The sequence below is a fragment of the Paenibacillus sp. FSL H7-0716 genome (genome assembly GCF_038002705.1).
GTDB classification, from domain to species: domain Bacteria; phylum Bacillota; class Bacilli; order Paenibacillales; family Paenibacillaceae; genus Paenibacillus_AQ; species Paenibacillus_AQ odorifer.
The window spans coordinates 1-115,343 of sequence record NZ_JBBODA010000014.1; the positions used below are offsets into that span (position 1 = coordinate 1).

The window sequence follows — 115,343 nt, forward strand, 5'->3', positions numbered from 1 at the left end:
GACAGTGGTCTTTTTGTTGTACGATATTTAGCAGCTTATTATAAGGATAGGCAATCACTGTGAAGTGGTTTTTGAATGAAATTTGGTTTAGGGAAGACACAAACGGCATATGAAATATATCGAAGAAAAACATAGCTAGCGAATATGATGGAATAATTATTGTGCCTAGGACCCTAATGAATCCGGATTCTTGCAGGGAAAATCATCGGCAAGTTAATGGATGGAGGTATAGAGCTTTATCATTTTAGTTTGTGTGCCTCCCGAGAGACCCTGCTTAAGAGATTAAGCGTTAGAGGTGAAGGAAAAGACTCTTGGGCTACTCAGCAGATCGACAGGTGCATCACAGGCCGTGATCACGAGGTGTTTAAGCAGCATCTAGACACGAATGATAGAACTACGGGTGAAATCGTTGAGATAATAGCTCAAAAGCTTCATATCAATCTATTACCTAGGGAAGAGTAAAAAGAAAAAAAAGTTTAGGTATTGCTATACTTAATAATACATGATATAATATTTTTTGTTGTCAAAACAATTTGTTTTTTAAAACGGCCCGTTGGTCAAGGGGTTAAGACACCTCCCTTTCACGGAGGTAACATGGGTTCGAATCCCATACGGGTCACCATTTCTTCTTGAAACAGTATTAGACTTCTAGAAAAAATGGTTGCATTACATATTTGATTATGTTATGATAATTAAGTTGCTTCTTTACATGGAGGCTTAGCTCAGCTGGGAGAGCATCTGCCTTACAAGCAGAGGGTCGGGGGTTCGATCCCCTCAGCCTCCACCATAACACATCCCCAAAGTGAAGTTAATGCTTCACTGAGGATTCCGGATACTTTCCGGGGAATCCAAGGGAATTAATACTTTTTTACTGACGCGGGGTGGAGCAGCCCGGTAGCTCGTCGGGCTCATAACCCGAAGGTCGCAGGTTCAAATCCTGCCCCCGCAACCAATTTTCATTAAGCAATTATTCTTCTGGAACCGTGGTGTAGTTGGCCTAACATGCCTGCCTGTCACGCAGGAGACCGCGGGTTCGAATCCCGTCGGTTCCGCCATTTTCTTGCTTTATGAGCCATTAGCTCAGTTGGTAGAGCACCTGACTTTTAATCAGGGTGTCGAAGGTTCGAGTCCTTCATGGCTCACTTCTTTAGTGAGTCGGACATCAATACATACCGTGTGCGGACGTGGCTCAGCGGTAGAGCATCGCCTTGCCAAGGCGAGGGTCGCGGGTTCGATTCCCGTCGTCCGCTCCATATAAATTTTGCGCCCTTAGCTCAGCTGGATAGAGCGTTTGACTACGAATCAAAAGGCCGGGAGTTCGAATCTCTCAGGGCGCGCCATATTTTAACTTAATACTTTGCCGGTGTGGCGGAATGGCAGACGCGCTCGACTCAAAATCGAGAGGGAAACCGTGGAGGTTCGAGTCCTCTCACCGGTACCAACTAAATCAACTCAAAGTTCATTAGATACTATATCTGATGAACTTTTTTGTTTGTTTTTTTACAATTCCGTTCATGCCTGTGCCGGAAAACTTTTGATACATCCTTCAGTTGTGAATAAGAAATTGTACTTAGTTGTACCGAGAATGATTAATGTAAGAGGATATGTGAATGAGATAGAGGCATTCCTGAGGAAGCTCCACTTCGAAGCTATAAGCAAGCATGATACTAAACAGCGATTGACAAAATAGAGGAACTACCTAATACTAATTGATAATCATTATCATTGTTGTGTAGATATAATTTAATTTAATTCAAATAGATTGTGGAGCAGATCGGAGTGTATGGCAAAGATGAAGCTGGAAGATCATATTTTCGCATGGAATTATGCCGCTGTTAAAGTACTTGATATTCGACATACTGTGATGGAGCCTGGGGACAAGCTGCAAGGCTACGTATTACCAGCATGTGGATTTATTTACTGTGTGCGGGGGACGGCCAGCTTGAATCTCAACGGCATAGATTACGACGCAGACCGTCACTTTATTGTGCATGGTGGCAAGGGCATGAGACTAAGTATAGAGACAGGGAAGCTGTTTGAATACTATTTATTATTCTATAGAGCCTCCTTGCCAGGAAGAAAGGATTTAGCAAGACTTTTAGAACGCAGCAATCCATTTCGGATGCAGTATAGCTTCGAGTCTTTGGAGCCATTACCACTGCACTATCAACTAATGGCAATGGAACAACTTTGGGCACAAGGAAGCCAATTGGAAAGAATTCAAGTTAAAGGCTTGTTCTATCAGTTTATACATGAATTATTAAAGCAGTTTACAAAGGATGGAATTAACCTCAGGCAACCGGATGTCATTGGGCAGGTTGTCCGTTATATTGAGGAGCATTATCGTCATAATTTATCACTAGAATCTATAGCAGAGCAATTTAATTATAGCCCTCGTCATTTATCAACCCGCTTTAAAGGGGAGACAGGGTTTAGCTTGATTGAATATTTGATACGATTCCGGCTTAAACATGCAGAAGAGCTATTACGATGTACCGATGCTCCACTTCGCGATATTGCAGAAGAAGTTGGATATAACGATGTATATTACTTCAGTCGCATGTTCAGTAAATACAATGGTCAATCTCCCATCCGGTTCCGCAAGGAAAGCAGGCAGGTGAGCTCATCGGACAATCGTCCATTTACCACCGCCAAATTCTCCATTGGCGAGCACATATCCTCCCGATATAATGTTATTGAGTATGATAATCATTATCATTACTATTACCATAATGAAATAACCGGAGGGTCTTCACCTATGAGATTAACAAAGACGTCAAGTTTTATTGTAGCGATGCTGCTTAGCTTTACCTTGCTATTAAGTGCATGTGGATCTGCAAGTGTTGGTTCTAATGTCACAAATTCTAATGGATCCAAAGCTTCTGAAGTTACATCATCACCAGCAAATAATTCAATTGCAGCTGACAATGCCAATAAGGAGGCTCAGACAAGAACTATCTCTACAATAAAGGGAGATATTGTTGTTCCAGCTAATCCAAAGAGGGTTGTCGTGTTATACCTTCAAGGGGATCTTGTGGCCCTCGGCATTAAGCCAGTAGGGACTTCGAGTGTCTTTGAAGGAGCGGCCTTTGCAGAAGAGCTTGGGGGGATTGAAGATCTAGGTTCATGGTATGAGCCTAATCCAGAGGCTATTATGGCAGTAAAGCCGGACTTGATCATAGCTGCTTCAGAAGAAACTTACGAAATCCTTAAGGATATTGCACCAACCGTTCCAATTCCTTATGAAAAAATGGCGACGGATGAACGTGTAATGAAGATTGGCGAGGTATTTGGCAAGGAGCAGGAGGCACAAGCTCTATTAGATAATTTCCACGAGAAGTTGGAGAAGAGCAAGCAGCGGCTTGATGAACTTGGAATTTTGGATAAGACAGTAACCATTATCGAAGGCGGCAAAAAAGAGATGGCGGTGATCGATAGCAAGCTTTATGGAAGGGGCTCTCAGATCATTTATGAATATTTAGGGCTAAAAGCACCAGAGATTCTTCAGAAAAAGATTGATGGTAGAGAGAAGGCTACTGGAGGGTTTGTTTCCTTAGAGGTGTTACCTGAGTATATAGGTGACTTCGTGTTCCGTTCTGTATGGGATGGGGCTGATGATTTGTCGGACAATCCAATATGGAACAGCATTCCAGCAATCAAAGAAGGCAGATTGATCGAAATTGGGTTTGATTTTTCATATTATTCCGATATCTACTCTCTTGATAAGCAGCTAGATTTTGTAGTTGAGAAGCTAGTGTCAGCGTATGAAAAAAAATAGAAAGCTAGACGGTAGAACAACCGTTATCCCTGATTTAAGAGGGAAATCGTATTTTGGTCTATTTCTACTCCTAGGGATACTGCTGCTGCTGCTTTCAGTAGCAGCTTCTATCTCATTTGGCTCTGCTTCCATGAGCCTGAAGATGGCATGGACAGCGATTTTTAATTTTAATCCTGAACTGACCGAGCATCAGATTATTCATGCCCTTCGAATTCCGCGTACAGCAGCTGATATTATTGCGGGTATGTGTCTCGCGGTAGCAGGAGCGGTTATGCAGGGCTATACGCGAAATCCCTTAGCAGATTCCGGATTAATGGGAGTAAATGCAGGAGCAGCACTTGCAATGGCCGTTACACTAGTTTTTCTTCCAGGGCAACTGCAGACAACAACCTTGCTGGTTAGCTTTATTGGCGCAGGACTTGGTGCAGGATTAACGTATCTTGCCGCTTCATTGAATCGTTCAGGAATGACACCTCAACGACTGGTGCTAGCTGGAATATCAATTACAATGCTATTTGGAGCTGTGGGATCATTTATCTCATTAAACTATGGAATTGGTCGTGCCCTTGCTTATTGGACTTCGGGTAGTGTGGCTGGAGCAACATGGGTGGAAATTAAGCTAGTTATACCTTGGTTCTTAGGTGGACTAGCTTTGTCACTATTCATTGCACGCTCTATCACTGTTTTAAACTTGGGGGAAGAGATCGCGAAAGGATTCGGGCAACGGATCGTTCTCGTTAAGATGATAGCTACGCTTGCGGTCCTTTTACTAGCGGGTGTAGCTGTTGCACTTGTAGGGCCAATCGGCTTTGTAGGGTTGATTATTCCGCATATTATGCGTTTTTTTGTAGGTGTAGATTATCGTTATATTATTCCGGCATCAGCCATTTACGGCGGCGCACTCATGGTTGTAGCGGATATCGCAGGAAGGCTGATTAATCGTCCGGCAGAGACAGCACTTGGTATTATTTTTGCAATGATTGGTGTTCCTTTCTTCTTGCTAATTGCGAGCAAAGAGAGGAGAGCCTTCAAATGAATGTTGTTAAATCGCATAAGGCTACAATATGGATTCTATCTCTCATAATCTTGCTTATTGCAGGAGCTATTCTTAGTCTTAATATGGGAAAGGTGTCCCTCAATCCACTTGAAGTATTTCAAGTATTGCTTGGACAAGGTCCAGAGGAGCATAATCTCGTCGTTTATAAGTTTCGTCTTCCTCGGATCGTATTAGCGATACTTGTTGGATTTGGGATGGCACTGGCAGGTGCAGTTATGCAGGCATTGCTGCGCAATGATCTGGCTGATCCCGGCATGCTTGGTATTAGCTCAGGTTCAGGTCTTATGGTGTTGCTGATTATCTCAACGGTAAGCATTCAAGGCGCCGCTATAACATTATTACTGCCGTCTATGGCATTCTTAGGTGGTCTGCTGGCAGCAGCTCTGATCTATGTTCTAGCCTATAGAAAACGTCGTATGATTTCTTCTACACGACTTGTCTTGACTGGTGTTGCAATCAATATGGGGTTTAGTGCGCTGTCGCTATTCCTGACTTTAAAGCTTGATGACCAGAAGTATGAGTTTGCGCAGCGTTGGCAAGCAGGATATTTATGGGGGGACAAGTGGTCTTATATCAGCTTGTTGGCACCTTGGGTATTGCTGCTATTCGCATATATTCTTTCTAATTTCAGGACATTGAACGTCTTGGTGCTAGGCAACGAAATTTCGATAGGATTAGGAGTCGCTGTAAAGAAGAAATTTTTGCGCCTGGCGATTGCGGCTGTAGGCATAGCTTCTGGCTGTGTAGCGCTCGGGGGCTCGATCTTCTTTATTGGATTGATTAGTCCGCATGTGGCTCGTAAGCTGGTAGGTCACGACTACAAAGTGCTTCTACCTACTTCAGCGCTTATTGGTGCGCTATTGCTGCTTGTAGCGGATACAATTGCTCGAACGGTCAGCTTTAAGTCAGATATTCCCGCAGGAATTATTGTAACAATGCTGAGTGTGCCTTACTTCCTATATCTATTGATGCGTTCAAAATAAATATCGATAGGTTCGAGCCTCTCACCGTATACTAAAAAGGTCTATAAAATTGCTTAATAAGCGACTTTATAGACCTTTTTCATTTTCAGAGCTTATTGAATTTCTAATAGGAGCATTAGGTTTTCCTCTACTACTACTTCTGAATTACCCTATTTCCAAAGTTCTAGTGTATACCGTTAGCTTCGCATTCGATGATTTAGAGAAACAGAAGGACAGATCACTTGCATTTCATTTACACAGTTGTATAATAGAAACGGTTATACAACTGTCTGATCAGTCGATTGATTCATGAATAATGAAATTAAGAAGCTACCTGATGCAGATTTAGAAATATCTGATCTCTATGGTTAAGCAAAAACTATTCGCAAAATGGAAATATTAGATATGGAGGGGAATTTCCATGAAAGAGCGGTTTATATCTATTCTTAATATGAAGAAAAAACGAAACGGCATCACTCTATTTTATACCGTCCTGCTCTTGATCGGGGTAATCAGCGTGTTGACGGCGTGCACTAATATAAAAGGCAGCGAATTCATCAAACCCGGCACGATTTATTCCATTGGCTTTGAGGGGGAGCAAGTTGTTGTTAATGATGCTGGCAACTCGTACTCCATAGATGCAGAGGGGAACGTTTCTATTTTATATCGGAATGGAGCTGTTAAAGCAAATGTGCCATTAAAATTGGATACGACCGGAGGGGCTCTGGGAATGGGGCAAGAGAACACCGGTTATTTTATATCCGAGGATAAAACAGCTATTGTTTATGGTTTTGCAGATGGAAAATCATTGCCGCTGCATGTTTTAATCAGTAATGATAAGGGACAGACATGGAATGACTATCCTATTCCTGGCGCAGTGGGATATGAGACAAAATTTATCGGTTTCACGAATAAAAATGATGGTTGGCTGGTCAGTGGTGCTTCACAAGGAGTTGGGAGTGCGCTGAATTACGTATATCAAACCTCTGACGGAGGTAAGACGTGGAAAGAGATAGGCAATCCAAATGATATTTATTCGGAACATTTGACCGGCGTGGGATTTTCTAGTTCGGATATCGGGTTTTTAGGGTACAGATATTATATGGATGAGGGTCCTGTAATTTATTGGACCAAAGATCAGGGGCAAACTTGGGAAAGGCTTGCTGTATCGCTTCCAGAAAAGTTTGATAAATATAAAAAAAATCCCCTTTCTCCTATCTTTAATAGAAAGGAAGGACTGTTCCCTGTCTCGTTAATTGATCAAGATACCGGTGTGGCAGGAACTATATATCTTACCAGTAAAGATGAAGGAATCACTTGGGTTTATGATGAAGCTTATGATAAGCTTCTAAATCCTTTTTTTACAGGCGACCATAAAAAGAACAATTTCGACTTGAAATAGATTATTGTTATATGAAATATCTACTAAGCCATTACTATCCTCTACGACCTTCTGGATACTTTTTAAGCCTATACCATGACCGGATTTATTAGTTTTTGTGGAGCAGATGTCGCCAAAACGATTCGTATGAATTTCATTCACATAAGGATTCTGAATCCGGATGAACAAGCTTTCATTAAGATAATGCATATGTATGGTTATATAGCGCTCTTCATTTCTTTTATCGCAACAAGCTTCAACGGCATTGTCCAGTGCATTTCCTAAAATCACACTGATAACTGTGGTGTCGAGCGTCAGCTGTGCAGGGATGTTCAAGTCTAACTTGAAGGGGATTTGATGCTTCTCAGCGACCTGCTGCTTGTAGTTGATAATGGAATCAATAATCGTATTCCCGCTATTGCTAACGCCTATTGGGTTGTCTATTTGCCCCAGTAAGTTGTCCAACTCATTTAGATTGGCATCTTCACCAGATTGCACTTTTGCGCGTAAACCTATGAGAATATTTTTAATATCATGCTGGAACTTAAAAGATTCTTCCTGTATTTCTTTTGTCAAAAGATATTGATTTACATAGTAAGCATTTTGTTGCTCAAGTAAGTAACTTTGGTTCTGCGCAGATTGGATAACTAACATACGGTCGCATAAGATAAATATCAATAAATTTATAATGAGTAGTCCTGTGGACAGGATTGGAACAAGGGTAGGGAAGGACTGCATATAAAGGCTGGATGCGAAGCTGTAGATCCCTAGTGTGCTTATAGAAGGGCAAATAAATAATAGAACCCAATACCATTTAGATAACCCGCCATTTCCAAAGGCTTTAGCTACGCGCACGGATACAAAAGCTAATATAAACATCAGCAGCTTGGAAAGAAACTGGTTCAGAATATATCCCTTTGTCGAGTAAAATAGGGGCAGTGATAACTCACTAAGCGTAATAAGCGCAACCAGAAAAAGAGCGGCAACGATCCGCCATTTGATATTTCCATTGTAAAAAAAAGATAAGAGAGCAATCAGGCCAATATTGAGTGTGAGTAGGATTGAGCCTGGCAGTGAGCTATAGTGCAGAAAGACAATACAGAGGAAATATAGGGAGTACACGATAACAAGATTGGCTTTGGTGGTAAGTCGGCTAACGAAACAATGGCAGTAGAAGTAATGAATGATGATAGGTAAAAGTGGAAGCGTTACTAGATAAAATAACTCCTCCAGAAAGATATTATCCAACAAGACTCCCCCTGAATTTCAGATATTTTTTCTTAAAATCGGCACTGTATTTTGCACTAATGGGTAAGGCTGCGCCATTTAGGAGAATTACTCCCTGGTTACTGATTTCTTTAATAAAGTAAAAGTTAACGATGTAGGATTGATGGATTCGGACAAAATCGCTCACAGGAAGCTTCTGCTCTTCCTCGTTTAGTGTACTGTAGTAGTCGAGTTGATCGTTGCAGGAATAAAGAATAATTCTCCGCCGGTTGCTTTCCAGATAGATGATATTTCGATAGGGGATTAGAATTTCTTTTCCTTTTTGCTGTAGTGATAAGAAGTTTTTTTTGCCTTGCTGGAGCTTGCGAATTACTTTTTCAATCGTAGAAATCAGTTTTTGCTTAAATATCTCTGAATCGATAGGTTTCTTTATAAATCCCGAGGGCTGAACATCGAAGAGTTGCAGATGATATTCATCATGACTAGAGACATAGATAAGCTGCACTAGATCATTTTCATCATTTCCCCGCAGTACATACCCAGCTTTTATTCCATCCATATCCGCCATTTCAATGTCCATAAAAATAATATCAAACGCGCAGGCCTCTTGAATGGCCTTAGTGAAGCTTTCTCCGGAATAAAAGATCGACACCTCAATTTTATTTGTGAAATTCCTTTGAGTCTCCAGAATAAGTCTCTCTATTAATTCAGTAGTGGGAAAGTCATCATCACAGACAGCAATACGTATCACTTTATCATTCCTTTCGACAAGAATTGTCCAAAATATCCGGGAATTTGTCGACCATATAAGTCACATTATACAAATCCTTCTTAATAATTACATTAACTAACTTGATTGTTACAGTTTGAATGTAGAGTTCATGGCAACATGTTAGGATGTGGAAAAGTGAAAAGAGGAGTGTTTGATTTGACGCAAACGATCTTTGAGGCCAAAGGTTTAAGCAAACAATACGGAGAGTCTTTTGCACTTCAGGATGTCTATATGACGATTGGGGTAGGAGATATTTATGGGTTTGTTGGCGAAAATGGGGCAGGTAAAACTACATTAATGAAAATAATAGGCGGATTGGTACATCCGACACACGGTGAAATCTCTCTTTTTGAAAAAAAGGACACAAAAGCTGTTCACGAGGCAAGGCGAAAGGTTGGATTTCTAATTGAAAGGCCAGCGCTTTATCCTAATCTAAATGCGAAGCAAAATCTTACGTTTTATTGCCATGCGTTTGGGATTAAGGATAAGAGCAGAATGGCAGAAGTATTGCAGGCAGTTTCTCTGGCAGATGCCGGTTCTAAGCTAACCTCAGAATACTCCCTTGGGATGAAACAACGTTTAGGTCTGGCTATTGCTCTACTTAACGATCCAAAATTTCTGGTATTGGACGAGCCTATTAATGGTCTTGATCCGTCAGGCATTGTAGAAGTGCGAAAGATCCTGGAGAAGCTATCTAAAGAACAAGGAGTGACTATACTAATCTCCAGTCATATTTTAAGTGAGTTACAGCTACTAGCGACCCAATACGGTTTTATTCATAAAGGAAGGTTAATCAAAGAAGCTTCTGCAGAAGAACTCTTGCATACGGCGGAAACAAAGATCTGTATTCGAACGGCTGATCCCGCAGCGACGCTTCAGACTTTAAAAAGTGAACTCCAACTAGAAACCATTACGATCACCGAAGCTGGAGAAATTCAAATTCCTAAAGAGAATACAAATCTGGAAGAGCTGATGTCTTTTTTTCTAAAGCGGGGCATCCATATTGAAGGGATTAACCTGTCGGCTCCAAATCTTGAGAACTATTATATGGATCTAATTGCTGGAGGTAACGAATGAGGAATTTTCTTAAGGCTGAAGCTTATTATGTAACCAAGGATCCCATGTTCAAGGGGATAAGTCTTCTTTTGCTGTTTGGAAGTGCCTTATTACTGGTTTGGATGGGGGTACAAGTAGGATTTGATATAGACAGTCCTTTAGAGCCTTTAATCACTAGCATTCAGTTATCTTTTTTTCTGTATTTTATCATTCCGATTTACGTTTGTTTTTTTGCTACCGAGGGATTTGAGTATGGGTCGGTTCAAACCATTATCGCTTCGGGTCAGAGCAGGTCATTATATTTGCTGGGAAAATATCTGACCGAATTAAAAGTTGTTGTATGGTGGGTAATTCAATTTTTTGGTCTTTTTTATGTATTGTATATGCTGGCAGCGCTTGTTACCGGTTCCCATATCGGAGATGAAAGCTTACAGGGGAAGTTTATCGTTGCGATGGGGGCTATTGGATTCAATATTTTGTATCTCGCAGCTTATTCCGCTGTCGTGCTGTTGTTAGGAGTATTGATGAAAAAATCGGCTACTGCTGTCATTGCCACGTTTGTTTTTGTATTTGGCGATTTTCTGCTCAGTGGTTATCTTAAAGACTCTTCGTATGTATATCTGCGAGTGATTTCTGAAAATACGCTAACGACGCAAATTTTTAAATTCTCTGCTGTAAATTCACATGAAATATATACTCTAAACGAGAGTGTTCGTATGATCCTAATCCCTGTTGTAATCATAGGAGTTTGCTTGAGCGTTGCTTTAATTTCTTTTGAAAAGAGAGATGTGCATCTATAGAAAGGAAGGATGGATTATGAAAAAGGATAACAAAAGAATCACTATGATCTTAAGTATTTCGGTAGTAGTTATTATTTTTTGTGTTCTTTTTGTGAGTATACGAATATCTTGACGCTGTCTATCTAGTTTAATTAGAATGTGAGGAGTGAATCGCTCTCTGGTAAAAAAGCCACGGCGTACGTTAATAACGTACCTCGTGGCTTTAGGTGTTTATGGAAGGACATTGCCGGCAGCACGGTAGATTTCATACCATTCTTGCCGAGTGAGAGTTATATCGGAAGCTTTGGCAATATCACGCAAGCGCTGTGTATTAGTTGTGCCAACCACAGGCTGCATATTTGCCGGATGTCTGAGAATCCATGCGATGGCAATAGCTGTATTGGTTACGTCTTTTTCTGCTGCTAAGCGGTTAATGACCTCGTTCAATTCAGGGAACTTATCGTTGTCTAAGAATACGCCTTCAAAGAAGCCATATTGGAAAGGCGACCAAGGCTGAATGGTCATGTCATGCAGGCGACTGTACTCCAAAATCCCGCCATCATGAACAACTGAACCGGAGTTAGTCATATTCACATTGAAACCTGTATCAATCATGCCAGTGACCATAATACTCAATTGCAGCTGGTTGAACAGCAACGGTTGCTTTACATTTTTCTTCAGCAGCTCGATTTGCAACGGGTTCTGGTTACTGACACCAAAGTGTTTGACCATACCTTTGCTTTCCAGAATATCAAAAGCCTCAGCGACTTCTTCTGGCTCGAACAGCGTATCGGGACGGTGAAGCAGGAGGACGTCGATATAGTCTGTTTTCAAGCGCTTAAGGCTGCCTTCCACGGATTGCAGGATATGTTCCTTGGAGAAATCAAAAAAACCGTTGCGGATTCCGCATTTGGTTTGGATCATCATTTTATCACGCATACCCGGATTGTTCTCCAGTACACCTGCGAATACTTCCTCGGCTTTGCCAGCTGCGTAGATGTCGGCGTGGTCAAAAAAGTCTATTCCGAGCTCGAGGGCACTATGTACATGTGTATCTGCTTCTTTTGCAGATAAATCAGCAATCCGCATACAGCCAAGCGAAATTTGTGACACCTCAAGTGCGCCGTTTGCTACACTAATTTTTTTAACCAAAAGTGACTCACTCCTTCGAATGTTAGTAGAACATGCAGTATTCAATCAAACCATATCATAAAGAGGGGAGGTAAGCCAATGTCTATCTAAAAGAGAAAGAGGTTATCTCATCAGTAGAATTCACTACTTCAGAGACAACCTCATTTATCTATAGATCAGTTATTAATACATATTTGGAATGTCGACATTAGGATCAATGTCAGCTTCGTAGTCTACACCCTCTGTTCTAAAACCAAACAGGTTAAAGAAATCTTGGCGGTAGCCTTCAAGATCAGCAAGCTCACCTGCATTGTCGGTTGTCAGCTCGTCCCAACGTTTCATAACCTCAGTCTGAACATCCTCACGCATTTCCCAGTCATCAATTCGGATCAAGCAGCCTCCGTCAGCAGTAGCTTCGCCCCCACTGTAAAGATGCTCAGAGAATAAACGGTACATTTGTTCAATACAGTTCTCGTGCAGCCCTTTTTCCTTCATTACTTCATACAATGCAGAGATATAAAGAGGGACTACAGGAATCGCGGAGCTGGATTGGGTTACCAGAGCTTTGTTCACGGAAACAAAAGCACGTCCACCTTGAGTGGACAGGCGATCATTCAGTTGGATCGCTGTTTGTTCCAGATCATGTTTGGCTTGACCAATCGTTCCGTCGCGATAGATAGGGTGAGTGATTTCAGGCCCGATGTAGGAGTAAGCAACGGTTGTAGCTCCATCGGCAAGCACGCCAGCTGCTTGAAGCTGATCGATCCACATTCTCCAGTCTTCGCCGCCCATAACTGCGATGGTCTGACGTACTTCCTCTTCTGAAGCAGGCTCAATAGTGGTCATGGAAACTTCACCTGTGTGGAAGTTCAAGGTTTTGTTCGAATAAGCGGTTCCCACCGGTTTAATGACAGAGGAGAAGGTTTCTCCTGTTACCGGATGAGTGCGGCGTGGTGAAGCGACACTATAGACAACTAAATCAACTGTGCCATATTCAGCTTTAATCAATTCAATGGTCTTTTCTTTGATAGCATCGGAGAAGGCATCGCCAACTATGCTGTGAGATTTAAGTCCAAGCTGCGCTGCTTGTTGTTCAAAAGCTGCGGAGTTGTACCAGCCAGCAGAAGCTGTACGTTGACCTTCACCAGCTTTATCAAAGAAAACACCAATAGTGTTGGCTCCAGCACCGAAAGCGGCTGAAATTCTGGAAGCTAGTCCGTATCCGGTAGAAGCACCAATGACTAGTACATTAGCGGGTCCCTCAATTTTCTTTTGTGCTTTTACATATTCAATTTGTTGTTGTATTTGTTTGGCGCATCCCTCTGGATGGGCTGTTGTACATATAAATCCGCGAGTTTTAGGTTGAATAATCATCAAGGAATTCCCCTTTTTATAATAATTAAAGTCCAATGTTACTTCAGAGAAAGTATAGCAAACAATATTTACTAATACAAAGAATTTAGGATATTGGAGAAGAATGACTGCTCTCCACTACGATCGACTGCCATCCGCTGTCGCTTACGGACCCAGATGACTTTATATGCAAATTTATCGCCTTTTCAGCAGGGTTTCGGACCCCAGAGACGTTATTGCTTAGAAAAAGGTTCATATTAGGTGTATTTCGTGCCAATAGAGGCTATGAGGTCCGTTGGAATTCCAAATGTGCAATAATGCTGCGTTACGGGTCAACTATGTCCGATAGGGGATTGTGCGGGGAGCTGGGATAGGTCGATCGAAGAACGTACGAAGGAAATAAAACGAACAAATGACGAATCTTACGAATCGTGGCAATCCAACTAACTAATCCGAATCATCCGATGAACCAAAGCAGAAAAGGGGCTGCCCCAGCAGCCATTTCGTGGCCATGGGACAACCCCTTAATATAATGAGGCTAGATTACGCCTTAAATATGGAATCTATAGTTTTGATCTCTTCAGGTGTCAGCTGCACCTTCAGCGTCTCTAAGTTGGAAACGATCTGCTCAGGACGTTTGGCACCCGGAATAAGCGCATCGATGGAAGGTACGGTCAAATACCAGGCAAGTACGACATGTGCGACTTCGACACCTTTGGCATTGGCAATCTGACGAACCTTGTCCACCTTCTCCAGATTCTTGGCAAAGGTCTCCCCTTGAAATAGCGGATCATTTTTTCTAATGTCGCTGAATGTATCGCCTTGCTTATATTTGCCGCCCAGCAGGCCCGACGCAAGTGGGAAATAGGGCACGAAAGAAATGCCGTGTTCCTGCGTATAAGGGAGCAAATCTAGTTCCGCATCACGATGCAGCAGATTGTAATGGGATTGAAGAACATCCACATGACCGTCTTTGTTGGCTTCTTTCAGCTGATCAATGGAGAAGTTAGACACCCCGATCGCTCTAATCTTCCCTTCATCCTTCAGCTTCTGAAGTTCACCTACAGCTTCGTCCTTAGGTGTGCTTTCATCAGGAAAATGAATATAGTAAAGATCAATATAATCGGTCTGGAGGCGTTTCAAGCTGTCTTCCACAGACTGTCTTAGAAAAGCTGGAGAGTTGTCGAGTGTAATCTTGTCACCGGTAATCACGTGAGCGCCTTTAGTAGCAATGACCACATTGTCGCGGCCGCCTCTTTCCTTCAGCACTTCGCCAATCAGTTCCTCGGATCTTCCTGGTCCATAAATAAAGGCGGAATCAATAAAATTAATCCCATGATCCAGAGCGCTGCGCACAATATTTCTGCCGGTTTCATCATTTAAACCCGGAAATAAATTATGCCCGCCAACAGCATTGGCACCCAGACCCAGTGGGAGAACCTGCAGATTGGTTTTTCCTAAAGTTATTTTATTAGCCATAATCAATAGTCAGCTCCTTAAAATATAATACGTACTATATTAAGTATAGAGAATAACTGAGGTCAGGACAAATTTTGCCTTCCAGCTTTATACATGAATATTTAAACCGGATAAGTTATGATAGTAAGAAAATTTTATATTTGCGTTCGTGCAATCATGATGAGGAGAAGGAGGTCCGTCTTATGCTAGTCATTAATCAAAATGAAGTGGCCGAACTGTTAGCTATGGAATCTTGCATCTCCGTTATGGAATCTGTTTTGAAGGCTCTGTCCGCTGGACAAGCCGTACAAAGCTTGAGACAAGTACTTCCTTTACAAAAGAGCAATCTGCTCGGCTTAATGCCGGGTTATTTGCAGCATGAAGAGGTAGCTGGTGCCAAAATCATCAGTGTATTTCCCGGCAATCATGGTTCAGGCCTGCCTTCTCATCAAGGTCTTGTTACCCTATTCGATTCATCTACGGGTGTTCTGAAAGCTATAGTGGATGGACAAAAGATCACAGCCATTCGTACGGCGGCAGTCAGTGCAGCAGCAACCCGATATCTGGCCAGAGAGGATGCTGAGATCCTTGCTCTTCTTGGAACTGGGGAACAAGCAAAAAGTCATCTGGAAGCGATGTTGCGGGTTCGACCCATTCGTGAGGTAAAAGTATGGAGCAGGACACTCGCAAAGGCGCAGGATTTCCAAATGGAGATGAGCCAAAAATATGATGTGCAGATCATTGTTGCTGAGACAGTTCAAACGGCAGTCAGCGCAGCGGATATCATTTGTACCGTGACAGCATCCACCGAACCTGTGCTCAAGGGAGAATGGCTGAAACCGGGTGTACATATCAATGCTGTCGGCGCATGTAGACCCAATGATCGTGAGCTGGATTCGGAGACCGTCCAATTAGCTAAGTTATATGTAGATCGGCTGGAATCCGCTCAGAATGAATCTGGGGATTATTTAATCCCGCTGAACGAAGGCAAAATCACAGCAGATCATATTGTCGGGGAGATTGGCGAGCTGATCAGTGGCACTATCGAGGGCAGAAGGTCCGCAGCTGACATTACTCTTTTTAAAGGATTAGGGCTGGCTATAGAGGATTTAGCAGCAGCTAATTTTATATATAATGAAGCTGTTAGATTACATAAAGGCACTGAAATTGCATTCTAAGGAGCGACTACACGATGAGCACTTATGAAGGTCTGTATGATTTCAAGTTGACGGAGCAAGAGGAGGAGCGGGCTAAACGCTTGCATGAACAGAACATTATTATCGATTTGCTGTTTCAAGGTCCCTTATCTCCAAGCGCGATTCCAGACTCTATCTCTGACAGAATCAAAGAATTATGTGAGCCTTATAAAGATGAGCCAATGGTATACAGCAGTATGCCTGCAAAAATCATCACAAAGCTATCTGCGAGCGGAGAGATCCCTGAGTATAAGGAAGAGTGGTACAAGTCCGGAATTACAGCAGGGAACCGTGAACTTCATTTAGAATCCTTAGACAGCATCATTACAAGCATGGCAGAGGTGCAGCTGCAATTCGATTCTGCAGATTGGTTAATCAAAGCCTTAACTGCCGAAGACATACGCGCTGCCAAGCGTAATGGTCATAAGGCGGGCATTATCACAGCACAAGAAACGGATGGTCTGGGCACGAATCTTGATCAATTAGATGTACTTTATAACTTCGGATTAAGAATTCTACAATTGACCTATAACAATCAGAACCAGATTGGGGCGGGCTGCGCAGAACAATCGAACGCCGGTGTCACTAATTTCGGAAAAAGATTCATTGCACGCTTGAACAAGCTGGGAATCATTGTAGATACGGGGCATTGCGGGAAACAGACTACATTAGATGCCTGCGCTTATTCCACAACTCCGGTGATTGCTTCACATACGGGTGTAGAGGCGATCTATCCGCATATGCGCTGTAAAAGTGATGAGGAGATTATCGCGATAGCCAAGACGGGTGGAGTTATTGGTATTTTTGCTATGCCTTGGTTTGTTCATGAAGATCCTAAACATACAACTATTGACCATGTGCTGGATCATATCGAATATGTAATCCGGCTTGTAGGCGTGGATCATGTCGGAATTGGAACCGATTGGCCGATGAGCGATGTACTCTGGTCATTGGTTTATTTTAAAGAACATATCGCACCCAAGCTTGGATTTGCCAAAGGAGACGGACCTTCTACAGAAACCGTTGCTGGACTTGAGAAATATAGTTATTTTATTAACTTTACTAGAGGTTTGGTTGCCCGCGGTTATGCGGATGCAGATATTGCTAAGATCATGGGCGGCAACTGGCTGCGCGTATTTGAAGAAATTTGCGGATAGGGGATAAACAGATGACAACCTACTTACACACAACTACATTTAACGTCTACTTTTCTGGTGTTTATACAGGCAAAATTCATTTTACAGAGCAACAGATCATGCTCGCTAAGGTCGATCCGCGCAGAAGAACGCAAATGCAGGACAATGTGCTGGATGGACAGTTCAAGACCGTACTCCCGCTTCAAAAAATCCACAAACATTTGGATGCTTATGCTAAAGCAGAATGGGCAGAAGACGAGGTAGTGCTGAGTAATGGCGATATCTATCAAAAGCATATTCAGTATCAGGCGCAGATTGAAGGCCGCGAACTGACCTCACAAGTATGGGCGCTGCGCAAAGAGACGGCTCTGGACATTGTGACTTTGGACGGGGAGATTATCGCTTTTTTAACGCCGAATCGGTATGGTATTGAGCTTATGGTTAAAGCTGGTTATGAGAAGCTGACTCCGTTAGTGGTCTACGATGATCCTCTTCTATCTAAGGCAGAATATGGTGTAAACGATCTGGGCACTGATCTGATTCCAATGCGCGATGGGGTGAAGCTGGCCACAGATGTTTTTTTACCAGAGGGTATTAAGCCGGGAACTAAGTTGCCGACTATTCTCGTAAGAACATGTTATGACCGCAACGGAAAAAAAGAGATTTTTATGAGATGGGCCAATAAAGGTTATGCAGTAGTATCGCAGGATGTTAGAGGTCGGGCGGATTCGGAAGGAGAACTGCTTCCTTTTTATAATGAACGGGAGGACGGCTATGATACGATTGACTGGATTATTGCTCAGGAATGGTCGGATGGCAACGTCGGCATGTGGGGCGCATCCTATCTAGGTTTTGTTGTTGTGGCGGCGGCCACCAGTGGGCACCCGAATCTGAAGGCGGTTGTGGATGAAGTGAATGTAGGCTCTCCATTTGTTGATACCGTTCGCAAAGGGGGAACTCTTTGTTCTTGGCCGTTGCTCTCTTGGACTCTTGCTCAATCTGTGGGTACTCGGACGGATTTTGATATCTTTGGAGGCATTACGGTGAATCCGGAAGCAGCTGTTGATGCAAGACCGATTAGAGAGATCCCTCAGCAAATGATTGGCAAAACATCAGGTCCTTGGGATCTGTGGAGCCAGCATCCGGAGTATGATGATTTCTGGAAAAACTGTACTTTTACCGAGCGCGGTGATCAGGTGCAGGTGCCTATGTATGTTATCTCAGGCTGGTATGACGGCGATAGCGCCGGCGTATCGGAGACTTGGAGAATGCTGACAGAACATGATGTGCCTAATCGCAAAATCCGTCTGGGCGCTTGGGAGCACGGGCCTAACAGAGCCAGAGACTATGAAGGTGTGAGCTTCGGCAATGATGCCGTAGTCTATGATTACGATGTTTCTGTGCTGCGCTGGTTCGACCGCTTCCTCAAGGGCATTCCAAATGGAATAGATCAGGAGCCTAGAGCCTCTTATTATGTTGTTGGTGAAAATAAGTGGAGAACGTCTGCGGATTGGACACCTGCTGAAGCCACAACTTCTTCCTTCTATCTTTCCAGTGGTGGGCGAGCGAATTCAGGACATGGGGATGGTCAACTGCTAGCGGCGCCTGAAGAACATTCTCCTGAAGATACTTATCTCTATAATCCTCATGATCCTATGAATGATAGTGGTGAACGAGAGCCAGAGAATTTGCGAAAATACGAGCTACGCAATGATATCCTTGTCTACACTAGTGAGATTCTGACGGATGAGCTGACTGTGGCTGGAGAATTGTCTGCGGTTATCTATGCTGCCAGCACGGGCAAAGACACGGATTGGGTAGTTACGCTTAGTGATGTGAATGAACAAGGGGACTCTATCCGGTTATCCAATTATATTGTCAGAGCTAAATACCGTCATGGATTGGAAGCGCCTGAGCTGTTGATTCCTGGGCAGGTGGAGAAATATGATATTTTCATGCCGAATATTGCCCATAGATTTGCTGTGGGACACCGAATTCGGTTCTCGATTACTTCGTCCAGTAAATTCGTTGCTTTCCCTAATACAAATACAGGAAGTAATCCGTATGAAGATTCAGAAGCGATTACTGTGCTGCAGACTGTTTACCATAATCGTGAGTATCCGAGCCATGTGAAGCTGCCGGTGGTTCCTAACGCTTAAATGTGATTTTAATACGAGAAGGTGCTTAACAAAGGTAAAGGGAATTAACACTTGAAGCTGAAGCAACATTTGATGAGCAATGATTATAGAGCGATTAGGGAATTTCTCCCTGAAATTCTTAGGATTCTGGTCGTCAGGCATATAATTTGGGAAAAACTCCCTAATTATATGCCTGATTCCCGGAAAATTAGGAAAACACCCTAATTATTAGGGAGTAATTCCCTGATTTCATTCATTTAGAGCAAATATCTCCTACTTTCAGGGAGTTTTTCCCTAATTAGTTTTAGATCCACTCCGCACAACGCGCAAACGCAGAACGCATCCCCCATCCCGCAAACGCAGAACGCATCCCCCCATCCCAAATGCCACCGCCCAATCCAATGGCATAACTCACTAAGAACTAAATAGTCTATTGGCAAAGCAAAAGCTTTGGTGGAAGAAATGGTTAATCGTCATGAAATAGGTATCACCTAAGGCCGGTATGTGAAACCTCTCCCCAGAATCGCCCTTCCAGACTTATACCATAAACCTTGAACTATACTGGAAGGTCAACCTTGCATTTTTGAAGAAATGTCGATTATTCACAGAAAAGCGCATAAATGCTCCCTTCTTAGGTCACAATAGGGAAAAACCAGAATGAAGGGATTAACGTGAACGCGTTTCGCTTAAAAAAACAACTTTGGCGGCGATGGAGACGTTGGAAAAAGGCGCTTTGGGTAGGAGCTGCTTGTATAGCTCTTACTGTACTGGCTTGGCGCAGTATGCAGGTACCTGAGGAAATCAGTGGACTGCTGACGAATTCTAGCTGGGCGGATAGTGCCGATAGTGAGCTGGCCGCAGCTGTCTTTAAAGTAGGCGAGGACAGTGATGAGGCAAAAGAGAAGGGCACTTTAAATAATGAACAACTACTGCAAACCATCACCCAAAGTGGGCTCAGCAGAACCGTTCATTTAAAAACAACCTATGTGTCCGGAGAAGAGATTCAGACGTTGCCGGGCGTAAAGAACCCGCTTCAGCTGAAGACTATAATCAATGAACACCCTGAATGGAGCGGTTGGATCAGTTCAGAAGGGGATTTGTGGCTGGAACAAAAAGTGAATGATTTATCGACAATGATAAAAAATGAAGCTTATTTTGGTGTAGATGCATTTGGGAATTTGACCTTGTTTAAAGGTCCGCCAGTTCAGGAGAAGGTTCTGAAGACTTTTTTTCAAATGGATATGGGTTCCCTGAAATCCTCATTGCCGGAAAATATTTGGAAAGAGCTTCATGAGGGGATTCGTGTGCAGGATATTGAAGAGTACAATAGTGTGCTGTCTACCTTCAGTGATTATGCCCGCGAAGCTGCTGAGCATGTTATGCAGAACAAGCAATAGATTTGATAAGCTGTCCAAAAGTCATTATTAATGGCTGAGGGCAGCTTTTTTTTGTATAAAATGAAACGGGGAAGAGCCTAAGCTGTAGGCCTAAAGTTGCCATTTCGCTGCAAACGGTAAACTTTTTTTCTCCCGCAAGGGGGATTTTTGCTATAATGGTTAGAAGGAATACATATGTTCGCTTCATGGCGGAGGAATGGATGAAAACGGTGGAATAATCTGTCTGTTATAGAGGAGAGATCGTGTTTGCGTATTTTGGGAATTGATCCGGGGCTGGCGATCGTCGGCTTTGGCTTTGTGGATAAGGAAGGACATAAACTGACCCCCGTCCAATATGGTTGTATTCAGACTGAGGCTCATACGCCTGAAGAAGAACGACTGCTGCATGTCTATGAAGGCATGGGTCAGCTCATTGATAAATATAAACCCGATGCTGTGGCGATAGAAAAGCTGTTTTTCGCTCGCAACGTTACTACAGCATTGCCAGTGGCGCAGGCCCGCGGTGTGACTATATTAGCTGCAGTACAGCGGGGTCTCCCCGTCTCGGAATATACACCTATGATGGTAAAGCAGGCTGTTGTGGGTTATGGTAAGGCTGAGAAACGGCAGGTTCAGGAAATGGTGAAGCTGCTGCTGAAGCTATCGGCGATTCCGAAACCCGATGATGTGGCGGATGCGCTGGCGGTAGCGGTATGCCATGCCCATTCGAGCAGTCTTAATTCTAAATTAAATGAGGTATTGCGAAAATGATAGATTTCTTAAGAGGACCCGTCGTTCATTTGGAGTCGGAATATGTGGTGCTGGATGTGCAGGGAGTAGGATACCGGGTATTCTGCCCGAATCCTTATGCTTTTGCCAAAGTAGAAGGGCCTGTAACGATCTATATTCATTACCAAACACGTGAGGACGCTACGCTATTATTTGGGTTCCCGACTCGTGAGGAACAAAAATTGTTCCGCAAGCTGATAGAGGTATCTGGCATCGGTCCTAGGGTTGCGCTTGGAATCCTGACAGGTGGAACACCGGATCAGTTGATTTCAGCGATTTATCAAGAGAATATAACGTTCTTAACGAAATTGCCGGGCATTGGCAAAAAGACAGCACAGCGTATGATCCTTGATTTGAAGGACAAGCTGGACGGACTCAGTATGGCTTCAATGCAAACGGGATTGTTTGCAGTGCCAACGGAAGAGGCAACGGATGGATTGGCCTGGCAAGAGGCGCGGGATGCGCTTAAGGGGCTGGGTTATACCGAAAGCGAATTGGACCGCGTGTGGCTCGCTTTGAAGAAAGAGGGAGCAGAGACAGGAACTGTAGATGTGCTGATGAAGAAAGCATTAGGGCTGCTATATATAGCAAAGTAGAGCCGTACACATCCTAAAGAAAGGGAGCGATAGGAAATGGATGACCGGATTATATCCGCGAATTTGATGATGGACGAGCAGGCGGTAGAACTAAGCTTGCGCCCTCGTTATCTGGGAGAATATATCGGCCAGACTCAGGTAAAAGAAAACCTGAAAGTATATATAGAAGCGGCCAAAATGAGAAGCGAAGCGCTGGATCATGTGCTGCTGTACGGACCTCCGGGTCTCGGCAAAACAACGCTCGCTAATATTATCGCCAATGAGCTGGGCGTGAACCTGCGAACAACTTCCGGCCCCGCGATAGAGCGTCCAGGCGATCTTGCCGCTCTGCTGACGAATCTGCAGGAAGGCGACGTGCTTTTCATTGATGAGATTCATCGTTTGCACCGCACGGTCGAGGAGGTTATGTATCCTGCGATGGAGGATTTCGCGCTGGATATCATGATCGGCAAAGGGCCAAGTGCCCGTTCGGTTCGATTGGATTTGCCGCCGTTCACACTGATAGGTGCCACAACCCGGGCAGGACTATTGTCTGCGCCACTGCGTGATCGTTTCGGAGTGGTCAGTCGCCTGGAATTCTATAACATAGATGAGCTGAGTTACATTGTATCTCGAAATGCGGATCTTCTAGGCATTGAGATTGTTGGCGATGCTGCAGAAGAGATCGCGCTTCGTTCGCGGGGAACGCCGCGGATTGCCAACCGCTTATTAAAACGGGTCCGTGATTTTGCTCAAGTGCGCGGAGATGGAATTATAACTCCTGAAATTTCTGGGGAAGCATTGAAGATGCTTCAGGTGGACCCGCGTGGGCTGGACAGTATTGACCACAAGATGTTAAGTGCTATGATTTCAAGCTTTCGCGGCGGTCCTGTAGGACTGGACACGATTGCAGCTACGATTGGTGAGGAAAGTCAGACGATTGAGGACGTATATGAGCCGTACCTGCTGCAGATAGGTTTCTTGCAGCGGAGTCCGCGTGGAAGAATTGTAACCCCGGCCGCTTATCATCATTTAGGGCTTCCGCTCCCTCCGGAGCAGCACTAGTCCGTCACTACAATTATAAAGGAGGATGCTGGATGAAGCATACGAAGAGGAAATGGAGAGGGGTCGCCCCGCTAAGCAAAGGATTGCTTGCGGCTGCACTTGCTGTAGGAAGTTTCCTGATCCCTGCGGGTGCCAGTCATGCCGATTCTAATAGCACGATACGAGTTGCTCTTTATGCTGATATTGGAAGTAAATATAAATCCACTGTGCCAGCAGTAACACTGCTATCAACGCAAAGCTTTACTTTGCTGTCGGATCAAGCAGGAAGTACCCCTTTGGTATCTATCCCAGCACAGAAGCAAATTCGTGTAAGTCTGGACGGATATAGAGTTAAGGTGATGGAGGTTTCAAGCTGGCAGACAGCAGCGGATGCAGCTAAAAAGCTCCAATCCACCTCCGATAAACCGCAGATTTTTGCAATCTCCAGAAATGGAGCGACTGTGTATCAGTTGTACACGGGCGTCTATGCTAGTGAAGCAGCTGCCAAGGATGGGCTTACCCGTGTAGTCAAAGCAGGGCTGAGCATTCCTGCTGACCAAACCCCGGCGGTGAAAGGCAATAAGCATCTATCAGCTGGCCGCTATTCTTCGGAGCAGGAAGCAGATGTGGCGCTAAATAGCCTCACTGCAGCTGGTTTGGATGCTTGGAAGGTGTTTCTGGCAGGAAACGATGGCAGTGCACAAGTAGAGGTATGGGTAGGCGAAGCTGCCAATGATAGTGATTTAACAGCTGTTCAGGCCGCTGTGTCTACGGCGGCACCACAATTTACGGTTTCTGTGGCCACCTCGCCCGGATTAATACTGCGTAAGGATGCCGGGCTGGATTTTAGCAGTGAAACTCAAGCCGATCATTATCTGGTTTCTGGAAGCAATGCTAAATTTCTTGCGGCAGGCAGCGAGACTGGGATTCAGTTAGTGGAAAGATCCAAGCGTACATATCGCGGAAATTTGGAACTGAGCAATTTGAGCGGATCGCTGGCTGTAATTAATGTAGTGCCGCTGGAGCAATACTTGTATGCCGTAGTGGGAGGAGAGGTTTCCTCCAGCTGGCCAGAAGAAGCGCTAAAAGCTCAGGCTGTCGCCGCCCGCAGCTATGCGCTGTCGCAAGGCAACCGTTTTGATGTAGCGAATGTAGTAGATACCACTCTTAGTCAGGTATATAACGGAATCGGGTCTGAAGCTCCCTCCATTATCAAAGCTGTAGATACTACTGCTGGTGAAGTGCTGATGAGCAGTGGTAAAGTTGTTGAGGCTGTATTTTCTTCCAATAGTGGTGGTATGACAGCTGACCCTTCAGAGGTTTGGGCGAATGGTGGCGATGTATTTGCTAGTGTTCCAAGCGTTGAAGATGTTTCGGCTGCTGCTGCTAAGAAGTGGTATTATGTTCTGCTTGCGAATGGTACCTCTGGTTATGCACGTGAAGATAATATTAAATTAACGGGCAGCAAAACCGCTGCCGGACTCGATATAGTTACCGCTACGACCAAAGATGTGAATATACGTCCTCTGCCAGTTATTGAGAGCAGTGTTAGTGCAGTCGGAAAGCTGAATCCGGGTGAGAACGCTGTAGCTCTGGATAAAGTGTATGAGTCTGGCAGCTATAGCTGGATCAAAGGGCCGTATACCTCTGCTGAACTTCTAAAAAGCCTGCAGGGCAAAACAACAAGCACGCTCCCTTCCAGTATCTCTAACCTGCAGGTCACCCAGCGCGGTCCTTCTGGAAGAGCGATTCAGGTGAAAGCTAATGGTCAGGCTCTGAATGTGAAATATCCTGATATGTTCCGCTCCGCGTTTAATGGATTACCTAGTACTTTGTTTGATATTGTGGCACCCGGAAGTTATACTGTATTAGGCGCTGACGGCGCTACCGCCACAATTAGCAGCTCGCAGAGTGCTGGTGTGCTTTCCGCATCGGGGAAGGTTAATGTGAATGGCAGTGGAACTGTAGTGATGGGTGGAGATTCTGCGGCCAGAGTGATCACTAACAGCTCGGGCTTTCTGTTCATTGGGCAAGGCAACGGCCATGGTCTAGGCATGTCGCAGTGGGGCGTGAAAGGCATGGCGGACAGCGGGTATGATTACAAGCAAATATTGCAACACTATTATAAGAACGTTACTATAGTTAAGGAATGAAGACAGACCATGAATGTAGATGCTTATGATTTTCATTTGCCGGAAGAATTGATTGCCCAGACACCTCTCGCTGATCGCAGTGCTTCTAGACTGCTTTTAGTGAATAAGGAGGATGGAGAGCTGGCTCACCGGCATTTTACCGATATTATTGATTATTTTAATCCCGGAGACACACTTGTTCTAAATGATACGAGAGTCATTCCAGCGAGATTGTTTGGAGTGAAAGAAGATACTGGTGCTAAGGCGGAAGTACTTCTCCTGAAGAATCTTGGGGATGATCGCTGGGAAGCTCTTGTAAAGCCAGGGAAAAAGCTCAAGACAGGCGCGGTGATCATCTTTAGTGATGAGCTTCGTGCCGTTATCGAGGACGAAGCTGATATGGGCGGCCGTACGCTTCGTTTCATATATCAGGGTATTTTTCAGGAGATTCTGGACAGGCTGGGAACGATGCCGTTGCCACCTTATATTAAGGAAACACTGGATGATCGTGAACGATATCAGACTGTGTATGCTCGGCATGAGGGATCGGCCGCTGCGCCTACCGCAGGGCTTCATTTTACCCAACAATTGCTGAAACAGATTGAGGCTAAGGGTGTAAAAATCGCTTATATCACCCTTCATGTAGGTCTCGGTACTTTTCGTCCGATGTCTGTAGAGAAGGTTGAAGAGCATGTTATGCATTCTGAGTATTTCGTAATGTCTCAAGAAACGGCAGATACCATAAATGCTACTAAGGCACGAGGCGGTCGTATTATTGCAGTTGGCACAACGTCTTGTAGGACACTTGAAACGGTCGGAAGACAATGTGAAGGTGGTCCGCTTGTGGAATGCAGCGGCTGGACGGATATTTTTATCTATCCAGGGTATAAGTTCAGTGTAGTAAATGCGCTAATTACCAATTTCCACCTGCCAAAGTCTACTTTGGTTATGTTGGTTAGCGCTTTGGCAGGTCGGGAACATATTCTAGCTGCTTATGAAGAAGCGATAGAGCAGAAGTACCGATTCTTTAGCTTTGGAGATGCAATGTTTATTTATTAAGGTAAGAGGATGGGTTAACTTATGGCAGCAATTACTTATGAGCACATCAAAACGTGCAAACAATCCGGAGCCAGACTTGGAAGAGTCCACACTCCACATGGTGTGATTGAGACACCAGCATTTATGCCAGTCGGCACACAAGCTACAGTAAAGACCATGAGTCCTGAAGAGCTGAAAGAGATGGATGCCCATATTATTTTGAGCAATACTTACCATCTGTTTCTAAGACCAGGCCATGATATTGTTCGTGAAGCTGGTGGACTGCACAAGTTCATGAACTGGGATCGTCCGATTCTGACAGACAGCGGCGGGTTTCAAGTATTCTCGTTAAGCGACATGCGCAAGATTACGGAAGAAGGAGTTCATTTCCGTTCTCATCTAAATGGGGATAAGAAATTCCTGTCTCCGGAAGTAGCGATGGAGGTTCAGAACTCCCTGGGTTCAGATATAATGATGGCATTTGATGAATGTCCTCCATTCCCGGCTGAATATGATTATGTAAAAAAATCACTGGAGCGCACCACGCGCTGGGCAGAACGTTGCCTGAAAAGTCATGCTCGTCCTAACGATCAGGGTCTTTTTGCTATCGTGCAAGGGGGCATGTATGAAGATCTGCGCCGTCAGAGCGCGGCTGATTTGACTTCCATGGATTTCCCGGGGTATGCTATTGGGGGGCTCAGCGTCGGAGAGTCCAAGCAGCTAATGTATGAAGTGCTGGATTATACAGTTCCCCTGCTGCCACAAGGCAAACCTCGCTATTTGATGGGCGTGGGTTCACCGGATGCGCTGCTGGAAGGATCAATCCGAGGAGTGGACATGTTCGACTGTGTCTTGCCTACTCGTATTGCCCGTAATGGAACAACGATGACCAGTCAGGGAAGACTCGTTGTACGCAACGCTAAGTATGCCCGTGATTTTGGGCCGCTTGATCCGGAGTGCAATTGCTATACATGCCGGAATTATTCCCGCGCTTATTTGCGCCATCTAATCAAAGCCGATGAAACCTTCGGACTTCGATTGACGACATACCACAATTTGCACTTCTTGTTGGATTTAATGCGTAAAGTGCGTGAAGCCATCAAAGAAGATCGGCTGCTTGATTTTCGCGATGAGTTTTTTGCCAAATACGGATTATATGATAATCTTAAAGGCTTTTAGGGTTTGATTTAAGAGTCATGCTTTAATGTACTTTGAAAGGGGGGAGAAATATGATTCAATCGTTTCAATATGCAGCTGGCGCAGGTGGTGGAGGTAGTATACTAGGCCTGGTAGGTCCCTTTGTCCTTATGTTTGTAGTATTCTACTTCTTGCTGATTCGTCCGCAACAAAAGAAGACCAAAACTCGTAACGCAATGTTGAAAGCTCTGAAAAAGGGCGATAAAATCGTTACTATTGGAGGACTTCACGGTACGATCATGGAGATTTCCGATGATATCGTGGTTCTGCGGGTCAACGATGTAACTAAGCTGACTTTTGATCGGGGTTCCATTAGTCACGCAGTGGCGACGGATGTCGAAGAGAAAGTATAGACTTGTTATTTAAGTACATAAAAAGCGGTGTCTTCTCATTGGAGAGGACACCGCTTTTTTGATCTTCAAGGTTATTTCGATTTAGCAGTTTAACTTTAACGTACATTTGTTACGCGGCTCGGAACGGTAAGCGATTCTTCACGTCCCCGCAAAGTTAATTTGGCGAGTTGAACGCCAACTGTAGAGGCTAGTACAGCTAGCAAGGTTCCACCAATCATATCTGTAAGCCAATGAATGCCCAGATAGAAGATTCCAAAGACGATTACAACTGCAGAAATGCTAGTGATGACCATCCAGCGGCGGTTCCCTGAACGGAAGGCCAGAAGTGCCATTGTAACAGATATGGACGTATGTAGACTCGGGAAGCAGTTATTGAGACCGGATAGCGGTCTATATTCCTGTTCGAATTTCGGAAATACATCCAGCATAGTAAATTTGACGCCTGCCGGCAGATAGGACCAAACCTCGTTTACCGGGAAGTAAAGATAGAATGGAATCGCCAAGGCATAGTTGATAATAATAGCATAGCAGGTGGCATATAACATCACCCGGTTTTTATCTAACAGATAGACCCCTAATGAAGCTGCTAGAACAGACTGAAGCATGAAAATGTAGAAAAAGACGATGATCGGTGTTAACCATGGACTGTAGAATATATCCTGAACGGCTTGGACAAAATGACCCTCTAGGCCAAATATAAACGGCGTATAATCAGAGGTAAGATGCATTTTTTGTTCAATTTGCAGTTCATATTTATTTATGGCTAATACGCCAAACATTCCTGCAATCAGCAACAAAAACTTATAGGATCGCAGCATCTCTTTCCCAATTTCAACCAATGCCATGAGTGGATTACGTTTAGCGCCAATCCATACTAATATCACTACTAATGCAACTGTGTACAAAACAATATGGTTCATTGATTGGTAAAACAAAGCAATCGAAGCCTCCTTGATCTCTTAATGAAGTCAGATGATCACAGTTTAACATATTTTCAAGGAATGTTTCGAATTTAATGGAATTATAATTTTAGCTTTTTTGTAAATTAACGCCAAACATTCCGCCGAGAGCGCCAATTGCTGCAGCTGCCAGAACCCATAGCAGATCCACACCAGAGGGTGCGCTGTCCAGTGCCAAAAAACCGATCAACAGAACGATAACCCCATAAAATGCGCCTGTAAGACTTCCTTGATACCAGCCTTTGCTCGTGGCTCTGCGACCGGCGGTTAGTCCTCCGAATGCTGCAGCTATGCCGTGTACAATGTACGTGTACATTGAGAGATCCTGCTCCTTCAGACTGCTGCCCCATAACAAAAGTGAGAGGACAAACGCACCCATCAGCATCCAAAGGAATGATCGACATAGGCCAGATAACACAGGATTGGCTATTCTCCATGAGAACATGCGCCGGATTAAATACATGGTACAACCTCCTAAAGTTTTTTTGAGGAAAAAGAATCAACATAGTTATTATTCATTGTATGGGATGGCTTGCCCCAATAGTACAAGAAAGGGCATTGCAGCCTTTTTACCATTAATTAATATGCCGGCTTCCGAATGTTCCCTGCACAGAGCGGTCAGAATAGGGTTACATTAATCCACCCGAGGAAACAAGTCTGCGGGTGAGAATGGAGGGGAGCGAAGCTATATGTTCCAGCATATCTCTACCCATATTTTCTTGACCGTGCTGATGTATTTCTTCATATTCCTGTGTATGCGCATCATGGGGAAGAGGGAAATAGGTAAGCTGTCTGTATTTGATTTAACGATCTCCATCATGATTGCCGAGATTGCTGTTTTTGTGCTTGAGGATATTAATCGGCCGATCTATGAAGGAGTCGTTCCGATGGCAACATTGGTGTTGATACAGGTGATTGTGGCTCAGCTCAGTCTTAAGAGCAGAAAGCTCAGACTTTTAATGGACGGCAAACCGAGCATACTCATTTCTGGCGGCAAGCTGCACCGGGGCGAAATGCGTAGGCAGAGATATAATATTGATGATCTGCTGCAGCAGTTGCGTGGACAGAACATCGCCAGTCCTGCTGACGTGGAATTTGCGATCCTGGAGCCTAGTGGACAGCTAACCGTATTCGAGAAAGAGAAGGGGAGTTCATCCTCTAACCCATCAGGCAATAGCAGTGCAGCTGCTGAGCATAAAAAGAGTGACGATAATAAAGGGAACAAGAACCGTAAGATAGAACTGCCGAAGAATAAGATCAGGTATGAAGGACTTCCAATCCCTCTGATTATGGATGGAAAGGTGCAGGATCAGAATTTAGAGATGATTGGAAAAACCAGATTTTGGTTAAGAACTCAAATTCGCCAAAAGGGAGTATCTGATTTCAAAAATGTTTTTCTATGCTCCATAGATCATAAGGGCAGAATTTATGTCGACCGTTTGGACAACAGATAACCTTTTAGAGCCTGCGTTTGATAAACGGCAGACGGTCCAAATCACGAATTGAGATAAGGCCAGCTAACAGACTGATTCCGAAATACAGGACCATTCCTATCGCAGAGGCAAATATAAATTGAATCCATTGTACATCTGCAATGGGAATGGAAGTGTATACATAATGCACGCCCGCTCCCATAACGACCATTGCACATAAGGTTTTTATGGTTTCGGTTACTCTTAAAGATAATGAAATAAGACTGACCACACTGTATCCGTGAAGCAGCGTAACCAGAATGCTGTTCACAATAATGGCTATGATGGCGCCATAAATTCCATACTCAGGTTGAGATGCCAGTATTACGATCAGAATGATTTTGACTACTGCTCCAATTAAGGTATTGATGAGTGCCCTGCCCGGTCGATCCATAGCTTGCAGCGCAGCTTGTAAGGGAGCTTGAACATAAATGAACAAGGCGAATGGAGCCATAAGCTTCAGCATAGGGGCTGTATCCGCGTTGCCATATAACAAATTGCATAGCGGGACCGCCAGGATATACATAAGAACAGCAAAAGGAGCACCTGTTACCAGCGCAAGCCGCAACGCTTGATGCATACGCTTGTGAATGGTGGGCAAGTCCTTTCTTGCGGCAGCTTCTGATATGGAAGGAACCAGAGACACAGCAAGTGAAGAGGTTAATGCCCCGGGCAGCAGCAATAAAGGAATAACCATCCCTTGTAAAGACCCGTACTGAGCTGTAGCGGCAGCAGCGGCTATACCTGCCAAGGCGAGACTGCGCACAGTAATAATAGATTCCAGCAGATACGAAAAAGAGCCGACAAGCCGACTTGCCGTAACGGGAATGGATATGCCTAGTAACCGCCGTAATATGGGGGAGTTGGCTTTCACACCTTGTGTATCAGATGAGATAACCTCCGGCTCGAGAGCGGGGTGCTCTGGAGTCGGATTTGTCTGCTTTTTATCTTTTTTAGTAATGACATAATATTGCCACAGAATCGCTAACATTCCGCCAATTTCTCCTACCGTCACACCTAACATCGCTCCAGCCGCCGCCATAGCAATACCCTTAGGAAGCAACAACCAGGAGAACCATAGCATAAAGAATATTCGCACTAAAGATTCGAAGATGGAGGAGAGCGCCGATGGAATCATGTTCTGCTTGCCTTGGAAATAACCGCGGTAGATTGCAGATACGGCGACAATCCCAATCATTGGGATCATGGCAATAAACGTATAATAAACCCGATGGTCTGTTAAGATAACATTGGAGACCCATGAGGCACTTACCAAAGCAACCAAAGTAAAGAAGATTGCAAGTCCAACACTAAGGGCAAGTCCAGTACGTAAAATCAGCCTTGATTTTTCAGGCCGATTCTCTCCTTCTGCTTCCGCAACCATCTTGGCTATCGCCAGTGGAATCCCGCCTGTAATGACAGTAACCAGCACAAGAAAAAAAGGATACGCGAGCTGATACAGACCCACACCTTCTGCTCCGATAATACGTGGTAAAGCAATCCGGGGAATAAATCCAAGCATCCGATTAATGATGCCGGCGGCTAGCAAGATTAAAGTTCCTTGTATAAAGCTCTGTTTCTTCAAAGGTCACGCCTTCTTCCCAAAATGAAATAAAACGCTGGTGAACTTGTCTATTCTTATGGATATGCTGTACCCCTATCTCGGCATGCCTTGTTTTAGTGGCATTAACTTTTTGTGACGGAAGAAGGAAAGCGAAGAACAAGAGTCGAATATCTATGGTGAGCATACGAACATGAGCGATCTTTGGAGGTGTCAACACGTGGAATCGGAACAGTGGAATCATGATCAACATAGTGAAGAAATCGAAGCCATGTGCCGCAGCAAAGCTGAAGAATTCCGGCTCCTCGGCTATGAGTATGTAACCAGCAAGGATATTTGGGATTGCATCAGCCGTAATTATGATAAGGAAGGCTTGCCTCCCCTACATAAGCTGGTAAACGACATTTATTCCTTGAAAGCCAATAGTTACATGAATTATTTGACTATTGCGGCCTATCGGGGGTTGAACTGAACAATAAACCACATATTTCTTTTTGCGAACTGCCTGATAAAGCAGTAAAGTAAGAGAATAATAACTCCACATCTCCTATTAAAACGGATGTCTTGCTGATTTAAGCAGGGGCGGCCGTTTCTTTGTGTGAGTATAGCTCTATCAATGCTGTGAATTGACGGTCATTTCGCGTGTAGCTATAATAGGAATATTGAGTTAATGAAAGGGGAACTAGCTAGAGCATGAAGAGACTAATGGGCTTTTTTATTACCGTGCTCGTTTTGACAGGCGTTATGGCATTTACTACTCCTGGACTGCTGGACAAGGTTAGACTTGGTCTTGACCTGAAAGGCGGATTTGAGATTTTGTATCATGCTGAGCCTATGGAAGCGGGAGCAGCATTGTCCCGAGCTTCTCTGCTGAAGACAGCGGAAAGCTTAGAAAAACGGGCGAATGCGCTCGGAACAAGTGAACCAGAGGTAACTACTGAAGGTACGGACCGTATCCGTTTGAAAATTGCGGGCGTAACGGATGAAGCCGAGGTTCGTAAAAAAATGAAGGAACCTGCAGTTCTGACTTTCCGTAGTGCTGCTGAAGGTGACGCTGAGGGAACTTACAGCAAAATCGAACTGGTAGGTAGTGATTTTGTTGAAGGTGCTGCAGAAGTTGGACGGGATAACCTGAATCAGCCAATCATCAGCATCAAGATTAAGGACAAGGACAAATTTGCAGAGATTACTAAACGTCTCTTAGGAAATAATCTCGCAATTTACTTGGATGAGAACAAATTATCTGACCCTACGGTACAAGCAGTACTTACCGATGGCAGTGCTTCTATTTCGGGTAACTATACAATTAAGGAAGCACGTGAACTTGCAGACACTATTAACCTAGGTGCATTGCCACTGAAGCTGACGGAGAAATATTCCCAAAGTGTGGGTGCTACCCTGGGTAAGCAATCGCTTGATCAAACGATTCGAGCAGGTCTGCTGGCTTCTGTGATTATCCTTATTTTCATGATCGGAATGTATCGTTTGCCAGGTCTTTTGGCTAGTTTTGCCTTGCTCTTGCATACATGGGCGCTAATTGCGGTCTTCGTCTTCGCAGACTTCACCTTGACGCTGCCTGGTATAGCCGCATTTATTCTGGGTATAGGTATGGCGGTCGATGCCAATATCATTACCAACGAACGGATAAGGGAAGAAATGCGCAGTGGAAAAAGTATACTGTCCTCCGTTAAAGCGGGGAATAAATCCTCTTTCCGGACAGTAATGGACTCCAATGTGACTACTATTATTGTGGCAGCAGTTATGTTTGCCTTCGGTACAGGTGCGGTCAAAGGCTTTGCATTGGTGCTGATTGTAGAAATCGTGCTGAGTATCGCCACGAATCTTTATTTCTCCCACTGGTTGCTTAGCCAGCTTGTCAAAGCGGGTAAGCTGAACAAACCGAAGAGCTTCGGTGTTAAGGAGAGTGAAATCCGTGCGCTTTAAGAAAGAGCTTGATTTCGTACATTTGAGTAAATATTTCTATATTTTCTCTATCGCATTGACAGTAGCAGGATTGATTTTCCTGGCGACATTTGGCCTGAATTACAGCGTTGACTTTAAAGCTGGATCTAATGTGGACATCTCCCTTTCCAAGAATTTGAACTTGGATCAGGTTAAGACTGCAACTAGTGCAATCGATGTCGATCATGAACCAACGATCTCGTTTGGTGATCAGCGTGTGAATATCCGCTATGACGAAGTTCTTGATGAGGCTCAAGATGAAGCCCTAAAAGCTGAAATCCTTAAGCTGGATGACAAAGCATCATTTGAAATTAATACCGTGGACACTGAAATGGCAAAAGAATTGGCACGTAATGCTATTTATGCAGTTCTGATTTCTTGTCTGGGGATTATTATTTATGTAAGTATTCGTTTTGAATGGCGTTTCGCCGTGGCATCGATTGTGGCCTTGCTCCATGATGCCTTTATCGTAGTCGCGCTCTTCTCTATCTTCCGCTTGGAAGTGGATTTGACGTTCATTGTAGCGGTGCTTACGATCATCGGTTATTCCATCAATGATACGATCGTTATCTTTGACCGGATCCGTGAGAATTTACGTTTTGGTAAACAGAAAACTTATGAAGACTTGAAACACCTTGTGAATAAAAGTGTGGCTCAAACGCTCATGCGTTCTCTCTATACCGCATTTACCGTATTTATTGCGGCGTTCTTCCTGTTATTGTTCGGAGGCGAGTCGATTAAGATGTTCTCGCTTGCGATGGTAATCGGCTTGCTCTTCGGAGCTTACTCTTCCATCTTTATTGCAAGTCCACTCTGGTTAGTGCTTAAAAAGCGTGAGAAGGTTAAAGTGAAAAGCAGCCCGAATAAAGGTTAGAAGAAATTAGCATCGAAGTTCTAAGTTCTACTTTTCTTATACGTTTAAGAAAGCCGCGTCAAATGCGACGCGGCTTTCGAAATCTTTAGGGTCATGTCATGTGTATTGAATCATCATGAGATTACTTGCTATTGGTAAGGAGGGCCTCGTATGAATAAAGAACGATCACCGCAAAGCGAGACGGTTGCTTGGACAGGGATCATTAGCGATGTTACTTTGGCAGTAGCTAAGGGGAGTTTTGGCTATATTTCAGGGAGCAAGGCATTAATGGGGGATGCTTTGTATTCCGGAGCAGATGCAGCAGCCAAACTGGCGGATATTCTTCCGTGGCGCTCTGAGCAAGGGAGAAAGAGTAAACAAAGGATCGAAGAACGACGGGGCACTAAGGAGCCGCTGCTGGCTATACTTTTTTCGGTATTTATTCTTATGGGGGGACTGCAGATCGCTTTCTCTGCAATCCGCGACTTAACAGATGGAAAATCATCTACACACGGACAGCTGGCGTTTGTAACCGTCTTAGTATCTATTGTGTTTAAAGAAGCTGTATTTCAATATCAATATCGCTACTTTAAAAAAATAGGTGATGGCAGTCACGCTGCATATGTTAATAGTCATCGTTTCAGCTTATATACATCTATCACAGTATTAGTCGGAATTTCATTATCCATGGGTGGTACCTATTGGCATCCTCTATCTTATATGGATCCTATTGCCGCACTCTTAACCGGAGTTTTAATTCTTCGTAAAGGCTATTCACTCATTGCTAGCTCTATTAACACTAAAAATGCGCAGGAGCTTCCTTCGGAGGAAGCCGCTAATTTTATTGAAACAGTGCAACGTGTTCATGGCGTCATTCGCGTAGAACATTTGAAGGCACTTGAGCAAGGGAATTATGTGAATCTTCAAGTGAAGATCAGTGTGAATCCGCGGATTACGGTGATGGAAGCACAGGATATTTCGGAATGCGCTAGGAAGCTGCTGCAGCACCGGTTTGTTCATGTCGGTGAGGTACATATGGACGTTGTTCCTTATGATCCCGGCTATCCGTACAAAAGCAATTATGAATTGCCGGATAATGATATTCCTACGTTGCTTCAGTAGTTTGCAAGGTGAGAGAAAGGTGAGTTCTATTGCTTTATTCAAAAACAAGATGGCAATCTCCGGCAGCCAATCCCGACACAGTTAGGGATATGGCCCGGAGCCTTTCTATTTCTCCACTCTTATCCTCACTATTAGTAAATAGAGGAATGAACACGCCTCATGAAGCTCTAAGCTTCATGGATGGCAGTGAGGAAGAACAGCATGATCCGTTCCTACTCAAAGGAATGGCTGAAGCGGTTCCTAGAATTAGAAAGGCTTTAAAAGAAGAAGAACATATTCTTATTTATGGCGATTATGATGCTGACGGGGTGTCCAGCACAGCACTTATGATTCATCTGCTGCGCTATTTAGGCGCTTCCTTTGATATTTATATCCCACACCGCTCTAACGAGGGTTATGGGCTGCATAATCATGCCCTGGATTGGGCTTTACAGCAAGGTGTCTCCTTAATCATTACCGTAGATACTGGCATTAGCGCGTATCATCAGGTTGCTTACGCTAATGAATTGGGGATCGATGTGATCGTTACGGATCACCATGAACCTCCTGAGCTTTTGCCAGAGGCCTATACGCTTATTAATCCCAAGCTGCCAGACTGCCCTTATCCGTTCAAGGGATTAGCGGGTGTAGGTGTGGCTTATAAGCTTGCTCAAGCTATTCTAGGGGAAGAGACTCCCACAGAATGGGCAGAGATTGCAGCGATAGGAACGGTTGCGGATTTAATGCCGCTGCTTGGCGAAAACCGTGAGATTGTTAGAAATGGCTTGGAAAGTATGCGGCATTCCAGTTTCCCGGGGATTCGTGCCTTACTCGCTGTCAGCGGTGTGAACATGAGCACTGTGAGTGCGGTCAATATCGCTTTTGGTATGGCGCCGCGCATCAATGCCAGTGGTCGCCTGGACCATGCTGGACGAGCTGTGTCTCTCCTCACTACCGAGCATGCAGCTGAGGCAGAGCAGCTAGCTGGAGAGCTTGACCTGCTTAACAAAGAACGCCAATTGGTGGTAGAAAGAATTGTTGTTGAGGCCACTGCCAAGCTGGAGCAGATGACACAGGGTGGCGAAATCCCAGACATCATTGTTCTTGCTGATCATGGCTGGAATGTAGGTGTGGTAGGTATAGTGGCTTCCAAACTGCTGGAGCGTTATTATCGGCCTGTGATCATTCTGGATATACATCCAGAGACCGGAATGTGCAAAGGTTCTGCTCGCTCCATACCTGGACTTGATATCTACGCTGCACTTTCTTCTTGTTCTGATTTAATGGATCATTTTGGAGGTCATCCAGCCGCTGCGGGAATGAGCCTGCATCGGGATGGATTAGAAGCCTTTGCTGCAGCATTAAATGAATATGCGTCCGGGGTGTTAACGCCAGAGCATTTCGTTCCTGTTGCTTCCGCTGATGCCGAGGTGTCAATCTCGGATTTATCACTGCAGACCGCGTTAGAATTGGAAAGGCTTGCACCTTTCGGAATGTCTAATCCGTTGCCGAAGTTTATTATTCGCGGGGCTACCGTGAAAGAGACACGTACAATGGGTCAAGATGGAAAACACCTGAAGATTGTATTGCAACAGGGGAAAAGCAGCATTGAAGCCTTGGCTTTTGGCAAAGGCGCTTTATCCAGGCTGCTACCGGCGGGTACTACAATCAACGTGTTAGCTGAGCTGTCGATCAATGAATGGAATGGCTCACGCAAATCACAGCTGATGTTGCAGGATTTATCTGTGCAGGACGCTCAGTTATTCGATCTTCGTGGTGCTGCTGACGCCGTACGGCAAGCCGCACATATTAGAGAACTACTTCTTCCTTATAGTGGTGCGGGACCGTATCGAGCTGCTGCAGTGTTTCAGAATGGACGTAGTACGCCTGCAAGTGAATTGATAGGAATGTCTTTATGGGTATATGATAAAGAAGCTGGCATTAGCGCCGCTGTTAAGGATGAGCCCCTTCAGGAAGCAGGGCATGTCTCTCTGTTATGCTTACTGGATATGCCGGAGACTCCTGAACAATTGGATGCGCTGCTCCAAACCTTCCCTAATGCTGATAATATTGCGTTATTGCATTCTATCAAGGATGGCCGAGAACGACTTATTACTCCCACACGGGATCATTTCAAAATACTTTATAAACTGTTGGCTTCAATCACTTCAGTTGCAACGCCTGAGAACGAAGTTTTGCTGCGGTTAAGCCGCCAGTCCTCGTTAAGTATCCGCATGCTTAACAACATGCTTGATGTGTTTGAGGAGCTTGATTTTATTAAAAGAAGTCAGGGAAGTGTGGCGTTTATTACTCAGCCAGTAGCAAAAAGTCTGACAGCATCGAGTCATTTTGTCCGACTGGGACAGATGGCGGAGATGGAGCAATACTTCATGGAGGGCAGCCTGTCAGAGTTACAGGACTGGATGTTATCGCGTCGTTTAGGCGTATCATAATCCATGCAAATAGGAACTGCTGAGCGTACCCAACGGTGTATAAAAATGCAACGCTTAAATAACAAAGCGTATGCTTACGAAGCAAGTTTTGCCGATCTGAAATCACTGTAGCTTATGCTTACAAAACTTATAGGAGATGATAAATTTGGATTTTAAAGATAGTATTCGTGTGATTCCTGATTTCCCTAAAGAAGGTATTAGTTTTAAAGATATCACCACATTGCTTAAGGACGGAGAGGCTTATCGCCAAGCAATTGACGCGTTGAAAGCTCTCGTAGCGCACTTGGAAATCGACGTTATCGCTGGACCAGAAGCACGTGGCTTCGTAGTTGGAGCACCTCTTGCTTATGCGATGGGAGTGGGTTTTGTGCCGATTCGTAAAAGCGGCAAGCTTCCATATGAGACTATAGAGGTAGGTTATGATCTTGAGTATGGCAAGGACACCCTTGCTGTTCACACAGATGCTATCAAGCCTGGTCAAAAAGTATTGATCGCTGATGATTTATTGGCTACTGGTGGAACTATTGCTACTTCGGTTAACCTTGTAGAACAGCTTGGCGGTAAAGTGGTAGGTGCTGCTTTTCTGATTGAGCTGGTTGAGCTTGCTGGGCGTAATAAGCTTTCTGGAGTTGAAGTTCTTTCCTTGGTGAATTACGAGGATTAATCTTGTAAAGTTTGTCTTTTCCCGGGAAATAAACGGGGATTCGGCTCTCGAATTATGCTGAAAAGTGCAAAGATTAGCGCGTGACGCAAAGTGTGGAAGTTAAACATTAATTGGAAAATGTAAGATAATAACAGCAGTTATCTGCCTTTTGGCGGAGAGTTGCTGTTTGTATCTGAGTCAATAAAAAAAGCTGCCCAAGTCCATAAATGGATGTTGGAGCAGCTTTTTTAAAATTCTATTTTTACAACCGATTAATGGGCAGTTTTATCACTTTCTCCGCCATCATTAGAGAGTCCAAGCACTTCAATGAGTTTGAAGAACAGTGCCAATACGATACCAACAATTGTAGCCAGCGCCATACCACTAAGTTTAACGTTGCCCATAGTAAGGGTTGTACCACTGATTCCCACAACGAGTACCAACGTAGCCATAATCATGTTCGTAGCTTTGGAAAAATCAACTTTTTGCTCAACGAAAATACGTAATCCGGAAGCCGCAATTACACCAAACAGCAACAGGGATACACCACCCATTACAGGGGTTGGAATATTAGCGATAACGGAGGAGAAAGTTCCAGAGAATGAAAGCAGAATAGCAATCACCGCTGCGCCGCCGATTACATATACCGAATATACTTTAGTCAACGCCATAACCCCGATATTTTCACCGTAGGTTGTATTTGGAGTAGAACCGATAAAACCGGAGATAATTGTAGATATCCCGTTCCCCATCAGGGAGCGGTCAAGTCCAGGATCTTTTGCCAAGTCTCTGCCGACAATATTGCTTGTTACAAGTAAATGTCCAATATGCTCAACGATAACAACTAATGATACCGGGATAATAGTGAATATTACATTCCAATCAAATGAAGGAGTAACGATGGAAGGATGCGCTAAAAATTTTGCATTAGAGATAGCAGCGGTATCCACCATTTTCAAAATATATGCTAAACCATAACCAGTGACGATACCAATAAGGATGTGAATGATTTTTGGAAAACCGCGGAAGAGTACAGCTCCAATTACAGTTACACCAAGCGTCACCATAGAAAGTGCGATTGTTTTGCCATCTGGCGTCCAGTCTGCAACTGCAACGCCTTCAGGAGCAATAAGTCCTGCCATTCGTGCGGCAACAGGTACAAGTTCTAGTCCGATCGTAGCTACGATCGCTCCCATTACTGCTGGAGGGAAAACAACATCAATCCATTTGGTTCCTGCATAACGAATGATCAATGCCACGAGCACGAATATAATACCAGTGACGATAAAAGCACCCAAAGCTAGCGAGTATCCCTTCATGTGATCATTTGGGTAACGACTGAGTACTGACAATACCGGTGCAATAAAGGCAAAGCTGGAACCAAGGTACGCAGGGATTTTACCGCGACAGATCCAAATGTACAGCAATGTACCGATACCATTCATAAGCAAAATCATTCCAGGGTCGACCCCGAACAAGTTAGGCACTAGCACTGTACTGCCAAACATGGCAAACAAATGCTGGAGACTTAATAGAAAGCCTGGGCCCCATGGAAGTTTTTCGTTAACTTGAATTTCGCGTTGCAATGGAGTTCACTCCTCTTTCTTATCTGATATTATGTTGTCCGGCGAAAATCCGCCTTTACTAGATTAAATAGAACTTGGCTTTTTTACAACAACATTTTCACAAGTGTTATTAATTTGTCCGAATTTAATTACTTTTACTTCTGGAATACCATGAGATGGCAAGTGTTGACGTAATCCTCCTTAAGCCTCATAATTATAGACAACTTTGAATAAGGGCGTAAGTAAGCTTGGACAAATGAAATGATTGGAACCTGCAGATTTTTGAACAGTTGCGGGTTCATTTTATTATAGAAAGGAATCGGATACGACGAGAATGGGCATTGAGCGATTAATTGATAAGGCTGGCGCCTATATAAAAGATAAAGATCTTCTCCGCATCCGGGAAGCTTATGAATTTGCCGATCAGGCTCATCACGGGCAGATCCGCAAGTCGGGGGAGCCATACATTCTGCATCCGCTGGCGGTGGCAGATATTGTCGTCAATATGCAAATGGATGTTATATCTATTGTTGCAGCGCTTTTGCATGATGTGGTGGAAGATACGACGGTCTCACTGGAACAAATCCGCGCTAAATTTGGCGATACCTGCGCAATGCTTGTTGACGGCTTAACGAAGCTGGAACGCATTCGCTTTCGCTCAAAGGAAGAGCAGCAGAACGAGAATTACCGCAAAATGTTTATTGCTATGGCTCAGGATATCCGGGTCATTGTCATTAAACTGGCGGACCGTCTGCATAATATGCGAACGTTAAAATACCAATCTGAAGAGAGCCAGCGCCGTATTTCTTATGAGACGTTGGAGATCTTCTGTCCTGTAGCTGACCGGCTGGGGATTTCTGCGATTAAGTGGGAGATGGAGGATATTGCGCTTCGTTACTTGAACCCGCAGCAGTATTACCGGATTGCTAATCTGGTGCATAAGAAGCGGGCTGAACGTGAGCAATTTATCGACAGCGTAATTGGCCGTATTCGTGCCAAGCTGGATGAAATGGGCATTGAAGGTGATCTCTCCGGCCGCCCGAAGCATATTTACAGTGTTTATAACAAAATGAGCACAAAAAACAAGCAGTTTAATGAAATTTATGACCTGCTGGCCATTCGTATCATTGTGGATAATATCAAGGACTGTTATGCAACCCTTGGAATTATTCATACCTTATGGAAGCCAATGCCGGGGCGTTTTAAAGATTATATAGCTATGCCAAAAGCCAATATGTACCAATCTCTGCATACTACTGTGGTAGGACCAGGCGGAGAGCCTACTGAGGTGCAAATTCGCACCTGGGAAATGCACCGCACGGCAGAATACGGGATAGCCGCACATTGGGCATACAAAGAAGGCAGCAGTAATAATGCTAATCCGGAGAATCGGATGCCTTTCTTTCGCGAAATATTGGAGCTGCAGCATGAAGCTAAGGATGCCGAAGAGTTCGTAAAATCACTGAAAATGGATTTTTTCTCAGATCTGGTGTTTGTATTTACTCCTAAAGGTGAGGTTATCGAGCTTCCTGCCGGTTCTGTGCCTCTTGACTTCGCGTTCCGCATTCATACAGAAGTGGGCAATCGTACAATTGGTTCCAAGGTGAACGGGCGGATCGTGCCGCTTGATCACAAGCTGAAGACGGGCGATATTGTTGAGATTTTGACGTCTAAGCATTCTTACGGGCCTAGCCGTGACTGGCTCAAAATTGCACAATCCTCTCACGCAAGAAGCAAAATTAAGCAATGGTTCAAAAAAGAAAAACGTGAGGAAAATGTCGAAAAAGGTCGCGAAGCAATTGAACGTGAGCTGAAGCGCCTGAATGTTGAAGTTTCTGAGTGGATTTCTGATGAAAAACTATTGGAAGCAGCGAAAAAATTCGCTTTTAATGATGTAGAGGATATGTTGTCTGCCGTTGGTTTTGGTGGGATTACCGCTTCGCAGATTGCCTCCCGTTTGACGGAGAAGCTGCGCAAGGAGCAGGAAGAAGCTGCTAATCACTTGGAGCTTACTTCAGAGATGAAGGAGATCAAGTCATCCGGCGAGAGACGAAATCAACCCACCAATGGCGTTAGTGTAAAAGGAATTGAAAACTTACTTGTTCGTTTTGCACGATGTTGCAACCCGGTTCCGGGTGACGACATTGTAGGTTATGTTACACGGGGCCGGGGCGTATCTGTACACCGCCAGGATTGTCCTAACATTCCGGGTGAAGGTGACGGAGAAGAAGCAGCTAGAGTGATTGAAGTGGAATGGGAAGGCACGATGGAAGCGAACTACAGTGTGGATATTGAGATTACAGGCCATGATCGCAATGGACTGCTCAATGAAGTACTGCAGGCTGTGTCCGAGAGCAAAACGAACATTTCAGCGGTCACTGGGCGCTCTGACAAGAATAAGATGGCAATGATTCATATGACCATCCTTATTCGTAATACGGAGCATCTGCAATCCGTTGTAGATAAAGTAAAGCGAGTCAAGGATGTATATACAGTGAATCGGATCATGCAATAAGGCAAGGAGCGAAGTAGTGCGATGAGAGTTGTAGTACAGCGTTGTAAGGACGCCAAAGTAACCGTGGATGAGACAGTGACCGGAGCGATTGGCAATGGCCTGATGCTGCTTGTCGGCGTTACCCATGAAGATACAGAGAAGGATGCCAAATATTTAGCGGATAAAATAGCTGGACTGCGTATTTTTGAAGATGATGCTGGCAAAATGAACTATAGTGTCACGGATACTAACGGAGCTATTCTTTCAGTGTCACAGTTTACCTTATACGGAGATTGCCGTAAGGGAAGACGGCCGAATTTCATGGGAGCTGCAGCTCCTGCGGAGGCCGAGCGTCTTTATGATTATTTTAATCAAGAGCTTAGAGCTGGAGGTCTTCAGGTGGAGACGGGCATATTTGGAGCGATGATGGATGTGTCGCTGACCAATTGGGGCCCGGTTACTCTCATTCTGGATAGCCGCAGCTAACGAAATAGAGGATGTCGAAGTTTGCTTCTGGCCGGAGCTAACTTTCGACATCTTTTTTTTTATGCGGATAGAGCTTCTTTGGGCTGGATAAACTAAATGCAGGCAGATATCACGCATAAGGCAGGAGTTTAAGAATGAGACAATCACAGAAGGCATGGGTATGGAGAAGTATCCCGGCACTACCGACTGGGAGTCCTATGGAAGCCTGTGCATTAGCCAAAAAGCTAGACGGCGAGACCGAACCACTAGTGATCAAAGGAAGAAGCCGCAATCTCTTGCCGCGTACCTGAAGCGGGTGGAAGAGGCGGCTTTTTCGGTGTTGTGTAGGAAGCCTATTTTCAGTTTAAAGGTTAGAAAGCATCCTCATAAGGGTAATAGACCACAAGAAAGAATATTTAGAACATCATTAATTGCTAAAGACAGAGAGGAGAAACTATTACATGAGTAACGTTGCTTTCTTACTGGCTAATGACTTTGAAGATTCTGAAATGAAGGTTCCTTATGATGAAATTATAAAGGCAGGACATCAAGCTGACATTATTGGTTTGAAAAAAGGGGAGACCCTGCTAGGTAAAAAGAAAGAAGTCTCCTACGCAGCAGACAAGGCGATCGCCGATGTTCAAGCTAGTGATTATGATGCGATTGTCATCCCGGGTGGTTCTTCCCCTGAGAATTTACGGCAAAATGCCGATATTTTGAAGTTTGTAAAAGAAGCAAATGAAGCAGGCAAGCCTATCGCCTCTATTTGCCACGGACCGCAAATTCTGATCAGTGCAGACTTGCTTAAGGGACGCACCATTACCTCTTATCCTCCGCTGAAGGATGATGTTGTGAATGCCGGCGCGGAGTTTAAGGATGAGGAAGTAGTGGTTGATCGCAATTACATTACTTCGCGTACACCAAAAGATGAGCCTGCATTTGTTCGTGAAATATTGAAGGTCCTGAAATAAATAAGCAATATTTAAATTAGAGTCTTATAATCCAAGGAGGTAATGGCAATGAGCAGAAAAATCCAAGCATATTTCAGAACTGAAAATGAAGCAGAAGGCGCAAAAACAGCATTGATTAGCTACAAGGTGGATGGCTTGGAGGTTTGGCCGCTCACAGACCCTATCGGCAATGATCGTAATATTCTGTTTCCAATCATTCCACTGGATAGTGCATCTGTAGTTGCAGGCACAACTGGAACGCTTGGAACGGCTAGCACACCTGCAGCTGGAGCTATGCTGGTTCCTGGCATTGCCGCTTCCGACACTAGGGCTGACCCTGAAACACATTATAGTGTGAATGAAGATCAGGTTAGTGCGAACGTGGCAGAAGGAGATCTCGAGGATGGGGATTTAAGTGAACTTCGTTATGTGATGGAGCTAAGTATAGCAGAAGAGAATTATAATGAAGTTGTGGAAATCCTCCGGGGCAAAGGGGCTTATGTTGAACAATTCGAATAGTATTCTATTAAAAATAAACCGCTTTCATGGAATGTAATATAATCGTAATATTACGTACATGATTCCTTAATATAGCGTGTTTATAATAAAGGCATGACCCCCTTTTTAATAATATATGATGATGGACCTGCAGCATTCGGCTGCAGGTCATTTTTTTTGTTACATTATAATTGCTGAATAAAAAACTCGGAAGCTGTCAAAATTTATAATAGGCATCCTTTTTAGTACCTTGACTTTAATGCAGTAGTTCAGTAGAATATTAACAATATACGATTTTATCATATGGTTTTGATGACGGGACCAAGTAATTCGAGAACCCACAACTCCAGAGAAGAATCCCCTGTCGATTCGGCTGACATCTACTTAAGTGGATGATGACCCGGCATCGCTTGGCTGCAAGGATTCTGTTGATGAGCGAATGAATGACCTCCCCGAGAACGTACGGCGAAAGTGGGCAGTGTTGATTGCCGCGATCAGTAGCCGTTTACGCGTAGGCGGGCGTTAACCGCTTTGAGCGGCTTCAGTATATTTTTACTGATCCGGAATGTGGGTGGTACCACGTGGTGTATTATTGGTTATGATAATCCCTCGTCCCTGTTTTTTTATAAAACAGGACGAGGGATTTTTTGCTTTTTCTGCAATAGAAACAGATGAAGAGAACAGCTTTAGAGGGGTTATTTTTTAGGAGGGATAGACTGTGGCTAAAGAAAGATTCGAGAAACCAACAGGAACGCAGGACGTGCTTCCGGGTGCTGTGGAGAAATGGCAGTATATTGAGGGGAAGGCCAGAGATTTATGCCGCCGTTTTAACTACCGGGAAATTCGCACACCTATGTTTGAGCACACAGGGTTATTCGAACGTGGAGTAGGCGAAACAACGGATATTGTGGAAGGCGAAATGTATACGTTCAAGGACAAAGGCGACCGTGATTTGGCTCTTCGTCCAGAAGGAACAGCTGGTGTCGTGCGGGCTTACGTTCAGAACAAGCTATACGGTGAACCAGATGTAAGCAAGCTGTATTATATCGGACCTATGTTCCGTTATGAGCGTCCGCAGGCCGGAAGATATCGCCAGTTCCATCAGTTTGGGATTGAGGCGTTTGGGGCCGTGGATCCGGCTATTGATGCAGAAGTAATTTCTATGGGCTACCAATTCTATAAGGATCTAGGTCTTAAGGATGTAAGAGTGGAGCTTAATTCCGTGGGTAATGCACCAAGCCGTGCGGCTTACCGGGAGAAGCTGCTGGGATTCCTTAGACCGATGAAGGATAACCTCTGCAGTGATTGTCAGCGTCGAATCGAGCGTAATCCGCTTCGTGTACTGGATTGCAAGGTGGATCAGGATAAATTTACAGATGCGCCTTCCATTTTGGACAGTTTGGATGATGAATGCATAACTCATTTTGAGAAGGTTAAGATGCATCTCGACATCATGGGTGTGGAGTTCACGATTAATCCTCGTCTTGTACGTGGTTTGGATTATTACACGCATACTGCGTTTGAATATAAAGCAGCTGGCATTGGCTCTATTGATACCGTAGGCGGCGGAGGCCGTTACAACGGTTTGGTTGAAGAAATCGGTGGACCGGATCAACCGGGTATTGGTTTTGGGATCGGACTGGAGCGTATTCTTCTTATTCTGGAAGATCAGAAGGTAGAACTGGAGACTGCGAAGCCACTGGATGTGTATTTTGTAGCTCTTGGCGAAGAGGCTGACATTGAAATCTCCAAGCAGCTATACTTTCTGCGTAGCCAAGGGTTCTCGGCAGAACGCGACTACCTCGGCCGGAAGATGAAAGCACAGATGAAGTCAGCTGACCGTATGTCGGCACGTTATACTGCGATTCTTGGCGAAGACGAGCTGAAGAATGGTGTAATTGCGCTGAAGTCGATGAGTACAGGGGAACAGCAGACTGTGAAGCTCGAGGAGCTGGCTCAGGCGTTGGTATAGAAGAAGACTTTTTAAGTAGAAATGTATTTTTAAATAAAAAGGGGAATGGTGAATTATGCAAAGAAGTCATAACTGTGGGCAATTAACACCAGAACATATTGGACAAACGGTAACCTTGAACGGATGGGTCCAGACCCGTCGCGACCTTGGGGGCGTACTTTTTATTGACCTGCGTGACAGAAGCGGTATTGTGCAAGTTGTATTCAACCCGGACTACTCCGGCGAAGCACTGCAAATTGCGGATAAGGTTCGCAGTGAGTATGTTTTGGCTGTTAAAGGAAACGTGGTTAAACGTGATGAAGAAACCATTAACCGCAATCTGCCGACAGGTGAGATTGAAGTTCAAATTACAGACATCGAAGTGCTGAACGCTGCTAAGACCCCTCCATTCTTCATCGAAGATGGAGTGGAAGTAGACGAATCTCTTCGCCTGAAATATCGTTACTTGGATCTGCGTCGTCCAGAAATGCAAAAAACACTGTTGCTACGCTCGAAAGCTTCTAAGATTTTCCGCGATTTCCTTGACAGTGAAGGATTTATTGACGTAGAGACACCAATCCTAACTAAGAGCTCACCGGAAGGTGCACGTGATTATTTGGTGCCAAGCCGTGTGCATGAAGGCGAATTTTTCGCATTGCCACAATCTCCACAAATCTACAAGCAGCTGTTGATGGTCGGTGGCATTGAACGCTATTATCAAATTGCTCGTTGTTTCCGTGATGAAGATCTGCGTGCTGACCGCCAGCCGGAATTTACACAAGTGGACATTGAGACTTCATTCCTGTCTCAGGATGAGCTGCTTGGTATGATGGAAAACCTGATGCAACGTCTGTTTAAAGAAACTGTAGGAGCGGATATTCAGCTTCCATTCCAACGTTTGACTTATGCTGAGGCTATGGGCAAATACGGTTCAGACAAACCTGACCTGCGTTTTGGATTAGAGCTTGTAGAAATGAACGATATTGTTGCCACAAGTGGCGTAAAGGTATTTGCTTCCGTGATCGAAAAAGGCGGAGAAGTGAAATGTCTAAATGCTAAAGGCTGTGGGACTTGGACTCGTAAAGAAATCGATGATCTCGGACCTTATGCTGCGCGTTATGGAGCGAAAGGTTTGGCTTGGATTCAAGTGAAAGACGGCGAGTTCAAAGGGCCGATTGTCAAATTCTTCACTGAAGAAGAAATTGCCGCTGTGAAGGAGCGTACAGGCGCTGAAGAAGGCGACCTACTGTTGTTCTCCGCTGATACCAAAAAGGTTGTAGCGGACGTTCTAGGTGCCCTTCGTGTCAAAATCGGACGTCAGCTGGGTCTGATCGACGATAACGTGTTCAAGTTCGCTTGGGTGACTGACTTCCCATTGCTTGGTTATGATGAAGATCAGAAACGTTATGTAGCAGAACACCATCCGTTCACTCGTCCACGTGAAGAGGATCTGCATCTGTTCGACACAGATCCAGGTGCAATTCGTGCACAAGCCTACGATATCGTTCTGAACGGTTATGAAGTAGGCGGCGGCTCCATGCGGATTTACAAACGTGAAGTTCAGGAAAAAATGTTCCAAGCTCTCGGCTTCTCAGATGAGGTTGCTTACGAGAAATTTGGTTACCTGATGGATGCGTTCGAATATGGTACACCTCCACATGGTGGTATTGCCTTCGGTTTAGATCGTCTAATCATGCTGTTGGCGGGCCGTACAAATCTGCGCGAAACTATCGCATTCCCGAAAACGGCAAGTGCAACGGATCTGCTTATGGATGCACCTTCGCCAGTAGACGGTTCACAATTGGAGCAACTGCATATTAAGCTGGCTCTTAAACCAAAAAAAGAAAAAGAAAAAGAATAATTAAATAAAGCGGGCGAGGCAGATTTCTGCTTCGCCATAGCTTTTGAAGGAGGCTGACCTCATGCTGCATCAGTTCTCACGTACGGAACTGGCGATCGGACCGGAAGGTCTGGAGATTATGAAGAACAGCACAGTAGCGGTACTTGGTATCGGCGGTGTTGGCGGTATGGCTGTTGAGGCATTGGCTCGTAGCGGGATTGGGAGACTGATTCTGATTGATAAGGATTCCGTCGACATTACCAATGTGAATCGGCAGATCCATGCACTTACTACTACGGTTGGGCAAAAGAAAGCCGAACTGATGGTAGAGCGTGTGAAGCTGATTAATCCGGAATGTGAAGCGATTGCGCTGAACATGTTCTATACGGAAGAAACCTATGAGGAACTGTTCAAGCTGAAACCGGATTATGTGATTGATGCCTCAGATACGATTATCTACAAGGTCCATTTGATTAAAGAATGTCTGGCACGTGGAATTCCTATGATTTCAAGCATGGGTGCTGCCAACAAAATGGATCCTACAAGATTCCAGGTAGCGGACATTTCCAAGACAACGTATGATCCGATTGCCCGGGTCATTCGCCAAAAGCTGCGTAAGGATGGGATTAAGAAAGGCGTGAAGGTGGTTTTCTCTACGGAGCCGCCAATGAAGCCACGTCAGGATGTTACGGACAAAATTGTTCCGGAGAATGCACCGGATCGACGTAAAGCGAAACAACCGCCAGCCAGCAATTCATTTGTTCCACCGGTAGCCGGCCTAATTATGGTCAGCGTTGCCGTGCGTGATTTGCTTGAGGCTGGAGGCGTCAGCTTGTAAGTGAATCGCTGAGCTGAGGCTGTTTCAATTATAGTTATAGGATTAGAGTAATGGACAAAAGGGCGAGTAGCTGGAATCCGGCTGCGTACGCCCTTTTGTTGTCGTTAAACAGGCGGGGTCTGCAAGAAGCAGGCCACAAATAGGCATAATAGCTGAACCGGGATGAACGGCTGATTATTAGATTTATATTCCGGGTAATATCCGCCTGCGGAACTTAATATCAGTGGAGGTTTTTGTACATGAAATCGAATTTTTGGCGAAATAGTGTGGGGCTTGCGCCTGAGAATGACTGGAAACGGGAATGGGCTGCAGGGATTCTCTCCTATTTTGCTTCAGTTTATATTGTTATGGTAAATGCGACGATTCTCCATGACGCGGGGATGCCGCTTAGACCGGCAATGGTGGCTACACTGTTGACGGCAATTACCGGCTGTCTGCTGATGGCTTTTGGCGGGAAGACGCCTATCATCGTGGTTCCGGGGATGGGGATTAACGCATTTTTCACTTATACGCTTGTTCATTCCATGAAGCTGGACTGGAGAGAGGCGCTTACTGTAGTCGTTATAACAGGTGTGTTGTTCGCTATCGTGGCCTTCACATCACTTTATCGTATTCTTAGTGAGGCAATTCCCCAAAACCTGCAGCATGCCATTACAGTCGGTATAGGGCTGTTTCTGACTTTTATAGGGCTGCAAAAAAGCGGGATAGTGATTGCTCATCAGACTACTTTTGTTGCCATAGGACATTTTAGTGATCCAGCAGTTATTACATCCTGTGTGACTTTATTGCTGGCTCTAGTGTTATTTATCCGGGGAACTAACGGTGGCCTGCTGATAAGTATGCTGGTTGGTACAGGACTAGCCTATCTGCTGGGAGCTGCACATGCACCGGAAAAACAGGCCTCAGGGCATGTATTCTCAGGTTATGGCGGCCTATTTTTCGGAATGGACTGGAGCGGCATTGTGAGCCTGGTGTTCTGGATTGCTGTATTCCTGTTATTGTTAATCGTTGTATTTGAAAATATCGGTCTTGTAGCCTCGCAGACGATGATGGCAGGCCGTCCAGAACGCTTCAAAAGCAGCCTGCGTGCGCTCTCGCTTGCTAATATCGCCGCGGGTCTTTTCGGAAGTAGTCCGGTTGTGGCCGCTGCAGAATCTAATGCAGGAATAGCTGCGGGCGGGCGTTCAGGTCTCACCTCGTTGGTGACAGGGCTTCTATTCGGGGCGACCTTCCTATTTCTTCCGCTGTTATCCTATATTCCTGACAGTGCGATCGCACCGATCCTGATTGTGATCGGCGGGCTAATGGTACAGAATGTGCGTGAGATGGACTTGAGTGATTTGACCGAGCTGTTCCCGTCTTTTCTAATCATGGTTATGATTCCATTCACCTATAGCATCGTGGACGGTATGGCTTTTGGTTTTATTACCTACCCAATTGTGAAGCTGGCGTTGGGCAAAGGGAAGGAAGTGCCTCCTGCGCTGTATGGGATTGCTGGTTTGTTTGTGGCTAACTTTATTTTGCAGGCTGTGCTATAGTGCGGCATCCAGTTTCTTTGATTGCGAGGGACCTGTTGCACACTAATTAGCTCTATTAGCCAGCGTTGAAATCAAAGAGGTAAATGCCGTTGTGCCGCTGATTGGAGCCAAATGTGCGTAGACGTCGAAAATAGAGGGATAAATACCGCTGATTGGAGTCAAATGTGCGTAGATGTCAGAATCAAAAGGAAAAATACCGTTGATTCGAGCCAAATGCGTGGAAGAGTCGAAAACAAAGCTATAAATACCGTTGATTGGGGCTAAATGTGCGTAGACGCCGAAAACAGAGGCAAAAATGCCTCTGATGCGAGCCAAATGTGTGCGAACGCCGAAATCAAAGGCAAAAATGCCTCTGATGCGGGCCAAATGTGAGCGAACGCCGAAATCAAAGGCAAAAATGCCTCTGATGCGGGCCAAATGTGAGCGAACGCCGAAATCAAAGGCAAAAGTGCCTCTGATTGGAGCTAAATGCGTGCGAACGCCAAAACCAAAGGCAAAAATGCCGTTGATTCGAGCCGAACGTGTGCGAACGCCAAAACCAAAGGCAAAAATGCTTCTGATTCGAGCCGAACGTGTGCGAACGCCGAAACCAAAGGCAAAAATGCCTCTGATCGGAGCCAAACGTGAGCGAACGCCGAAACCAAAGGCAAAAATGCCTCTAATCGGAGCCAAACGTGAGCGAACGCCAAAACCAAAGGCAAAAATGCCTTGGGTTTGTCCCAAACATTCGACGCTTATGCATGCTAAGGAGCACTAAAGGGCTTTAGGTTGGAGAACTTATAAGTTTAGTCAAATCACTTGAAAGATTTGGTATTTAAGCGCTGCTTATGCTACAATGGGTATCCTTTTGCGTGAGAAATGGGCGTAGGAGCATGAAAATTTAAGCTCGATAAACTTTTAGGAGGTAACTGAAATTGGAAGACAACTTTCAAAGTGCCTATCAAGAGGAAGAAGACAGGCTGAATCAAGCGCTTACTGAAATTGACACTTTGCTGGAGAAGCTCCAGCAGACACCAGTGTACACGGGACATGACTATACGGAACAGGTGCTGGAAGCGAACCGTGATCAGAAGCGCAAAGATCTTGCCAAGCTTAGGCAGGAGCCTTATTTCGGACGGCTTGATTTTCAAGGCAATGATGAGAATGAACGGAAGGCACTCTATATAGGCAAAATCGGCGTAGACCGTGAGCAGGTAAGCGACCGTCCGCTAGTCATCGACTGGCGCGCACCGGTAGCAAGCCTGTTCTATTCGTTTACCGGCGGTACGGAGCCAGCCTCCTATGAAGCTCCTGAGGGACTAATAGAGGGGCTGGTATACCTCAAACGCAACGTGGTGATTCGGAAGCAAATTCTGGAGCGGGTCGCGGATACGTACAATCGGGAAAGCGATGCACCGATAGTATCAGATGAGTTTCTCGTCTATCGACTTGGGGAGAACAAGGATAATCGTCTCCGGGATATCGTATCGACCATTCAAGAGGAGCAGGACAAAATTATCCGTGCTGCCAAGAATACAGCGCTGATCATTCAGGGCGTGGCAGGAAGCGGTAAAACAACCGTTGCACTGCACAGGCTTGCTTTTCTGCTGTATCAATATAAGGATCAGGTTTCTGCGGAAAAAATGATCATTTTTGCACCAAACCGGATGTTTTTGGATTACATCTCGGATGTATTGCCTGAGCTCGGGGTAGGTAATATTGCTCAAAGTACATTTCCGGATTGGGCGGCTAATGTACTAGGACTGGAATTGCCGGAACAGGATGCGACGGAGACGATGAACCGCTGGTTCGAAACCCCTGGCGGCATGCCGGTAATTACAGAAGAGACACCGGGGCGTTTCAAGGGTTCCACGGTGCTGATGGGAATCATAGAGTCCAGCATTAAGCTATTGGAAAGCAGCTCTGTACCTGAGGGTGATTTTAGCCCGTGGGAGGGTGCCGTGCTACGCCGTTCTATGATTTTGCGCTGGCATAATGAGGAGTATGCTCCCTATCCTCCAGCCAAGCGCAAGGAACGGGTAATGGCGCGGATTCATCGCTGGATTGAGATGGAACTGAAGAAGAGTCCTTCAGCTGCTGCTATGAAGGATCGCAAGAAAAAAGGCACGCAGCGAGAGAAGGCTTATAGTGCCAAATGGCCTAAATATGATCCATTAACGATCTATAAGCAAATTTTCCGAGCAGCTAAACTTCCTGAGGATTGGCCGGTTGAACCACCTGAGAAAATTCCGGCAGCTGTACTGAAGGAAACGGCAAAAGAGCTGAAAAAAGGCATCATACGTGAAGAGGATTTACCTCCGTTGCTGTATATCCATTATCTTTTAAACGGCGATGAGGGTGTTACTCGCTTTGACCATGTAGTAATTGATGAGGCACAGGATTTTTCACCTTTCCAAATTGCCGTTCTGGATTTATATGTGCGAGGCCATTCCTTTACCATCCTAGGTGATCTCTCGCAGGGCATACATGCCTATAAAGGCGTACACGCGTGGGAAGAGATGCAGACGTTGTTTACCCCTGAGAACACGGCTTATCACGCGCTGACACGCAGCTATCGTTCTACTATGGAAATTATAGACTTCGCTAATGGAATTCTATCGTCAGGTGTGGAAAGCTCATTACTGGCCGTTCCTGTGTTTCGTAGTGGAGATCCCGTGCGTATGATCGCCTACGGCGAGGATCACGGGGAACTGGTGGCTGATGAGCAAGCTCGCTTGCGGACAATAACCTCTGCACTGAAGTCTCTGTCAGGAAGGGAATACCGTACGGTGGCTGTCCTAACAAGAAATCTTCATGAGGCTGCAGAACTATATGCGGAGCTGGCACAGCATTTTGAAGATATTCATCTGATTGATGGCAGTATGACCCAATATCAGGGTGGGCTATCGGTGCTGCCTGTCTATTTATCAAAAGGTTTGGAGTTCGATGCAGTGATTTTAGCAGATGCCGATCAAGACCATTACGGAGCGACGGCTTGGGACGCGAAGCTGATGTATGTCGGCTGTACACGTGCTCTCCATGAGCTGTGGCTGCTCCATAATGGGGAAGTTCCTTCCTATGTGCAAACGGCGGCTGGAAGCGATTCTGAGGGGGAGTAAGACTGGTGGAGAATGGTTATAACTGTTCTTGGTCTTGTAACTCACCCATAGGTATGGCTTAATAATAAGTGTCCGGCCGGGCAAGAACACTTCTGGAAGGAGGCTGATTGAAATGATTTCAGTATACGAGGTGGTTTCCGTCTAAGACGGAAACCTGCTTAAAGCGAGGAGGCCTTATGGCCTCCTTATTACTAACATAAGAAATACCACACTTATCCATAAGAACGAAATTTATGAAATCGAATGTAGACGCTACCAAAAGGTTTTTATATAATGAAATTACGGATTTTTCCAAATATGAGGAGAAGAAAGGAGGCAGGTGACGTGATTATAACTAAAAACTTAGTTGACCGACGCATAGGGACACACCTGTTGAAGGAGGAAATGCAAGTTGAGTTATGTAAATGGGAAGGATGTGCTCCCCCCTGGCTTGCTCGAAGAGCTTCAGGGATACATCCAAGGTGAACTGCTCTACATCCCAAAGAAGACAGAAGAGCGGGTTCGATGGGGCGAGAACAGCGGTTCGAGGAAAGAAATAGCGAACCGGAACAAGGAAATTTTCAGTTGTCATCGAAGCGGTGATTCCGTAGCTGAACTTCAGAAGAAGTACCATCTATCGGAAGAAAGCATTCGTAAAATCATATCAAAAATGCGGCTGGCAGTAAATTGCTAGCTTGCAATTCAAGCATAAACGCCTCTGGTGTCCTTAGAAGGACGGTAAGCGTTATGCGAGAAATCATAAGGATAAAGTATAGCGTGAAACCTATACTTTCTTATATTTTGAAAAAAGAGCATGGCTCCCGCCTTTCTAAGACGAGATCATGCTCTTTTTATTTTGGCGCAAAATAAGTCTATGCTGATACTATTACATTGACCCGGCAGGACATCCTAATCCTTCCCTGTGATATGGTATGATAGAAAGGAATTTACATTGAGCTTTTACAAGAATATAGCAAGGAAGTGGAGTTATGGATTTATTTTCTTTCGGAGAGGACACCGGGGGCGGACGGCTGCTTGCGGACCGGATGAGACCGGAGAATCTTGATGAATATATTGGTCAAGAGCATATCATAGGCCGGGGGAAGCTGCTGCGAAGAGCGATTGAGGCGGATCAAGTTTCTTCGATATTGCTCTATGGTCCCCCGGGATGCGGCAAGACGACACTCGCGCATATTATTTCTCATCACACGCAAGGAGAGTTCGTACGTCTGAATGCGGTGGAAGCTACCGTGAAGGATGTACGGGAGGTTATTGAACGAGCTCAGAACAATCAAACATTGTACGGCACTAAGACGATCCTGTTCCTGGATGAGGTGCATCGATTTAATAGCTCACGCCAGGATGCGCTTTTGCCAGCGGTAGAAAAAGGGACCATCACCTTCATTGGAGCGACTACAGAGAACCCGTTCCATTATGTTAATGGGGCGCTTATGAGCCGCTCTACCTTATTTCAGCTGGAGGCATTAACAAGTGAACACAGTCTGATCGCGATGCGCAGAGCGTTGGCGGACAAAGATAAAGGTCTTGGATTTATGGAGCTTCAGGTCGATGAGGAGGCTTTGTTGCATATTGCAACAATGGCTAATGGAGACATCCGGCGGGCACTAAATGCGCTGGAGCTGGCAGCCCTGACTACCGCGCCGCAAGTTGATGGAAGTGTTCATATCACTTTGGAGGTGGCGGAAGAATCCATTCGGCGCCCTATTGTGAAGGCTGATGAATCGACGCAGTATGATGTGCTATCCGCTTTTCATAAAAGTATTCGCGGTTCCAGCGACGCCGCGTTGTTCTGGTTTCTGTATGCGGTAGAAAAGCTTGGAATGGACCCTATGACTTTTATTCGGCGCCTGATTGCAGCCAGCAGTGAGGATATTGGCTTGGCTAATCCCCAAGCTATGGTTCAAGCGGTGAGTGCGCTGGATGCCTATCGAAACAATGGTTGGCCAGAGGCGAAGCTGAACATTGCCCAAGCTATTCTTTTTGCAGTGGAAAGTCCGAAGTCTAATGCTGTGGTTATGGCTATTTCCAATGCAATGGCAAGTATGGATGAGATCAAATCAGCGGAGGTACCGCTGCATCTGCGTGATACGCACTATAAAGGTGCAACTGCGTTAGGACATGAAGGATATCAATATCCGCACAATTTTCCGGGGCATTATGTGAAGCAAGAGTATTTACCTAAGGAGATTTCTCAGCGTGTTTTTTATCAAGCTACTGAGCAAGGCAATGAGATTAAGATTCGTCATAATCAAAAGCTTCGACGGGAGCAGTAAGCAGCTAGCGACTGTAATACCTTCCAATTTCATGCTGGAAAGCCAAAGATTTTAACTTTCATTCGAACTAAAAAATTCCCAAAAAAAGGCGGCCTAGAGCCGTTTTTTTGTTTCCTACGTTACTTTTAATCACATCGATTGAAAATTTTTTATAGGAAAAGATTGATAATTTACCATAAGTTAATTAAAATGAACTACAAAGTTACGAGATGTTCATTTTTATTTCCGATTGAACTACTGGTAGTATTCTTAATGGTGTTAATTATCATCACATTGGTTATTTCAAAATGTTTCATGAAAATCAACACTATTTATATCAAAATTTACATAATATTTTCATTGTGTTAATTTTGAAATCCTTGTCGTTAGGGTGATGAATATGGGCGAAGAACTACTAGAAATCAAAAATTTGTCGACATCGTTCAGAATTGCAGACGACTATTACGCTGCGGTTGATGATGTTACCCTGTCTGTTCGCAAAAATGAAATTCTGGCTATCGTTGGAGAGTCTGGTTCAGGAAAAAGTGCGCTCGCCTTTTCAATTATGGGGCTGCACACCAGAGCCAAAATTGACGGACAAATCAAATACAAGGGCCAGGACATCGTTACCATGTCTCCTGCTGCACTAAACAAGCTGCGCGGCCAAGAAATGTCTATGATTTTTCAAGATCCTTTATCCGCTTTAAACCCGCTAATGATCATCGGTTCACAGATTGAAGAAGTACTTATCCTACATGATTCCAAGCTTTCTAAGAAACAGCGAAAAGAGAAGGTCATTGATCTTTTGACCAAGGTTGGAATTTCCCGTCCCGAGCATACATATCAGCAGTACCCCCACGAATTATCCGGTGGCATGAGGCAGCGGGTGGTTATCGCCATTGCGATAGCCAATGGACCCAAGCTTTTGATCGCCGACGAACCTACTACAGCACTAGATGTGACTATCCAATTACAAATCCTTGAACTTATTAAAAAATTAAAAAACGATATGGAAGCAGGCATTATCTTAATCACTCATGACTTAGGGGTTGTAAGCGAAATGGCTGACCGTGTTGCGGTGATGTATGCCGGACAAATCGTCGAAATCGCAGATATTTTTACGTTGACGTCTAATCCGAAACATCCGTATACGAGATCCTTATTGAACTCCATTCCAACGGCAAAAGAAGAGAAATCCAGATTGCATGTGATTCAGGGGATTGTTCCACCACTGCAAAACCTTCCGCGTAAGGGCTGCCGTTTCTCGGCACGGACGCCTTGGATACCTGAATCGGAGCATGAGGAGAACCCACAGCTGCATGAAGTCGCACCCGGACATTTCGTTCGCTGCACCTGTTATAACAATTTCCATTTCCCTGATACTAACGAGGAGGCAATCCACAATGGGACTTCTTGAGGTTAAAAATTTAGCAGTACATTTTCCGATCCACGGCGGTGTTTTTCGAAGGGAAGTTGGCGTAGTTAAGGCTGTCGATAATGTTAATTTTACCATTGAAGCTGGGCAAACCTATGGTCTGGTTGGTGAATCTGGTTCCGGAAAGACGACAACGGGGCGCGCGATTATAGGTCTTAATTCTATTACTAGCGGCAGCGTGATTTTTGAAGGGCAAGATTTGGCTTTGAGGGGTGTTCGTAAGCAAAGAAATGTCCGCAAAGACATTCAAATGATCTTTCAGGATCCGTACTCTTCCTTAAATCCTAAGAAGCGTGTACTCGATATTATTGCAGAACCGTTGCGTAATTTCGAAAAAATGTCTCCAGGGGAAGAAAAACGCCGGGTGCAGGAATTGCTTTTACAGGTAGGCTTAAGTCCTGAGAACATCCTGAAATATCCGCATGAATTTTCTGGCGGCCAGCGGCAGCGGATCGGAATTGCCAGAGCCATTGCACTCAAGCCAAAACTTATTATTGCTGACGAGCCGGTATCTGCGCTCGATGTCTCTGTGCAGGCACAGGTGCTGAACTTCATGCAGGACATTCAAAAAGAGCTGAATCTTACTTTTCTATTTATCAGTCATGATCTCGGGATCATCAGGCATATGTGCGATCACATAGGGATTATGTATAAAGGACGACATGTGGAGCAAGGGACTGCTAAAGATATTTTTGACAATCCTCAGCATATTTATACCAAACGACTCATTGCTGCCATTCCTGATATCGATCCGAAACAGAGAGAAAGGCAGACGGAATTTAGAAAATCAGTAAGCAAGGAATATGAACAAGCGCACCGGAATTATTTTGATGAAGAAGGCATGGCTTATCCATTAAAATCAATTTCCGAGACTCATCTGGTAGCCTTGCCTGAGAAAGGTTGAGAATATGTGGAAGATTATCGTTCGTAGAATTCTTATAATGATCCCTCAAGTAGTTCTATTAAGTATTCTTGTTTTTCTTATGGCGAAGGCGATGCCTGGTGACGCACTTTCAGGAATGCTTGATCCGAATATTGATCCGGCGGCCATTGATGCGATGAGAGAAAAGCTCGGTCTAAATGATCCATGGTATATCCAGTACTGGGATTGGATCACTAAAGCGATACAAGGGGATTTCGGCCAGTCCTTCCGTTTCAAAATGCCGGTCTCAGAGCTAATCGGTCAACGCCTGATGAATACCCTTTGGCTGGCCATTGTTACGCTGATTCTTACATACCTTATTGCTATCCCGCTTGGTATTACCAGCGGACGTTATAACGATTCGTGGCTGGATCGCTTGATAACTGGCTATACCTATATTGGATTTGCTGCACCGTTGTTTATTTTCGCACTCTTAATGGTATGGGTTTTCGGGTTTCATTTTCATTGGTTTCCTACCAGCGGCAGTGTCAGTCCCGGGGAAGTTCCAGGTACACTAAGTCACTTCTGGAGTAAATTCTATCATCTGCTTCTGCCTGCGCTATCTATGGCGCTAATTGCAACGGTTGGGACCGTACAATATCTGAGAAATGAGATCATTGATACGAAGCAAAAAGATTTCATTCTCACTGCTAGAGCTAAAGGGGCTTCGGAGTCACGCGTATACAATCGTCATATTTTGAGAAACTCCTTGCTGCCGATCGCTGCATTTTTTGGATATGAGATCACTGGGCTAATCGGTGGTACGGTGTTCGTTGAAACGATCTTCAGCTATCCAGGAATGGGTTTGCTGTTTCTAAGTTCGATAACGATCCGGGATTTCAGCGTGGTAACAGCCCTCGTTCTTCTGTATGGGGTTGCTTCCATCGTCGGTGCGTTGTTATCAGACATTATTTTAAGTATCGTAGATCCTCGTATCCGGATTAAATAAGAAGATGAACACTTTGGGGTGAATGAAATGGCAAAGACGAGCGCAGAGATAGCTCTGCTGCAGGAAACTGATAAAAGTCCATCGGGCTTCAAAATTGTTTGGCGGGAGATGGTGCGGGATAAGCTGGCACTGGTCTCATTGATTTTCCTATTTACGATTATTGCTGCTGTATATGGGATCTCCTTATTTTTAGATCAGAAAGAAATTGTCACGGTTGACTTGTTCGCCCTATATGAGAAGCCTTCGGCTGTGCATTGGCTGGGGACTGATTATGGAGGCCGGGATGTATTCGGTCAATTAATTATAGGAACACGAAATTCCATGTCTATTGCCTTTATGGTTACATTTTTTACGGGAATTATCGGTATTCTGGTAGGTTTAGTCTCAGGTTACTTTGGGGGAACGGTAGATAATGTCGCGATGCGTATTGTGGATTTCTTCATGATTCTACCTTTTCTAATGATTGTTATAGCTTTTGTCAGCGCAGTTCCTAAATACAACACGTTGACCTTCTCTTTTATCATGACAGCATTTCTTTGGATGGGGATTGCCAGGCTCATTCGTTCTAAGACATTGCAAGAGAAGGAATTGGATTATGTTCAGGCATCTAAGACCCTAGGCTCCTCCAATCTAAAAATTATGTTCACGCAAGTTCTGCCGAACTTAAGCTCAATCATTATCGTAACAATGACCTTGAATCTGGCAGCGAATATTGGATTGGAATCAGGCCTATCCTTTCTAGGTTTTGGTTTTCCAGAAAGTACACCCAGTCTGGGTACTCTAGTAAGCTATGCGAGAAATCCGCAGACTCTTGAGTTCAGATGGTGGATCTGGTTACCCGCATCATTGCTGATCCTGGTATTGATGTTGAGTATAAATAATGTGGGTCAAGCGCTTAAACGTGCGACCGACGCAAGACAAAGAAAAGGATAATAAGGGAGGAAATGATTAAATGAGAAAAGCCATTCGTTCAAAAGCTTTACTAGTTTCATTAATGTTTGTAATGTTGTTCGCTCTTGCGGCTTGCGGCTCCAAGAACAACAACGAAGCGGCTGAATCAACAGCAGCTCCTAGCGCCAGCGCACCTGCGGCAACCGCAGAAGCCACGGCCGCGCCTGAGGCAGAAGATGGACTTTATAACATTAAAGATTTCAGTAACGTTAAGACTAACCAAGGTGAAGCTATTGACGGAGGGACAATTACATTTGGACTTGTTTCCGATAGTCCATTTGAAGGCACTTTGAACTGGAACTTCTATTCTGGAGATCCGGATGCTCAAGTTCTGAACTGGTTTGATGAAGGTTTGTTAACTTGGGATAAAGACTATGTTTATACTAATGATGGTGCGGCTACTTATGAAGTTGCAGAAGATGGACGTACCTTTACCTTTACGATTCGCGACAATGTAAACTGGCAGGATGGTAAACCAGTAACCGCTGAAGACTGGTTGTTCGCCCATGAAGTTATTGGTAATCCTGCTTATGATGGTCCTCGTTACGGTTCTGACTTCACTAATATTGAAGGCATGGATGAGTACCATTCCGGTAAGGCCAAGACCATATCCGGGATTAAAGTGCTGGGTGATAAGAAACTGCAAATTACTTATAAGCAATCTACACCTTCCTTGTTAACGGGTAGTGTATGGATTTATCCATTAGCCAAACATATCTTTGGCGGCATGGATGTTGCCAAAATCTCCTCTTCGCCTGAAGTCCGCCAAAAGCCAATTGGCTTCGGAGCTTTTAAAGTTGAGAGTATCGTTCCTGGTGAGTCTGTAGTATTTGTTAAGAATGAAGATTACTGGCGCGGAGCCCCTAAACTGGATAAAGTAATTTTGAAGGTCATCAACCCAACAACAATTGTACAAGAACTGAAATCTGGTGGAGTTGACTTGGTGGATTCCTTCCCTATTGATCAATACCCTGATAATGCAAAGATGTCAAACGTTGAATTCCTGGGTGCGGTTGATCGTGCTTATACGTATATAGGCTTTAAGCTTGGTAAATGGGATGCAACGAAAAAAGAGGTTGTTACCGATCCTAAAGCTAAAATGGCGGATGTGAATCTTCGTAAAGCAATGTGGGCAGCGGTTGACAATGATACAGTTGGTAAAAAGTTCTATAATGGTCTGCGTTGGAATGCGACTACCTTAATTCCACCTTCCCATCCTGAATTCCATGATGCTTCCAATCCAGGTGTAGCTTATGATCCAGAAGCAGCTAAGAAGATCCTGGATGACGCTGGTTACAAACTAAACGGTGAATTTAGAACGAATCCAGATGGCAGCGAGCTGAAGATTAATTTCATTTCGATGACTGGTGGAGACATTGCTGAGCCGCTGGCTCAATATTATGTACAATCCTGGAAAGCGATTGGTTTGAATGTAACTTTGGAAATGGTAGAGTTTAATACCTTCTATGATCGCATAGGTCAAAATGGTGAGGATGATCCTACTGTTGATGTGTACCAAGGCGCTTGGGGTGTAGGGATTGACGTTGACCCATCAGGTCTGTATGGCAAAGATGCAATCTACAACTTCCCACGTTACTCGAGTGCAGAGAACGATCGTTTGCTTGCCGAAGGGATATCCGAGGCTGCATTTGATGTAGACAAACGTAAAGAAATCTATAAAGAGTGGCAACAATTTATGGTTGACGAGATTCCAGTATTCCCAACACTTTATCGTGCTGTAATCGTGCCGGTTAATAACCGCGTCCTGAATTATTGGGCTGTTGGTGATGGAGTTGGAATCTATTATAACGACATTGCGGTTTCTGCAGATAAAGCTGCGGTAGCTCAGTAAGAGGGTATTAATGAACAGCAGTTCAAGGAGAGATCCTGAGCTGCTGTTTTTTTATTTTTCATTAAATTAACAATAATTCCTATATTTTGTACATTATTTACTGTAAAAATATAGTGTTTTAATGAAAGATATGGTATATTTTGGGTGAGAGCGAAACTTTCGCTTAAATATAGCTCTTAGAGTGAGGTGAGTGGATGATCGCCATGACGGGTACCTGATTCAAGTGAGGGAGGTGTTACGGGACTGAGGTGTAATCTTTCTTGTGGCATTCACTGAAGAGAGGGGCAGTAGAAATGATCAAGAGGTATAGGAAACAAGGACTGGTGTTCAGTTTGTTGTTTACGCTTACATTTTGTTCAAATGCTGCATTTCAACCGGCGATAGCAGAGGCAGCGGCCGGAGACTACAACTATGCGGAGGTTCTACAAAAATCTATTTATTTCTACGAAACCCAGCGGTCTGGTGAATTGCCAGATAACAATCGGGTGGAATGGCGGGGCGATTCCGGTCTTTTGGACGGTGCGGATGTGGGACATGATTTGACTGGTGGTTGGTACGATGCCGGTGATCACGTTAAATTCGGTTTGCCTATGGCTTATTCTACAACGATGCTGGCGTGGTCGGTTTATGAGTACAAGCAAGGATATGAGGGGTCTGGGCAGCTGGAGGAAATTTTAGACAATATTCGCTGGGCAACAGATTATTTTGTAAAAGCTCATACCGCTCCTAACGAGCTGTGGGGACAAGTTGGTAACGGAACAACCGATCATAATTGGTGGGGACCCGCAGAAGTCATGCAGATGCAGAGACCTTCCTACAAAATTGATGCCACTCATCCCGGATCAGATCTTGCCGCAGAAACAGCTGCAGCGTTAGCTTCGGCATCCATTATTTTCAGGGATACGGATGCCGTATATGCGGACAAGCTGCTGCTGCATGCTAAACAGCTTTACAATTTTGCTGACACTTATCGCGGCTCCTATTCCGACAGCATTACCGATGCCAAACAATATTATAATTCTTGGAGCGGTTACGCGGATGAATTGAGCTGGGGGGCTGCCTGGTTGTATTTGGCGACTAACGATCAGCAGTATCTCAATAAGGCTATTGCAGCAAGCGATCAATGGGGAACGAATCAGGCTGGAAACTGGGGGTATCAATGGACACAGTCTTGGGACGACAAGCATTATGGCGCTCAATTACTGTTGGCACGAATCACCGGGCAGACCAAGTTCATTCAATCTACTGAACGGAATATGCAGTATTGGACGACTGGCGTGGGTGGAACAAGTGACCGTGTTGCCTATACTCCTGGCGGACTCGCCCATCTGGATCAATGGGGCGCATTACGTTATGCAGCCAATCAGGCTTTTATGGCCTTCGTTTACTCGGACTGGGTGAGCGATCCGGTGAAGAAAGATACGGCGCGTTCTTTCGCGGAGAGACAAATTACGTATATGCTTGGCGACAATCCACGAAACAGCAGTTATGTTATCGGTTATGGTAATAATTCTCCTCAGCATCCCCATCATCGAACCTCACATGGATCATGGAATGATAGTCAGAGCGTTCCGGTAAATCATCGCCATGTCTTGTACGGAGCGCTAGTTGGAGGCCCGTCCAAAACAGACAGCTACACCGACTCCATTAGCGATTATGTCTCGAATGAAGTTGCAACCGATTACAATGCAGCTTTTACAGGAGCTATTGCAAAAATGGTGCTGCTGCATGGACAAGGGCAACAGCCGCTTGCACAATTTCCACCTGCAGAGACACGTGAAGATGAGATGTTTGTCGAAGCCTCTGTGAATGCTAGTGGCAGCAACTTCGTAGAGATTCGAGCATTGCTGAATAACCGTACGGGCTGGCCGGCACGGGCCAGTAAAGAGATGTCTTTTAACTACTATGTGGATCTTAGTGAAGCGATAGCGGCTGGTTATGGTCCTGAGGATATTACGGTTACAGCGGGAGGCTACAATCAGGGTGGATCGGTGTCTGCACTTCAGCCTTACGATGCAGCTAACCATATCTACTATACTAAGGTTGATTTTACAGGTACTTTGATTTATCCGGGTGGACAATCTGCTCATCGTAAGGAGATTCAATTCCGAATTGCAGCTCCGCTGAACACTAACTTCTGGAATAATGCTAATGATTTTTCATTCCAAGGGGTGGCAGCTCAGGGAGCAACTCCTGTAAAAACAGCGAACATCCCAGTGTTTGATGCAGGTGTGCACATGTATGGAGAACTTCCAGCGGGTGGCGGACAACCTGGAGAACCTCAAGTCCCTGCACGTCCGACTAATGTTCAGGCTGTAGCAGGTAACGGAACGGTCCATTTGACTTGGAATGCGATTAGCGGGGTCAGTGAATATACCGTTAAACGCAGTGAAGTGAGTGGAGGCCCGTATACAGTGCTTGAGAATGTCACGGGAACGGATTACATGGATAGTGGACGGGTGAACGGAACCACTTATTATTATGTGATTACTGCCACGAATAGTGTAGGGGAGAGCTTGCCATCTATACAGGTTAGTGCCAAACCCCAAGAACCAACACAGCCCACAACGGGGAATTTGAAGGTGCAATATCGTACGAATGATACGAATGCCAGTGATGGACAGCTGCGCCCTCAGTTCCGAATTATGAATACAGGAACCGAGTCTGTGGCACTTAGCGGCTTGAAGCTGCGTTATTATTTCACTGTGGATGGGGATAAACCACAACAGTTTCATTGTGATTATGCTGTAGTGGGCAGTGGTAATTTAAGCGGCAGTTTTGTTAAGCTGAATCCCGCCAGTACGGGCGCGGATTATTATCTGGAGATTTCTTTTGGTGCAGGGGCTGGAAGCATAGCGCCTGGTGGAGATAGCGGCGAGATTCAGGCTCGCACCAATAAGACGGACTGGACGGCTTACAATGAAACGGATGATTATTCCTACAGCGCGGTTCAGCAGACATTTGCCGATTGGAATAAGGTTACACTTTATCAAGGTGAAACACTTGTATGGGGCTTAGAACCATAAATATATCCAAGAGAGGGAGCTTGCCTAAGATGATGAAATTGAGCTTAATAAAGAAGCCTGTTTCTGTAATAATGGCCGCAGTCCTGTTTCTCTCACTCATGACCGGTCTATTTAATTTTAGACCTCAGACTGCTCACGCTTCAACTACGGAGCAGACACGTTTTCTGCAATTATATGCGCAGCTAAAAGACCCCGCAAATGGTTATTTCTCTGCCGAAGGAGTACCTTATCATGCGGTAGAGACCTTGATGAGTGAAGCCCCTGATTACGGACATATGACGACCTCAGAAGCTTACAGTTATTGGATGTGGCTTGAGGTACTCTATGGTTATCACACAGGGGACTGGACTAAGCTGGAATCAGCTTGGGACAACATGGAGAAATATATCATTCCTATTAACGAAGGTGATGGCAAGGAAGAACAGCCAACCATGAGTTATTACAATCCGAACAGCCCGGCTACGTATGCAGCGGAGCATGCTCAGCCGGATCAGTATCCAAGTCAGCTAGGTGGCCAGTATACAGCAGGTAAAGATCCGTTAGATGCTGAATTGAAGGCGACGTATGGCAACAACCAGACCTACTTGATGCACTGGCTGGTAGACGTGGACAACTGGTACGGCTTCGGCAACTTGCTGAATCCTACGCATACAGCCGCTTATGTGAATACATTCCAACGGGGTGAACAAGAGTCCGTTTGGGAGGCGGTCCCTCACCCGTCTCAAGATGACAAAACGTTCGGAAAAGCAAACGAAGGCTTCATGAGTCTGTTCACAAAAGAAGCTAACGTGCCTTCCGCTCAATGGCGTTACACGAATGCTACAGATGCCGATGCACGGGCAGTACAAGCAATGTACTGGGCTAAAGAGCTCGGCTACAACAATACAGTGTATTTGAATAAAGCTAAGAAAATGGGCGATTTCCTGCGGTACGGTATGTATGATAAATACTTCCAAAAAGTAGGAAGTGCAGCTACTGACGGCACCCCTGATGCCGGGACTGGCAAAGATTCCAATCAATATCTTCTAGCTTGGTATACCGCATGGGGCGGTGGACTTGGAGCTACAGGAAACTGGGCTTGGAGAATCGGTGCGAGCCATGCCCACCAAGGGTATCAGAATGTCGTGGCTGCCTACGCACTTTCTGATTCGGAAGGGGGTCTGATCCCGTCATCAGCTACAGCTGGGCAGGATTGGGAAAATTCTCTGAAACGTCAATTGGAGTTTTATACTTGGCTGCAGTCCTCTGAAGGGGCGATTGCCGGTGGAGCGACCAATAGTTATCAAGGTGCCTACAAGGCTTATCCAGCTGGAACCAGTACTTTTTATGGCATGGCATATGACGAAGCTCCAGTCTACCACGATCCGCCATCCAATAACTGGTTCGGAATGCAGGCATGGAGTGTGGAACGGGTAGCAGAGCTGTACTATATCCTTGCTTCTAACGGAGACACTACATCTGAAAACTTCCAAATGGCAAAACAAGTTATAGAGAATTGGGTAGATTGGTCTAAAGATTATGCCTTTGCCAACAAACGTCCAGTTACGGATGCTGAAGGTTACTACCTGAACAGCCAAGGAAATCGAATTCTTGGAGGCGCCAATCCACAAGTGGCTACAGTCTCTGCACCAGGAGAATTCTGGATTCCAGGTAATGTGGAATGGACAGGACAACCTAATACTTGGAATGGCTTCAGTGGTTCTACTGCAAACAATAACCTTAAAGCCGTAACTAAGAGTCCAAGCCAAGATACAGGTGTACTGGGCAGCTATATTAAGGCACTTACCTTCTATGCGGCTGGCACCAAAGCTGAACATGGCAGCTACAGTACTCTGGGAGGAGAAGCTCAGGTACTGGCTAAATCTTTGTTAGACACAGCATGGGGTTATAACGATGGAATTGGTATTGCAACTACCGAAAGCCGTGGAGATTATTCTCGTTATTTCACTAAAGAAGTCTATTTCCCAAGCGGCTGGACAGGTACATTCGGCCAAGGAAATACAATCCCTGGTACATCAACAGTGCCTTCCGATCCTGCTAAAGGCGGAAATGGGGTATATGCAAGCTATACCGATATCCGTCCGAATATCGTAAATGACTCTAAGTGGCAATATCTGCTGGATAAATACAATACTTCTTTTAATAAAGTGACTAAAACTTGGGACAATGGAGCCCCTGAATTTACCTACCATCGCTTCTGGTCGCAAGTAGATATGGCAACTGCTTATGCTGAATACGATCGACTGATCAACAGCAGCGTGCCTACTGAGCCAGTAGCTCCTAAAGCACCTTCTAAACCAAGTGCGGTCGCTGGTAACAAAGTTGTAGATCTTAGCTGGAACAACGTAACTGGAGCTACAAGCTATACTGTGAAAAGAGCTGCAACAACTGGCGGCCCTTACAGCGATGTGGCTGTTGTCACTCAAGCTACTTACAGTGATGCTTCCGTGGTTAACGGTACGGATTATTACTATGTAGTTAGTGCCTCCAACGTGGTTGGTGAGAGCCCGAATTCGCCTGAGGTTCACGCCAAGCCTATGGATGTACCGATTCCGGCACAAGGAGATTTGGTGGTGAAGTACCGGACAAGTGACACCAATCCGGGAGATAATCAGTTCCGCCCGCAGCTGCAAATTGTTAACAATGGGGATACGGCTGTAGCGCTTAGCGATGTAAAGCTGCGGTATTATTACACGATTGATGGCGATAAACCTCAACAATTTAATGTTGACTATGCTAACATCGGTGGAAGTAATATACAGGGAACATTCGTGAAGGTAGACCCTGCTAAAACTGGAGCGGACTATTATTTAGAAATCTCCTTCGGTGCAGGTGCAGGCAGTCTTGCACCGGGAGCCAACACGGGTGATATCCAGATCCGGGTCAACAAAACGGACTGGAGCAATTACAACGAGGTTGGAGACTACTCTTATGACCCTACCAAAACATCGTACACGGAATGGAATCATGTGCCGTTGTATTTGAATGGTGCTCTAGCATGGGGACTTGAGCCTTAAAGTCTAAATAAGGGAAGCCCTAGCCATTTGGCTGGGGCTTTTATTGTTATTGGCTAGTTAGCGACTGCATTGTGCCTAATTGTGGCTTCATGTCCATTTTAATTGTATTTCCTACAACTAAAATAAGCTCTAGCCGCGCCAACGTAATTTAATTGCACTTCATACAACTATTCATCAGTATATGGATACTTATTGAGATATAAGCTCAGTTTAACTGTACAATATACAACTAAAATCCAAAAAGAAATAAAAAAGCACGAAATAGCTGTATTAACTACAACTATTTCGTGCTTTGGTACGTTTGTTAGATATTGGGAGTTACTAAGACTACTTGTAGATCAAGCTTTTATAGAAGCTTGGTTTACATTCACACTTGTGCTGAAGGAACAACCTTCTCCGCGTATTCTATCGTTCCGCCGCCGAGACATTGCTCGCCGAGATAGAAGACAACGGCTTGACCAGGTGTGATCGCTTTTTGTGGAACATCAAAGGCTACATTTATTGTTCCATCTTCACGCGCTGTAAGGGTCACGCCTTGATCTGGCTGGCGATACCGGAATTTAGCGGTGCATTTCAGCGGCTCTTGCCCAAGCGCTTGCCCGTCAATCCAGTTAACACCGGAAGCAATCAGGCTAGTGGAGTACAGGCTGTGGTGTTTGTCTCCTTGTACTACATAAAGAATGTTGCGGCTAAGGTCTTTCTCAGCTACAAACCACGGTTCGCCGTTGCCAGAGCCACCAATACCAAGCCCTTGGCGTTGGCCTAACGTGTAATACATAAGTCCGTCGTGGCGGCCTTTAATCTCTCCAGTTACTATGTCAACCATATCGCCAGCTTGTGCCGGGAGATATTGGCTGAGGAATTCGCGGAAGTTGCGCTCGCCGATAAAGCAGACGCCTGTGCTATCTTTTTTCTTGGCCGTGTAAAGTCCTGCTTCTTCAGCAATTCTCCGCACTTCAGGTTTCGGCAGATGTCCAATAGGGAACATTGCTTTAGAGAGTTGATGTTGTCCCAGTGCATTCAGGAAATAGGTCTGATCCTTATTGTTGTCTACGCCGCGGAGCAGCTTGTACACACCATCTTCTTCTATAACACGTGCGTAATGTCCAGTTGCGACATAATCGGCACCAAGCTGAAGGGCTTTGTTCAAAAATTCTCCAAACTTAATCTCGCGGTTGCACATGACGTCAGGATTTGGCGTCCGGCCGGCCTTATATTCATCGAGAAAATAAGAAAATACCTTATCAAAGTATTCCTTCTCGAAATTAACGGTATAGTAAGGAATATCAATCTGCTCGCATACGCGGCGAACATCCTCTGCATCGCTTTCGGCCGTACATACTCCGAATTCGTCGGTATCGTCCCAGTTCTTCATGAAGATGCCGATGACGTCATAGCCCTGCTGCTTGAGCAGAAGCGCCGTGACGGAGGAATCGACCCCTCCGGACATGCCGACGACGACACGGGTGTCTTGTTTTGCTTTTGTCATCGTAATCACCATTTCTGTACCCAAAATACCGGTCATTCATGGAACACCCGGCTCAAAATGTATTATAACATACCTGTCTACTCTAAACCTCTGAAATAAGAGACTGGAAACAACAAAATGTCCACCTGGGGTGAACATTCTCGTAAAATGTTTCGTTTACCATTTCATTTGTGACTTCGGATATGATAACATAAACTGAGAGTAATTATCGGAATACCTTGATATGACAATCCAAATGACTTGCCGAATCAATAGTATACAATAATCAGACATTAAACTGAAAGAGGTGCCCCTTTGAAAATATCAACTAAAGGTCGTTACGGACTAACAATTATGATGGAGCTTGCACTGAAATTTGGTGAAGGACCAACTTCACTTAAGAGTATCGCTGAGAAAAATGGTCTTTCCGAGCATTATCTGGAGCAACTAATTGCTCCTCTGCGCAATGCAGGGCTTGTAAAAAGTATTCGTGGAGCATATGGCGGTTACATTTTGTCGCGTGAGGCGAACGCTATCACTGCCGGTGATATCATCCGTGTGCTGGAGGGCCCAATCTCTCCTGTAGATTTCACGGAAGAGGACGATGCAGCGAAACGGGATTTATGGTTGCGTATTCGCGACAGCATTGCCGATGTGCTGGACTCCACAACACTTTATGACTTGATTAACTACAAAGAAGAGAGTTTGGCCGATAATTACATGTTTTATATTTAGATCTCCAATGAAAGATAACTCAACAGTATTATGAATCAACGTTTAGGCTCCCATTTGGGAGTCTTTTTTTTTATCTGTGATTCTATTTGTTCTTACGTTTATTAAGGTGCGCGATCCAGCGGCAAAAGGCTCCGATGAACGCTGCGAGAATCGGTATCCATTGGTTAGTAGTTAAGTTAGCACCTCCACAGTACTTATAATTCTTTCGTCATAAAAACACTATAGGGGTCTTCAATGTAATCTGCAAACGGACTACAGTATTCAAAACCATATTGTTCATATAATTTTCTAGCCGCTTCGAACCCTTCAGTGGATCCGGTTTCCAAGCTCAGACGCCGATAGCCTTGTTGCTTAGCTTCTTTAATGATATGGGCAAGCATTTTAGATGCAATGCCCTTCCTAAGATGCTTGGTAGAAGTACGCATGGATTTGATTTCACCATGATGGCTACCCAGGTCTTTAAGAGCACCACAACCTAAGAGTTCGCCCTGCTCCCAGGCACTCCAAAAGGTGATTTCAGGTGTTTTTAATTTATCTAAATTCAATGCATGCACACTCTCTGGTGGAGATTGCTCAAACATGCTCTGAAGATGTTCACTGATCAATGCTATGATTTCGGTTCCGGTTAAGTTATCGATTCTAATCTCCATATTATTCACTCCCATTGATAAGATTATGGTTTGTTGTATATATATCAGGTTTCTTTAGCGGAGTTCGCTGTTGTAAGTTGTAGCAATCGGTCCAAGGCTTTCTGTGTAAGGGGCATAAAGTAATTAAGAATTAAGCCGCCTAAACAAATGGTAAGTAGAGTGCCAATCCCAATGGGCCCATTGAAAATAATAGCGGCAAATAAGAAAACAAGATAAATGATTGTTCTAGTAAATAGTATACTAAGCTTAGTTATCGTTTGCAGTACTAATGTTAGCCGGTCCACTGGAATCGGTGCGAAATTTGCGTATAAATAAATGGATGTACCTAATCCAATTGCGATTAAGCCTAAACCATAAAAAGCAATTTTACTGATCCACAGATTAGGCTCGATCAGATGGTTAAACAAAAAAAGCCACATATCGATACCTATGCCTGCTATGAATGCAGTTACCAGCCCTAATAATTCCGGTCTTTGCTTGGATAAACATGAATTACATCCAATCAACAGGCATGCGATCAGCACTTCCCAACTGCCTACTGTAAGACCGACATTTTTGGATAGCCCGACTAAAAGTGCATCAAAAGGAGAAGCTCCAAGGTCAGAGATTATTGTTAGTGAAACGCCTAGGGTTAAGATGAAAATTCCGCAAGTGAAAATGGAAAACGTAGTTACACTAACCTTCTTCATTCTTTTGAAGCAGAAAGATCTTTAGTCATTAAAAGATGAGGGATGCCATCCTCCATAAATTCAGTAGATGAAGCCCGATAACCAAGTTTCTTATAGAAGCCCTCTGCCTGAGTTTGCCCGTGCAATTTAGCCTTTTGATATCCCTTTTCAACCACGATCTCTTCCAATGCGGAAATAATTTTTTTCCCAATTCCAAATTTACGGTAAGGTTCTAGGATGCAAATACGCTCTAACTTACCCATACCATCAAGAACGCGGATCCTTCCTGTGGCAACTGGTTGCCCATCATAATAGGCCAGGACATGTTCACATTCTCCATTCAGTGTATCGAATTCATCAAATTCATCATTAAGGGGTACGCCTTGTTCCTCAACAAATACTTTTTTTCTGATTGAAAATGCAGCTTCAAGTTCCTCGATTAGTGTAATTCTTTTAAGATTCATTCTTGCTTACTCCATTCTGTATTTGTTTTTTTTAGGAAAAACGTCATAATGAATTAACGACAATTATTAGTATATATACAATCAATATTGTTGTAAATACAACATTATTGGAACTGGCAGGTGATTGAATGAAGGAGATCCTTCGTGAAGTTGGAATGATAGCGAGGGCATTAGATTCCATAAGTAATATAGAGTTCAAGGAATTAGAGCTTACAAAGGGGCAGTATTTATATCTGGTCCGGATATATGAGAATCCGGGCATTATTCAAGAAAAGCTGTCGGAAATGATAAAGGTGGACCGAACAACAGCAGCGCGTGCGATTCAGAAGCTTGAAATCCAAGGTTTTATTGAAAAGAAAGACGATGAAACAAACAAAAAAATAAAAAGGTTATTCACAACTGAAAAAGGTAAACAAGCCTACTCTTTTCTGAAGAGAGAAGGGGACCATACCGACTTGGTTGCATTAGCAGGATTATCTGAAAAAGAAACGGAAGTCTTGTTTCAACTTTTGCAAAGAGTTAGGAAAAATGTTGAGGTTGAGTGGGAATACGTAAAGAAGGGAAATAAAAGAGAGTACTAAAATCAGCAATTGTTATTGAACTAACCCAACACGATCGCATAAAAAAATGCCTTGCTAGTGATATACTGGCAGGGCATTTTAATGAAAACGGAGCCGTGGAATTGTGCGAGCGGAGAATAAAAAAAGAACACCCTAAAGTGTTCATTAAGGTTAATTATTGCTCTGCAGGTGTATTTCCCATTGCAATAGAAATTCTGTTCCAACTGTTGATTTGATTAATAATCAGCACAAGATCAACATATTGTTTCTCATCGTAATGTTCACGTACTTGTTTATATAGCTCATCCGGAACTCTTTTGGAAGGGATCAGCGTAATATGCTCAGCTAGTTCGAGAGCAACCTTCTCTTCAGATGTATAAAAAGTACATTCCTCCCAAACATTTAAACAATAAATTCGTTGTTCGGTTTCACCCATTTTACGAGCTTCAGATGTATGCATATCTATGCAGAAAGCACATCCGTTAATTTGAGAAACTCTGATTTTGATAAGTTCTCTTGTAGTCCGATTAATTGTAGATTTTTTGGTGTACATCTCCATATCCATCATGATTTTCATACCCTCAGGTGCAACTTCATTGTAGGCAACTCTTTGACTCATTAGGCAAGACTCCTTAGGCTTTAGTTTAGGAATAGTATAACTTTATTTTAACACTATTATTCTTTATATGCGAACGTTTGTACTTGTTTATTTGCTTGTGAGAAGGCAGAAATCACCCGATGACCTCTGCATTGGTTATTCCACGAGTTTCCCCGTCCTCTTGCCTCACAACTATCGGCTTCCTGGTGAATAAGTTGATAGAAACCAAGAGGAGGAGTGAGGAAATGCCTTATACAACAGGCCTTATTACAAATACAAGAGCAACAGGTACTGCAGCAAGTAATGTAGTAGTCAGTGTTCGTAACACAAGTAATGCGAGTGCAATGATGATCGTTGAAGTTTTTGGTGTTCCATATTCGATGCCAGCTCTTACCCCGATTTATGTAACAGGGTATTACGTTCCTGCTAAGAGTTCTGATATTAGAGAGTTTTTCATTGGCGGCAATTTGGCTTATGAGGTACAAATTAGTAGTCCTTTTCCTTTGGCAGAAGTAGTTACCTCCGTGTATGGGCTGGACGAGTTCGGAAATCTAGTTACTGATCAGCGAGTGCTTCAATCTGAATTGACGCAGATTACCGCATTATCTATCCCTATATAATAGTAACGTTTAGACCATTAAGCAGCAGTCGCTGAAAGAAATAGGGCGATTGCTGCTTTTTTAGGCGCAATAAAGTATTTTAGGGCATTCACACAATCATATGAGAGGAATCAAAATATACTGATTTTATACTCCAATGTAGAGAGAGGTAAAAATCATGGCGGATGTAGGGGTAGTTATGCCTGTGTATACCCAAAAGCCGGAGTTTCTGCGGCAAGCTCTGCAGTCTGTTCTGCACCAATCTTTTACCAATTTTCGGCTGGTTGTTGTGATCGATGGAGCACCAGATATGGAACCGCTCGTGAGATCCATTATAGTCGAAGATCCGAGGGTAACGGTTATCTCTTACGCACAGAACAGGGGTATAGCACATGCACTGAATACTGGCTTTGATCTTTTGTTTAGTGAGCCCAGTATTCAATATTTGAGTTGGGTTTCCAGCGACAATGTTTATGAACCCCGTTTCCTAGAAATCCTTCGTGGGGCGCTAGTTAGAGGTCCTCAGGAGTTAGGCATCGTGTACAGTTCTTTTCAAAGCATCGATAACGAGGGAAAGTTTCTTCACAACGAACATCAATTGGCTACGCAGCGTAATTATCAGTCACAGCCCAAAGAGAGATTGCTGGATTATTCACTCATTGGCGTATCTTTTATGTACAAAACACAGATTGCGAAGCTTGTTGGAGCTTATGGAATGGAACCGGTGGAGGATTATGATTACTGGCTGAGACTGGCTGAACATTGTGAGATTCGCTTTATACCGGTGGAACTGGTGAATTATCGTGTGGATTCTACCTTTAGTGTATCTGCCCAGTTACATTCGGTTGAAAATCATCGTAGATGGAGATATGCCTATCATTTGACCCGCCATCAGGCGCGGTTTCGCAGAGGGATTCCGGCGATGATTACCGTTTTATATCCTGTAGTGAATGCTTGTGCGGATGAAATAACGAGGATAGAGAATCTGTACGAACAAACGTATAGCAATTATGAATGCCGGGTGTTGGATTTATCAACTACACGTCAGCCATCAGCTCTATTGGAAACCATACCTCATCCTGCGACAGCGTTCGCTTGGCTGCCTGGAGCTGTGGAGTCACACGCGATTTGCAGTGCTATTGAGCAGCTATCCACCCCATTTACGATAGTTTTAGGTCCAAAGGTTTTTATAGGAGCGCTCGATATTGAGTACATGCTGGAAGCTTTGATTACTACGGGTGGGGATACGATCTCCAATTACTATACGGATGATCATAGCCTGATTGGATTTCGGCACAGACATGTCCCCTCAACTAAAGACCACTATTATAATGAGCTGTTTCGCAGCGCAGATTTGTATAATTTGTTGAAGACCTCTTTTACCTAAAATAATTTGCGAATGAGTGATCATGATGAAGATTTTGTTCACTTTTTATAACCCGAGTGGTGGTATGCAAACTCTGAACCGAGTTCGCTGCCAAGCTTTATATGCTCGCGGTGTAGAGTGCCATTTACTGTATACACACCATGGAAAAGGACAGCAGAATATCCGTAACATTCAAACACATATTACCAATAGTGATGACGAGATCAAGGCAATGCTTGCTCGGGAAGCTTTTGATTTAATTGTAGTGTGTACGGATATTAACTTAGCAGAGCGGATTCGAGGGTTTGGTTATAAAGGACCGCTTGTTTTTGAAGTGCAAGGTTTAGGTACATTAGATGAAGCTGAGCAGGTCGTTAATAATTTTACAGAGCGTATTTACAAGCTCACTGATGCACTACTGTATCCGGAAACAACCCATTTGCAGGCGCTTTTCAAAGGCGGATTTCCAACCATTCCACAATATTGTTTTGATGATCCGATCGATTGCGATCAGTTTGGATATACCAATTATCCCGCGAAAAGTTTCCCTATTCTCGGTTGGGTAGGACGCATTCAAACGAATAAGAATTGGCGGGAATTTCTGCAAATCGGGCAAAGGCTGCTGGCGATCCATCCCGAGCTTTATTTATGGATTTTTCAGGATGATACGTTGTTTGATCCAGAGCAAAAAGAAAGCTTTAATCAATTTGTAGCTGAGACGGGGATTTCTTCACGGCTAATTTCGTATTCCAATATCCCACATGAGCAAATGGCAGATTATATGAGCATTATTGGTGATTCGGGAGGATTGCTTCTTTCGACCTCGATTTTGGAAGGATTTGGATACGCGGTTGCTGAGGCGATGTTGTGCCGTTGTCCTGTACTTACTACAGATTCAGACGGCGTTCGAAGACTCGTCATTAACAATCACACTGGAAAAATATACACTAGAGGGCAGCTGGATGAAGCTGTGAATGCTGCTCTATCCTTGATGGATGATCCGGCACTGCGGGCCAGAATCAGGATGAATGGGGAATGGCATATCCGGACTAACCTGTCCTCCGAGCTGTATGCGGACAGATTTCTGCAGATGTATCATCAATTGATGAGACGCAGAATTCATATTGAGCGACGCTGGTCTTAACTCTGCGGTTAATCCGCAGGGTTAAGATGTTTTTTCATGGATTAACAACGAGGTCAGAATTAGTGTCAATAACAGGGTGACAATCATTCCTACCATTTTGAATAATATTGTTTTCTATATCTCATTGATTAATTCCTTCGAATTATTCCGGACATTTCCCACAGCAGTGGAAACCGGATAGGCTCTCATTTGATGTTGATCATAGGGTTTAAGAAGCTTTATTAACGAAGTTGCGTCCTGATTGTTCCGGCTTAGCCATTCAGGCTCATCCTCAGGCTTCAAAATAACTGGCATACGGTTATGGATTTCAGCCATAAGTTCATTTGGGGTAGTCGTTATAATCGTGCAGGTACTTAATTTATTACCTTCAGGGTCCATCCAAATATCATATAATCCGGCCATTGAAAAAATACCCCCATCGCGCATCACGATTCGCATGGGCTGTTTACTGCTGCCCTGTGCCTTCCATTCATAGAAACCATCAGAAGGGATGATGCAGCGGCGGGAGCTTACTAATCGCTTGAAAGAAGGCTTCTCAAGGAGTGACTCTGCCCGGGCATTGATCATTTTACTGCCGGTTTTGTCATCTTTGGCCCATGAAGGAACCAGACCCCAGCGCAGTTCCCCAAGTTTATTGCTGGACCCGGTGTTAATGACTGCCGGAATTTGCTGCATGGGTGCTGCGTTATATGTTGGTGCATAGTGGATAATGGTAGAATCATTAGCAAAATATCTGACCATCAGCTCTTCCATGGTGACGGTTATCGTATATCGTCCACACATTTTATACACTTCCCATTCGGTCGTTTTTGAGGCTAGATTTGTTTACAGCTTGTAATCAGCATGTTATGCTCGAAATATTTCTTGCAGGAACGGTTGTCGAGGGTTGTATCTTATTATAAACGAAGCACAATGAATGAAGAAAGCGGTGCATATAGGTGATTTTGGTAAGCTCTTGTTTAGCTGGCATGAAGGTAAGATATAATGGTACGGATTGTTTGGATGGGAAAATTCAGAAGCTTTTGAATGAGAATCAAGCTATTGCTGTGTGTCCGGAATTATTAGGGGGATTCTCTACGCCTAGAGAGCCAGCTGAAATTGTTGGCGGGGACGGTGAGGATGTGCTTGCAGGAACGGCAAAAGTAGTAGACCGGTCGGGCATAGATGTAACAGAACTATATTTAAAAGGGGCCTATATTACGCTTGAAAAAGCTCAAGAAGTTTCAGCCACGATGGTAGTCCTCAAGGAAAACAGTCCTTCTTGCGGCAGCACCATGATTTATAACGGAGAGTTCAAAGGGAAGAAGATCGCTGGCAACGGCGTGACTGCGGCTTTACTTAGAAAAAACGGCATAGAAGTTACCTCTGAAGAGAATTGGCTGTCATTATCCTAGCCTATGTAGGGAATTGATTACAATATTGTGTTCTTTAGTTTGTGGAAAACTAACTTCTCGCGCGGTATAATTTAATAGTTCTTAAAAACGAACTATTGTCCTATACCCTAGAAGTGGAGAAATGAATGATGAAAACCATCTATTTGGACCACGCCGCATCAACTCCGGTTCATCCCGAGGTGGCCAAGGTCATGCTGAATATAATGACAGAACAATATGGAAATGCGTCCAGTGTACATCAGTTCGGACGTTCAGCCAAGAAAATATTAAATGGGGCGCGCGATACTATCGCCGCCTTTTTAGGCTGCTCGCCGGAAGAGTGGGTGTTCACTGGCGGCGGAACCGAAAGCGACAATCTAGCCCTCTATGGAGCTGTTGCTGCTGTTGCCCAGAAAGGCAATCATATTATCACCTCTGCGATAGAGCATCATGCAGTGCTACATACCTGCGAAGAGCTGGAGAAGGAAGGCTTTAAGGTTACTTATCTTCCTGTCGATTCTACAGGCCGAGTATCCGTTGCAGACGTAGAAGCAGCGGTGCAGGAAGACACGGTGCTAATCAGTATAATGTATGCCAACAATGAGGTAGGAACGGTTCAGCCGATTCAGGAAATTGGCCAGCTTGCCAGAGAGCGGGGAATTCTGTTCCATGTTGATGCTGTACAAGCTCTTGGTGCCTTACCGATCACACTGCGGGAGCTTCCGGTAGATTACATGAGCTTTACAGCTCACAAAATCAATGGACCTGGGGGGATCGGTGGCCTTTATGTGCGGAGTGGAGCACCGCTGCATCCAAGACTCCACGGTGGCCTTCAGGAACGCGGCAGACGAGCCGGAACAGAAAATCTAGCAGGTACTGCTGGATTTGCCAAGGCTGTTGAAATAGCAGTTACAGGTCTATCAGAACGTCGACAAAAAGTCCAGCTCCTGCGCAATAGACTACTTGAAGAGCTGGATGCGCTGATTGGCCGGGAAAGTTATTCGATTAACGGCAATACCGAGCATTTTTTGCCAAGTATACTGAATTTGAGCTTCCCGGGAGCTAGAACAGATGTTATGCTGATGAACCTGGATATGGACGGGATTGCGGCAGCAAGCGGTTCAGCCTGCACGTCAGGATCACTGGAAATATCCCATGTTCTGAGAGCAATGGAACTTCCAGAAAATATTTTAGGGTCCGCGATTCGATTTAGCATGGGTTTGGGTAATACTACTGAAGAAATTGAGTACGTTGCTCGAAAAGTTGAAACCATTCTGAATCGGCTGCGTATCAGAGACTAGTTACTTCTAGGCTATGATAGGTATCCTGATCATTCGGGCTTTCACTTTTTGAGAACTCGTAATTACACTCAAAGTGAGGAGACCGAGCAGCCATGAAACTTCAAGATCTGATCGGCTTGGCTGTATATGAAGTTGAAGAGGGTAACGCAATCGGCAAAATTGTCGATATTTTGCTCGATTCAAACTGGAATATTACGGGTATTGAACTGGAAAGCAAATCTTTTTTTGGTGGCCATGTGAAATTTGTGGCATGGGAAGATATTGTGGCCTACGGCGAGGATGCTGTCATGATTCGTAGTAAAGAGTCGATTGATAAGATAGATGCCGATCATATACCTTGTACTTTTCTACTTGGAAAGAACAAACTTAAGGATTTGAAAGTGCTAACTACAACTGGAACTATACTCGGACGAATATCTGATGTTTATTTTGACCAAAAGTTGGGAAACACAATAGGAGCGCTGGAAATTAGTGACGGGCTTGTCACTGATTTGATCGAAGGCCGCAAATGGCTGCCTTGTTCTGACGAGATGTCCATTGGTGAGAATGCATTAATGGTTCCTGCGATGAGCGAAGAACGGCTACAAAAAGCCATTAATATTGTTAACGGATAGGTGGAATGTATTATATGAAGTGTCCAAACTGCAACTCCAAAGATATCGGAAAGATCGGTTCCCACCAGTTTTATTGCTGGGGCTGTTTCATCGAATTGACGGTAAATGGCGAAAAAATGTCGGTTTATCAAGTTGAAGAAGACGGCACACTAAGCTCACTAGACGACCTGTTCTCCGGGGATGATATGACTCAGGATTTCCCGCAAATTCATGCGTCTTCTTAACTATGAATCTTGCTATGTAAGCAAGACTGCTCTATGTACTTAAGCGTCAATTTCCTTTCAGCTGAAATCAGTTGCAAGGTTATTGACGCTTTTTTGTGTGTTTGATGGTTATTTTGCTGCGGCCATACATATACTTATTTACGAAGCTAGTCCAGGCTCTACCGCAGGAGGGTACTCTCATGGAACAATGGTCCCAAAGTAAATGGTTCCGCTGGATGATCGGAGTGCTGCTATCCCTGATCATTTTGTATTTTGTTTGGTTGCTTCGTCCGATGCTGCAGGGGATTTTTGTATTCTTAAAGGCAATCCTCGCTCCATTTCTGGCAGCTATGATTATTTCCTATGTGCTGAATCCCGTGGTTAGTATGCTGGCCGGACGGAAGATGCCGCGTAGCGTAGCTGTTCTACTTATATATGCAGTGTTTCTAACGGCGATTACTGTGATCGCCATCAACCTAATCCCGATGTTTATTGAGCAGCTTGAAGAGTTAAATGAACATCTGCCTGAGATCACACTGCAAGCCCAGGGGCTGATGAGCCATATGAATACAAGACTAATACCGCCTGGGGTTGAAATGGGGATGAACAACTGGTTTTTTCAACTGGAGAATCGTCTGGCCGAAGGGATTTCTCATTTTCTCGATAACATAGGGACAACGATTAACTTGCTGTTCAATGCTTTTATCGTGCCGTTTCTGGTGTTCTATATCCTGAAGGATTTTGACGTATTTGAACGGACGGTGGTCTCTTGTCTGCCCCGCGCACGCCGCAAGTCAATTGTTACTTTGTTAAAAGATATTGATGCCGCGCTCGGCAATTACATTCGCGGACAATTTCTGGTCTGCATCATTATAGGTGTGCTCGCCTACATCGGCTATGCCATCGTCGGAATGCCTTATGCCTTACTGTTCGCCAGTGTGGTGGCAGTGTTTAATATTGTTCCGTATATGGGTCCATTTCTAGGGGCTGCACCTGCCATTGTGATGGCTTCGACCGTCTCTTTTCGACTAGTTCTACTGGTTGCTGTGGTAAACACTTTATGCCAAATTGTGGAGAGCAATATTATTTCTCCACAGGTAGTAGGCAGGACGCTACATTTGCATCCGCTGCTTATTATCTTTGCATTGCTGGTAGGTGGTGAACTGGCAGGGATGATTGGACTGATCCTTGCTGTACCGTTCTTTGCAGCTGCAAAAGTCGTTATTCAACACTTTATGGCGTTTTTAATCAAACGAAAGCCTGTATAAAGGGATAATCATTGACTATTGATAACAGTTTTGTATATAATGTTGGGGAATATTACTGATGACTCAGTATATAGTTGTTCGATGATGAGGAGTATTAATTCTATACCGTTATTGCAGAGAGCCGGCACTAAGGTGCGAGTCGGTTAACGGAACAGAGTGAACTCACCTCGGAGTAACGGTGCAAGTTTACAGGATATCCATAAGAGATAATGGATGTCATGAATGAACCGCCGTCGCCTCACCCCCGCTAAAGGGTGCAAAGTGAGTGGCAGAATAAAGTATATTCAGCTGCTAACTAGGGTGGTACCACGGGAATTATAACCTCTCGTCCCTAGCGATAATACGCTAGGGATGGGAGGTTTTTTTGTAAATATAAGAGAGTATACGTTTCACGCAATACTTCATGTCTTATATTTCCCGCATAAACGCTTACCGTCCTTATAAGGACACCGAGGGCGTATATGCTTGGTTAAGAAATAAGAAATAAGAAATCTAAGAAGTAACACTCCAAGGAGGAGCAGACAATGAGCGACAATCAAACAAATAGCATACCGGCTACTGGTTACCGGGCGCAGGCTATTGAGCCGAAATGGCAAAAATTCTGGGATGAGAACAAAAGCTTTAAGACAGGAGAAGATCCTGAAAAACCCAATTTTTATGCACTGGATATGTTTCCGTATCCTTCAGGTGCAGGACTGCATGTAGGTCATCCAGAGGGTTACACAGCGACGGATATCGTTTCTCGCTACAAACGGATGCGCGGTTTCAACGTATTGCATCCGATGGGCTGGGATGCTTTTGGACTTCCGGCAGAGCAGTATGCGATGGATACCGGCCAGCATCCACGTGATTTTACCGATAAGAACATCGATAATTTCCGCCGTCAGATCAAATCGCTGGGTTTCTCCTACGATTGGGACCGCGAGATTAGCACGACAGATCCGGATTATTATAAATGGACACAATGGATTTTTATCCAGTTGTATAACAAAGGCCTGGCTTATGTAGCAGAAGTACCTGTTAACTGGTGTGAGGCACTGGGTACGGTACTTGCCAACGAAGAGGTTATCGATGGTAAAAGTGAGCGCGGAGGTCACCCGGTCGTGCGCAAACCGATGCGTCAATGGATTCTGAGAATTACAGAATACGCTGAGCGTTTGCTGGAGGATCTGGAAGAGCTGGATTGGTCCGAAAGCATCAAGGATATGCAGCGCAACTGGATCGGGAAATCAACAGGTGCAGAAGTGAACTTTAACATTGAAGGTCATGAAGCTAATCTGACCGTGTTTACTACACGTCCAGATACACTGTTCGGAGCAAGTTACTGCGTATTGGCACCAGAGCATGAGCTTGTTGATGTGATTACAACTGAAGCACAGCGTGCTGCTGTGGCAGAATATCGTGAAAAAGCTTCTCGTAAGAGCGATCTGGAGCGTACGGATTTGGCGAAAGAGAAGAGCGGTGTCTTCACAGGCGCATATGCAATTAATCCTGTGAATGGTGCGAAGGCGCCAATCTGGATTGCAGATTATGTGCTTGCTGGTTACGGAACGGGAGCAATTATGGCAGTTCCGGGTCACGATACTCGCGACTGGGAATTTGCTAAACAATTCGGCCTGAATATCGTGGAAGTCGTTCAAGGCGGCAACGTTGAAGAAGAGGCTTATTCCGGAGATGGCCCGCATGTCAATTCTGATTTCCTGAATGGACTCAAGAATGAAGAAGCGATTGCGAAGATGATTGCTTGGTTGGAAGAGAAGGGCGTAGGTAAAGGCAAAGTAACCTATCGTCTGCGTGACTGGCTGTTCAGCCGTCAACGCTACTGGGGAGAGCCCATTCCAATTCTGCATTTGGAAGACGGCACAATGAAGACTGTTCCGGTTGATCAGCTGCCGCTGGTACTGCCAGATGTAGAGGCAATCAAACCTTCGGGTACAGGGGAATCTCCACTTGCGAATGTAACAGAGTGGGTGGAGACTATCGATCCTGAGACGGGCATGAAGGCTCGCCGCGAGACGAACACCATGCCGCAATGGGCGGGCAGCTGCTGGTATTACCTGCGTTATATTGATCCGAAAAACGATCAAGAGCTTTGCTCCCCTGAGAAGCAAAAAGCATGGCTTCCAGTAGATCTGTACATTGGTGGAGCGGAGCATGCCGTGCTTCACTTGCTCTATGCACGTTTCTGGCACAAGGTGCTTTATGATCTCGGCGTAGTTGAAACAAAAGAACCTTTCCATAAGCTGGTTAACCAAGGTATGATTCTTGGAAATAATAATGAAAAAATGAGTAAATCACGCGGAAATGTCATCAACCCTGATGAGATTGTAGAAGCTTTTGGTGCAGATACGCTGCGTGTTTATGAAATGTTTATGGGTCCTCTGGAAGCAACCAAACCTTGGAATGAAAAGGGTGTAGAAGGAGTTCACCGTTTCTTGTCCCGTGTATGGCGCCTGTTCGTGAGTGAAGATGGTAAGCTGAGCACTAAAATCACAGCAGACGGTGGCACTGACGAGTTCAAACGCACTTGGCACAAGACCATTAAGAAGGTCACTGATGATTTCGAGCATCTGCGTTTCAATACCTCAATTAGCCAGTTGATGATTTTTATTAACGATGCTTATAAGCAAGAAACTTTGTCCCAGGAAGCTGCTGAACACTTCGTACAAATGTTGTCACCACTGGCGCCTCACATCGCCGAAGAGCTGTGGCAGCTGCTCGGTCACGAAGGAAGTATCAGCTACGTGGCTTGGCCAACATATGATGAAGCATGGACGGTGGATGCTGAGGTTGAAATCGTTATTCAGGTAAATGGTAAAATCGTACAACGTGCATTGATCCCGCAGGATATGGGTCAAGAAGAGATGCAAGCTCATGCGTTGTCACTCCCGAATGTGAGTGCAGCAGTAGAAGGTAAAACCGTACGCAAGATCATTGCGGTTCCTGGCAAGCTTGTAAATATCGTAGTGGGTTAAGCGAAGAACGCAATATTGCCCGCAGCAACGGAGAACTCCGTGCTGCGGGTTTTATTGTTTTCTAACGGTCTACGGGACTTTGAGTAATACCGTCATGCCCAAATAACGCATCCAGCTTTGTGACATCCTCATCGTATTTATCATGCGTAGTCATGATGAGACGTTCGAATACGCCCTCAAGGCTAATGCGAAGATGGTTCAGTGCCTCTGCGGTAATCCCACCACGGACAGCGACACGTTCTTGGAGCTCTTGCGGGGTGAATTCTCCTTCTGTTAGCAGCTTACCTGTTCCAAGCAGCATTTCACCTGCAAGCCGGCTGATTAACGTCTCTTCAATCCCGGTAACTTCCACCGCAGCTTCAATCCAGCGTTCAATGAAATAGCTCAAGAACGCAGGTCCGCAGCTGGAGAAATCAGAAGCGATTCGGGTATGGGCCTCTTGAATTTCCAAAGGAACACCTATGAAAGACAACAGCTGCAGCAGCACAAGCCTGTCTTCTTTATTAAGCCTGCTGCCAAATATGCACAGTGATGTCCCACTTTTGACACAGTGTGTAATGCTGGGGATAATCTTGGCTATTTTGGACGGCAAAGCGGATTCCAGATGTTGCAATTGAACGGGACTTGTAATGGATACGACGATTTGATCGCTGCGGAGATAAGGGCCGATCTCATTTGTTAAGGTTTTGAATTCCAGCGGTTTTACACATAAAAAAACAATGTCACTTCCAGTCGCTGTTTCACTATTGCTTCCGCATAAGTTTATGCCGGGATGACGATCTTCCAGCTCCAGCAGTTTATTCAGACTGCGGTTGCTGGCGAGTACATCGCACGGATTCAGGGCTCCGGAAGAAAGAAAGGCGTCAATCAGCAGGCTGCCCATGCTGCCTGTTCCGATAAATCCAACTTTCACCTGTGGTTCCTCCTTTCTAGCGTTGCTTATTTACTAACTGACATGAATGCTCTTCGTTATATGTATGCAGGATAGACTTGGACAGATGACAGGTTTTGTATGAATTATTAAAGGAGTTTCCAGCCGCAGGAATGTATGAAGATTCACAAAAAGGCATAAGAAGAATTTTTGTGAGGAGGAAAGTAATATGAATAAAGGAAGTATCGTACTCGGAGTGGCTGCTGCTGTAATAGGAAGTGGGCTTTTATGGGCGGCAGGGAGTAAAGGCGATTCCGGGATTGCCGGGTGGGAGACTTTGAATGTTGGTATGGAGCAAGCAGTTGGAATCGCTGAGTCTGGTGACGCTCCAGCTGCTGGTGGCAGTGAGGGAGGTCATCAGACGAAGGGAAATAAGCTGCATTTAGAGAAAGATGCAGGGCAGGGTGAAGCTGCTGGGAATGCTAAAGACGGTGAGAAGGTTAAGGTGGCTGCGCAAGCAGAACAAGCTGACCAAACTTCGGCAGCTGAAAAAGCTTCGACAGCCGCTGCGGGGGAGAGAGCAGAAGGAGCGGACCAAATGCCAATGGCAGAAGGCCAAACACCAGCAGGGGCAGAAGTTCAACCGCCAAACATTGCAGGGAAGCAAACGCCGGCAGGGGACAAAGTTGTTGCGGCTAAGGAGGTGACTGAGCTTTCCGCATCAGCAGCTTCACAGGAAGGTAAAATAAATGTGAATACTGCGGGTGTTAAGGAGCTGATGGATCTTCCGGGTATTGGAGAAAAGAAGGCTCAGGCAATTATGGATTACCGCAACCGTGAGGGTACTTTTCGCAGCCTGTCTGATCTGGGGAAGGTAAAGGGGATAGGACCTAAAATGCTGGAGAAGTTAAAAGCTTTAGTAATATTTTGAAGATAAATAAGAAATGAAGATCGTTGGAAGTGCCACAACCGTTGTCCTAGTGAAAACTTGCGGGGATGTGCTACAATAGTTAACAACTATTTAGAAGGATATGGAGATTGATTATGACTACTGCCTATCGTAAAGACTGGGATACTTATTTCATGGACATTGCCTGTATGGTCTCAACTCGTTCACGCTGCTCACGACGACATGTAGGTGCTGTACTGGTGCAAGGCAAGAAGCTGCTTGGTACCGCGTACAACGGGGCGCCAATGGGCGTACCAGATTGCTCAGAGGCAGGTTGTATGCTCTCGGAGCAATATGAGATGGAGATCGTGGATGGCGTAGAGACTATGGTAAAGAAACAGCGCTGCATTCGCACGATTCATGCCGAACAGAATCTTTTGCTATTCACAGACCGGATTGACCGGGAAGGCAGTACCGTCTACGTGACGGATGAGCCTTGCTGGACCTGTGCAAATATGCTGGCTAACAGCGGTATTGTGGAGATTGTGTATTATCGTCCTTACCGTAAGGATATGGAAAAGGTAGAAGCAATGATGGCTGCCAAAGGCATCGTTTTTCGCCAATTGGAGAATTATGAGCCGCCAAGTGAAACGATGATTAAAGTAGCGGAGTAGCTGTATTGTACAACCCTAATTGAATAAGATGGCTTGAGGAAGAACCTCTCGTGCGCTTTTATGGCGTATGCAGAGGTTCTTTTTTTTATCTTGCGAAAGGAGGAGAATGGAGGCGTGAAGGAGAGACCCTTATTAGGTTTTACAGTGTGTTGGGTGGCTGGAAGTGCAGCAGCGTGTTTAGGCTCAGGGTTTAGATTGTGGTTAGCGTGGGCTGGTTTATTAATTTTACTGGTGAGTATGAGGGTTTGGGTGAACATAGGCTGGAAGCAGCTGGCGGTATTTTGTTTGGCGATTATTTTATCCGCTGGATATTGGGAATGGAATGAAGGCCGCAATGTAAGTCATCTGCCTGAAGTGTTGGGGAGATTAATGTCGGAGTTGAATGAGACTGCCGTGGAGGCTAAGGGTACGATTGTTTCCGTTGTGGAACGGGACGGGGACCGGGTTGATTTTACGATGAAGCTCTCAGAGTTATCGTTGATTACTGAGGAAGATGCCGCTTCGCCTGATCCGCGGGACGAACAAGATAAAAGAGTGCATGGGGAGTTAATTATGGTGCAGATCAAACTACTTGCCGAGCAAGAAATCGCTATTGCTGCGGAGTGGCGCAGAGGGGATCAGGTGTCGCTAAACGGTGTACTTGAAGAGCCAGCGACAGCGCGGAATTACGGAGGGTTTGATTATCGGGCCTATTTACATACGCAGAAGATTCACTGGCTTCTAAAGGGGCAGGGGGCAGAGAATGTGCAAGCAACCGCTCCAGATTCATGGAATCCGTTAATGATCTTACGCTGGAATGATGAAGCGCGGGCAGTGCTTGGAGCGGAGACGGATCGGCTGTTTCAAGCGCGCCATTCTGGATATATGAAGGGTTTGGTGATTGGGATGCAGGATGATCTCGATCCGGATACCTTTAAGCAGTTCTCACAACTTGGTTTGACACATATCCTCGCCATTTCAGGCATGCATGTTGCGGTGTATGTTGGTGTTCTTTTGTTTATATTCAGGCGCTTACGGATGACAAAAGAAACTACGCTAACAGTCACCTTAGTGCTCGTTCCTGTATACGTCCTGTTGACAGGTGCGGGTCCGTCTATCGTGCGTGCGGGATTAATGAGTATGATTGCATTGCTCGCTGCACGAGTTGGCATGCTGAAGGATGGACTGAATATTTTGGCTGCAGCGGCACTGGTTATGCTGATTTGGAATCCTTACATGCTGCTCAGTGTGAGCTTCCAGCTGTCATTTCTGGTGACCTTAGGATTAATGGTCTACGTTCCGCTTATGGACCCTCTGCTGAGCGCACTGCCACGCTGGCTTAAAAGCGCCGTCTCTGTGACTCTAGTTGCCCAGTTGGTCTCATTTCCATTGACGATTTATTATTTTAATCAATTTTCGCTGCTGTCTTTAGTGGCTAATCTGGTTTTTGTGCCCTTTATTACTTTTATCGTATTGCCGTTAGGAACGCTTGCGCTACTGCTTGGACGATTGTGGGGAGATGCCGCGATTTTTTTGGCACATATTACGGAGCTGCTGAATAACGTTACTTTTTATGCGGTTGAATGTATTAATGGTTTTGCTGGCGGAGTCCTGATTTGGCGCTCGCCTTCACTGCTGTGGATCGGAGTGTATTATGTCTTGTTGTATGGGCTGTTGTATGCTGCCAAGCTAAGAGTAGAAGCCCGCGCAACACCTCAGTATATGGAGGATGAGACGAGGCCGTTAGCTGAGATTAGTCTACCTGTGAACAAGCATGGCGGGTTTGGGGGAGCGGGGAGCGCACAGTATTTTTTGGATGAATCTAAGATCGTACGTTGGAGCGGAGCGATTGTTCTACTATCAGCGGTTGGACTGGGTCTAATGCTGTACAAGGGGTATCAGTCAGAAAGTCAGGCGGGTAAAGGGACGATTAGTTACCTGGATATCGGGCAAGGCGACAGTATCCTCATCACTACACCAAAAGGAGCTCATATTCTTGTAGATGGTGGAGGAACGTTAAATTTCGGGCAAAAAGAAGAATGGCGCATTCGCCGCAGCCCGTTCGAGGTAGGGGCTAAAGTGTTGGTGCCTTTGCTTAAAAAACGTGGGATCCACCGTTTGGACGCGATTATTTTGACTCATGGGGATCAGGATCATGCCGGGGGACTCCAAGCTGTTATGGAGGCGATTCCGGTCTCGACATTGCTTTTTAATGGCACACTCGCTGACCGTGAATCTTATATGGAGATGATGCGGACTGCGCTGGAGAACAATGTTCAACTGTATGCCGTACATCAGGGAATGAGGCTTTCCCCGGATGATAAGACGGAGCTGTCCTTTTTATGGCCGGAAGAACAAGATAGAGAGGGAGCAGCGTCAGGTTCTTCTATGCTGAATAGCATCCCACTGCTGGAGGATCAGAACCACGATTCTGTAGTTTTTCGTCTAGAGATGAACGGCAGAAATTTTCTGTTTACTGGAGATATGGATCTGGAAGCGGAGCAGGAGATTGTGCAGCAAGCACTGCAAAAGGGCATTAACGCAGGACCTTCCATTGACGTTTTAAAAGTAGCCCACCATGGGAGCAAAACTTCAACAGGCGAGTCTTGGCTGCAGTTCTGGCATCCAGCCGCTGCTGTAATTTCTGCAGGAGTAAATAATCTATATGGTCATCCGAAAGCTGAAGTATTGGAACGTTTGGAAGCTAATCAAGCTGCTATTTTTAGAACGGATCAGCAGGGAGAGATCCAGATGCGTGTGCGGGCCGACGGGATTATTGTGCGTCATAAGTTGGCGGAGGGAGCGGATTAAGGAAGGTAGTAGAGTAATGTGATTGAGTGCTGGGTGGTGTATGTTAATTTTCGCAGACTCTATAAAGCTCCTTTTAAGCTCCTTTCGTGGTATTTTACACCACTATAAAACCTATAACCTTGTTTAGTTGCACTTTGTGCAATAGATCGTACTTTAAAGTAGCTGGATCTTCATTTAGTTGCACTTTGTACACTTAAAATCTGGTAAAACGTCTATTTCTCTAATTTGGAGCAGAAATAGTTGCATGAAGTGCAACTAAATCACTTTATGAGCTGGAAAGATCTTTTTTAGTTGCACAAAGTGCAATTGAACGCTCCATATGAACATATCAAAGCGCCTCAGTTACATATTATCGTTGTAGCGATACTAACTTTCGCATAAGTTCCTGTTACTTGCTGATGATCCCAGTCCATTTGTTCTAGCACCAGCTGCTCTAATACTGTAACTGTTGTCCCTGTTCTAGCACCAACTGCACTAATAATGTAACTATTGTCCTTTCTAGCACCAGTTGCTCTAAGTATGTAACTGTTGTGCTGTCTAGTACCTACTGCTCTAATGCAGTAACTGTTGTCCTTTCTAGCACCTACTGCTCTAACGCAGTAGCTCCTTTCCCTATCTAGCGGCAGGTGCTCTAACGCAGTAACTGCAGTCTCTGTTTAGTAACTATTGTCCTTTCTTGTACCTACTGCTCTAATCCAGTAGCTCCAGTAGCTCCAGTAGCCCCAGTAGCCGTCGTCCTCCTCCAGTAATTATTGCGTACGCATGCACAATCTATGTAAACGCTTTATAATAGAGATAGAAGATTCTGGCAAACTCTATACCTACTTAAACTATGTTGCAAAGTGCGGTGGTGAGAAGCTTGTGTGCTCCGTGTTTTGTAGCGAATTAGGAGATGAAGCGATAGTGAATACATATGCAGAATTTAGAGTCACAGCGGAAAGTGTATACGATGTTCAAGTGGAACGCAGTAATCCAATTGGACATGTTTGGCAGATGATCGCCAGGGATCATGAGCAGGTGTTCGGAAAAGCTCCGGTACAAGGAGCAGCAGCTACTGTAATTATTCGTTATGCGACTGAGGATGATGGCTGCCCGGAATGGGCGGAGGGTTTTTGTTTGCGTTTTACAGGTGGTGAAGAGGATCGGATCTTGCATATTATCGGCCGTGATGAATTGGGCATTATTTATGGGATGCTTCATTATAGCCGCCACGTGCTTGGTGTAGATCCCTTCTGGTTCTGGGCGGAGCTTCCTCCTGCTAAGAAAGATGTGATCAATCTGCCTATTTCTGATTACAACAGCATTCAGCCAAAGGTGCGTTACCGAGGTTGGTTCGTGAATGATGAAGTGTGTCTTATCGGCTGGAAGGAGGATTATCCTCCGACGGCGGAGGTATGGGAGCCTGTTTTTGAAGCGCTGCTGCGCTGTGGTGGGAATATGGTAATCCCTGGTACAGATTTGCCGAGAGACGGAATTCATCATCAGCTTGCGGTGGATATGGGACTGTGGATCACACATCATCATGCGGAGCCACTTGGCGCGCAAATGTTCCTACGTGCTTTTCCGGGCAAGCAGGCTAGCTATAAAGAATATCCAGAATTGTTCGAACAACTGTGGAGAGAAGCCATCGAGCGGCAAAAAGATGAAAAAACACTCTGGGTGCTCTCCTTCCGCGGACAGGGCGATAAACCTTTTTGGGAGAATGATCCCTCTTTTGATACTCCGGAGAAACGGGGGGATTTGATCTCATTTGTGGTTCGCAAGCAATACGATATGATCTGTGAATATGTAGACCAGCCTGTCTGCTGTATGGCGATGTACGGAGAGATTGCGGAGTTGTATAAACAGGGAAAGATCGAAGTTCCAGAAGGTGTTATTAAAATATGGGCGGATAACGGATACGGCAAAATGGTGTCGCGACGACATGGCCATCTGAATCTGCGCGTGCCTGCTCTACCCGAGGCAGGAGATCAAGGCAAAAACGGGGTATATTACCACGTCACCTTCCACGACTTGCAGGCCTCCAATCATCTAACACAATTCCCAACGGATCCGTCCTTTATAGTGGAGGAATTACAGGGTGCATTTGCGACAGGGGCTAGTGAATATCTGCTGGTGAATTCAGGGAATATTTTGCCTCATCTCTATACATTAGATCTGACAGCAAAGTTGTGGATGGATGGAATAGCAGATGCTGATGAGCAGCTTCAGACCTTCGTTAACCGTTTCTACACAGCGCAGCAGGGGCGAATTGTCCAATTGTACAAAAGCTACTTCAAAAACACCATAGTATATGGTCCTAATGCTGACGACCGCGCAGGCGATGAATTCTATCATCATCCGGCAAGGCAGATTATAGGGCATTGGCTGCAAAATAAGATGGAAAGCGATGAGCGACTGCGCTGGGCCGCAGGGGATGTTCCTTTTGTAGAGCAGGTTCGATGGTTCAGGGATCGTGCTGAGCGAGTTGTACTAGTCTGGTATCTGCTGCGAAAGCAGTGCCAAGAGGTGATGGAACTTTTACCCGAAAAAGAGCGAAACAGGCTGCATGTTCAATTGCTAGTTCAAATTGAGCTGCATTGGAGCGGGTGCAGAGGGTTATCCTCTCTTTGCCAGGCGTATATGTGTTACCAAGAAGAGCGATTTCCAGAGGCGTTTATCGAAGCTTCTCATGCGGTTTGGGATTATAAGGAGGGACAGCAGGCTCTTTTACGGGCAGAGATCGGCCAGTGGAAACATTTTTATCGGGCTGATTGGTTGACCAATATAGCCAACACTATAGATCACGTAGAAACGGCCCGTAAATTTTTGCGGATTCAGGGGGATAGTCCGGATATGTTTCTATGGTATAAGGAATATTTGATGCCCGAGACCGAAAAGCATATCTATCTGGAAAATACGCATCGTAATCCGTTACCGGACGATGAGCTTGCACGGCGGCTGGAGGAGAAATTCAACTCTCTTTAAAAAATATCCGCACACCACTAGTGAACGCTTAAACGTTCATCGGTGGTGTTTTTTAATGAATGACCTATTTTTTTATTTTAGAGGGAACTTTTTCAAGTTTGGAAAGTCTTATTAGGCAAGGGGTGAGGCGAAATATGCTAAGCGAAGATATACCATATACAGCAGCGTACGCGCCCGCAATGAGTTTGCGGGAAATGATGGAGGCGTATGGCTCGGATGTGTGGAATTATGCTTTTTTCTTAACTAGAAGTCGAGAGCAGGCTAATGATATCAGCCAAGAAGTATTTTTGAAGGCGTATAAAAATGTTGGGAAATACCGGGGGCAATCTTCGATGAAAACCTGGCTGCTTACGATTACCAGAAATACGGCCTTCAGTTGGAGCAAAAATAGCTTTTGGCGCAGATTCATAGCTTTGGGTGATCAACCTACTACTGTTAATGCACCTTCTGCGGAAAAAGAAGCTCTTGGCAATCAGTATGCGAACCGTATCTGGGAAATTATAATGACCCTTCCAGAGAAGAACAGAGAGGTGCTTGTGCTAGATATTCAACATGGATTATCCATTGCCGAAATGTCAGATTTGCTGAATGTAGCACAAGGAACCGTGAAATCTCGGCTCGCGCGGGCGAGAGAGAAGGTTAAAGAGGCTATCCAGAAGGAGGAGCGGGAATGAAACGCAACGAGGATGATAGTAATCCAGTGATGATCGGGCAGACGGATTGGTATGCGCAAGCAGGCAAAAGACCTTTTATTGAAGATGGTTTTACGCCTGAGTTAATGATGCGGATCGAACAGGCTGCTGCGAATAAAAGTTCAGGTTACAAACGTTATTGGATGAATAAAAATGTGGTGTTGACCAGTCTGGTTACGATTTTGTTGATAGGTTCGCTTACCTTCCCTATGGGCATATGGAAAAACACAGGACCAGTCCATTCGTCATCCGTTCAGTCCCAAGGCGCAGGCATACTGCCTTCTTCTAGTCCTGCAACTAATGATAAAGCGTTAGAGCCTCCGACAAGTCCAGTAGAATTTGAGATTAACGGTAAGAAATACTATATGCCTTTGCCAATGAACAGAGATAAGAGTAAAGCGTATGCCGTTGAGACAACAGCGGGAATCCTTTGGTCGCCGCCACCCCCGATGGTGGACTACAAGAAGCCAAAGTACACACATCCTACAGAACCGTTCACTCTTTATCTGAGCTCTAAGGACCAGACAGAGCTATCGGCTTCTTCAGCTACTAGGATTTATACTTTACCTCTTTATGCAGGAGGGGCAAGTACTTATCAATATTTGAGTGGATTTTTTGGAGCGGGCGATTACGCTCTGCTATTTACCTATACGAAGACTATAGGTTCAGGCATTATGGAGAATGGTAGATTTTTTATTCTAAATGTTAAAAAAGCAGCGACAGGAGAATCTGTGGTACCGAAAGAGCTTACGTCCTTTGATTGGGAGCTATTAGAATATAAGTCAATAATCGCAGTGGATAAGGAGCATGACCAGATCGTATTTAGTTACCTAGAATACCCGGTAGATAAGACATACCGAGACAAAACAGTGCTTTATGATATGGAGACCTTAAGCATTCAAACACCTGCATCGACCATTGGATTTAGAGACATTGATGGACAATCGTTAACCATGGAATATGAGATGAATGGGGAACTTTGTAAAGCAGATATTCTTACGAAAGGTGGACCAGGGTGGATAGATGAAGATTGGGCATTTTTATCAGAAGAGCGACAAAATGAGCTGTATCAGGAATTTTACAGTCAGACTCCCTAGTAGATAATTCACTAAATAAAAGCTATACTTTTTGATAAAGTATTTTCTTTTGAGAAGAGTGGAGCCGAAGCGATGAAGAAGTTAACGATTGATGATGTGGCTCAAAAAGCGGGAGTTTCGAAAAGTACGGTCTCCCAATTTTTGAACAAACGTTTTAAATATATGAGCGAAGCGACGAAAAACCGGATTGAGGCCGTAATTGAGGAGCTTAATTATCAGCCAAATGGTCTGGCGCGCAGTCTAAAGCAGAACCGGACGCATATGGTCGGGATCATTGTAGCCAATATTGACTACACACTGTCAATCCAATGTATCCGGGCGATTGAGAATGAGCTGCAGCATCACGGAATCCAAGTGATCATATGCAACGCAGATGAGAATGCGGAGAAAGAAAGCAAATATGTAGAAACCTTAATCGCTCGTCAGGTGGATGGGCTGATTATTTTTCCTACAGGGAATAACCCGTCTGCCTATAGTAAGCTGATAGAGGCTGATTTTCCGTTAGTCTTTATGGATCGCCTGGTAGATGGAATCACCACGCAGAGTCTATTGCTGGACAATGAAATGGCGGCAAAGATAGGCGTAGGGCAACTAATTCAGCAAGGCCATGAGCGGATTGCTCTGGTGTCCCTCCCAATTGGGGAGCATGCGATTACCCCTCGGAAAGAGCGGATAAGTGGCTACAAAAAAGCGATGGAAGAAGCGGGCATAACGCTGCGTGGGGAGTATATTTGCAGTGTATCCAAAGAAGAATTAGCTACGGGGCTGGAACACTTATTAGCACTGCCGGAGCCGCCGACTGCACTGCTGGCTACGAACGACATTACACTAGCGGAGATTCTAAAATATGCGAATCGAAATGCCATCTCTATTCCAGAACAGTTGTCGGTCATCGGGATAGATGATGCGGAATTCGCGCAAATTTATAATCCGGTCATTACGACAATCAGTCAGCCTGCTTACGAGATGGGGATGCAGGCTGCCAAGATTATACTCTCTTGTATCGAGGATAAGGGAGCTTCTGTTCCAATTACATATCGTTTCCCGCCGACCTTGCAGCAAGGGCAGTCGGTGAAGTCTTACAAATAAGTTTGAACTATAAAAAGGGGGAGTACCCAGCAGCTATTTCTTAGCTTGTCGGGTACTCCCCCTTTTATTGGACCTAACTTTATCTAAATACTAAACTTGGGTTTGATTGGGTAATATTCTCGCGTACGAAGTCACTATCGGACTCAGCTGACCTTATATGCAGTATAATCCCATATTTGGAGTACTATCGGACCCCATCGCAGTTATCGGCATGGAAAACATGCTAAATGCCCTTTTTCATAAGGAATAGCGTCACTGGAGTCCGAAACTACGCCGCAAAGGTAAAAAAATTGCAAATAGCGTCTTCTGGGTCCGAAAGCCTCAAGGGACGTGATTACACTGCTGAAGCATAGCAATAGCAATAGCAATAGCAATAGCGATAGCATAGCCATAGCAAAGCCAAAGCCATAGCATCATAGCATAGCCATAGCAAAGCCAAAGCCATAGCATCATAGCATAGCAATAGCAGCCAATCAGCGACCCAAAAAGAGCAGCGCTCCTCCAATAACGGAGAATCGCTGCTCTTTTGCGATTATTAGACTTCTTGTTGCATAAACTTCGCAAGTTCCTCACGGGTGGGAAGTCCGTCCATATCGCCTGGCGACATGACGGCTAACGCACCGATCGCATTGCCGCGTTTGACGGCCTCAGCAATCGGAAGCTTTTCCAGCATCGCACTGATTACGCCAACCGCAAATCCATCACCTGCACCCACCGTATCAACAACCCGCTCGACCTTGAATCCGTCCACGTAACCTTCCCCAGCAGAGGATTTATAGTAAGCGCCTTCAGGGCCAAGCTTGATGACGACTAAGCTTACGCCACGCTCCAGGTAATAGTCTGCAATCTCTTCGGGTGTGCTCAGTCCGGTAAGGATTTTACCTTCACCGAGTCCCGGCAGGAACCAGTCGCAGCGTGTAGCCAGATCATTGATGGTACTCACCATTGTTTCTGTATCCGGCCATAAGCTAGGACGCAGATTAGGATCCAGAGAGATCGTCTTTCCTTTACTCTTCATAAATTCCATAGCGTGAATAGAAAATTCATGACAGCTCTTGGACAAAGCGGCGGAGATACTTGTAACATGCAAATGTCCTGCGAAATTGAAGTAGGCCTCGTCAAAATCCTCCAAACTAAGCGTGGAGGCCGCGGAGTTTTTGCGGAAGTATTCGACCTTTGGATCGCCGGTAACCACTTTCGATTTGATAAGCATACCTGTTGAATGCTCTTTAGTAAAAGTAATATTGTCCGTATTAATGTTCTCATTTTTCATCGCCTGAGCAATGAATGCGCCAAAGTTATCTTCGCCAAGCTTCGTAACATAACCTGTAGGATGATTCAAACGCGACAAGCCTGTAGCCACGTTGCTTTCTGCACCTGCTAATGCTTTGGAGAACGAAAATACTTCATGCAGAGGACCGGCCTCATTCGCATAAAACATCGCCATCGGCTCCCCGAAAGTGACGGCATCCAGCTGTTTACTCATTTTTAGTTCCTCCTAGGGTAATGATTTTATCCCAGTATAATGATTTGTAATTTGAAATTATCACATAAATCGGTTTTGTACAATAAAAGAATGATTGTTAACCAAAAAACTTTTTTTGTGAAAAGAAAATAATATCTCCATAAACCCTTGTTGTATAAAGGTTTGTATTAGATTTTATTACTTGTTTTCACCTGATGTAATAAAAATGTATTGACTGTTAATCGTATTGTTATTACTATTTCCTTATAGAACAAAACGCAATAATTAGTAAATTTAATAAAAAAGTTTATCTAAAAAAGTATTTCCTGTTTATCTATGATCGTACCAAGAGAAAGGGAGTCTACTGATGAAGAAAATGAAAGTATTGCAGAATGTGGCATCCGTCGGGGTTGTAGCGGTTATTCGAGCAGATAGTGCTGAGGAAGCTTTTAAGATGTCCGTTGCTTGTATAGAAGGCGGTCTAAATAATATTGAGGTAACTTTTACTACACCAGACGCGGACGTGGCGATTAAGAGATTGGTTGCAGAGTACGGAAGTCGTGCGGTGATCGGCGCCGGAACTGTCTTGGACCCATTGACAGCTAGAATAGCCATTCTTGCAGGCTCGGAGTTTGTGGTTAGTCCTTCTTTTGAAGTGGAGACAGCTAAGATGTGTAATCTTTACGGCATTCCCTATATGCCTGGTTGCATGACATTAAATGAAATGAAGGAAGCGCTGAAGTACGGCGTGGATGTGCTGAAGCTATTCCCTGGCAGTGCTTTCGGGCCGGATTATGTAAAAGCAGTTAAAGGTCCTATGCCACATGTGAATATTATGCCAACCGGTGGCGTGGATTTGAACAATATGGAGAAGTGGATTGCAAACGGATGCATGGCTGTGGGCATTGGTGGGAATTTGACTGCACCGGCGAAGAATGGCCGATACGATCAGATTACTGATCTTGCTGCCCAATATGTGGCGAAGTTTAAAGAGATAAAAGGGATTTAGTGTATAGTTTGAACGGAGATTGAAATCCTGATTTGCTTTTTATTTATAGGCTGTGTGGCTGACAGACGTTGGCCATGCAGCCTTTTTGTGTTGATTTTCTTTGAGCTGTCCATATTCCTTTTATTCTATGCTTTTTAGAAAGTATAGAATCGGGATAAAGATAATAAACTATATAATAGAAGAGTAGTGATACATGGACTGAACGTCAGGATCTATTATCCAGCCGGGAGTGAGTATATGCCTGCTTATAATGACAAAAAGCTGTATCAAGCAGCGGATGAAGATGATGCTGAGTACGTTGAAATTGAGTCGGCATTCCATGGTTGTAAGGTGACGGAAGGGCAGATCTACAGATTAGAGCGCAATTACAATAACCCTCAATTATTTGAGAATGGAGAAGCCTATGTGGTGGATGATGAGACTAGGGAAAACTACGCGGTCTTCATGCTCTGCAAAATTGCGCTTTATAAATAGAGTTTCTTGCTCGATTCCGGAGGGTAATATTTAAGACAGACGGCTTCATTTCCGACAAGGGGATAGGCCGTTTCTTTTGATGTCATTTTTGTTACTAAGATAGTGAAAAAGAGTATTTGAATGATTGTTGTTTCCCCTGTATGCTTAGTAGGAATTATTGGCTAAAAATATTAATTACACGGTTGCAACAAATTCGCAGTCTTGCGCGTCAGTAAGATTGCATAGAGAGGGGGAACCTTCGTGGTGGAGCAGGGACTCATCAGAGCCGCTCAAGCGGGCGATCGCGACGCTCTAATCACCCTATTGCGAGAAATTGAAGGACATGTATATAAAACGGCCTTCTACATTTTGCATAATGAACAAGATGCGTTAGATGCATCTCAGGAAGCCTTGATCCGGGTTTATACAAAAATCGGCTCATATGAGGAGAAGGCCCAGTTCAAAACGTGGGTTCAGCGAATCGTCACTAACATTTGCATTGATAAATTCAGAAGAACTAAACCTACAGTTTCTATTGATGAACATGAAATGGTGTTTCAGGATAAACACAATGTGGAACGTGAGGTTCTATCCTCTTATTTAGCTGAGGATATACGTGAAGCAATTGATCAATTGCCCGAGCATCATCGGACAGTCATCGTCCTGCGCTATTTACAGGATTTTTCTTACAACGAGATTGCAGATTGTCTGGATTTGCCCTTGAATACAGTGAAATCATACTTATTTCGGGCTAGACAGCAACTGCAGAACAGACTTCAGGAGTACCAGAAAGGTGGTGTATCGGGATGAAATGCGCGGAGGTGATGGAATGGATGCACCGCTATTTAGACAAAGATTTGAGTCAAGATGAGATTATTGAAATGTTCCGTCATATCGATAATTGTCCTTCCTGCGCGGAAGTCTTTGAGCGCCTGACACTTCTCTCCAATGAATTGGAGCAGTTGCCAGACGTGAAACCCCCGTTTAGTCTGGTTGACTCTATTTTACCTCAGCTTGCAGAATTGGATCGAAGCAGTCGTGAACAAAGTGCTGTGAGATCTGAGGAGCCGGTTGTCGTCCCATTTTCACGTGAAAGCTCCCGCGGTAAACCTTCCAAGGGAACCTCTATAGCAACACGGACAGGCATTGGAGCTATTGCAGCTGCCGTTCTATTAGGGATCGCAATATTTAATATGCCCGATAAAATGCCTGGGGCAGAAGTGGAACAAAGGATGCAGGATAGCGCTAAAACAGCCAGCGATGATACTAAGGATACAGCAATGGAATCACAAGCTTCTATTACTGCTAACTCTGATGGAGCTTCACCTGCCGCTGGTGGAGAGAACGAGGGCGCTGCGCAGTTTAAGACGGATGCACCGGAGATGAACGAAGATAACGCCGCTTTAGATAGAGCGACGGGACCAGTGGACCCTGCCTCGATGCCAAGTGCACCGGCGGATGCAGCTGATGCGGGAGCTGGAGCTGGAGGGCGGTCGATCACTGAACCGCCTCAAAGCGCAGATCCTAAGCCGACAGAGAAGATTGCTCCGCCAAGGCAGGATGTCGCCACGAAATCTCATAATTCAGATTCTAGCAACGCCAGTAGCAATCAGCTAAAGGTGGATAATAAGGAGCAAACTGCTGATATGAATTCAGACAGCGCAGCCGATTCTGCTCCGCTGATGGAGGATTCTTTAAAGATTCCTTATGACTATGGACGGGAAGTTATGAGCTTAAGCAGTTCTGAAGATCCTAATGTGCAGACCTGGACTTCTCCTGATGGTCAGTATGCTATAGAATTTGTTGGGCTGCAGCTTGTGATTTATAAGAAGTCGCCAGAGGGCTCAGCAGAAGAACGGTTAGCCGTAAACTCTTATCCGTTAGAAGGAAATTGGATTTCTGGTGAATGGTCCGCGGACAGCTCGAAGTTTACGTACGTGACTGAAAAAGATGGTGTGAATGTAACCAAGGTGTACACTGTACAGGAAGCAGCTACTGCTTCTTCAAGTCCGGCTGCATCTCCTGGAGCGACACCGACGAATACTCCAACCTCATCTTCAACAAATTAAAGTGGGGTTGGAACTTTTTTCGAAGTTTCTGAATATACTATATCAACAGGACAGGAACTAGAAAGTATAGGTTTTGCAGAACATCGGTATGACCGCCGGATGCGGAGTTTCTAGAGCTTCGCACTCCGTCGTTTATATAGATGCGCCGCTTAAACGGAGAGGCTTTGGCCATGGCTGCCAGAGTTTCTCCGTTTTTGCATGCATTTTTGTAGTTTTTTTTGCTACAATAGAACTCTGGACAAAATGGGCTAGATGAATGGAAAAGGAAGTGGCGGGATGGATGCCAAAACGGCGATAAAAGAAATCAAACAAGGGAAGATCTCACCGTTGTATGTTTTATATGGTAGTGAGAAATTTCGAATGAATGAATTCACGGCACTGCTGGAAGAACAGCTAATTGCTAAAGAAGATCGTGATTTCGCAGTTATTCCCTTTGATCTCTCTGAGACGCCGGTGCAGGCTGTGGTAGAAGAAGCGGAGACTGTGCCATTTATGGTAGAACGTAAATTATTGCTGGTGCGGGATGCCTCGTTATTTACAGCGGGCAAAGAAAATGCCAAACTGGAGCATCGTATAGATCTTTTAAGTGACTATTTGCAGCATCCTGTAGACTTCAGTGTAATCGTCTTTATGGTGAATAATGATAAGCTGGATGAGCGTAAAAAAATTGTGAAGACTGTCAAATCAGTGGGCACAGTGTTAGCCTTTAATCCGCTGGGAGCAGAAGAGCTGCTGCGCTGGGTGGAAAAAGGAATTCGTGAGCGGGGTTGTGTAATGGCACCTGGCACGGCAGAAATTCTTATAACGAATGCAGGTACAGGCTTGCAAGGTTTATCTGCAGAGATGGACAAGCTTTGTTTATTCGCTGGTAAGGGCGGCACTGTGGACGCGGGGGCCGTAGAGAGTCTGGTACACCGTGGAACAGAACAAAATGTGTTTACGCTTGTTGAGGATATCGCTAATCTGCGTCTTGATAAGGCGCTTGATACCTTGTATGAGCTGCTGAAGCAGCGTGAGGAACCGATCAAGATCGCAGCGCTGGTTGCGCGGCAGTTCCGCATTATTTTGCAGGTTAAGGATTTATCAGCACATAGTTATTCGCAGGGGCAGATTGCGTCACAGATCGGATTGCATCCTTATGCGGTTAAGCTTGCTGGGGAGCAGGCCCATAAGTTCTCCAGTGAACGATTGCGGCAAATCTTAAGTGCATTGGCGGATCTTGATTATAAAATGAAAACAGGGGCTATAGACAAAGTGCTAGGGCTGGAGCTGTTCATGCTGCGTTTAGGTGTCTGAGCTAAGAAGGGGAAAAGTATTGGAGATGATCTGACTATGAAAAGAATATTTCACTATTCGGCACTGCTTTTACTCGTTCTATTAATTACTTCTTGTGGCAAAACGGATACCAATTCCCCGTCAGGTTCAGCTTCTGAGTCGTCTGTGAATACGAATACCTCTGCAGATGCACCTTCTTATTTTGGGGAATGGAGTGTACAAAGTATAGTAGGTTCTACACCTGTCTCGGCAGCGGAGGATGAAAAGCTTATTGGCATGCGGGTAACTTATTCGATAGAAAAGGCCTCTTTTGATAAAGATGAAATTATGAGCCCTGAATATAAGGAAGAGAACATAACAAAGGATGACTTTTTTAACGATTACAGAAATGAATTAAGTGACCTTGGCATCGAAACGGAATCGGTTAAGACGGTATCTATAAATAATTGGACGAATCCCGGCAGCAGTTTTATTGTTAAAGACGATCAAACGATGATTTTTTTATGGGATGGTAACTATTATGAAATGAAAAAAGAGAATAAATAAATGAAAGAAGACCGCCTCTCTGAGGGGGTCTTCTTTCATTTAACAAAACATCTCTTAATAGTAACTAATACTACTTATATTAATTAATAGACACAAAAAAACCTAACCGTATGAAGCATAGCGGTCAGGTTCTTCAATTGCTCATTATGAATGTCGTCTTAGGCTTGAGCCGTAAGAGCGTTCAATTTCTTCGCCAAGCGGGATTTTTTGCGGGCAGCCGCATTTTTATGAACCAGACCTTTACTTACGGCCTTGTCCAGCTTTTTGGAAGCAGCTAGGAAAGCAGCTTGAGCAGTTTCTACTTCCGTACCAGTCAGAGCTACATCAGCAGTTTTCACAGCTGTACGAAGCGCGGATTTTTGGGAAGCATTCAGTGCACGGCGTTTTTCGTTCGTGTTTACGCGTTTAACCGCGGATTTAATATTTGGCATTGCATTCACCTCCTGTAAGACATTCGAAATCATTATCAAATGATTCACAACTTAAAATAGTTTAGCATGACCGGTAGCAAAAAGCAATACTTAAAGCTTTCAAATTAAACCTCCGTATCCTGCATAAACATTGGCTTTCTCTCGCACACTATCGACAAAAGAGCATAGGCAGAAGCTTGCCAAATGAGGATGAACTCATGGAAGTGTATGCTTACAAAACTAAGCAGCCGCTTTCGAAGTGAGTTTTGTTCGAAGTAATTCATGGAAGTGTATGCTTACAAAACTTTTAGGAGGCTGGTACACAATGGAACCGGATCTGCAGCTATATTCTGTGCGCACCGATTTGGCATTAGAGGCAAAGGAAATGGCTCAAGGCCCACAAAGAACGCCGATCCCTGGTGTGAACGAAGAAGTGGAAGAGTCTGATGGGATTAAAGTGACCCGTCTTGGTGTAGCTAATGCTGCCGGATCACAGGCAATAGGACGCGCAATTGGCAACTATGTAACCCTTGAGGTACCCGCTCTGCGTGGCGGAGATACAGGCTTGCAGCAAAAGGTGGCAGAAGTTTTTGCCCGCGAATTTGAGGACTTTTTGATCAGAATTGGGATTGGCAAGGATGCATCTGTGTTGATTGTTGGTCTTGGTAACTGGAATGTTACACCGGACTCACTGGGTCCTTTAGTGGTGGAGAACTCACTCATTACACGGCAGTTCTATGAGCTGGTTCCGGATCAGATCTCCCCTGGTTATCGTAAGGTGAGCGCTATTGCTCCTGGAGTGCTTGGGCTGACTGGAATTGAGTCGAGTGAGGTCGTGCAGGGAATCGTGGATCGCACGAAACCTGAGCTTATTATCGCCATAGATGCGTTGGCATCCCGGTCACTGGAGCGTATCAATACGACGATTCAAATCGCCGACATTGGGATCCATCCCGGTTCGGGGATTGGCAACAAGCGACGTGGATTAACCCAAGAAATTCTGGGTGTTCCTTGTATCGCAATCGGAGTGCCCACTGTCTGCTATGCCTCAACTATTGTGAATAATGTGCTGGAGATGATGAAAAATCACTTCGGGCAAGGAGCAAACCATACGAAGGAAATCATGGGGATGCTGGATGATATCTCTGAGCAGGAACGCTTGTCATTAGTGAAGGAAGTGCTTGAACCCCTGGGGCACGATTTGATTGTCACTCCCAAGGAAATCGATGAATTTATTGAAGGGATCGCGAATATTGTGGCCAGTGGTCTGAATGCGGCTTTACATGATGCGGTTGATCCTGAGAATGTTGGTGCGTATACCCACTAATTGAATTATGGTTTGTTTAGCCCGGCGGGATGCTGAATTAAGGTATCCTGTACGGGCTTTATGTCTATTCTCTCATTTTCGGTTCTAGTATTGCTCTTGCACTCATAGATTTGGAGTATAAGAGATTACAGAGGGCTGGAGGAGGACATAACTACAATGAATAAAAAATGGTTTCAGCTTTGGAACATCGGCCGTTTAAGGGGAAAAATGCTGGATGTTTTATCGCTGGGGAGAACGATGCTGCTGTTGGCCGGAGGTTCGCTAGTATTTTTTATGCTGCTTGGAGCCGGTGGATTGGCCGGACAGAAGCTTAACTCTTCACCCATTCCTTCAATGAAGGGGCTTGCTGCCTCTCTGTCTAGTGGTTTTTTCATGGAACTGCTGGGAATGGAGGTGCCGCATTTACCGCAGGGTAAAGAGCCTTCCGCTTTTTCAGGTGAAAAGGTAACTTCTTTCGTATTTCAGTTGCTGACCAGCGTCAATCCAGGTGACCCTAAGAGTCTAGTCTCTCGTGAAGTGCCGGGGATGGCGGCGGATGATCCATTTCTTTTGCGAAAAGGTTCCGGTGGATCTACAGGAGCGCCAGTGGATTATCATCCTGGGACTGATGAGCTGGCTGAGGGTAGTGGTGATGCGGAAACTTCTGTTCCGGACGAAGGGGACAAGCATGGAGATACTACAACACAGCAGCCTGAAGCGACGGTTGCACCATCCCCTGATCCATCAGCGGAGGAAGGGACGGATAAGAGTGATCCGCAAAGCGGTACAGACAGCACTAAGGATACCTCGATCAAACGGATTCTAATCTATCATTCACATCCTAGAGAGGCCTACAACCCTCTGCTAGGGGCAGCAAATGAAAATCCCAGCTCCGGAGTTTCAACTAAAAATGTAATGCTGGTAGGATCATATATTACGAAAAGACTGGAACAGCTTGGGATTGGTACGGTTCATGCCAAAGAAGATTTTCCAACCAAAATAGCCGATTATAACTGGAACTTTTCCTATAAATATTCCCGCATCTTGGTTAAATCAGCACTCAGCGCAAATGAGGAAATGGATAGTTTTATCGACATTCACCGTGATTCGCAGCGTCATAGCAAAACAACAGCTGTTATTGACGGGAAAAGCTATGCACAGGTCTATTTTATCATTGGACATGCAAATAAAGACTGGAAGAAGAACGAAGAGTTTGCCAATAAGATTCATCAACAGCTTGAAAAGAATTACCCGGGAATATCTCGTGGGATATGGGGAAAAGCTGCGGGTAAAGGAAATAACGGGGAGTACAATCAGACCCTCTCTCCTAATAGTGTTTTGATTGAAGTGGGCGGAATTGATAATTCGGCTGAGGAATTAAAGCGGACGGCTGATATTTTGGCGGATGCTATCGCTGATGTTTACTGGAGCAGTCATGACGCTGAGAAGGTGAACGCACCTGAAAAAGTGGCGAATCCCACTACAACACCAAAGAAATCAAACGGAGCTTCTTAAAATAAATTACCAAGGATTAAAAAGGAGTGGTGTACATGTCGCGTTTCGGAAAAAAACTGGTTATGGTCGGGATTTGGGCAGGGATTGGCATCCTCTTAGGGATGCAGTTCGGCGGAAGTGGGGGGTCAACAGTCTCTAAGATTCTGCCCGGCTGGAATGCCAACCCGACTACACCGACCAGTCAAGTAACAGGCATGCAGCCACAGCCACAATTGCAAAAGAATGGTGTGACACAGGGTGGGCAGACTTATGTATATGTGCCAATGGTGATCGATCCTGTCACAGGTGCTTATACGGCCGTCTCTCCTTTGCCTCAAAATAGCAATACAACGCCAGCCGCAGATCCTCCTCAGCAAGTTGTGGATGATTATAGTACGAAATCTCCGGAGCAAATTCTAATTCCTGAGGAGCAAAAGCCTACGGTCGATGTTCTGGCAGATAAGACGGCAGGTCTCTTGCAGCAGGCTTCCCAGAAGGGAATCCGCTGGGTAGTTTCATTGTTCGCTTCGGCAGAAAATTAACAGCAAATTTAGAAGAAACGGTTATTTCACGGGATCGTGTATAGCTGTTTCTTTTGTTTTGGGCCAGCGCGGGATTGATGGAGTAAGCTTGTACTGTTATAATAAGTGGATTAATATCAGGCTGTCTGTGGGGGTAAGGAATGACTGACGTTCAGAAAAGACAACAACAAATTCGCAATTTCTCGATTATTGCACATATAGACCATGGTAAATCGACACTAGCTGACCGCATTTTGGAATACACGGGGGCACTAACCACACGTGAAATGCAGGAACAGGTACTCGATCAGATGGATCTGGAGCGCGAACGTGGTATCACAATAAAGCTGCAAGCCGTGCGTTTAACCTATCGTGCAGACGATGGTGTAGAGTATTATCTCAACTTGATTGATACACCGGGGCACGTCGATTTCACCTATGAAGTTTCCCGCAGTCTTGCAGCATGTGAAGGCGCACTGCTGGTCGTGGATGCGGCTCAAGGAATTGAAGCACAGACGCTGGCCAATGTGTATTTAGCACTGGATAATAATCTGGAAATCCTACCTGTGCTCAACAAAATTGATTTGCCAAACGCTGACCCTGACCGGGTAAAGCAGGAGATCGAGGATGTTATCGGGCTGGATACCAGTGAAGCGGTTATGGCATCTGCCAAAGCCGGTATCGGAATCAAGGAAATTCTGGAGCAGGTGGTGAAGCAGGTTCCTGCGCCATCCGGTAATTCAGAAGAGCCGCTTAAAGCATTGATCTTTGACTCTCACTACGATCCTTACAAAGGCGTTATCGTCTATGTGCGCGTAATGGACGGGAAGATCCGTGCGGGTTCGAAAATTAAGATGATGGCAACTGAGAAGACCTTCGAGGTCATTGAAGTTGGCGCATTTATGCCGCGTATGACCATTGTCGATGAATTGAACATCGGTGATGTTGGCTTTATCGTAGCTGGGATCAAGCATGTTGGAGATACCCGTGTCGGTGATACTGTCACTGACGCTAAGAATCCTACTGCTGAGCCGCTTCCGGGTTACCGTAAGATCAACCCGATGGTATATTGCGGGTTGTATCCGATTGAGACCTCCGACTATAACGATCTTCGTGAGGCACTGGAGAAGCTCCAGCTAAATGATGCTTCGTTAAGCTTTGAGCCGGAAAGTTCAAGCGCGCTTGGATTTGGTTTCCGTTGCGGTTTCCTTGGACTCTTGCATATGGAGATCATTCAAGAGCGGATTGAGCGCGAGTTCAATTTGCCGCTAATCACAACAGCACCGAGTGTTATTTACCGAATTATGCTGACCAATGGTGAAATGATCCAAATCGACAACCCGTCACATTATCCGGAGATCGGTACGATTGACTACATTGAAGAGCCGTATGTTAAAGCAGCGATCATTGTGCCTAACGACTTCGTGGGTACTGTAATGGAGCTGTGCCAGAACAAACGCGGCGAGTTCGTAAATATGGAATATCTAGATACTAATCGTGTAACGATTACGTACGAGATTCCGCTGTCAGAGATCGTTTATGATTTCTTTGATCAGTTGAAATCCGGTACGAAAGGATATGCTTCTTACGACTATGAAATTTGCGGATACCGTCGTTCGAATCTGGTCAAGATGGATATCTTGCTTAACAATGAGCAGGTCGATGCCTTGTCCTTTATCGTTCACCGCGATCGTGCCTACAACCGCGGACGTATCATTTGTGAGAAGCTGCGGGGGATTATCCCGCGTCAAATGTTCGAAGTGCCGATTCAAGCCTCTGTGGGTACGAAGGTAGTTGCGCGTGAAACCGTTAAGGCGATGCGCAAAAACGTACTTGCTAAATGTTACGGCGGTGATATTTCCCGTAAACGGAAGCTGCTGGAGAAGCAAAAAGAAGGTAAGAAACGCATGAAGCAAGTGGGTAGTGTAGAAGTACCACAAGAAGCGTTTATGGCCGTACTGAAGATCGACGAGTAAAAAATAGGTAGAGCCGGGAGAATATCCCGGCTCTATTTTTTTGAGCAGGAGCAGATTACAATAGGGGGAAGGATTGTAAGCACATACAAAGTGAGGAGAGTCCTCGTGAAGAGATTATATTTGAAACTTACACCAAGTACCTTTAAAAATCGGATTTTGTTAGCTTTCTTGCTGTTGGTACTAACACCCATTGCCATACTCGTTCTATATAACTTTAAAGAGACAGAACGAATGCTGCAGGATAATGCGGAAACGAAGAACATAGAGCAGCTTATTGGTATTAAGAATGGTTTTGTTGATCTCATGAGTCTCGTGATGAAAACAGGGTCATTACTCGAACAAGATACGACGATTTTATCGATCATGAAGAATCCCGAGCAATCTGATGAAATCACGAGAAAAAAACTCGTTGAAAACAAGTTTGGAGCGATTGAAAATACATTCTTCATGAGTGGAGCGACGGTGTATTATACTTTAATCGACCTTCATGGAAACGCATACACTTCCTTTATGCCAAAGGAAACCTTGAGCTACGACGAAATCCAATCGGAGGATTGGGTTCAAGCATTGAAGCGAGAAGGAACGAATCGATATATATGGAATCCGAATGACAAGAATAATGTGGTCCGGGAAAGTACAACAAGTAAGAAAATGCTTAGTCTCTATGAGGTTATGCGTGATAATGATTTGAATATTTATGCCTATGCAAGATTAAGTATCGATTATGAGGAGTGGTTTACTAGATCAACGTTAGGGAGTAAACAGGAAGGGGCTTTATTTCTACTCGATGCCTTGGGGGGAGTGATGCTTAATCCCCTTAAGGATGAGGCTTTTTCCTCTGATATTGCACAGAGTATCGTGAAGAGTGCCAACCAGCGGCAGACGGGGCGTGCTGCATCCATTGTCAACCCGAAGGAGGAAAGCTTATACACATACAGCTACATCGAGGAGTTAAATGGCTATGTTGTTAAAAAGGTGCAGCTAGCACAGCTTTTTCTTGAAGTAGACAAGCAGAAACGACGGTTTTTTGGTGGATTTGGAATCATTCTGCTGCTATTTGTTCTATTAACTTATTTCATATCATCGACGATTACAGTACCGCTTAAGAAGCTACAGAAGAAGATGGAAATGACCGCTAAGACGAATCTCAAAATGAAATTACCCGAGCAGGGACGGGGAGAGATTCTTGCCCTGACTCAGAGTTTCAATATAATGATCCATGATTTAAATGAATTGTTGCAGCGACTTCAGCTTGAAGAAAAACAGAAGCAATTCGTTCGATTTCAGGTATTACTTTCGCAGATGAACCCGCATTTTCTACTAAATACATTGAATACGATAAAGAGCATTGCCTTAGATAAAGATGATGATGAAATTTATGAAATTTGTGTTGCACTAGGAAAAATATTGGAGACTACCTTAAATACTGAAGTGGATTTGATCCTGTTAAAGGATGAAATCGTACTAATAGAATCTTACATGGAGATACAGCGGCAACGTTTTGGACATGGGATTGAAATTCAATATGATATCAACGAGGAGCTGCAATTCGCATTAATCCCTAAATTCTGTCTGCAGCCCTTAATTGAAAATAGCTTGATTCACGGCTTCGGTCAGTCTGTAAAACAAGGGAGAATTGATATTTCCGCTAAAGTGACTGAGCAACAGCTGTACCTGCAGGTTAGAGATAACGGCATGGGGATAGAAAGAGCACAGCTGAATAAGGCTACACGGAAACGTAAAGGAATCGGTGTTCAGAATATTAGGGAGAGCTTAGAGCTGTTGTTTAAGAATCAACGGACAGGTATGGACATCGTATCTTCGGATACAGGAACTGAAGTGACCATCCATTTTCCATTCCTTATTTCAAAACCTTACGATGGAGGTAAGCTCACATGTGGAGAACGTTAATTGTGGATGATGAACAACCTGCAGTTAAAAGTATACGGAAGCTATTCTTAAAGGCAGGAATTCCGTTTGAAATTATAGGTGAGGCGGAGAATGGAGAAGTAGGCTTGCAAATGATTCGTGAGCTTCAGCCTGATGTGGTAGTGACGGATATCAATATGCCGGTGATGGATGGGGTGAAGCTTCTTCAAATTGCGCGAGAGGAAGGCTTCGAATGCCGGTTTGTAATGTTGACCGCATTGAGTGAATTTGAATACGCCCGGCAGGCGCTCGTATTTGGGGCTTCGGACTACATTTTGAAGTTATCTTTAGATCTCCAAGGTTTGAAGCAGACCATGGGTAAGGTTCAGACCGAGCTGGAGCGTATGGTGAAGATGAAGAAGGCCGATAAATGGTTTCCTGAGAAGCAACAAACGGGACCGACAGATCATGTGGAGATGAACAAAATTATAGCTTATATTGAAGAACATTATGCTGAGGACATCTCGCTCAAATCCATGTCAGAGTTGATCCGGATGGATGCCAGCTATATAAGTGACTTATTCAAGAAAAAGACAGGGAAAACGTTGACCAATTATATTCAAGAGCGTCGGATTCAGGCTGGGAAAATGCTGCTTGCAGAAACGAAGCTAACAATTAGCGAGATTGGGCAGCAAGTAGGCTTTGAGAACGATAATTATTTTATAAAAATTTTCAAAAAGTGGTGTGGTGTCACGCCAAATGAATTCCGTAAAGAACCAAAAAACGTTCTATAAGTTCCCAAATGTAGTTCATCCCCCAGAATCCGCTCTGATGATAAAGTTATAGATGTAGAGCACAACACATAATCCTTCCAAGGGGGAAGCTATCTATGAAGAAAAAGTGGTATCCTGCAGTGCTTTCTGTCTTATTAGCAGGTACGATGCTGGCTGGTTGTGGGAGTGGTGGAAGTAATGAGGCGCAGGGCAGTGCAAATGGAGAAACAGCAAAGGAGAAAATAAAGCTCACGATGTGGGGGGCAGTTCCTGCCGAAGCCGGGCCTCAAGCTGTAATTGATAACTGGAATAAAGATCATCCAGACATTCAGGTCGAGTATATCCGTAATGTAAATGACGATGCAGGCAACTTAAAGCTAGACACTGCCTTGATGACCAATCAAAACATAGACCTTTTCATGAACTACGATCTTGCTCACTTACAGAAACGTATGGATGCAGGCGTTGCCTTGGATCTAAGCACGAAAACAGATTATGATATCGACAGCCAGATCGGCGAGGACGCAGCAATGTGGAAAATCAATGATAAGTACTATGGGATTCCTACAAAGAAAAACATGGCGTTTGTATGGTTGAACAAAGATATGCTGGATGCAGCAGGATTACCGATTCCTGCGGTGGACTGGACTTGGTCAGATCTTGAGGAGTATGCGAAGAAGCTAACAAAGCCGGGTGTGTACGGATTATTGCAGGCAGATTCCTCCTTCCCAACAACGATGGACGGTACGCTGGCTGGAATGGGTGTGAAACAGGCGGATGGTACCTCAAACTTTGGGAATGATCTCTGGAAACAGCACCTGGAAATATTGCATAACATGATGTTCGTAGACAAATCCACACCGGAATATGGGGAGCAGCTGACCAGTAAAATGCCGGTGGATACCATGTTCCTGCAAGGCAAAGCGGCAATGCTGGCAGCCGGTGAGTTTATTTTTAGAAATGCGAACAACTTGAAGGACTATCCGCATGATTTCAAAACCGCGTTCGCTGCAATTCCAAAAGTGAATAAAGATCAAAAGGATTATAAATATTCGGGCGGTGTGGGTGACATGCTTGCTCTTAATGCAAAGTCCAAGAACCTGGATGCAGCTTGGGAGTTCGCAAAATGGTATGCGGATGGCGGTATGCTGCCAATGGCAAGCGGGGGTCGTATTCCAGCCTCTAAGAGTGTGGACAGTAAGGAAGCGATGAGCCTTCTCTTGAATGGTGTAGAAGACAAATATGATACAGATTCAATGAATAATATTGTATTCGGCAAATTCCCATCCTTCCAGCTAAATGTACCTCAACAAGCCATTGATGCCCGTAAAGAAGAGTATGAAAAATACTTCTTAAATAAGCAAGATATTGATACCACGATGAAAAATATGCAAACCCGTTCGCAAGAGTTAATGAAATAAAGAAATAGCTGGCACAAAAGAGAAGGAGGAAGATCTCTTCGTTCTTCTCTTTCGTGTACCCATTTTTCAGCATACGAAAGGCGGCGATACCGTGAAGCGGAGAAGCTGGATGGACAGACAAGGCTGGATCGGCATGACTTTTATTCTCCCGAATATGATTGGTATTCTCTTATTCTTTGTGATTCCTGCAATCTTTTCCTTTGTCCTGATGTTTACGAACTATCAATTTTCAAATCCGAATTGGCAATTTACCGGGCTGGATAATCTCAAACGGTTGTTCCATGACGATAATTTCTATGCCTCGATCAAATATACGGTGATATTCCTGATATCGGTTCCAGTATCGATGGTGCTCGCTTTTATTGTGGCGCTATTTCTAAACCGCAGTGTGTATCTTAAAGGCGTATTACGTGGAATGTTTTTCTTACCGTATATCTCTAGTGGAGTAGCCGTTGCATTTGTCTGGATGCTGCTATTTCAGCCTTCACAGGGACCCATCAATGAACTGCTTCGCTGGATTGGCATAACATCGCCGCCAGGATGGTTTGCAGATACGGAAACCGCAATGTATGCCATTGATATCGTACAGATTTGGCTGATGCTTGGCTACAATATGATCATATATTTAGCAGCACTACAGGAAATTTCGACAGAACAGCTGGAAGCTGCCCGGATCGATGGTGCAAGCACATTCAAAACAACATGGAAAATTGTATGGCCTCTTGTTAGTCCAACAACTTTTTTATTAATGATTACCGGATTAATTATGACGATGAAATCGTTCTCGATTATTCAAGCCATTACGGCTGGAGGACCTAGCGGAAGTACGACGGTCTTATCACTATTCGTTTATAAAACAGCATTCAGTTATTACGATATGGGATACGCTTCAGTCATTTCATGGTTCTTGTTCGCCGTCATTCTCGTCATTACAGTCATTCAGTGGATCGGCCAAAAGCGCTGGGTTCATTACTAAATAACCCTACAAAGTGGAGCTTTGCGGGAGGCCCCGAAACCATAAATTAAAGGAGCAGGCGGTATGAATGAAAAAGCAGGAAACATGAAGGTGAAGCTGCCAGTGACGATCATCATGTTTGTTCTAGGACTATTTATGATTGTGCCTTTTCTATGGATGCTCAGCACATCTTTTCAGACACCTGCCGAGGTGTTTAACGAATGGCTGCCTTCATCTCTCAACTGGAGCAATCATATTCGGGTATGGACAGGAAGTTATGATTTTGTTCCGTATTATTTAAATTCACTTAAGATATCGATTATTGGAACTGCGGGAGCTGTGTTTCTATCTGCCCTTGCCGCTTACGGATTTTCACGTACTTCGTTTAAAGGGCGTGATGGCCTATTCGTCATATATCTATCCATGATGATGATTCCACCGCAGGTGCTTTTTGTTCCTAAGTTTATCATGTTTAACTGGGTTGGGATTTACAATACGCACTTGGCCCTAATCCTTCCAGCCATGTTCTCGATCTTCGGTGTATTTATGCTTCGGCAGTTCTTCATGGGTATTCCTAAGGAAATTACGGAATCTGCTTTTCTGGATGGAGCCGGGCATTACAAAATATTTTTCCGCTTAATTCTGCCATTAGCGAAGCCGGCAATCGCTACATTTGCTATTCTTGATTTCTCCTGGCAATGGAATGATTATGAGAATGCGCTTGTATTTTTGCAGAGCCCTAAGCTATATACCATTCCGCTTGGATTGCAGAATTTTATTCTTGAGAACAATGTGGATTACAACGGGATGATGGCCGCTTCGTCGGCTGCGATCATTCCAATGATTGTTATCTTCTTCATAGGTCAGAAATATATTATTCAAGGGATTTCTAGCTCGGCTGTGAAAGGCTAACTATAGGAGGGTACTGACATGAGAACAGAAACGGTTAAATCCGAGGTGACAGTGGTCGGGGGTGGACTTGCAGGGATGAACGCGGCGATTGCTGCAGCACGTCTTGGGTTAAAGGTAGCACTGGTACAGAATCGTCCTGTACTTGGTGGTAACTCGAGTTCAGAGGTTCGGGTATGGGTATGTGGTGCAACAGGACATGGTGTAAATCGTTATGCACGTGAGACAGGCATTATGGGTGAGCTGTTCATCGAGAATCAATACCGGAACCCGGAAGGGAATCCATATCTATGGGATCTAACCTTGCTCGAAGCGGTGAAGGCAGAATCGAATATCAGCTTGTTCTTAAATACCGATGTACGTGAAGTGGAAGCGGAAGGTGAGGCAGAGGAGCGTACGATTCAGAGTGTGACTGGCTGGATGATGGGATCTGAGCGTTTAATCACGTTCGAGAGCGGTGCTTTCATCGATTGTACGGGTGATGGTTTAGTTGGCTTCCTAGCAGGAGCGGATTTCCGATTAGGACGTGAAGCCCGTCATGAATTTAATGAGGAATGGGCACCAGAAGTGCCTGATAATATTACATTAGGCAGTACATTATTATTTTATACACAGGATACTGGAAAACCGGTACGTTATGTTGCACCCTCATTCGCTAAGGATATTACAACAACTTCTATCCCGATCCGCCGGGTTATTCGGAGTGGGGATTCAGGCTGTCACTACTGGTGGATTGAGTGGGGCGGCGAGCTTGATACGGTGGATGAGAATGAACGCATACGTGATGAGTTATCCTCAGTTATTTATGGGATTTGGGATTATATCAAAAACTCGGGCCATTTTGATGCCGAGAATATGACGCTTGAGTGGGTTGGCTCGATTCCGGGTAAACGTGAATACAGACGGTTTGTTGGCGATACGATTCTAACGCAAAATGATATTCTCGCGCAGCGTGAATTTGCAGACCGTATTGGATTTGGTGGCTGGTCAATTGATCTACATCCACCACAGGGGATGTACGCACAAGAGAGTGGCTCCAAGCATCTGCATGCGGACGGGATCTACCATATTCCATTTGGTTCGCTATATTCGAAGAATGTAAGGAATCTATTCTTCGCGGGTCGTAATATCAGTGCATCTCATGTGGCTTTTGGAACAACACGCGTTATGGCAACCTGTGCAATCATGGGTGAAGCAGCTGGAACAGGTGCCGCTTTATCCGTCATCAAAGGTGTGACCCCTCGTGAAATTCGCGAGCAGTATA

Annotated in this window: 98 protein-coding genes and 8 tRNA genes (1 of these 106 running past the window's edge); 87 read left to right on the forward strand and 19 right to left on the reverse strand. The window is 44.8% G+C overall.

Annotated elements, in window-relative coordinates:
- The first annotated feature begins 216 nt into the window (after positions 1–216).
- From MHH60_RS18020 to MHH60_RS18080, 13 genes are all read left to right on the forward strand, one after another.
- Entirely contained in the window at positions 217–462 is a 246-nt protein-coding gene (locus MHH60_RS18020; protein WP_076139118.1) for a hypothetical protein, read from the forward strand.
- Between the two features lie 85 nt (positions 463–547).
- Positions 548–622: transfer RNA gene (locus MHH60_RS18025), tRNA-Glu, on the forward strand.
- Positions 623–711: 89 nt separating this feature from the next.
- Positions 712–787: transfer RNA gene (locus MHH60_RS18030), tRNA-Val, on the forward strand.
- A gap of 88 nt (positions 788–875) precedes the next feature.
- A tRNA-Met gene (locus tag MHH60_RS18035) sits at positions 876–952 on the forward strand.
- Positions 953–977: 25 nt separating this feature from the next.
- Positions 978–1,055 (forward strand) — tRNA-Asp (locus MHH60_RS18040).
- A gap of 14 nt (positions 1,056–1,069) precedes the next feature.
- Positions 1,070–1,142, forward strand: a tRNA-Lys gene (locus MHH60_RS18045).
- 36 nt (positions 1,143–1,178) lie between these two features.
- Positions 1,179–1,253, forward strand: a tRNA-Gly gene (locus MHH60_RS18050).
- Positions 1,254–1,263: 10 nt separating this feature from the next.
- Positions 1,264–1,340: transfer RNA gene (locus MHH60_RS18055), tRNA-Arg, on the forward strand.
- Between the two features lie 19 nt (positions 1,341–1,359).
- Positions 1,360–1,441: transfer RNA gene (locus MHH60_RS18060), tRNA-Leu, on the forward strand.
- A gap of 342 nt (positions 1,442–1,783) precedes the next feature.
- On the forward strand, positions 1,784–3,778 hold the full coding sequence (locus MHH60_RS18065; RefSeq protein ID WP_256715194.1) for an AraC family transcriptional regulator: 1,995 nt from the start codon (positions 1,784–1,786) through the stop codon (positions 3,776–3,778).
- Positions 3,765–4,814 carry a FecCD family ABC transporter permease gene (locus MHH60_RS18070; RefSeq protein WP_081389104.1) on the forward strand — a complete coding sequence of 350 codons (1,050 nt, stop codon included), beginning with the start codon at positions 3,765–3,767 and terminating at the stop codon, positions 4,812–4,814. Before MHH60_RS18065 ends, MHH60_RS18070 begins: the two co-directional genes overlap by 14 nt.
- Positions 4,811–5,818 carry a FecCD family ABC transporter permease gene (locus tag MHH60_RS18075; RefSeq protein WP_076137453.1) on the forward strand — a complete coding sequence of 336 codons (1,008 nt, stop codon included), beginning with the start codon at positions 4,811–4,813 and terminating at the stop codon, positions 5,816–5,818. The genes MHH60_RS18070 and MHH60_RS18075 overlap by 4 nt, the downstream gene beginning before the upstream one ends.
- A gap of 400 nt (positions 5,819–6,218) precedes the next feature.
- A complete protein-coding gene (locus MHH60_RS18080) occupies positions 6,219–7,199 on the forward strand; it encodes a WD40/YVTN/BNR-like repeat-containing protein (RefSeq protein WP_076137451.1) in 981 nt (326 codons plus the stop codon).
- Here the strand turns inward: MHH60_RS18080 and MHH60_RS18085 are convergent.
- Both MHH60_RS18085 and MHH60_RS18090 read right to left on the reverse strand, forming a co-directional pair.
- Complete coding sequence (locus MHH60_RS18085) at positions 7,146–8,426, reverse strand: sensor histidine kinase (protein ID WP_076137449.1); 1,281 nt, start codon at positions 8,424–8,426, stop codon at positions 7,146–7,148. The two genes, MHH60_RS18080 and MHH60_RS18085, sit on opposite strands and share 54 nt — an antisense overlap.
- The gene (locus MHH60_RS18090; protein WP_076137447.1) at positions 8,419–9,156 is read right to left on the reverse strand and encodes a LytR/AlgR family response regulator transcription factor; all 738 of its coding nucleotides are present in this window, start codon (positions 9,154–9,156) and stop codon (positions 8,419–8,421) included. The genes MHH60_RS18085 and MHH60_RS18090 overlap by 8 nt, the downstream gene beginning before the upstream one ends.
- 156 nt (positions 9,157–9,312) lie before the next feature.
- Between MHH60_RS18090 and MHH60_RS18095 the strand changes: the two genes are divergently transcribed.
- Both MHH60_RS18095 and MHH60_RS18100 read left to right on the forward strand, forming a co-directional pair.
- The gene (locus tag MHH60_RS18095) at positions 9,313–10,254 is read left to right on the forward strand and encodes an ABC transporter ATP-binding protein (RefSeq protein ID WP_179088933.1); all 942 of its coding nucleotides are present in this window, start codon (positions 9,313–9,315) and stop codon (positions 10,252–10,254) included.
- On the forward strand, positions 10,251–11,033 hold the full coding sequence (locus MHH60_RS18100) for a hypothetical protein (RefSeq protein WP_076137444.1): 783 nt from the start codon (positions 10,251–10,253) through the stop codon (positions 11,031–11,033). The genes MHH60_RS18095 and MHH60_RS18100 overlap by 4 nt, the downstream gene beginning before the upstream one ends.
- Before the next feature lie 210 nt (positions 11,034–11,243).
- Here the strand turns inward: MHH60_RS18100 and MHH60_RS18105 are convergent, their stop codons facing one another.
- From MHH60_RS18105 to MHH60_RS18115, 3 genes are all read right to left on the reverse strand, one after another.
- Entirely contained in the window at positions 11,244–12,164 is a 921-nt protein-coding gene (locus MHH60_RS18105) for an aldo/keto reductase (protein WP_038573011.1), read from the reverse strand.
- Between the two features lie 162 nt (positions 12,165–12,326).
- A complete protein-coding gene (fabV, locus tag MHH60_RS18110) occupies positions 12,327–13,517 on the reverse strand; it encodes an enoyl-ACP reductase FabV (RefSeq protein ID WP_076137442.1) in 1,191 nt (396 codons plus the stop codon).
- 522 nt (positions 13,518–14,039) lie between these two features.
- Complete coding sequence (locus MHH60_RS18115) at positions 14,040–14,975, reverse strand: aldo/keto reductase (protein WP_076137440.1); 936 nt, start codon at positions 14,973–14,975, stop codon at positions 14,040–14,042.
- A 182-nt stretch (positions 14,976–15,157) separates the two neighbouring features.
- On the opposite strand from MHH60_RS18115, the gene MHH60_RS18120 reads away from it, so the two are divergent.
- The 11 genes from MHH60_RS18120 (at position 15,158) to yajC (ending at position 27,928) form a co-directional block, all read left to right on the forward strand.
- Complete coding sequence (locus MHH60_RS18120) at positions 15,158–16,132, forward strand: ornithine cyclodeaminase family protein (RefSeq protein WP_076137438.1); 975 nt, start codon at positions 15,158–15,160, stop codon at positions 16,130–16,132.
- A 14-nt stretch (positions 16,133–16,146) separates the two neighbouring features.
- Complete coding sequence (locus MHH60_RS18125; protein ID WP_076137436.1) at positions 16,147–17,307, forward strand: dipeptidase; 1,161 nt, start codon at positions 16,147–16,149, stop codon at positions 17,305–17,307.
- Between the two features lie 11 nt (positions 17,308–17,318).
- Positions 17,319–19,445, forward strand: coding sequence for a CocE/NonD family hydrolase (locus MHH60_RS18130; protein ID WP_081389102.1), 2,127 nt, complete (start codon positions 17,319–17,321; stop codon positions 19,443–19,445).
- A gap of 650 nt (positions 19,446–20,095) precedes the next feature.
- Positions 20,096–20,821, forward strand: coding sequence for a BofC C-terminal domain-containing protein (locus tag MHH60_RS18135; protein WP_076137435.1), 726 nt, complete (start codon positions 20,096–20,098; stop codon positions 20,819–20,821).
- A 246-nt stretch (positions 20,822–21,067) separates the two neighbouring features.
- Positions 21,068–21,571 carry a crossover junction endodeoxyribonuclease RuvC gene (ruvC, locus tag MHH60_RS18140; RefSeq protein ID WP_036677679.1) on the forward strand — a complete coding sequence of 168 codons (504 nt, stop codon included), beginning with the start codon at positions 21,068–21,070 and terminating at the stop codon, positions 21,569–21,571.
- Positions 21,568–22,185 (forward strand): Holliday junction branch migration protein RuvA, encoded by a 618-nt coding sequence (gene ruvA, locus MHH60_RS18145; RefSeq protein ID WP_036677675.1) that lies wholly within the window; start codon positions 21,568–21,570, stop codon positions 22,183–22,185. The genes ruvC and ruvA overlap by 4 nt, the downstream gene beginning before the upstream one ends.
- A gap of 36 nt (positions 22,186–22,221) precedes the next feature.
- Complete coding sequence (gene ruvB, locus MHH60_RS18150) at positions 22,222–23,229, forward strand: Holliday junction branch migration DNA helicase RuvB (RefSeq protein WP_036677672.1); 1,008 nt, start codon at positions 22,222–22,224, stop codon at positions 23,227–23,229.
- 32 nt (positions 23,230–23,261) lie between these two features.
- Positions 23,262–25,361 (forward strand): SpoIID/LytB domain-containing protein, encoded by a 2,100-nt coding sequence (locus MHH60_RS18155; RefSeq protein WP_076137433.1) that lies wholly within the window; start codon positions 23,262–23,264, stop codon positions 25,359–25,361.
- 9 nt (positions 25,362–25,370) lie between these two features.
- On the forward strand, positions 25,371–26,399 hold the full coding sequence (queA, locus tag MHH60_RS18160) for a tRNA preQ1(34) S-adenosylmethionine ribosyltransferase-isomerase QueA (protein WP_076137431.1): 1,029 nt from the start codon (positions 25,371–25,373) through the stop codon (positions 26,397–26,399).
- A 21-nt stretch (positions 26,400–26,420) separates the two neighbouring features.
- Positions 26,421–27,557 carry a tRNA guanosine(34) transglycosylase Tgt gene (gene tgt / locus MHH60_RS18165; RefSeq protein WP_036677666.1) on the forward strand — a complete coding sequence of 379 codons (1,137 nt, stop codon included), beginning with the start codon at positions 26,421–26,423 and terminating at the stop codon, positions 27,555–27,557.
- 50 nt (positions 27,558–27,607) lie between these two features.
- Positions 27,608–27,928: a preprotein translocase subunit YajC gene (gene yajC / locus MHH60_RS18170; protein ID WP_038572999.1), complete on the forward strand. Its 321-nt coding sequence runs from the start codon at positions 27,608–27,610 to the stop codon at positions 27,926–27,928.
- 95 nt (positions 27,929–28,023) lie between these two features.
- On the opposite strand, the gene MHH60_RS18175 is transcribed toward yajC, so the two are convergent.
- Together MHH60_RS18175 and MHH60_RS18180 are read right to left on the reverse strand one after the other, a co-directional pair.
- Positions 28,024–28,848 (reverse strand): phosphatase PAP2 family protein, encoded by an 825-nt coding sequence (locus MHH60_RS18175; protein ID WP_036677662.1) that lies wholly within the window; start codon positions 28,846–28,848, stop codon positions 28,024–28,026.
- A gap of 109 nt (positions 28,849–28,957) precedes the next feature.
- On the reverse strand, positions 28,958–29,350 hold the full coding sequence (locus tag MHH60_RS18180) for a TIGR04086 family membrane protein (protein WP_038572995.1): 393 nt from the start codon (positions 29,348–29,350) through the stop codon (positions 28,958–28,960).
- A gap of 226 nt (positions 29,351–29,576) precedes the next feature.
- Here MHH60_RS18180 and MHH60_RS18185 point away from each other — a divergent pair, with 226 nt between their 5' ends.
- Entirely contained in the window at positions 29,577–30,341 is a 765-nt protein-coding gene (locus MHH60_RS18185; RefSeq protein WP_076130399.1) for a DUF421 domain-containing protein, read from the forward strand.
- A gap of 4 nt (positions 30,342–30,345) precedes the next feature.
- On the opposite strand, the gene spoVB is transcribed toward MHH60_RS18185, so the two are convergent.
- Positions 30,346–31,944: a stage V sporulation protein B gene (spoVB, locus tag MHH60_RS18190; protein WP_076137430.1), complete on the reverse strand. Its 1,599-nt coding sequence runs from the start codon at positions 31,942–31,944 to the stop codon at positions 30,346–30,348.
- Positions 31,945–32,140: 196 nt separating this feature from the next.
- Here spoVB and MHH60_RS18195 point away from each other — a divergent pair, with 196 nt between their 5' ends.
- The 6 genes from MHH60_RS18195 (at position 32,141) to MHH60_RS18220 (ending at position 38,953) form a co-directional block, all read left to right on the forward strand.
- Positions 32,141–32,392 carry a post-transcriptional regulator gene (locus MHH60_RS18195; protein WP_036677655.1) on the forward strand — a complete coding sequence of 84 codons (252 nt, stop codon included), beginning with the start codon at positions 32,141–32,143 and terminating at the stop codon, positions 32,390–32,392.
- Positions 32,393–32,613: 221 nt separating this feature from the next.
- Positions 32,614–33,864, forward strand: a complete 1,251-nt coding sequence (gene secD, locus MHH60_RS18200; protein WP_076137428.1) for a protein translocase subunit SecD — start codon at positions 32,614–32,616, stop codon at positions 33,862–33,864.
- Positions 33,854–34,756 (forward strand): protein translocase subunit SecF, encoded by a 903-nt coding sequence (gene secF / locus MHH60_RS18205; protein ID WP_052097271.1) that lies wholly within the window; start codon positions 33,854–33,856, stop codon positions 34,754–34,756. Before secD ends, secF begins: the two co-directional genes overlap by 11 nt.
- Positions 34,757–34,906: 150 nt before the next feature.
- Positions 34,907–35,857 (forward strand): cation diffusion facilitator family transporter, encoded by a 951-nt coding sequence (locus MHH60_RS18210; protein ID WP_036677651.1) that lies wholly within the window; start codon positions 34,907–34,909, stop codon positions 35,855–35,857.
- Between the two features lie 29 nt (positions 35,858–35,886).
- Entirely contained in the window at positions 35,887–38,289 is a 2,403-nt protein-coding gene (gene recJ / locus MHH60_RS18215; RefSeq protein WP_076137426.1) for a single-stranded-DNA-specific exonuclease RecJ, read from the forward strand.
- 145 nt (positions 38,290–38,434) lie between these two features.
- Positions 38,435–38,953 (forward strand): adenine phosphoribosyltransferase, encoded by a 519-nt coding sequence (locus MHH60_RS18220; RefSeq protein ID WP_036677647.1) that lies wholly within the window; start codon positions 38,435–38,437, stop codon positions 38,951–38,953.
- A gap of 251 nt (positions 38,954–39,204) precedes the next feature.
- On the opposite strand, the gene uraA is transcribed toward MHH60_RS18220, so the two are convergent.
- Positions 39,205–40,518, reverse strand: coding sequence for a uracil permease (gene uraA, locus MHH60_RS18225; protein WP_038572987.1), 1,314 nt, complete (start codon positions 40,516–40,518; stop codon positions 39,205–39,207).
- 313 nt (positions 40,519–40,831) lie between these two features.
- Here uraA and MHH60_RS18230 point away from each other — a divergent pair, with 313 nt between their 5' ends.
- The 10 genes from MHH60_RS18230 (at position 40,832) to MHH60_RS18275 (ending at position 51,071) form a co-directional block, all read left to right on the forward strand.
- Entirely contained in the window at positions 40,832–43,012 is a 2,181-nt protein-coding gene (locus tag MHH60_RS18230; protein WP_036677643.1) for a RelA/SpoT family protein, read from the forward strand.
- 21 nt (positions 43,013–43,033) lie between these two features.
- A complete protein-coding gene (dtd, locus tag MHH60_RS18235; protein ID WP_036677641.1) occupies positions 43,034–43,477 on the forward strand; it encodes a D-aminoacyl-tRNA deacylase in 444 nt (147 codons plus the stop codon).
- Between the two features lie 134 nt (positions 43,478–43,611).
- Positions 43,612–43,767 carry a hypothetical protein gene (locus MHH60_RS18240; RefSeq protein WP_162636812.1) on the forward strand — a complete coding sequence of 52 codons (156 nt, stop codon included), beginning with the start codon at positions 43,612–43,614 and terminating at the stop codon, positions 43,765–43,767.
- 150 nt (positions 43,768–43,917) lie between these two features.
- Positions 43,918–44,427, forward strand: a complete 510-nt coding sequence (locus tag MHH60_RS18245) for a type 1 glutamine amidotransferase domain-containing protein (RefSeq protein ID WP_076105448.1) — start codon at positions 43,918–43,920, stop codon at positions 44,425–44,427.
- Between the two features lie 48 nt (positions 44,428–44,475).
- The gene (locus MHH60_RS18250) at positions 44,476–44,925 is read left to right on the forward strand and encodes a hypothetical protein (RefSeq protein WP_036677637.1); all 450 of its coding nucleotides are present in this window, start codon (positions 44,476–44,478) and stop codon (positions 44,923–44,925) included.
- Between the two features lie 367 nt (positions 44,926–45,292).
- Positions 45,293–45,430, forward strand: a complete 138-nt coding sequence (locus MHH60_RS18255) for a hypothetical protein (RefSeq protein WP_172628854.1) — start codon at positions 45,293–45,295, stop codon at positions 45,428–45,430.
- A 192-nt stretch (positions 45,431–45,622) separates the two neighbouring features.
- On the forward strand, positions 45,623–46,876 hold the full coding sequence (gene hisS / locus MHH60_RS18260) for a histidine--tRNA ligase (protein ID WP_036677635.1): 1,254 nt from the start codon (positions 45,623–45,625) through the stop codon (positions 46,874–46,876).
- Between the two features lie 55 nt (positions 46,877–46,931).
- The gene (aspS, locus tag MHH60_RS18265; protein ID WP_076137423.1) at positions 46,932–48,716 is read left to right on the forward strand and encodes an aspartate--tRNA ligase; all 1,785 of its coding nucleotides are present in this window, start codon (positions 46,932–46,934) and stop codon (positions 48,714–48,716) included.
- A gap of 61 nt (positions 48,717–48,777) precedes the next feature.
- Entirely contained in the window at positions 48,778–49,533 is a 756-nt protein-coding gene (locus MHH60_RS18270) for a tRNA threonylcarbamoyladenosine dehydratase (RefSeq protein ID WP_076137421.1), read from the forward strand.
- Between the two features lie 239 nt (positions 49,534–49,772).
- A complete protein-coding gene (locus MHH60_RS18275) occupies positions 49,773–51,071 on the forward strand; it encodes an NCS2 family permease (protein WP_036677630.1) in 1,299 nt (432 codons plus the stop codon).
- Between the two features lie 42 nt (positions 51,072–51,113).
- Here MHH60_RS18275 and MHH60_RS18280 read toward each other — a convergent pair whose 3' ends face one another.
- Entirely contained in the window at positions 51,114–51,794 is a 681-nt protein-coding gene (locus tag MHH60_RS18280; RefSeq protein WP_076137419.1) for a hypothetical protein, read from the reverse strand.
- A gap of 191 nt (positions 51,795–51,985) precedes the next feature.
- Here MHH60_RS18280 and MHH60_RS18285 point away from each other — a divergent pair, with 191 nt between their 5' ends.
- The 10 genes from MHH60_RS18285 to MHH60_RS18330 all read left to right on the forward strand — a co-directional run bounded on the left by MHH60_RS18285 (position 51,986) and on the right by MHH60_RS18330 (position 68,573).
- Entirely contained in the window at positions 51,986–54,169 is a 2,184-nt protein-coding gene (locus tag MHH60_RS18285; protein WP_076137417.1) for a HelD family protein, read from the forward strand.
- A gap of 391 nt (positions 54,170–54,560) precedes the next feature.
- Positions 54,561–54,842, forward strand: a complete 282-nt coding sequence (locus tag MHH60_RS18290; RefSeq protein ID WP_076129667.1) for a CD3324 family protein — start codon at positions 54,561–54,563, stop codon at positions 54,840–54,842.
- A gap of 295 nt (positions 54,843–55,137) precedes the next feature.
- A complete protein-coding gene (locus tag MHH60_RS18295) occupies positions 55,138–56,442 on the forward strand; it encodes a replication-associated recombination protein A (RefSeq protein WP_036677622.1) in 1,305 nt (434 codons plus the stop codon).
- 379 nt (positions 56,443–56,821) lie between these two features.
- The gene (locus tag MHH60_RS18300) at positions 56,822–57,838 is read left to right on the forward strand and encodes an ABC transporter ATP-binding protein (protein WP_036677618.1); all 1,017 of its coding nucleotides are present in this window, start codon (positions 56,822–56,824) and stop codon (positions 57,836–57,838) included.
- The gene (locus tag MHH60_RS18305) at positions 57,825–58,760 is read left to right on the forward strand and encodes an ABC transporter ATP-binding protein (RefSeq protein ID WP_076137415.1); all 936 of its coding nucleotides are present in this window, start codon (positions 57,825–57,827) and stop codon (positions 58,758–58,760) included. Before MHH60_RS18300 ends, MHH60_RS18305 begins: the two co-directional genes overlap by 14 nt.
- Before the next feature lie 4 nt (positions 58,761–58,764).
- Positions 58,765–59,727 carry an oligopeptide ABC transporter permease gene (opp4B, locus tag MHH60_RS18310; protein ID WP_036677612.1) on the forward strand — a complete coding sequence of 321 codons (963 nt, stop codon included), beginning with the start codon at positions 58,765–58,767 and terminating at the stop codon, positions 59,725–59,727.
- A 27-nt stretch (positions 59,728–59,754) separates the two neighbouring features.
- Entirely contained in the window at positions 59,755–60,660 is a 906-nt protein-coding gene (locus MHH60_RS18315) for an ABC transporter permease (RefSeq protein ID WP_076129671.1), read from the forward strand.
- A 19-nt stretch (positions 60,661–60,679) separates the two neighbouring features.
- The gene (locus tag MHH60_RS18320; protein ID WP_076137413.1) at positions 60,680–62,530 is read left to right on the forward strand and encodes an oligopeptide ABC transporter substrate-binding protein; all 1,851 of its coding nucleotides are present in this window, start codon (positions 60,680–60,682) and stop codon (positions 62,528–62,530) included.
- 293 nt (positions 62,531–62,823) lie between these two features.
- Positions 62,824–65,556 (forward strand): glycoside hydrolase family 9 protein, encoded by a 2,733-nt coding sequence (locus MHH60_RS18325; protein WP_076137412.1) that lies wholly within the window; start codon positions 62,824–62,826, stop codon positions 65,554–65,556.
- 32 nt (positions 65,557–65,588) lie between these two features.
- Complete coding sequence (locus MHH60_RS18330; protein ID WP_081389106.1) at positions 65,589–68,573, forward strand: glycoside hydrolase family 48 protein; 2,985 nt, start codon at positions 65,589–65,591, stop codon at positions 68,571–68,573.
- Between the two features lie 367 nt (positions 68,574–68,940).
- Here MHH60_RS18330 and mnmA read toward each other — a convergent pair whose 3' ends face one another.
- Complete coding sequence (gene mnmA / locus MHH60_RS18335) at positions 68,941–70,062, reverse strand: tRNA 2-thiouridine(34) synthase MnmA (protein WP_076137460.1); 1,122 nt, start codon at positions 70,060–70,062, stop codon at positions 68,941–68,943.
- Positions 70,063–70,356: 294 nt separating this feature from the next.
- On the opposite strand from mnmA, the gene cymR reads away from it, so the two are divergent.
- A complete protein-coding gene (gene cymR, locus MHH60_RS18340) occupies positions 70,357–70,776 on the forward strand; it encodes a cysteine metabolism transcriptional regulator CymR (protein ID WP_036677599.1) in 420 nt (139 codons plus the stop codon).
- Positions 70,777–70,970: 194 nt separating this feature from the next.
- Here cymR and MHH60_RS18345 read toward each other — a convergent pair whose 3' ends face one another.
- Genes MHH60_RS18345 through MHH60_RS18355 form a run of 3 tightly spaced genes read right to left on the reverse strand, consistent with a single transcriptional unit; the run spans position 70,971 to position 72,558 of the window.
- The gene (locus MHH60_RS18345) at positions 70,971–71,426 is read right to left on the reverse strand and encodes a GNAT family N-acetyltransferase (RefSeq protein ID WP_036677596.1); all 456 of its coding nucleotides are present in this window, start codon (positions 71,424–71,426) and stop codon (positions 70,971–70,973) included.
- A gap of 44 nt (positions 71,427–71,470) precedes the next feature.
- Positions 71,471–72,115, reverse strand: coding sequence for a YczE/YyaS/YitT family protein (locus tag MHH60_RS18350; protein ID WP_076137410.1), 645 nt, complete (start codon positions 72,113–72,115; stop codon positions 71,471–71,473).
- Positions 72,112–72,558 carry a GNAT family N-acetyltransferase gene (locus MHH60_RS18355; RefSeq protein ID WP_076137408.1) on the reverse strand — a complete coding sequence of 149 codons (447 nt, stop codon included), beginning with the start codon at positions 72,556–72,558 and terminating at the stop codon, positions 72,112–72,114. Before MHH60_RS18355 ends, MHH60_RS18350 begins: the two co-directional genes overlap by 4 nt.
- A gap of 128 nt (positions 72,559–72,686) precedes the next feature.
- On the opposite strand from MHH60_RS18355, the gene MHH60_RS18360 reads away from it, so the two are divergent.
- Positions 72,687–73,139 carry a MarR family winged helix-turn-helix transcriptional regulator gene (locus MHH60_RS18360; protein WP_076105880.1) on the forward strand — a complete coding sequence of 151 codons (453 nt, stop codon included), beginning with the start codon at positions 72,687–72,689 and terminating at the stop codon, positions 73,137–73,139.
- A 154-nt stretch (positions 73,140–73,293) separates the two neighbouring features.
- Here the strand turns inward: MHH60_RS18360 and MHH60_RS18365 are convergent, their stop codons facing one another.
- On the reverse strand, positions 73,294–73,737 hold the full coding sequence (locus MHH60_RS18365) for a carboxymuconolactone decarboxylase family protein (protein WP_076137406.1): 444 nt from the start codon (positions 73,735–73,737) through the stop codon (positions 73,294–73,296).
- Between the two features lie 224 nt (positions 73,738–73,961).
- Here MHH60_RS18365 and MHH60_RS18370 point away from each other — a divergent pair, with 224 nt between their 5' ends.
- The 3 genes from MHH60_RS18370 (at position 73,962) to MHH60_RS18380 (ending at position 76,825) form a co-directional block, all read left to right on the forward strand.
- Positions 73,962–74,336 carry a hypothetical protein gene (locus MHH60_RS18370; protein ID WP_076137403.1) on the forward strand — a complete coding sequence of 125 codons (375 nt, stop codon included), beginning with the start codon at positions 73,962–73,964 and terminating at the stop codon, positions 74,334–74,336.
- 157 nt (positions 74,337–74,493) lie between these two features.
- The gene (locus MHH60_RS18375; protein ID WP_076137401.1) at positions 74,494–75,702 is read left to right on the forward strand and encodes a glycosyltransferase family 2 protein; all 1,209 of its coding nucleotides are present in this window, start codon (positions 74,494–74,496) and stop codon (positions 75,700–75,702) included.
- Between the two features lie 64 nt (positions 75,703–75,766).
- Positions 75,767–76,825, forward strand: a complete 1,059-nt coding sequence (locus MHH60_RS18380) for a glycosyltransferase family 4 protein (RefSeq protein WP_256715193.1) — start codon at positions 75,767–75,769, stop codon at positions 76,823–76,825.
- 114 nt (positions 76,826–76,939) lie between these two features.
- Here MHH60_RS18380 and MHH60_RS18385 read toward each other — a convergent pair whose 3' ends face one another.
- Positions 76,940–77,608, reverse strand: coding sequence for an SOS response-associated peptidase (locus tag MHH60_RS18385; protein ID WP_076137397.1), 669 nt, complete (start codon positions 77,606–77,608; stop codon positions 76,940–76,942).
- A gap of 155 nt (positions 77,609–77,763) precedes the next feature.
- On the opposite strand from MHH60_RS18385, the gene MHH60_RS18390 reads away from it, so the two are divergent.
- From MHH60_RS18390 to leuS, 6 genes are all read left to right on the forward strand, one after another.
- Entirely contained in the window at positions 77,764–78,219 is a 456-nt protein-coding gene (locus MHH60_RS18390) for a DUF523 domain-containing protein (protein WP_076137396.1), read from the forward strand.
- Between the two features lie 128 nt (positions 78,220–78,347).
- Positions 78,348–79,499 (forward strand): cysteine desulfurase family protein, encoded by a 1,152-nt coding sequence (locus MHH60_RS18395; protein ID WP_076137394.1) that lies wholly within the window; start codon positions 78,348–78,350, stop codon positions 79,497–79,499.
- A 92-nt stretch (positions 79,500–79,591) separates the two neighbouring features.
- Positions 79,592–80,113 (forward strand): PRC-barrel domain-containing protein, encoded by a 522-nt coding sequence (locus MHH60_RS18400; RefSeq protein WP_036677560.1) that lies wholly within the window; start codon positions 79,592–79,594, stop codon positions 80,111–80,113.
- Between the two features lie 14 nt (positions 80,114–80,127).
- A complete protein-coding gene (locus MHH60_RS18405) occupies positions 80,128–80,337 on the forward strand; it encodes a hypothetical protein (protein WP_036677557.1) in 210 nt (69 codons plus the stop codon).
- A gap of 179 nt (positions 80,338–80,516) precedes the next feature.
- Positions 80,517–81,584, forward strand: a complete 1,068-nt coding sequence (locus tag MHH60_RS18410) for an AI-2E family transporter (RefSeq protein ID WP_036677553.1) — start codon at positions 80,517–80,519, stop codon at positions 81,582–81,584.
- Between the two features lie 524 nt (positions 81,585–82,108).
- Entirely contained in the window at positions 82,109–84,559 is a 2,451-nt protein-coding gene (gene leuS, locus MHH60_RS18415) for a leucine--tRNA ligase (protein ID WP_076129683.1), read from the forward strand.
- Between the two features lie 61 nt (positions 84,560–84,620).
- On the opposite strand, the gene comER is transcribed toward leuS, so the two are convergent.
- Positions 84,621–85,472 carry a late competence protein ComER gene (comER, locus tag MHH60_RS18420; protein ID WP_076137392.1) on the reverse strand — a complete coding sequence of 284 codons (852 nt, stop codon included), beginning with the start codon at positions 85,470–85,472 and terminating at the stop codon, positions 84,621–84,623.
- Between the two features lie 187 nt (positions 85,473–85,659).
- Between comER and MHH60_RS18425 the strand changes: the two genes are divergently transcribed.
- The 7 genes from MHH60_RS18425 to MHH60_RS18455 all read left to right on the forward strand — a co-directional run bounded on the left by MHH60_RS18425 (position 85,660) and on the right by MHH60_RS18455 (position 95,628).
- Positions 85,660–86,361, forward strand: a complete 702-nt coding sequence (locus MHH60_RS18425; RefSeq protein ID WP_076137390.1) for a ComEA family DNA-binding protein — start codon at positions 85,660–85,662, stop codon at positions 86,359–86,361.
- A gap of 113 nt (positions 86,362–86,474) precedes the next feature.
- On the forward strand, positions 86,475–86,993 hold the full coding sequence (locus MHH60_RS18430) for a deoxycytidylate deaminase (protein WP_076137388.1): 519 nt from the start codon (positions 86,475–86,477) through the stop codon (positions 86,991–86,993).
- Between the two features lie 114 nt (positions 86,994–87,107).
- Entirely contained in the window at positions 87,108–89,783 is a 2,676-nt protein-coding gene (locus MHH60_RS18435; RefSeq protein ID WP_076137458.1) for a ComEC/Rec2 family competence protein, read from the forward strand.
- Positions 89,784–90,686: 903 nt separating this feature from the next.
- Positions 90,687–92,750, forward strand: coding sequence for a glycosyl hydrolase 115 family protein (locus MHH60_RS18440; protein ID WP_232061441.1), 2,064 nt, complete (start codon positions 90,687–90,689; stop codon positions 92,748–92,750).
- 134 nt (positions 92,751–92,884) lie between these two features.
- On the forward strand, positions 92,885–93,424 hold the full coding sequence (locus MHH60_RS18445) for an RNA polymerase sigma factor (protein ID WP_076105892.1): 540 nt from the start codon (positions 92,885–92,887) through the stop codon (positions 93,422–93,424).
- Positions 93,421–94,539 carry a hypothetical protein gene (locus tag MHH60_RS18450; RefSeq protein ID WP_076137387.1) on the forward strand — a complete coding sequence of 373 codons (1,119 nt, stop codon included), beginning with the start codon at positions 93,421–93,423 and terminating at the stop codon, positions 94,537–94,539. The genes MHH60_RS18445 and MHH60_RS18450 overlap by 4 nt, the downstream gene beginning before the upstream one ends.
- 72 nt (positions 94,540–94,611) lie before the next feature.
- Positions 94,612–95,628, forward strand: a complete 1,017-nt coding sequence (locus tag MHH60_RS18455) for a LacI family DNA-binding transcriptional regulator (RefSeq protein ID WP_076137385.1) — start codon at positions 94,612–94,614, stop codon at positions 95,626–95,628.
- A 535-nt stretch (positions 95,629–96,163) separates the two neighbouring features.
- On the opposite strand, the gene MHH60_RS18460 is transcribed toward MHH60_RS18455, so the two are convergent.
- On the reverse strand, positions 96,164–97,114 hold the full coding sequence (locus tag MHH60_RS18460) for a sugar kinase (protein WP_076137384.1): 951 nt from the start codon (positions 97,112–97,114) through the stop codon (positions 96,164–96,166).
- Between the two features lie 346 nt (positions 97,115–97,460).
- On the opposite strand from MHH60_RS18460, the gene MHH60_RS18465 reads away from it, so the two are divergent.
- The 6 genes from MHH60_RS18465 to MHH60_RS18490 all read left to right on the forward strand — a co-directional run bounded on the left by MHH60_RS18465 (position 97,461) and on the right by MHH60_RS18490 (position 102,445).
- Positions 97,461–98,102 carry a bifunctional 2-keto-4-hydroxyglutarate aldolase/2-keto-3-deoxy-6-phosphogluconate aldolase gene (locus tag MHH60_RS18465; RefSeq protein ID WP_038572952.1) on the forward strand — a complete coding sequence of 214 codons (642 nt, stop codon included), beginning with the start codon at positions 97,461–97,463 and terminating at the stop codon, positions 98,100–98,102.
- Between the two features lie 237 nt (positions 98,103–98,339).
- Positions 98,340–98,576, forward strand: a complete 237-nt coding sequence (locus tag MHH60_RS18470; RefSeq protein WP_038572950.1) for a hypothetical protein — start codon at positions 98,340–98,342, stop codon at positions 98,574–98,576.
- 240 nt (positions 98,577–98,816) lie between these two features.
- Positions 98,817–99,365 (forward strand): RNA polymerase sigma factor, encoded by a 549-nt coding sequence (locus tag MHH60_RS18475; protein WP_036677530.1) that lies wholly within the window; start codon positions 98,817–98,819, stop codon positions 99,363–99,365.
- A complete protein-coding gene (locus tag MHH60_RS18480) occupies positions 99,362–100,624 on the forward strand; it encodes an anti-sigma factor family protein (protein ID WP_076137382.1) in 1,263 nt (420 codons plus the stop codon). Before MHH60_RS18475 ends, MHH60_RS18480 begins: the two co-directional genes overlap by 4 nt.
- Before the next feature lie 276 nt (positions 100,625–100,900).
- On the forward strand, positions 100,901–101,920 hold the full coding sequence (holA, locus tag MHH60_RS18485) for a DNA polymerase III subunit delta (protein ID WP_036677525.1): 1,020 nt from the start codon (positions 100,901–100,903) through the stop codon (positions 101,918–101,920).
- A gap of 36 nt (positions 101,921–101,956) precedes the next feature.
- Entirely contained in the window at positions 101,957–102,445 is a 489-nt protein-coding gene (locus MHH60_RS18490; RefSeq protein ID WP_076137380.1) for a hypothetical protein, read from the forward strand.
- A gap of 158 nt (positions 102,446–102,603) precedes the next feature.
- Here MHH60_RS18490 and rpsT read toward each other — a convergent pair whose 3' ends face one another.
- Entirely contained in the window at positions 102,604–102,876 is a 273-nt protein-coding gene (gene rpsT, locus MHH60_RS18495; RefSeq protein ID WP_036677521.1) for a 30S ribosomal protein S20, read from the reverse strand.
- 304 nt (positions 102,877–103,180) lie between these two features.
- Here rpsT and gpr point away from each other — a divergent pair, with 304 nt between their 5' ends.
- The 10 genes from gpr to MHH60_RS18545 form a co-directional block, all read left to right on the forward strand.
- Positions 103,181–104,182 carry a GPR endopeptidase gene (gene gpr / locus MHH60_RS18500; RefSeq protein WP_036677518.1) on the forward strand — a complete coding sequence of 334 codons (1,002 nt, stop codon included), beginning with the start codon at positions 103,181–103,183 and terminating at the stop codon, positions 104,180–104,182.
- Between the two features lie 156 nt (positions 104,183–104,338).
- Complete coding sequence (locus MHH60_RS18505; RefSeq protein WP_076137378.1) at positions 104,339–105,676, forward strand: stage II sporulation protein P; 1,338 nt, start codon at positions 104,339–104,341, stop codon at positions 105,674–105,676.
- A 35-nt stretch (positions 105,677–105,711) separates the two neighbouring features.
- Positions 105,712–106,197 carry a hypothetical protein gene (locus MHH60_RS18510; RefSeq protein ID WP_076137377.1) on the forward strand — a complete coding sequence of 162 codons (486 nt, stop codon included), beginning with the start codon at positions 105,712–105,714 and terminating at the stop codon, positions 106,195–106,197.
- A gap of 140 nt (positions 106,198–106,337) precedes the next feature.
- Positions 106,338–108,152 (forward strand): translation elongation factor 4, encoded by a 1,815-nt coding sequence (gene lepA / locus MHH60_RS18515; RefSeq protein WP_036677511.1) that lies wholly within the window; start codon positions 106,338–106,340, stop codon positions 108,150–108,152.
- 105 nt (positions 108,153–108,257) lie between these two features.
- Positions 108,258–110,063, forward strand: coding sequence for a sensor histidine kinase (locus MHH60_RS18520; protein ID WP_232061439.1), 1,806 nt, complete (start codon positions 108,258–108,260; stop codon positions 110,061–110,063).
- A complete protein-coding gene (locus MHH60_RS18525) occupies positions 110,048–110,815 on the forward strand; it encodes a response regulator transcription factor (protein WP_076137373.1) in 768 nt (255 codons plus the stop codon). Before MHH60_RS18520 ends, MHH60_RS18525 begins: the two co-directional genes overlap by 16 nt.
- Before the next feature lie 95 nt (positions 110,816–110,910).
- Positions 110,911–112,215, forward strand: a complete 1,305-nt coding sequence (locus MHH60_RS18530; protein ID WP_076137371.1) for an ABC transporter substrate-binding protein — start codon at positions 110,911–110,913, stop codon at positions 112,213–112,215.
- Positions 112,216–112,306: 91 nt separating this feature from the next.
- Positions 112,307–113,191: a carbohydrate ABC transporter permease gene (locus MHH60_RS18535; RefSeq protein ID WP_232061438.1), complete on the forward strand. Its 885-nt coding sequence runs from the start codon at positions 112,307–112,309 to the stop codon at positions 113,189–113,191.
- A gap of 63 nt (positions 113,192–113,254) precedes the next feature.
- Positions 113,255–114,082 carry a carbohydrate ABC transporter permease gene (locus tag MHH60_RS18540; protein ID WP_076105906.1) on the forward strand — a complete coding sequence of 276 codons (828 nt, stop codon included), beginning with the start codon at positions 113,255–113,257 and terminating at the stop codon, positions 114,080–114,082.
- A gap of 18 nt (positions 114,083–114,100) precedes the next feature.
- A protein-coding gene (locus MHH60_RS18545; protein ID WP_076137370.1) for an FAD-dependent oxidoreductase crosses the window boundary here: on the forward strand, positions 114,101–115,343 show its 5' portion. It continues 1,034 nt past the right edge of the window; the window shows 1,243 of its 2,277 coding nt (coding positions 1–1,243); its start codon is at positions 114,101–114,103; its stop codon lies beyond the right edge, outside the window.

Excerpts from the sequence above, each read along its gene's own strand:
- MHH60_RS18020 (WP_076139118.1), top strand. The coding sequence starts at position 217 with ATGGATGGAGGTATAGAGCTTTATCATTTTAGTTTGTGTGCCTCCCGA.
- MHH60_RS18065 (WP_256715194.1), top strand. The coding sequence starts at position 1,784 with ATGGCAAAGATGAAGCTGGAAGATCATATTTTCGCATGGAATTATGCC.
- MHH60_RS18070 (WP_081389104.1), top strand. The coding sequence starts at position 3,765 with ATGAAAAAAAATAGAAAGCTAGACGGTAGAACAACCGTTATCCCTGAT.
- MHH60_RS18075 (WP_076137453.1), top strand. The coding sequence starts at position 4,811 with ATGAATGTTGTTAAATCGCATAAGGCTACAATATGGATTCTATCTCTC.
- MHH60_RS18080 (WP_076137451.1), top strand. The coding sequence starts at position 6,219 with ATGAAAGAGCGGTTTATATCTATTCTTAATATGAAGAAAAAACGAAAC.
- MHH60_RS18100 (WP_076137444.1), top strand. The coding sequence starts at position 10,251 with ATGAGGAATTTTCTTAAGGCTGAAGCTTATTATGTAACCAAGGATCCC.
- fabV (WP_076137442.1), bottom strand. The coding sequence starts at position 13,517 with ATGATTATTCAACCTAAAACTCGCGGATTTATATGTACAACAGCCCAT.
- MHH60_RS18115 (WP_076137440.1), bottom strand. The coding sequence starts at position 14,975 with ATGGCTAATAAAATAACTTTAGGAAAAACCAATCTGCAGGTTCTCCCA.
- MHH60_RS18120 (WP_076137438.1), top strand. The coding sequence starts at position 15,158 with ATGCTAGTCATTAATCAAAATGAAGTGGCCGAACTGTTAGCTATGGAA.
- MHH60_RS18125 (WP_076137436.1), top strand. The coding sequence starts at position 16,147 with ATGAGCACTTATGAAGGTCTGTATGATTTCAAGTTGACGGAGCAAGAG.
- MHH60_RS18130 (WP_081389102.1), top strand. The coding sequence starts at position 17,319 with ATGACAACCTACTTACACACAACTACATTTAACGTCTACTTTTCTGGT.
- ruvA (WP_036677675.1), top strand. The coding sequence starts at position 21,568 with ATGATAGATTTCTTAAGAGGACCCGTCGTTCATTTGGAGTCGGAATAT.
- ruvB (WP_036677672.1), top strand. The coding sequence starts at position 22,222 with ATGGATGACCGGATTATATCCGCGAATTTGATGATGGACGAGCAGGCG.
- MHH60_RS18155 (WP_076137433.1), top strand. The coding sequence starts at position 23,262 with ATGAAGCATACGAAGAGGAAATGGAGAGGGGTCGCCCCGCTAAGCAAA.
- queA (WP_076137431.1), top strand. The coding sequence starts at position 25,371 with ATGAATGTAGATGCTTATGATTTTCATTTGCCGGAAGAATTGATTGCC.
- tgt (WP_036677666.1), top strand. The coding sequence starts at position 26,421 with ATGGCAGCAATTACTTATGAGCACATCAAAACGTGCAAACAATCCGGA.
- yajC (WP_038572999.1), top strand. The coding sequence starts at position 27,608 with ATGATTCAATCGTTTCAATATGCAGCTGGCGCAGGTGGTGGAGGTAGT.
- MHH60_RS18175 (WP_036677662.1), bottom strand. The coding sequence starts at position 28,848 with ATGAACCATATTGTTTTGTACACAGTTGCATTAGTAGTGATATTAGTA.
- MHH60_RS18180 (WP_038572995.1), bottom strand. The coding sequence starts at position 29,350 with ATGTATTTAATCCGGCGCATGTTCTCATGGAGAATAGCCAATCCTGTG.
- MHH60_RS18185 (WP_076130399.1), top strand. The coding sequence starts at position 29,577 with ATGTTCCAGCATATCTCTACCCATATTTTCTTGACCGTGCTGATGTAT.
- secD (WP_076137428.1), top strand. The coding sequence starts at position 32,614 with ATGAAGAGACTAATGGGCTTTTTTATTACCGTGCTCGTTTTGACAGGC.
- MHH60_RS18210 (WP_036677651.1), top strand. The coding sequence starts at position 34,907 with ATGAATAAAGAACGATCACCGCAAAGCGAGACGGTTGCTTGGACAGGG.
- MHH60_RS18230 (WP_036677643.1), top strand. The coding sequence starts at position 40,832 with ATGGGCATTGAGCGATTAATTGATAAGGCTGGCGCCTATATAAAAGAT.
- dtd (WP_036677641.1), top strand. The coding sequence starts at position 43,034 with ATGAGAGTTGTAGTACAGCGTTGTAAGGACGCCAAAGTAACCGTGGAT.
- MHH60_RS18240 (WP_162636812.1), top strand. The coding sequence starts at position 43,612 with ATGAGACAATCACAGAAGGCATGGGTATGGAGAAGTATCCCGGCACTA.
- MHH60_RS18245 (WP_076105448.1), top strand. The coding sequence starts at position 43,918 with ATGAGTAACGTTGCTTTCTTACTGGCTAATGACTTTGAAGATTCTGAA.
- MHH60_RS18250 (WP_036677637.1), top strand. The coding sequence starts at position 44,476 with ATGAGCAGAAAAATCCAAGCATATTTCAGAACTGAAAATGAAGCAGAA.
- aspS (WP_076137423.1), top strand. The coding sequence starts at position 46,932 with ATGCAAAGAAGTCATAACTGTGGGCAATTAACACCAGAACATATTGGA.
- MHH60_RS18270 (WP_076137421.1), top strand. The coding sequence starts at position 48,778 with ATGCTGCATCAGTTCTCACGTACGGAACTGGCGATCGGACCGGAAGGT.
- MHH60_RS18275 (WP_036677630.1), top strand. The coding sequence starts at position 49,773 with ATGAAATCGAATTTTTGGCGAAATAGTGTGGGGCTTGCGCCTGAGAAT.
- MHH60_RS18295 (WP_036677622.1), top strand. The coding sequence starts at position 55,138 with ATGGATTTATTTTCTTTCGGAGAGGACACCGGGGGCGGACGGCTGCTT.
- MHH60_RS18300 (WP_036677618.1), top strand. The coding sequence starts at position 56,822 with ATGGGCGAAGAACTACTAGAAATCAAAAATTTGTCGACATCGTTCAGA.
- MHH60_RS18305 (WP_076137415.1), top strand. The coding sequence starts at position 57,825 with ATGGGACTTCTTGAGGTTAAAAATTTAGCAGTACATTTTCCGATCCAC.
- opp4B (WP_036677612.1), top strand. The coding sequence starts at position 58,765 with ATGTGGAAGATTATCGTTCGTAGAATTCTTATAATGATCCCTCAAGTA.
- MHH60_RS18315 (WP_076129671.1), top strand. The coding sequence starts at position 59,755 with ATGGCAAAGACGAGCGCAGAGATAGCTCTGCTGCAGGAAACTGATAAA.
- MHH60_RS18320 (WP_076137413.1), top strand. The coding sequence starts at position 60,680 with ATGAGAAAAGCCATTCGTTCAAAAGCTTTACTAGTTTCATTAATGTTT.
- MHH60_RS18325 (WP_076137412.1), top strand. The coding sequence starts at position 62,824 with ATGATCAAGAGGTATAGGAAACAAGGACTGGTGTTCAGTTTGTTGTTT.
- MHH60_RS18330 (WP_081389106.1), top strand. The coding sequence starts at position 65,589 with ATGAAATTGAGCTTAATAAAGAAGCCTGTTTCTGTAATAATGGCCGCA.
- mnmA (WP_076137460.1), bottom strand. The coding sequence starts at position 70,062 with ATGACAAAAGCAAAACAAGACACCCGTGTCGTCGTCGGCATGTCCGGA.
- MHH60_RS18345 (WP_036677596.1), bottom strand. The coding sequence starts at position 71,426 with ATGGAGATTAGAATCGATAACTTAACCGGAACCGAAATCATAGCATTG.
- MHH60_RS18350 (WP_076137410.1), bottom strand. The coding sequence starts at position 72,115 with ATGAAGAAGGTTAGTGTAACTACGTTTTCCATTTTCACTTGCGGAATT.
- MHH60_RS18355 (WP_076137408.1), bottom strand. The coding sequence starts at position 72,558 with ATGAATCTTAAAAGAATTACACTAATCGAGGAACTTGAAGCTGCATTT.
- MHH60_RS18360 (WP_076105880.1), top strand. The coding sequence starts at position 72,687 with ATGAAGGAGATCCTTCGTGAAGTTGGAATGATAGCGAGGGCATTAGAT.
- MHH60_RS18365 (WP_076137406.1), bottom strand. The coding sequence starts at position 73,737 with ATGAGTCAAAGAGTTGCCTACAATGAAGTTGCACCTGAGGGTATGAAA.
- MHH60_RS18370 (WP_076137403.1), top strand. The coding sequence starts at position 73,962 with ATGCCTTATACAACAGGCCTTATTACAAATACAAGAGCAACAGGTACT.
- MHH60_RS18375 (WP_076137401.1), top strand. The coding sequence starts at position 74,494 with ATGGCGGATGTAGGGGTAGTTATGCCTGTGTATACCCAAAAGCCGGAG.
- MHH60_RS18380 (WP_256715193.1), top strand. The coding sequence starts at position 75,767 with ATGCAAACTCTGAACCGAGTTCGCTGCCAAGCTTTATATGCTCGCGGT.
- MHH60_RS18385 (WP_076137397.1), bottom strand. The coding sequence starts at position 77,608 with ATGTGTGGACGATATACGATAACCGTCACCATGGAAGAGCTGATGGTC.
- MHH60_RS18395 (WP_076137394.1), top strand. The coding sequence starts at position 78,348 with ATGAAAACCATCTATTTGGACCACGCCGCATCAACTCCGGTTCATCCC.
- MHH60_RS18400 (WP_036677560.1), top strand. The coding sequence starts at position 79,592 with ATGAAACTTCAAGATCTGATCGGCTTGGCTGTATATGAAGTTGAAGAG.
- MHH60_RS18405 (WP_036677557.1), top strand. The coding sequence starts at position 80,128 with ATGAAGTGTCCAAACTGCAACTCCAAAGATATCGGAAAGATCGGTTCC.
- MHH60_RS18410 (WP_036677553.1), top strand. The coding sequence starts at position 80,517 with ATGGAACAATGGTCCCAAAGTAAATGGTTCCGCTGGATGATCGGAGTG.
- leuS (WP_076129683.1), top strand. The coding sequence starts at position 82,109 with ATGAGCGACAATCAAACAAATAGCATACCGGCTACTGGTTACCGGGCG.
- MHH60_RS18425 (WP_076137390.1), top strand. The coding sequence starts at position 85,660 with ATGAATAAAGGAAGTATCGTACTCGGAGTGGCTGCTGCTGTAATAGGA.
- MHH60_RS18430 (WP_076137388.1), top strand. The coding sequence starts at position 86,475 with ATGACTACTGCCTATCGTAAAGACTGGGATACTTATTTCATGGACATT.
- MHH60_RS18445 (WP_076105892.1), top strand. The coding sequence starts at position 92,885 with ATGCTAAGCGAAGATATACCATATACAGCAGCGTACGCGCCCGCAATG.
- MHH60_RS18450 (WP_076137387.1), top strand. The coding sequence starts at position 93,421 with ATGAAACGCAACGAGGATGATAGTAATCCAGTGATGATCGGGCAGACG.
- MHH60_RS18455 (WP_076137385.1), top strand. The coding sequence starts at position 94,612 with ATGAAGAAGTTAACGATTGATGATGTGGCTCAAAAAGCGGGAGTTTCG.
- MHH60_RS18460 (WP_076137384.1), bottom strand. The coding sequence starts at position 97,114 with ATGAGTAAACAGCTGGATGCCGTCACTTTCGGGGAGCCGATGGCGATG.
- MHH60_RS18465 (WP_038572952.1), top strand. The coding sequence starts at position 97,461 with ATGAAGAAAATGAAAGTATTGCAGAATGTGGCATCCGTCGGGGTTGTA.
- MHH60_RS18470 (WP_038572950.1), top strand. The coding sequence starts at position 98,340 with ATGCCTGCTTATAATGACAAAAAGCTGTATCAAGCAGCGGATGAAGAT.
- MHH60_RS18480 (WP_076137382.1), top strand. The coding sequence starts at position 99,362 with ATGAAATGCGCGGAGGTGATGGAATGGATGCACCGCTATTTAGACAAA.
- holA (WP_036677525.1), top strand. The coding sequence starts at position 100,901 with ATGGATGCCAAAACGGCGATAAAAGAAATCAAACAAGGGAAGATCTCA.
- MHH60_RS18490 (WP_076137380.1), top strand. The coding sequence starts at position 101,957 with ATGAAAAGAATATTTCACTATTCGGCACTGCTTTTACTCGTTCTATTA.
- rpsT (WP_036677521.1), bottom strand. The coding sequence starts at position 102,876 with ATGCCAAATATTAAATCCGCGGTTAAACGCGTAAACACGAACGAAAAA.
- gpr (WP_036677518.1), top strand. The coding sequence starts at position 103,181 with ATGGAACCGGATCTGCAGCTATATTCTGTGCGCACCGATTTGGCATTA.
- MHH60_RS18505 (WP_076137378.1), top strand. The coding sequence starts at position 104,339 with ATGAATAAAAAATGGTTTCAGCTTTGGAACATCGGCCGTTTAAGGGGA.
- MHH60_RS18510 (WP_076137377.1), top strand. The coding sequence starts at position 105,712 with ATGTCGCGTTTCGGAAAAAAACTGGTTATGGTCGGGATTTGGGCAGGG.
- lepA (WP_036677511.1), top strand. The coding sequence starts at position 106,338 with ATGACTGACGTTCAGAAAAGACAACAACAAATTCGCAATTTCTCGATT.
- MHH60_RS18525 (WP_076137373.1), top strand. The coding sequence starts at position 110,048 with ATGTGGAGAACGTTAATTGTGGATGATGAACAACCTGCAGTTAAAAGT.
- MHH60_RS18530 (WP_076137371.1), top strand. The coding sequence starts at position 110,911 with ATGAAGAAAAAGTGGTATCCTGCAGTGCTTTCTGTCTTATTAGCAGGT.
- MHH60_RS18540 (WP_076105906.1), top strand. The coding sequence starts at position 113,255 with ATGAATGAAAAAGCAGGAAACATGAAGGTGAAGCTGCCAGTGACGATC.